Annotated in this window: 107 protein-coding genes, 2 pseudogenes and 2 riboswitches (1 of these 111 running past the window's edge); of the genes and pseudogenes, 74 read left to right on the top strand and 35 right to left on the bottom strand. The window is 41.5% G+C overall.

Translation table 11 applies throughout. The features are described from left to right. From M2369_RS15980 to M2369_RS15955, 6 genes are all read right to left on the bottom strand, one after another. A protein-coding gene (locus M2369_RS15980) for a hypothetical protein (protein WP_259254933.1) crosses the window boundary here: on the bottom strand, window positions 1-627 show its 5' portion. Its footprint begins 312 nt before the window's first position; 627 of the gene's 939 nt are visible here — the first part of the coding sequence; the start codon lies at window positions 625-627; its stop codon lies off the left edge, out of view. 19 nt (window positions 628-646) lie between these two features. Further along, window positions 647-1,375, bottom strand: coding sequence for a CPBP family intramembrane glutamic endopeptidase (locus M2369_RS15975; protein WP_259254932.1), 729 nt, complete (start codon window positions 1,373-1,375; stop codon window positions 647-649). A gap of 95 nt (window positions 1,376-1,470) precedes the next feature. Continuing rightward, window positions 1,471-1,881, bottom strand: a complete 411-nt coding sequence (locus tag M2369_RS15970) for a hypothetical protein (RefSeq protein WP_259254931.1) — start codon at window positions 1,879-1,881, stop codon at window positions 1,471-1,473. A 5-nt stretch (window positions 1,882-1,886) separates the two neighbouring features. Next, the gene (locus M2369_RS15965; protein ID WP_157292997.1) at window positions 1,887-2,339 is read right to left on the bottom strand and encodes a LytTR family DNA-binding domain-containing protein; all 453 of its coding nucleotides are present in this window, start codon (window positions 2,337-2,339) and stop codon (window positions 1,887-1,889) included. A 15-nt stretch (window positions 2,340-2,354) separates the two neighbouring features. Continuing rightward, window positions 2,355-2,924: a GNAT family N-acetyltransferase gene (locus tag M2369_RS15960; protein WP_259254930.1), complete on the bottom strand. Its 570-nt coding sequence runs from the start codon at window positions 2,922-2,924 to the stop codon at window positions 2,355-2,357. Window positions 2,925-2,928: 4 nt separating this feature from the next. Continuing rightward, complete coding sequence (locus M2369_RS15955; RefSeq protein WP_047946428.1) at window positions 2,929-3,114, bottom strand: hypothetical protein; 186 nt, start codon at window positions 3,112-3,114, stop codon at window positions 2,929-2,931. 179 nt (window positions 3,115-3,293) lie between these two features. On the opposite strand from M2369_RS15955, the gene M2369_RS15950 reads away from it, so the two are divergent. Further along, window positions 3,294-3,839 (top strand): sigma-70 family RNA polymerase sigma factor, encoded by a 546-nt coding sequence (locus M2369_RS15950; RefSeq protein ID WP_259254927.1) that lies wholly within the window; start codon window positions 3,294-3,296, stop codon window positions 3,837-3,839. Further along, window positions 3,808-5,253, top strand: a complete 1,446-nt coding sequence (locus tag M2369_RS15945) for a DUF4179 domain-containing protein (RefSeq protein ID WP_259254925.1) — start codon at window positions 3,808-3,810, stop codon at window positions 5,251-5,253. The genes M2369_RS15950 and M2369_RS15945 overlap by 32 nt, the downstream gene beginning before the upstream one ends. An 18-nt stretch (window positions 5,254-5,271) precedes the next feature. Here M2369_RS15945 and M2369_RS15940 read toward each other — a convergent pair whose 3' ends face one another. Further along, complete coding sequence (locus tag M2369_RS15940; RefSeq protein WP_259254923.1) at window positions 5,272-6,459, bottom strand: MFS transporter; 1,188 nt, start codon at window positions 6,457-6,459, stop codon at window positions 5,272-5,274. A 100-nt stretch (window positions 6,460-6,559) separates the two neighbouring features. On the opposite strand from M2369_RS15940, the gene M2369_RS15935 reads away from it, so the two are divergent. From M2369_RS15935 to ablB, 21 genes are all read left to right on the top strand, one after another. After that, on the top strand, window positions 6,560-7,438 hold the full coding sequence (locus M2369_RS15935) for a LysR family transcriptional regulator (RefSeq protein ID WP_259254922.1): 879 nt from the start codon (window positions 6,560-6,562) through the stop codon (window positions 7,436-7,438). 126 nt (window positions 7,439-7,564) lie between these two features. Next, window positions 7,565-7,666, top strand: a riboswitch (purine riboswitch). 145 nt (window positions 7,667-7,811) lie between these two features. Next, window positions 7,812-9,137, top strand: coding sequence for an NCS2 family permease (locus tag M2369_RS15930; RefSeq protein ID WP_259254921.1), 1,326 nt, complete (start codon window positions 7,812-7,814; stop codon window positions 9,135-9,137). Between the two features lie 206 nt (window positions 9,138-9,343). Beyond that, complete coding sequence (locus M2369_RS15925; RefSeq protein WP_008344307.1) at window positions 9,344-9,505, top strand: hypothetical protein; 162 nt, start codon at window positions 9,344-9,346, stop codon at window positions 9,503-9,505. An 18-nt stretch (window positions 9,506-9,523) separates the two neighbouring features. Continuing rightward, the gene (locus M2369_RS15920) at window positions 9,524-9,706 is read left to right on the top strand and encodes a YezD family protein (protein WP_008344304.1); all 183 of its coding nucleotides are present in this window, start codon (window positions 9,524-9,526) and stop codon (window positions 9,704-9,706) included. A 217-nt stretch (window positions 9,707-9,923) separates the two neighbouring features. Beyond that, window positions 9,924-10,721 carry a hypothetical protein gene (locus M2369_RS15915; RefSeq protein WP_024719394.1) on the top strand — a complete coding sequence of 266 codons (798 nt, stop codon included), beginning with the start codon at window positions 9,924-9,926 and terminating at the stop codon, window positions 10,719-10,721. A gap of 374 nt (window positions 10,722-11,095) precedes the next feature. Next, the gene (locus M2369_RS15910; protein ID WP_008344300.1) at window positions 11,096-11,650 is read left to right on the top strand and encodes a DUF2179 domain-containing protein; all 555 of its coding nucleotides are present in this window, start codon (window positions 11,096-11,098) and stop codon (window positions 11,648-11,650) included. Further along, a complete protein-coding gene (locus M2369_RS15905) occupies window positions 11,647-11,847 on the top strand; it encodes an NETI motif-containing protein (RefSeq protein WP_017359825.1) in 201 nt (66 codons plus the stop codon). Before M2369_RS15910 ends, M2369_RS15905 begins: the two co-directional genes overlap by 4 nt. Window positions 11,848-11,926: 79 nt before the next feature. Further along, window positions 11,927-12,028: riboswitch (purine riboswitch) on the top strand. 169 nt (window positions 12,029-12,197) lie between these two features. Beyond that, window positions 12,198-12,686: a 5-(carboxyamino)imidazole ribonucleotide mutase gene (gene purE / locus M2369_RS15900; RefSeq protein ID WP_008344298.1), complete on the top strand. Its 489-nt coding sequence runs from the start codon at window positions 12,198-12,200 to the stop codon at window positions 12,684-12,686. Then, entirely contained in the window at window positions 12,679-13,821 is a 1,143-nt protein-coding gene (gene purK / locus M2369_RS15895; protein ID WP_019743759.1) for a 5-(carboxyamino)imidazole ribonucleotide synthase, read from the top strand. The genes purE and purK overlap by 8 nt, the downstream gene beginning before the upstream one ends. Continuing rightward, window positions 13,818-15,113, top strand: a complete 1,296-nt coding sequence (purB, locus tag M2369_RS15890; protein ID WP_008344295.1) for an adenylosuccinate lyase — start codon at window positions 13,818-13,820, stop codon at window positions 15,111-15,113. The genes purK and purB overlap by 4 nt, the downstream gene beginning before the upstream one ends. A 72-nt stretch (window positions 15,114-15,185) precedes the next feature. Next, window positions 15,186-15,908: a phosphoribosylaminoimidazolesuccinocarboxamide synthase gene (purC, locus tag M2369_RS15885; protein WP_259254920.1), complete on the top strand. Its 723-nt coding sequence runs from the start codon at window positions 15,186-15,188 to the stop codon at window positions 15,906-15,908. Continuing rightward, window positions 15,901-16,155 (top strand): phosphoribosylformylglycinamidine synthase subunit PurS, encoded by a 255-nt coding sequence (gene purS / locus M2369_RS15880; RefSeq protein ID WP_008344293.1) that lies wholly within the window; start codon window positions 15,901-15,903, stop codon window positions 16,153-16,155. The genes purC and purS overlap by 8 nt, the downstream gene beginning before the upstream one ends. Continuing rightward, on the top strand, window positions 16,152-16,835 hold the full coding sequence (gene purQ, locus M2369_RS15875; RefSeq protein WP_008344292.1) for a phosphoribosylformylglycinamidine synthase subunit PurQ: 684 nt from the start codon (window positions 16,152-16,154) through the stop codon (window positions 16,833-16,835). Before purS ends, purQ begins: the two co-directional genes overlap by 4 nt. Next, window positions 16,819-19,050: a phosphoribosylformylglycinamidine synthase subunit PurL gene (purL, locus tag M2369_RS15870; protein WP_024719398.1), complete on the top strand. Its 2,232-nt coding sequence runs from the start codon at window positions 16,819-16,821 to the stop codon at window positions 19,048-19,050. The genes purQ and purL overlap by 17 nt, the downstream gene beginning before the upstream one ends. Further along, window positions 19,026-20,456, top strand: coding sequence for an amidophosphoribosyltransferase (gene purF, locus M2369_RS15865; RefSeq protein WP_039168587.1), 1,431 nt, complete (start codon window positions 19,026-19,028; stop codon window positions 20,454-20,456). Before purL ends, purF begins: the two co-directional genes overlap by 25 nt. A 96-nt stretch (window positions 20,457-20,552) precedes the next feature. Next, a complete protein-coding gene (gene purM, locus M2369_RS15860) occupies window positions 20,553-21,593 on the top strand; it encodes a phosphoribosylformylglycinamidine cyclo-ligase (RefSeq protein ID WP_017366751.1) in 1,041 nt (346 codons plus the stop codon). Beyond that, window positions 21,590-22,159 carry a phosphoribosylglycinamide formyltransferase gene (gene purN, locus M2369_RS15855; protein ID WP_008344288.1) on the top strand — a complete coding sequence of 190 codons (570 nt, stop codon included), beginning with the start codon at window positions 21,590-21,592 and terminating at the stop codon, window positions 22,157-22,159. Before purM ends, purN begins: the two co-directional genes overlap by 4 nt. Window positions 22,160-22,174: 15 nt before the next feature. After that, window positions 22,175-23,713, top strand: coding sequence for a bifunctional phosphoribosylaminoimidazolecarboxamide formyltransferase/IMP cyclohydrolase (gene purH / locus M2369_RS15850; protein WP_008344287.1), 1,539 nt, complete (start codon window positions 22,175-22,177; stop codon window positions 23,711-23,713). Between the two features lie 12 nt (window positions 23,714-23,725). Next, a complete protein-coding gene (purD, locus tag M2369_RS15845; RefSeq protein ID WP_024719399.1) occupies window positions 23,726-25,000 on the top strand; it encodes a phosphoribosylamine--glycine ligase in 1,275 nt (424 codons plus the stop codon). Window positions 25,001-25,121: 121 nt separating this feature from the next. Next, window positions 25,122-25,316, top strand: a complete 195-nt coding sequence (locus M2369_RS15840) for a hypothetical protein (RefSeq protein WP_008344285.1) — start codon at window positions 25,122-25,124, stop codon at window positions 25,314-25,316. Window positions 25,317-25,331: 15 nt separating this feature from the next. Beyond that, complete coding sequence (gene ablB / locus M2369_RS15835) at window positions 25,332-26,177, top strand: putative beta-lysine N-acetyltransferase (protein ID WP_217816589.1); 846 nt, start codon at window positions 25,332-25,334, stop codon at window positions 26,175-26,177. On the opposite strand, the gene M2369_RS15830 is transcribed toward ablB, so the two are convergent. Beyond that, window positions 26,172-27,830: a PucR family transcriptional regulator gene (locus M2369_RS15830; RefSeq protein WP_046526923.1), complete on the bottom strand. Its 1,659-nt coding sequence runs from the start codon at window positions 27,828-27,830 to the stop codon at window positions 26,172-26,174. The genes ablB and M2369_RS15830 overlap by 6 nt on opposite strands. A 191-nt stretch (window positions 27,831-28,021) precedes the next feature. Here M2369_RS15830 and M2369_RS15825 point away from each other — a divergent pair, with 191 nt between their 5' ends. The 4 genes from M2369_RS15825 to M2369_RS15810 are packed head-to-tail and all read left to right on the top strand — an operon-like array spanning window position 28,022 to window position 32,006. Continuing rightward, the gene (locus M2369_RS15825) at window positions 28,022-29,386 is read left to right on the top strand and encodes an aspartate aminotransferase family protein (protein WP_259254909.1); all 1,365 of its coding nucleotides are present in this window, start codon (window positions 28,022-28,024) and stop codon (window positions 29,384-29,386) included. A 12-nt stretch (window positions 29,387-29,398) separates the two neighbouring features. Continuing rightward, a complete protein-coding gene (locus M2369_RS15820; RefSeq protein WP_259254906.1) occupies window positions 29,399-30,085 on the top strand; it encodes a CoA transferase subunit A in 687 nt (228 codons plus the stop codon). Continuing rightward, window positions 30,061-30,726, top strand: a complete 666-nt coding sequence (locus tag M2369_RS15815) for a 3-oxoacid CoA-transferase subunit B (protein WP_008344276.1) — start codon at window positions 30,061-30,063, stop codon at window positions 30,724-30,726. The genes M2369_RS15820 and M2369_RS15815 overlap by 25 nt, the downstream gene beginning before the upstream one ends. Window positions 30,727-30,740: 14 nt before the next feature. Continuing rightward, window positions 30,741-32,006, top strand: coding sequence for a peptidase (locus tag M2369_RS15810; RefSeq protein ID WP_259254905.1), 1,266 nt, complete (start codon window positions 30,741-30,743; stop codon window positions 32,004-32,006). Window positions 32,007-32,341: 335 nt separating this feature from the next. Here the strand turns inward: M2369_RS15810 and M2369_RS15805 are convergent, their stop codons facing one another. After that, complete coding sequence (locus tag M2369_RS15805; protein ID WP_008344274.1) at window positions 32,342-32,563, bottom strand: YgaP family membrane protein; 222 nt, start codon at window positions 32,561-32,563, stop codon at window positions 32,342-32,344. A 125-nt stretch (window positions 32,564-32,688) separates the two neighbouring features. Here M2369_RS15805 and M2369_RS15800 point away from each other — a divergent pair, with 125 nt between their 5' ends. Next, a complete protein-coding gene (locus M2369_RS15800) occupies window positions 32,689-34,431 on the top strand; it encodes an adenine deaminase C-terminal domain-containing protein (RefSeq protein WP_041093185.1) in 1,743 nt (580 codons plus the stop codon). A gap of 529 nt (window positions 34,432-34,960) precedes the next feature. Further along, entirely contained in the window at window positions 34,961-35,275 is a 315-nt protein-coding gene (locus M2369_RS15795; RefSeq protein ID WP_003214053.1) for a YerC/YecD family TrpR-related protein, read from the top strand. A 251-nt stretch (window positions 35,276-35,526) separates the two neighbouring features. Here M2369_RS15795 and M2369_RS15790 read toward each other — a convergent pair whose 3' ends face one another. Both M2369_RS15790 and M2369_RS15785 read right to left on the bottom strand, forming a co-directional pair. Next, entirely contained in the window at window positions 35,527-36,147 is a 621-nt protein-coding gene (locus tag M2369_RS15790; RefSeq protein WP_171465059.1) for a helix-turn-helix domain-containing protein, read from the bottom strand. Window positions 36,148-36,621: 474 nt separating this feature from the next. Beyond that, window positions 36,622-38,202: an FMN-binding glutamate synthase family protein gene (locus M2369_RS15785; RefSeq protein ID WP_259254900.1), complete on the bottom strand. Its 1,581-nt coding sequence runs from the start codon at window positions 38,200-38,202 to the stop codon at window positions 36,622-36,624. A 139-nt stretch (window positions 38,203-38,341) separates the two neighbouring features. Here M2369_RS15785 and M2369_RS15780 point away from each other — a divergent pair, with 139 nt between their 5' ends. Next, complete coding sequence (locus M2369_RS15780; protein WP_017366762.1) at window positions 38,342-38,572, top strand: hypothetical protein; 231 nt, start codon at window positions 38,342-38,344, stop codon at window positions 38,570-38,572. Between the two features lies 1 nt (window position 38,573). On the opposite strand, the gene M2369_RS15775 is transcribed toward M2369_RS15780, so the two are convergent. Next, window positions 38,574-38,966: a DUF2283 domain-containing protein gene (locus tag M2369_RS15775; protein WP_035703557.1), complete on the bottom strand. Its 393-nt coding sequence runs from the start codon at window positions 38,964-38,966 to the stop codon at window positions 38,574-38,576. A 282-nt stretch (window positions 38,967-39,248) separates the two neighbouring features. Here M2369_RS15775 and pcrB point away from each other — a divergent pair, with 282 nt between their 5' ends. The 5 genes from pcrB (at window position 39,249) to M2369_RS15750 (ending at window position 46,646) form a co-directional block, all read left to right on the top strand. After that, window positions 39,249-39,941, top strand: coding sequence for a heptaprenylglyceryl phosphate synthase (gene pcrB / locus M2369_RS15770; RefSeq protein WP_259254899.1), 693 nt, complete (start codon window positions 39,249-39,251; stop codon window positions 39,939-39,941). Window positions 39,942-39,998: 57 nt separating this feature from the next. After that, a complete protein-coding gene (gene pcrA / locus M2369_RS15765) occupies window positions 39,999-42,221 on the top strand; it encodes a DNA helicase PcrA (RefSeq protein WP_017366764.1) in 2,223 nt (740 codons plus the stop codon). A 44-nt stretch (window positions 42,222-42,265) separates the two neighbouring features. Next, window positions 42,266-44,272, top strand: a complete 2,007-nt coding sequence (ligA, locus tag M2369_RS15760) for an NAD-dependent DNA ligase LigA (protein WP_007496867.1) — start codon at window positions 42,266-42,268, stop codon at window positions 44,270-44,272. 15 nt (window positions 44,273-44,287) lie between these two features. Then, on the top strand, window positions 44,288-45,475 hold the full coding sequence (locus tag M2369_RS15755) for a CamS family sex pheromone protein (protein WP_008344253.1): 1,188 nt from the start codon (window positions 44,288-44,290) through the stop codon (window positions 45,473-45,475). 163 nt (window positions 45,476-45,638) lie between these two features. Then, on the top strand, window positions 45,639-46,646 hold the full coding sequence (locus M2369_RS15750) for a phosphotransferase enzyme family protein (RefSeq protein WP_056408172.1): 1,008 nt from the start codon (window positions 45,639-45,641) through the stop codon (window positions 46,644-46,646). 44 nt (window positions 46,647-46,690) lie between these two features. Here the strand turns inward: M2369_RS15750 and M2369_RS15745 are convergent, their stop codons facing one another. Both M2369_RS15745 and putP read right to left on the bottom strand, forming a co-directional pair. Then, the gene (locus tag M2369_RS15745; RefSeq protein WP_008344247.1) at window positions 46,691-47,383 is read right to left on the bottom strand and encodes an MgtC/SapB family protein; all 693 of its coding nucleotides are present in this window, start codon (window positions 47,381-47,383) and stop codon (window positions 46,691-46,693) included. 168 nt (window positions 47,384-47,551) lie between these two features. Further along, window positions 47,552-49,033 (bottom strand): sodium/proline symporter PutP, encoded by a 1,482-nt coding sequence (gene putP, locus M2369_RS15740; protein WP_061418249.1) that lies wholly within the window; start codon window positions 49,031-49,033, stop codon window positions 47,552-47,554. 411 nt (window positions 49,034-49,444) lie between these two features. Here putP and gatC point away from each other — a divergent pair, with 411 nt between their 5' ends. Genes gatC through gatB form a run of 3 tightly spaced genes read left to right on the top strand, consistent with a single transcriptional unit; the run spans window position 49,445 to window position 52,651 of the window. After that, on the top strand, window positions 49,445-49,735 hold the full coding sequence (gene gatC, locus M2369_RS15735) for an Asp-tRNA(Asn)/Glu-tRNA(Gln) amidotransferase subunit GatC (RefSeq protein WP_003213898.1): 291 nt from the start codon (window positions 49,445-49,447) through the stop codon (window positions 49,733-49,735). A gap of 14 nt (window positions 49,736-49,749) precedes the next feature. Further along, window positions 49,750-51,207 carry an Asp-tRNA(Asn)/Glu-tRNA(Gln) amidotransferase subunit GatA gene (gene gatA, locus M2369_RS15730; protein WP_007496857.1) on the top strand — a complete coding sequence of 486 codons (1,458 nt, stop codon included), beginning with the start codon at window positions 49,750-49,752 and terminating at the stop codon, window positions 51,205-51,207. 13 nt (window positions 51,208-51,220) lie between these two features. Next, window positions 51,221-52,651 (top strand): Asp-tRNA(Asn)/Glu-tRNA(Gln) amidotransferase subunit GatB, encoded by a 1,431-nt coding sequence (gatB, locus tag M2369_RS15725; protein ID WP_007496855.1) that lies wholly within the window; start codon window positions 51,221-51,223, stop codon window positions 52,649-52,651. 182 nt (window positions 52,652-52,833) lie between these two features. Here the strand turns inward: gatB and M2369_RS15720 are convergent, their stop codons facing one another. Further along, a complete protein-coding gene (locus M2369_RS15720; RefSeq protein ID WP_039168537.1) occupies window positions 52,834-53,679 on the bottom strand; it encodes a TetR/AcrR family transcriptional regulator in 846 nt (281 codons plus the stop codon). A gap of 131 nt (window positions 53,680-53,810) precedes the next feature. Here M2369_RS15720 and M2369_RS15715 point away from each other — a divergent pair, with 131 nt between their 5' ends. Then, window positions 53,811-57,035, top strand: coding sequence for an efflux RND transporter permease subunit (locus M2369_RS15715; protein WP_259254897.1), 3,225 nt, complete (start codon window positions 53,811-53,813; stop codon window positions 57,033-57,035). A 228-nt stretch (window positions 57,036-57,263) separates the two neighbouring features. Here M2369_RS15715 and M2369_RS15710 read toward each other — a convergent pair whose 3' ends face one another. Beyond that, the gene (locus M2369_RS15710) at window positions 57,264-58,217 is read right to left on the bottom strand and encodes a nucleoside hydrolase (RefSeq protein ID WP_259254896.1); all 954 of its coding nucleotides are present in this window, start codon (window positions 58,215-58,217) and stop codon (window positions 57,264-57,266) included. Between the two features lie 181 nt (window positions 58,218-58,398). Here M2369_RS15710 and M2369_RS15705 point away from each other — a divergent pair, with 181 nt between their 5' ends. The 5 genes from M2369_RS15705 (at window position 58,399) to M2369_RS15685 (ending at window position 65,863) form a co-directional block, all read left to right on the top strand. Continuing rightward, on the top strand, window positions 58,399-59,307 hold the full coding sequence (locus M2369_RS15705; RefSeq protein ID WP_007496845.1) for a diacylglycerol kinase: 909 nt from the start codon (window positions 58,399-58,401) through the stop codon (window positions 59,305-59,307). Between the two features lie 61 nt (window positions 59,308-59,368). Continuing rightward, window positions 59,369-60,751, top strand: coding sequence for a 23S rRNA (uracil(1939)-C(5))-methyltransferase RlmD (gene rlmD / locus M2369_RS15700; protein ID WP_259254895.1), 1,383 nt, complete (start codon window positions 59,369-59,371; stop codon window positions 60,749-60,751). Window positions 60,752-61,337: 586 nt separating this feature from the next. Next, window positions 61,338-61,982 carry a hypothetical protein gene (locus M2369_RS15695; RefSeq protein WP_259254894.1) on the top strand — a complete coding sequence of 215 codons (645 nt, stop codon included), beginning with the start codon at window positions 61,338-61,340 and terminating at the stop codon, window positions 61,980-61,982. 876 nt (window positions 61,983-62,858) lie between these two features. After that, complete coding sequence (locus M2369_RS15690) at window positions 62,859-65,579, top strand: ATP-dependent DNA helicase (protein ID WP_142154303.1); 2,721 nt, start codon at window positions 62,859-62,861, stop codon at window positions 65,577-65,579. Between the two features lie 134 nt (window positions 65,580-65,713). Then, complete coding sequence (locus M2369_RS15685) at window positions 65,714-65,863, top strand: hypothetical protein (protein WP_160141238.1); 150 nt, start codon at window positions 65,714-65,716, stop codon at window positions 65,861-65,863. A 67-nt stretch (window positions 65,864-65,930) separates the two neighbouring features. Here the strand turns inward: M2369_RS15685 and M2369_RS15680 are convergent, their stop codons facing one another. Continuing rightward, window positions 65,931-66,212, bottom strand: a complete 282-nt coding sequence (locus M2369_RS15680) for a hypothetical protein (RefSeq protein WP_142154306.1) — start codon at window positions 66,210-66,212, stop codon at window positions 65,931-65,933. Window positions 66,213-66,971: 759 nt separating this feature from the next. Here M2369_RS15680 and M2369_RS15675 point away from each other — a divergent pair. The 4 genes and pseudogenes from M2369_RS15675 to M2369_RS15660 all read left to right on the top strand — a co-directional run. Continuing rightward, window positions 66,972-68,105 carry a response regulator aspartate phosphatase gene (locus M2369_RS15675; protein WP_142154308.1) on the top strand — a complete coding sequence of 378 codons (1,134 nt, stop codon included), beginning with the start codon at window positions 66,972-66,974 and terminating at the stop codon, window positions 68,103-68,105. After that, window positions 68,095-68,232, top strand: coding sequence for a hypothetical protein (locus M2369_RS15670; protein ID WP_160141239.1), 138 nt, complete (start codon window positions 68,095-68,097; stop codon window positions 68,230-68,232). The genes M2369_RS15675 and M2369_RS15670 overlap by 11 nt, the downstream gene beginning before the upstream one ends. Before the next feature lie 306 nt (window positions 68,233-68,538). Continuing rightward, window positions 68,539-69,513, top strand: coding sequence for a tRNA dihydrouridine synthase (locus M2369_RS15665; protein ID WP_035391414.1), 975 nt, complete (start codon window positions 68,539-68,541; stop codon window positions 69,511-69,513). 105 nt (window positions 69,514-69,618) lie between these two features. Then, window positions 69,619-70,281: pseudogene (locus tag M2369_RS15660) on the top strand (SMI1/KNR4 family protein); the annotation flags it as partial. 929 nt (window positions 70,282-71,210) lie between these two features. On the opposite strand, the gene M2369_RS15655 reads toward M2369_RS15660, so the two are convergent. Both M2369_RS15655 and M2369_RS15650 read right to left on the bottom strand, forming a co-directional pair. Then, a complete protein-coding gene (locus M2369_RS15655) occupies window positions 71,211-71,381 on the bottom strand; it encodes a hypothetical protein (RefSeq protein ID WP_161796762.1) in 171 nt (56 codons plus the stop codon). Between the two features lie 374 nt (window positions 71,382-71,755). Then, a complete protein-coding gene (locus tag M2369_RS15650) occupies window positions 71,756-72,127 on the bottom strand; it encodes a hypothetical protein (protein ID WP_007496834.1) in 372 nt (123 codons plus the stop codon). A 181-nt stretch (window positions 72,128-72,308) separates the two neighbouring features. Here M2369_RS15650 and M2369_RS15645 point away from each other — a divergent pair, with 181 nt between their 5' ends. Both M2369_RS15645 and M2369_RS15640 read left to right on the top strand, forming a co-directional pair. After that, window positions 72,309-72,746, top strand: coding sequence for an Rrf2 family transcriptional regulator (locus M2369_RS15645; protein ID WP_058336474.1), 438 nt, complete (start codon window positions 72,309-72,311; stop codon window positions 72,744-72,746). 64 nt (window positions 72,747-72,810) lie between these two features. After that, on the top strand, window positions 72,811-73,725 hold the full coding sequence (locus M2369_RS15640; RefSeq protein WP_259254891.1) for an NAD(P)/FAD-dependent oxidoreductase: 915 nt from the start codon (window positions 72,811-72,813) through the stop codon (window positions 73,723-73,725). Between the two features lie 10 nt (window positions 73,726-73,735). On the opposite strand, the gene M2369_RS15635 is transcribed toward M2369_RS15640, so the two are convergent. Then, window positions 73,736-73,936: a hypothetical protein gene (locus tag M2369_RS15635; RefSeq protein ID WP_039168553.1), complete on the bottom strand. Its 201-nt coding sequence runs from the start codon at window positions 73,934-73,936 to the stop codon at window positions 73,736-73,738. A 113-nt stretch (window positions 73,937-74,049) separates the two neighbouring features. Between M2369_RS15635 and M2369_RS15630 the strand changes: the two genes are divergently transcribed. Continuing rightward, entirely contained in the window at window positions 74,050-74,697 is a 648-nt protein-coding gene (locus M2369_RS15630) for a DUF3885 domain-containing protein (RefSeq protein WP_259254888.1), read from the top strand. Between the two features lie 33 nt (window positions 74,698-74,730). On the opposite strand, the gene M2369_RS15625 is transcribed toward M2369_RS15630, so the two are convergent. Continuing rightward, a complete protein-coding gene (locus M2369_RS15625) occupies window positions 74,731-76,059 on the bottom strand; it encodes a 6-phospho-beta-glucosidase (RefSeq protein ID WP_056408143.1) in 1,329 nt (442 codons plus the stop codon). A 204-nt stretch (window positions 76,060-76,263) separates the two neighbouring features. Here M2369_RS15625 and M2369_RS15620 point away from each other — a divergent pair, with 204 nt between their 5' ends. Beyond that, window positions 76,264-76,995, top strand: coding sequence for a MurR/RpiR family transcriptional regulator (locus tag M2369_RS15620; RefSeq protein WP_017366780.1), 732 nt, complete (start codon window positions 76,264-76,266; stop codon window positions 76,993-76,995). 13 nt (window positions 76,996-77,008) lie between these two features. Here M2369_RS15620 and M2369_RS15615 read toward each other — a convergent pair whose 3' ends face one another. After that, window positions 77,009-78,211: an MFS transporter gene (locus M2369_RS15615; RefSeq protein WP_173407833.1), complete on the bottom strand. Its 1,203-nt coding sequence runs from the start codon at window positions 78,209-78,211 to the stop codon at window positions 77,009-77,011. 146 nt (window positions 78,212-78,357) lie between these two features. On the opposite strand from M2369_RS15615, the gene M2369_RS15610 reads away from it, so the two are divergent. Next, window positions 78,358-78,837 (top strand): aminoacyl-tRNA deacylase, encoded by a 480-nt coding sequence (locus M2369_RS15610; RefSeq protein WP_073414509.1) that lies wholly within the window; start codon window positions 78,358-78,360, stop codon window positions 78,835-78,837. Window positions 78,838-78,869: 32 nt separating this feature from the next. Here the strand turns inward: M2369_RS15610 and M2369_RS15605 are convergent, their stop codons facing one another. Next, window positions 78,870-79,778, bottom strand: coding sequence for a LysR family transcriptional regulator (locus M2369_RS15605; protein ID WP_173407834.1), 909 nt, complete (start codon window positions 79,776-79,778; stop codon window positions 78,870-78,872). A 103-nt stretch (window positions 79,779-79,881) separates the two neighbouring features. Here M2369_RS15605 and M2369_RS15600 point away from each other — a divergent pair, with 103 nt between their 5' ends. Next, a complete protein-coding gene (locus M2369_RS15600; RefSeq protein ID WP_173407835.1) occupies window positions 79,882-81,081 on the top strand; it encodes an MFS transporter in 1,200 nt (399 codons plus the stop codon). A gap of 63 nt (window positions 81,082-81,144) precedes the next feature. Here the strand turns inward: M2369_RS15600 and M2369_RS15595 are convergent, their stop codons facing one another. Beyond that, the gene (locus M2369_RS15595) at window positions 81,145-82,224 is read right to left on the bottom strand and encodes a DUF3900 domain-containing protein (RefSeq protein WP_039168562.1); all 1,080 of its coding nucleotides are present in this window, start codon (window positions 82,222-82,224) and stop codon (window positions 81,145-81,147) included. A gap of 200 nt (window positions 82,225-82,424) precedes the next feature. Next, a complete protein-coding gene (locus tag M2369_RS15590; RefSeq protein WP_008344201.1) occupies window positions 82,425-82,574 on the bottom strand; it encodes a DUF1540 domain-containing protein in 150 nt (49 codons plus the stop codon). 354 nt (window positions 82,575-82,928) lie between these two features. Here M2369_RS15590 and rfbF point away from each other — a divergent pair, with 354 nt between their 5' ends. Genes rfbF through M2369_RS15565 form a run of 5 tightly spaced genes read left to right on the top strand, consistent with a single transcriptional unit; the run spans window position 82,929 to window position 87,710 of the window. Next, window positions 82,929-83,693: a glucose-1-phosphate cytidylyltransferase gene (gene rfbF, locus M2369_RS15585; protein ID WP_259254880.1), complete on the top strand. Its 765-nt coding sequence runs from the start codon at window positions 82,929-82,931 to the stop codon at window positions 83,691-83,693. Window positions 83,694-83,697: 4 nt separating this feature from the next. Further along, entirely contained in the window at window positions 83,698-84,669 is a 972-nt protein-coding gene (locus tag M2369_RS15580; protein WP_039168565.1) for a GDP-mannose 4,6-dehydratase, read from the top strand. 12 nt (window positions 84,670-84,681) lie between these two features. After that, the gene (locus M2369_RS15575) at window positions 84,682-85,593 is read left to right on the top strand and encodes a putative nucleotide-diphospho-sugar transferase (RefSeq protein WP_259254878.1); all 912 of its coding nucleotides are present in this window, start codon (window positions 84,682-84,684) and stop codon (window positions 85,591-85,593) included. After that, window positions 85,590-86,780 (top strand): glycosyltransferase family 2 protein, encoded by a 1,191-nt coding sequence (locus M2369_RS15570; RefSeq protein ID WP_173407837.1) that lies wholly within the window; start codon window positions 85,590-85,592, stop codon window positions 86,778-86,780. The genes M2369_RS15575 and M2369_RS15570 overlap by 4 nt, the downstream gene beginning before the upstream one ends. Continuing rightward, window positions 86,781-87,710 carry a putative nucleotide-diphospho-sugar transferase gene (locus tag M2369_RS15565; protein WP_173407838.1) on the top strand — a complete coding sequence of 310 codons (930 nt, stop codon included), beginning with the start codon at window positions 86,781-86,783 and terminating at the stop codon, window positions 87,708-87,710. Between the two features lie 34 nt (window positions 87,711-87,744). On the opposite strand, the gene M2369_RS15560 is transcribed toward M2369_RS15565, so the two are convergent. Then, on the bottom strand, window positions 87,745-88,983 hold the full coding sequence (locus M2369_RS15560) for an MFS transporter (RefSeq protein WP_039168572.1): 1,239 nt from the start codon (window positions 88,981-88,983) through the stop codon (window positions 87,745-87,747). A 144-nt stretch (window positions 88,984-89,127) separates the two neighbouring features. After that, window positions 89,128-91,167, bottom strand: a complete 2,040-nt coding sequence (gene pbp4, locus M2369_RS15555) for a penicillin-binding protein PBP4(5) (protein WP_159145486.1) — start codon at window positions 91,165-91,167, stop codon at window positions 89,128-89,130. A gap of 231 nt (window positions 91,168-91,398) precedes the next feature. Here pbp4 and M2369_RS15550 point away from each other — a divergent pair, with 231 nt between their 5' ends. Next, a complete protein-coding gene (locus M2369_RS15550) occupies window positions 91,399-92,829 on the top strand; it encodes an SLC13 family permease (RefSeq protein ID WP_259254876.1) in 1,431 nt (476 codons plus the stop codon). Here M2369_RS15550 and M2369_RS15545 read toward each other — a convergent pair. After that, window positions 92,761-93,174 (bottom strand): hypothetical protein, encoded by a 414-nt coding sequence (locus M2369_RS15545; protein WP_259254875.1) that lies wholly within the window; start codon window positions 93,172-93,174, stop codon window positions 92,761-92,763. The two genes, M2369_RS15550 and M2369_RS15545, sit on opposite strands and share 69 nt — an antisense overlap. Before the next feature lie 82 nt (window positions 93,175-93,256). Between M2369_RS15545 and M2369_RS15540 the strand changes: the two genes are divergently transcribed. After that, window positions 93,257-93,484 (top strand): hypothetical protein, encoded by a 228-nt coding sequence (locus M2369_RS15540; RefSeq protein ID WP_056705606.1) that lies wholly within the window; start codon window positions 93,257-93,259, stop codon window positions 93,482-93,484. On the opposite strand, the gene M2369_RS15535 is transcribed toward M2369_RS15540, so the two are convergent. Further along, entirely contained in the window at window positions 93,465-93,944 is a 480-nt protein-coding gene (locus M2369_RS15535) for an Hsp20/alpha crystallin family protein (protein ID WP_008344182.1), read from the bottom strand. The genes M2369_RS15540 and M2369_RS15535 overlap by 20 nt on opposite strands. Window positions 93,945-94,009: 65 nt before the next feature. On the opposite strand from M2369_RS15535, the gene M2369_RS15530 reads away from it, so the two are divergent. Both M2369_RS15530 and M2369_RS15525 read left to right on the top strand, forming a co-directional pair. Then, a complete protein-coding gene (locus M2369_RS15530) occupies window positions 94,010-94,267 on the top strand; it encodes a hypothetical protein (protein ID WP_008344180.1) in 258 nt (85 codons plus the stop codon). 6 nt (window positions 94,268-94,273) lie between these two features. Further along, complete coding sequence (locus tag M2369_RS15525) at window positions 94,274-94,507, top strand: hypothetical protein (protein ID WP_008344178.1); 234 nt, start codon at window positions 94,274-94,276, stop codon at window positions 94,505-94,507. Window positions 94,508-94,542: 35 nt separating this feature from the next. Here M2369_RS15525 and bcaP read toward each other — a convergent pair whose 3' ends face one another. Both bcaP and M2369_RS15515 read right to left on the bottom strand, forming a co-directional pair. Continuing rightward, the gene (gene bcaP, locus M2369_RS15520) at window positions 94,543-95,934 is read right to left on the bottom strand and encodes a branched-chain amino acid transporter BcaP (RefSeq protein WP_159145488.1); all 1,392 of its coding nucleotides are present in this window, start codon (window positions 95,932-95,934) and stop codon (window positions 94,543-94,545) included. Window positions 95,935-96,113: 179 nt separating this feature from the next. After that, on the bottom strand, window positions 96,114-97,187 hold the full coding sequence (locus tag M2369_RS15515; protein WP_041090656.1) for a tetratricopeptide repeat-containing glycosyltransferase family 2 protein: 1,074 nt from the start codon (window positions 97,185-97,187) through the stop codon (window positions 96,114-96,116). A gap of 133 nt (window positions 97,188-97,320) precedes the next feature. Between M2369_RS15515 and M2369_RS15510 the strand changes: the two genes are divergently transcribed. Next, window positions 97,321-99,213 (top strand): ABC-F family ATP-binding cassette domain-containing protein, encoded by a 1,893-nt coding sequence (locus M2369_RS15510; RefSeq protein WP_098680470.1) that lies wholly within the window; start codon window positions 97,321-97,323, stop codon window positions 99,211-99,213. 28 nt (window positions 99,214-99,241) lie between these two features. Here M2369_RS15510 and folE2 read toward each other — a convergent pair whose 3' ends face one another. Further along, the gene (gene folE2 / locus M2369_RS15505) at window positions 99,242-100,138 is read right to left on the bottom strand and encodes a GTP cyclohydrolase FolE2 (RefSeq protein ID WP_159145489.1); all 897 of its coding nucleotides are present in this window, start codon (window positions 100,136-100,138) and stop codon (window positions 99,242-99,244) included. A gap of 143 nt (window positions 100,139-100,281) precedes the next feature. Here folE2 and M2369_RS15500 point away from each other — a divergent pair, with 143 nt between their 5' ends. Both M2369_RS15500 and M2369_RS15495 read left to right on the top strand, forming a co-directional pair. Then, window positions 100,282-100,707, top strand: coding sequence for a MerR family transcriptional regulator (locus M2369_RS15500; RefSeq protein WP_047946779.1), 426 nt, complete (start codon window positions 100,282-100,284; stop codon window positions 100,705-100,707). Between the two features lie 57 nt (window positions 100,708-100,764). Beyond that, window positions 100,765-101,955 (top strand): MFS transporter, encoded by a 1,191-nt coding sequence (locus M2369_RS15495; protein ID WP_259254873.1) that lies wholly within the window; start codon window positions 100,765-100,767, stop codon window positions 101,953-101,955. A gap of 46 nt (window positions 101,956-102,001) precedes the next feature. Here the strand turns inward: M2369_RS15495 and M2369_RS15490 are convergent, their stop codons facing one another. Then, entirely contained in the window at window positions 102,002-103,555 is a 1,554-nt protein-coding gene (locus M2369_RS15490) for an ABC-F family ATP-binding cassette domain-containing protein (protein WP_008343192.1), read from the bottom strand. A 152-nt stretch (window positions 103,556-103,707) separates the two neighbouring features. Here M2369_RS15490 and M2369_RS15485 point away from each other — a divergent pair, with 152 nt between their 5' ends. Further along, on the top strand, window positions 103,708-104,850 hold the full coding sequence (locus M2369_RS15485) for a DEAD/DEAH box helicase (RefSeq protein WP_259254871.1): 1,143 nt from the start codon (window positions 103,708-103,710) through the stop codon (window positions 104,848-104,850). 35 nt (window positions 104,851-104,885) lie between these two features. Here M2369_RS15485 and M2369_RS15480 read toward each other — a convergent pair whose 3' ends face one another. Continuing rightward, on the bottom strand, window positions 104,886-105,890 hold the full coding sequence (locus tag M2369_RS15480) for an NADP-dependent oxidoreductase (protein ID WP_096881116.1): 1,005 nt from the start codon (window positions 105,888-105,890) through the stop codon (window positions 104,886-104,888). A 121-nt stretch (window positions 105,891-106,011) separates the two neighbouring features. After that, window positions 106,012-106,389 (bottom strand): YfmB family protein, encoded by a 378-nt coding sequence (locus M2369_RS15475; RefSeq protein WP_017366799.1) that lies wholly within the window; start codon window positions 106,387-106,389, stop codon window positions 106,012-106,014. Window positions 106,390-106,611: 222 nt separating this feature from the next. On the opposite strand from M2369_RS15475, the gene M2369_RS15470 reads away from it, so the two are divergent. From M2369_RS15470 to M2369_RS15440, 7 genes and pseudogenes are all read left to right on the top strand, one after another. After that, window positions 106,612-106,959, top strand: coding sequence for a YflT domain-containing protein (locus M2369_RS15470; protein WP_007496775.1), 348 nt, complete (start codon window positions 106,612-106,614; stop codon window positions 106,957-106,959). A gap of 1,141 nt (window positions 106,960-108,100) precedes the next feature. Continuing rightward, window positions 108,101-108,757, top strand: a complete 657-nt coding sequence (locus M2369_RS15465) for a class I SAM-dependent methyltransferase (RefSeq protein ID WP_008343184.1) — start codon at window positions 108,101-108,103, stop codon at window positions 108,755-108,757. A 517-nt stretch (window positions 108,758-109,274) separates the two neighbouring features. Next, window positions 109,275-110,000, top strand: a complete 726-nt coding sequence (locus M2369_RS15460; RefSeq protein WP_017360404.1) for a GTP cyclohydrolase II — start codon at window positions 109,275-109,277, stop codon at window positions 109,998-110,000. Between the two features lie 32 nt (window positions 110,001-110,032). After that, window positions 110,033-110,836, top strand: a complete 804-nt coding sequence (locus M2369_RS15455) for a formylglycine-generating enzyme family protein (protein WP_017360403.1) — start codon at window positions 110,033-110,035, stop codon at window positions 110,834-110,836. 4 nt (window positions 110,837-110,840) lie between these two features. Then, entirely contained in the window at window positions 110,841-112,598 is a 1,758-nt protein-coding gene (locus M2369_RS15450) for a WD40 repeat domain-containing protein (RefSeq protein WP_047946773.1), read from the top strand. 281 nt (window positions 112,599-112,879) lie between these two features. Beyond that, window positions 112,880-113,962: a bifunctional diaminohydroxyphosphoribosylaminopyrimidine deaminase/5-amino-6-(5-phosphoribosylamino)uracil reductase RibD gene (ribD, locus tag M2369_RS15445; protein ID WP_135009824.1), complete on the top strand. Its 1,083-nt coding sequence runs from the start codon at window positions 112,880-112,882 to the stop codon at window positions 113,960-113,962. 116 nt (window positions 113,963-114,078) lie between these two features. Then, a pseudogene (locus M2369_RS15440) lies at window positions 114,079-115,343 on the top strand (exosporium glycoprotein BclB-related protein); the annotation flags it as partial.

The raw sequence follows: 115,343 nt of genomic DNA, 5'->3' as shown, positions 1-115,343 counted from the left end.
ATCAAAGAATGATTGTAATGTTACATCCCAATAATCTTCTGAGAAAGGGCGCCGACCACTATTCATCCAGTGGGGTAAAACAGTGAAATTCCCAATGCAGTGGGTGGCAGTAGCGAATTTTTCAAATGCTGCAATATTATCTTTGATCTGTTTAAACTCTTTGAATTTCTCATTAGAAATTAATAAATGACATTGATCTTTAAGGGATTTCCTAGGATTAATGTTAATGCCAATTTCGTTGTATAAAGCGTTTTTATTTTTTGAACTGATCACGCTGTTTTTAAAAGTTGTCCAAAACGAATTCATTGTTTCTCCACGGAGCAAGTTGTAACGGTCTAAATAAAGCTGTGATTCAGACTCTGGCTCATAATCAGTACGCCAAAGTAATTGATAAATAGTAAAAGGTTCTTTATCGCAGTCAGCTTTACGACCAGTTTTTTTAGTGACATTACAGATTCCGATTTCTTTCAGTGTACGGCTTTTATAATCTAATATTAACTCAATTGATGATTTATCTTTCGGTATCGGCTCTTTGATATAACTTTGTTTAAAATCCCATTCCCAAGGCTTGATTTCAAGTTCTTCACACTTTTCAAACCAGCTTTCTATCCATGTGTTCCCCTTCATTTCTTTCCTCCTCTTTTCATTATCTATCGAACACTTTTTTCGTTCTTAATCTTCTCCACAACACCACCGCAAGAACAAGCAAAATGACACATTGAATGGATAGTAAAAGCATTTGCATTCCGACAGGCGTATTTCCATTTGTCATTTGATCCGCGATATTATGAACCGCGTGCCATACGATCACCCATTGCAAGCTGTTCGTGAGTGCAACGATTTCGGCTGCGACGAATCCAAATAAAAAGGCAAATAAGATTTGTGCCACTGTTAATGTGAGGCTTTTTCCGCTTAGTAGATTCGCAGCATGACCGAGACCGAATAGTACGGCGGAGCCCCATATGGCAGTGCTCAAGTTAATTTGTTTTAAATATTGAAACAGAATGCCTCGAAAGATTCCTTCTTCAAAAAGACCGACACACATCATGAAGAAACAAAGTGCTAGAAAGGAAGAAACGGTTAAATCCTTGTTGAATCCAGCAATAAACGGAATGGCCTCGATGATAAGGATCGGAAATATCCACATCCCAAGAGACCCTTTTCGAAAACCTATTTCTTTCAAGTGAAAACGATTTTTTTGAATAATGAATAGAAGTAAAAGACATCCAGCTAGCATGGCGCAGCCATTGATGAGATAGATGGTCATCGGGTCGGTTACTTCTTTGATGGATAAATAGACACCTGCACTTGTTGGAATGATTAAAGAAAAGAGCAGTAGAAGTACTGATTTTCGAATGATTGTGATTGGTTTCATGTGTTGATTCCTCCTCTAACGTCAGAGTAGTGGAATCATGCAGAAGTCACAATGAAATCTTCCTAACATGTCAATATTTAGCCCTAAGATGCACATTAAGATGTTGTTCGTTTCTTTCGTTGCTGTAAAAGATCGTTGATTTCCTCAGCGGTTGCTTGATCTTTTTTATACAATAGGTACTTGATCACAAAGAATAAAGCCATGACCACAAGGAAATTTACGATAAACGAAAGAGGGCTGATTTCACCGCTCACAATAATGATGGTTGTTATAATCATACACATCACAAGGACGATATATAGAATTTGTTGAAAAAGAATTCGTTTATGGCTGTATGTTTGTTTTGGGTATAGCAAGAAGGTCAGGGCGCTTGAAAAAAAGGAACTGAACATGATGGCTTGTAAAATATAGATGGGCATCGTTCCAAACGTGAAACAGTAAATCAATACGAGTGCAGTAAAGATCATACAAAATGTGATCAAAAGATTTGTGATATAACGTTTCATCCTGTTCACTTCCTCCGTAATCCAAGCTTCTCTTTTAATGCTTGGATATAAAAACGTGAAATCATTACTTTTTCTTTATTTGTAAGGCTTGCTTCAAAACGGCCACTCGTTTTAGGAGAAATAGCGGCAATAGAATCTATATTCAGAATCATCGATTTTGAAATCCTGACATAATCGTGCGCTTCAAGCCGTTCTTCAAGTTCAAATAACTTTTCCTTTAAGAGAAACACTCCATCTGATGTATACAAGAACGATCTTTTATCAACGCTTTCTATATATAAAATATCGTGATAATAGACCTTTTTCACTCTTTCTTTCGTGGGTTCTTGTGCTAAGAAATAGGGGGCTGACTGCTCCACTTGCTGGACAAGTTTTTCAACCGCCGGATTGAGTTCATAAATGTGAAAAGAAACATACTCTGGTTGCGGCTTTTGGATGAAATGAATATCCGTTTTCATTTGTTTCTCCTCTGTTTAATAGGATTTTTCGTAATCTCTCTTCAAAAATGAATACATATACACATCATCGAATCCCTTCTGACCCAATTCATACTCTCTTAATAAACCCTCTTGTACAAAATGTATCTTCTCCAATAATTGAACAGAAGACGTATTTGCTGGATCAATGATCGCTTCAATCCGATTCAAGTTCATCTCCTGAAATCCATACCGCAACACCGCAGTAATCGCTTCCTTCATGATGCCTTTTCTCCAATGATCTTGGTGTAATTCATAGCCAATTTCCGTACGGCGGTGCTGTTTTTCTAGATTGAGAAAGCCGCAGCTGCCGATGATGGCTGGATTTTCTTTTAGAGAAATGCCCCAGCGGATGCCTGTTTGTTCTTTGAAGATATTGTCATACCATTTGATTTCCCCTTTTGTGTCCTCGATGGTTTCATGTGCATCAATGCCCATGTAGCGGCACACGGTTTCATTGGATAAATAGATGTGCATATCCTCAGCATCTGCGATTGTCGCTTGTTTTAAGATCAGTCTTTCAGTCTGTATCGTTGGAAATGATTGTGGAAAAGTAATTTTGTTCATGCATTTATCCCCCATGTGATGTCTTTTGTTCTGTACATGCCTTACAATAAAAAACCCCTTCATTTCTTAGCCAAGCCTTTACTTCTGTCATTCCTCGTCTCTTTGGATAGACCAGCTTAACGTACACTTCTTCGTTACCTTCTATTTTCTTTTGGCAGCTAGCACAAGCAGGTTCTTCAAATAGAAACAATCAATATCCTCCTTTTTGTAGATATTTCTTCCATTATATCAAAAGTTCAATACGATCTTTGCGGCCTATTCTTCACTTTCTCTATTTTTGTCCGACATATGCTAAGTAAAAGAAATTTCCGTTTGTTGAAACCGTTTGTGAGAAACCTTGCTCTAACAGGTGTAGGAGGTGTGGATGAGATGAAGCAAGTGCGTCTAATTAAAAAAGCACAAAAAGGGAATGTCCCGGCATTTGAGACATTAATGCTGATGTATCAGGAGCGTTTATATAAAACGGCTTTTCTCTACACAAGAAATAAAGAGGATTCGTTAGATGCTGTTCAAGAGACGGTCATTAAAGCGTTTAAGCATCTATCTGGATTAAAAGAACCGGCTTATTTTTCTACATGGCTGACTAGGATCTTGATTCATACAATTTTTGCGATGAAGAAGCAGCAGCAAGATGTTGTTCCGTTTGAACAGCATCATGAGAGTGTTGAGCGGCATGATTTTTTGGAAGACAAGCTCGATTTAAGAAATGCACTTGATGTGTTAGATGAGCAATATCAGCTCGTGATTCAGCTATTTTATTTTCAAGATTATTCGATTTCAATGATTTCTGAACAGATGGGTGTGCCCGAAGGAACGGTCAAAACTCATTTGTATCGAGCAAGAAAGTTATTAAAGCAAACATTGGAGAAGGAGGAGAGTGTCGATGGAACGAAAAGAAATGAAAAAGCTTTATGATGAGATTGATGTACCAAAGGTTGAATTGACCTCTGCGGTTCGCCAAGCAATAGGAGATGTGAAAACGGAAAAGAAAAGAAATTGGTTTAAATGGAATTGGAGAACGCCAATCTATTCAGTTATCGCCCTGGTTGTCCTTTACTTTTCATCAGGCTTCATTTTTCCTTCTCTTAATACAGCGATGGCTCGAGTGCCACTTGTTGGACAGTTATATATGATGTTTCACGATAAAGTAGGAATGTCTCTTTTTCAGAGTGAGTTGGTGAAGCATGTCAATGAGGGGGCTGAATCAAGAGGGGTTACTGTGAAAGTGAACAGTGTGTATTATGATGCTGGGCGGCTTGTTTATACGTTTACTGTGGAGAATTTCCATACAAATGAAGATTTTATACCGATCAACATTGATTCAGATCAGATCAATGAAAATTTCCAACCAGATACAAGGGGTCCAGAGTTGAAAAAACTAAAAGATGGTCGATATGCTGGACGAATAGAATTCTTTACAAATGGACAAATGATTAAGCAAGGTCAAAAAGCACAACTCGTGATTTCGAAAATTGGAGATATTGTAGGGAATTGGCGATTTGAGTTGCCTGTGGTTAAGCAAAAAACCATCTTATTAGCAGGACAAAAAGAAGTATCTATTTTAAATGGACGTTATCAATTGAAAGATATCAAGGTGGAAAATGGAGTGAATTCCTCTGTGATTCAATATGCGATTGATTACAATGGTATCGCAAAAGACGATGAAGTTTTAATAGATAGAATGAGAGATAATTTAGGAAATAAGTACAGACTTGAGACTGGGACAAGATTTGAGGAAAAACAACTTTCAAACAAAAAAACTAGGATAAATCATATGACAATCTTAAATCAGCCAATCGATCCAAAGGCAACAGAACTAACATTTTTTACTACTTTATGGGTAGAACATGAAGAAAGTAAAATCATTCCCCTCCAGACGAAGCTGCCTATTCAGTTCAAGACAAAGCATTATGGGATTGGGATTAAAATTAATAAAATTGAGCAAAAAGGCCGTTCTGTGATAGTAGATTATCAATTTACTGGAGTAGGCCAGAAAGAATTAGATGAAGATGTGATGAAGAATGCAGGGGAATGGATAGGATTAGGCGATGTTAAAAAAATGAAATCATGGTCAGACCCTGAAGCAGATTATGAGAACGGATATTATTTGAAAGGGAACAATGCAAAGGTGACCAATTTAAAGACAGCTTCTATGCAATCCACCTTTGATTTTGATGTGAAGGAGTTAGACAAATTATCATTAAACCATTTTTCATTTAAGGATTATGGGCTGTATCTTGATCTGTCAAATCTGAATCTGTTGGCACCACAAAAAGATATAACGGTAACCATTCCAGTCAAAAAAGAAACATCAAAAGCTAATCGATAAATCAGAAAGCGAACATAATTACACATGTTCGCTTTTTATCTGTTGATTCGCCAGTCGATGACGATTGAACGAGTACCGAATCAACATCAATGCAACAAAACTAGCTATCCCACCAATCCAACTTAAATTCGTTACATTTGTATATTGAATAATTAGACCGCCCATTGACGAGCCGAGCATCATGCCGATATTCATAATCGCTGTATTAAAGCTCAGCACGGTTTCCGATGTTTCGGGTTTTAGGGAGATGAGATAAAATTGCTTCGCTGGTGTTGTTGTCCATGTGACGGTGCCCCAAATGGCGAGCGTGATGAAGACGCCAACTACAGAAAATTGTGTAAAAGATAATGCAAAGAGCATGAGCATCTGAACCGTGATGCTGATTGAAATGGTTCGGTTTGGTCCCCATTGATCGACAGCGTATCCGCCAAAGCGTGATCCGATAAAAGCAGAAATCCCTAAGACGAGCAAGGCAATGCTTGTCATTTCGAGCGTAAATCCGGATGTCTGTCGCAATAATGGCGAAATGTAGGCAAATACCATTGTGTAACCTAAAATCCAAAAGGCTGTCGTGGCTAAGCCGCTTAACACCCTACGGTCTTGAAGAATTTGCATTTGCTGTTTGAATGGCACATGGGAATGTCCCTCCATAGGCGGTAATAATTGATACAGAAGAAACAAGAGACAAGCGGTTCCTATTGCAATGATGAGAAAAATGGCATGCCAATCTACATATCCTGCTAAAAATGTTCCAATCGGTACACCGAGTACTAGTGAAACTGTAAATCCAGTGATCACCGTGGCCATCGCACTCCCCTTTTTTTCTGGCGGGGCGAGCTGTGCTGCATAATTTGTTGCGAGTACAATATATAAGCCGCCACTCATGGCCATGATGACCCGTGAGAGCATGAGCAGCATAAAGTGATGGCTAAAAAAGGCAAGCACATTCCCTGCTATAAACATGGAAATCGCCGATAAAAGAACCTTTTTTCGATTCAATTTCGATGTGGCCATGACTAAAAAGAGGGCACCCACGGCATAAAAAAGAGAATAGATGGTGATGAGCTGTCCCGCAACCGGGATGGAGATGTGCAGATCGTCAGAAATGATGTCCAGTATGCCTGATACGACGAATTCTGAAGTGCCTGTGACGAAGGAACCGACGGCTAAAAGAAATATGAGCAATGGATAAGATGTACTTTTCATTTTGAACCCTTCCTTTATGTTGAAACGTTGTATTCATTTTAAATTCCGTGCTAACATAAGTAAAATTGATGTTTTTCATGAAAGGGATGAGTGAATACTCATGAGCTTTGTTCGATTCGAAACGATGGCTAAGGTGGTCGAGCTAGGCAGTTTTACCGCTGCAGCTGAAGCATCAAATATGACACAGTCTGCCGTGAGTCATGCGGTGGCAAGTTTAGAGACGGAGTGGGGCGTGTCTTTATTCGTGCGTGACCGAAAAAAGGGCATTACGCTGACAGATACCGGTGAAACCCTTCTTCCGCATATAAGAGAAGTGCTAAATCGAGTAGAGAAAATCCAGCAGGAAATTGCACTCACCAAAAATATTGAATCTGGCTTGATTCGGATTGGAACATTTGCCAGTGCATCCGCTTGTTTATTGCCAAAGCTACTTGTGAGCTATCAGAAAAAGCATCCAAAGATTGAATTTAAATTCTATGAGGGGACATATGAAGAAATATTGGAGTGGCTCGATTCTGGCATTATTGATGTTGGGTTTGTTGTAAAAGGTAAAGCGGATGAAGCGTTTGATCTATTGCCACTTATGAAAGATAAAATGGTAGTCGCCTATCACGAAAATCATCGTTTTAAGCAGCAGCCAATTGTAGACATGGAAGAATTAGCGGACGAACCGTTTATTATGCCAACTGGCATGTATCAGTCCCATGTAGAGGATATTTTTTCAGAGGCGCAAATCAAGCCGTCTATTTTATTTGAAGTGCATGATTGTACGACCATTGCCCGCATGGTTGGGGAAGGACTTGGTGTGACGATAGGTCCTGAGTTATTCCTAAAAACGGAGCAACTTGTGCAGATCAGTCATCTGAATGTATCGCATCATCGTGAGGTGGCGCTTGCCTGTCCATCGCTCACGCAAGCTTCTCCTGCTGTGAAGGCATTTTTCGATGTAGCAGAAACGGTTTTTGCCAGAATTCAGTGATGGGTGTATAAAGAACTAGATGTGATTTTCCAAATTCGTGTAATAAGACGAATGAAGCGGACATTTCTTTGAAAAATGTTCGCTTTTCGTATTGTGTTTTAAAAATGAAGTTGGTACAATAGACACAGAAATCAAATAGATAGAAGTCGTATAATGGCGGGGATATGGCCCGCAAGTTTCTACCAAGCTACCGTAAATGGCTTGACTACGTCAATTCACACTCGTTTGATATAAATCATGCATTGTTCTTGTTTGATGTCACGGTCTGAATTCACATTGTAGTCAAGCGTCCCAAAAACTGTTGGGGCGTTTTTTATTTGACTTGTGAATGGGGCAGACTAAAGCAAAAGGACATGAAGGGAGTCAGTTGGCTTTGAAACAGTTTTTTCAGTTTGATGAGTTAGGTACGAATTATCGCAGAGAGATCATCGGCGGTTTAACGACATTTTTGTCGATGGCTTACATCTTGTTTGTCAATCCGATCACACTTGCTTTAGTAGCAGTACCGGATTTTCCAGATAAATTACGAATTGATCAGGGGGCTGTCTTTACAGCTACAGCGTTAGCTTCTGCGGCAGGTTGTTTCCTGATGGGATTGATCGCCAGGTACCCGATTGCGATTGCACCAGGTATGGGACTGAATGCGTTCTTCGCTTTCTCAGTGGTTCTTGGTATGGGGATCTCATGGCAGGCAGCACTTTCCGGTGTGTTTGTTTCAGGATTGATTTTCGTTGCTCTTTCTTTAACAGGTTTTCGTGAAAAAATCATCAATGCCATTCCGAGTGAGCTGAAGCTGGCTGTTGGTGCAGGGATTGGTTTGTTCATTACATTTGTGGGTCTTCAAGGCTCCGGTATTATTGCCAATAACGATAATACGCTCGTTTCGATTGGAAATATTCATAGTGGTCCGGTATTGTTGACGGTATTTGGAATCGTTGTGACTGTCATTTTAATGGTTCTTCGAGTGAATGCAGGTGTCTTCATTGGGATGCTTGTGACAGCCATTGCTGGAATGATCTTTGGTCTTGTGCCAGTTCCATCTCATATTATCGGAAGCATTCCAAGTTTGTCTCCAACCTTTGGTCAAGCTTTGATTCACTTGCCAGATATTTTCTCCATTCAAATGCTTGTGGTCATTTTAACGTTCCTATTCGTTGGTTTCTTTGATACAGCTGGTACACTTGTGGCTGTGGCGACACAAGCTGGTTTAATGAAAAATAATGAGCTGCCTCGTGCAGGAAGAGCGCTTCTGGCGGATTCTTCTTCTATCGTCGTCGGTTCTGTTCTTGGAACATCAACGACGACGTCTTATGTTGAATCTAGTTCAGGTGTTGCTGCGGGTGCCCGCTCTGGTTTTGCAGCCGTCGTGACAGGTATTTTCTTCTTACTTGCGATGTTCTTCTCGCCACTATTATCTGTCGTGACATCGAATGTAACGGCACCTGCTTTAATCATTGTCGGTGCACTGATGGTTGCACCTCTTGCGAAGATCGCATGGGATCGTTTTGAAATTGCGGTACCGGCCTTCTTAACGATGATTATGATGCCACTCACATATAGTATTGCAACAGGGATTGCGATTGGTTTCATTTTCTACCCGATCACCATGATCTTTAAAGGAAAAGCAAAAGAAGTGCATCCAATTATGTACGGCTTGTTTGTCATCTTTATTCTATATTTTGCTTTCTTAAATCATTAATGGTTTGTCTGAAACAGCAGCTCATGGAGGCTGCTGTTTTTTGTAGGGAAATTTTAAAAACATAGTTGACTTATAGGAATTATGTGTTTATGATAAAAAGACATAATTCGCTGATTGGATCACCAAAGGCGCTTTGATTTCCTTTTTTCTATAGAAGGGTTCAGAGTGCCTTTTTTCTTGAATTCATTATAACGGGAGGGGATGACTTGTCACGCTGGCTTAGGCAGGTGATTGAGCGGAAAAAGCAGGTATTGATTGAGCAACTCCTTTTATGGGGGCATGAAGAAAAACATGAAGCGCTCATGCATTATACGATTCATGAGCTGGAAAATGAGGTTCTCTATTTAAAAGAGCGAAAGCAAAATTAGTGGGATGGGGGATGAGCGATGGATGAACAAAAGCTGAATTTTATTTTATCTGCCTTAAAAGGGATTGAATACGGGTCGGTGGTGATCACCATTCATAATGGACAAATTACACAAGTCGATACGACAGAAAAGACTCGTTTCCCAGCACACCAGGAGAATCTTCGGATTCAGAAAGCAAAGCAGGGGCGCTATCGTTCATGAAAAGTAATGAAAGATGATGAAAAGCTGATCCACTCATCAGCTTTTTTGTTTTGTCTTATTTTCTCTCCATTTAAAACCTCTTCATTCTTTTATCCGTCTATTCGTATGAACGTCAAGGAATCTTGACTGAATAGAGAGACTCCGCTACTTTAATAGGAGTCATCCGGACAGGTCACCTGAGCCTGTGCGGATTGTCTGAGATAGGAGTTGATATGGGATGTTAGAGAAAGATCAAGAGCAGGTCACATCTGAAACGAAAAACGAAAACGAAGAGCCATCAATAGATCAAGAAACGAGGCAGTCCCGCCTCAGCCGCAGTGCTGCAAAACGAGGAAGAACGGCTAAGCCAGCTGATGAAGAGCGTTCAGCCATTCAACGCATTGCAAGAAGTGTAGGAGGTGCGTTTAAGCGCTATGGCTCATATGGGCTCGCGATGTTAAAATCACCGAGCCGTGCGATCCATCAAGCGGACACTTTACGCATGAAGTACGCCTGGATTTCAATTGTGTTATTCAGTGTGTTTTTTGCTTTAGGCAACTACGTTCAATTAAAGGCGTCAAAGACCCGTTTATTAGGTTTTGGTATTCATTATTCTTTTGGTGACGCCTTTTTGAAGGTAGCGGTCTTTACACTCATTTTGTTGACACTGATGATGCTGACGGTTTGGGTGCTCGGTAAGTACATGCTGAAAGGGAACATATCGCTGAAAGAAGTGATCATGAAGTTCGGTGCCGTGCTTGTGCCGGTTTTGGTTTTATCTATCCTTTGGCTTGTATTTGCCATGCTGAATATTCCATATGTAACGGTGATTTTATCCGTCATGATGTTTTTTGGTCTTCAGCTGATTGCCATTGTGCTCTTCCGCTCCATTCAATCAGAGCAAGAAGCTGTGCGGGGAGACTTGATGTATGCCGGCTGGGTCTTTTTGTTGATTGAGCTCGTTATCATTGCCCTTTTATGGGGCATTGTCGGAGAGTATTTGATCCCATCACTTGTTCCGGTTAGGTTTGGATAATAACACGTTTCAGCGTGTAGACAAATCTTTGCAATGTGTCAGTCCTGCGTGACGGTGCTCACGAAAGTGAAATGCGCTTCGCACCGGTACTCGTCCTTCTTAGAATTCAAAAGTTTCTATCACGCTGAAAAGAAGACAAAGGGTTAAATAAAGTTCATTTTAGCCCTTTATCAACCATCTAAAGCCTCCTTTTGAAAAAGGAGGTTTTTCATGTTGAGAAGGGGAAAAAACGGGTAAACTCTTGGTAACAAAGACCACCCCTTGTTGTCGAAAGATATATGTGTTTTTCTCGCGCAAATTTGATTGTATCAAGGTTTGTTCTCTAGTAGAATATGGGGTGCTTTATTTGATTTTTAGTGCAGGGGGTTCGAATCGTGCTTCAACAACTTTTATCCAATGCGTTCACCATGGTTTTGATTATTTTAGTGATTAACATTGTTTATGTCTCTTTTTCCACTATGCGTTTAATTTTAACAATGAAAGGCAGAAGGTATGCAGCCGCTTTTGCTGGTACTGTCGAGATGCTGATTTATGTCATTGGTTTGAGTATCGTATTAGATAACTTAGATCAAGTACAAAATGTCATTGCGTATGCGCTAGGTTATGGAATTGGAATCATTGTCGGGATGAAAATTGAAGAGAAGCTGGCACTTGGCTACATTACTGTGAACGTGATTACAAAAGAAATCGATCTAGATCTCCCAAAACAATTGAGAGAAAAAGGATATGGCGTCACCAACTGGGTAGTAGGAGGTCTTGAAGGAGACCGGTCAGCGATGCAAATTTTAACACCGAGAAAATATGAACTGCAATTATATGAAACGATTAAAACGCTTGATTCAAAGGCGTTTATCATTTCGTATGAGCCCAAAACGATTCATGGCGGCTTCTGGGTGAAGGCTGTGAAGAAAAGGAGAATTAAAGAATGACCGCAAAACCAAAGAAAAAGAAATTCTACGTGGAAGACAACATGACGATTGAACAAGTGTTGTCCCAGATGGCAGAGGAAGGCTACTCACCTGTCCGACGAATGGAGGAGCCCATCTTTCAGGAAAAGAAGGAAAATGGGTCGATTCAGATCATTCCGATTGGGAAAAAAATCGTATTTGAGGGAAAAATACTCTAAATCCGAACATTAAAACGACGACTTCATAGATTGTTCGATAAATCCGTTGACATCATGAACATCCGTTGTTAAGATAAACATGAAATCAAAACACGAGCCTCATATAATCTTGGGAATATGGCCCATAAGTTTCTACCCAGTTACCGTAAATGACTGGACTATGCAGGATAGTGAACAAAACTGACATGGCGTTTTAAAAGCGAACAGCGCTTACCATGGCCCGGTTTGTGTTGCTTCCTAACAATGCAATACAAACCGGGTCTTTTTGTTCGGCGTTTGACAAGCTACTTAGGTTTGGGAAGCGTGTCAAACGATACAAAATCGAATAATAGCTTAAAGGTGGGGACAAAATGAAGCCGCTTGTAGGTGTCATCATGGGAAGTACATCTGATTGGGAAACAATGAAACATGCGTGCGATATCTTAGAGGAATTAAACATTCCGTATGAAAAACAGGTTGTATCCGCACATCGGACACCTGATTTGATGTTTGAATATGCGACTGAAGCAAGAGGTAAAGGACTCAGGGTCATTATTGCCGGTGCTGGAGGCGCAGCACATTTACCGGGGATGGTCGCAGCAAAAACGACACTGCCGGTCATTGGTGTGCCCGTACAATCAAAAGCATTAAACGGGCTGGATTCCTTATTATCCATTGTTCAAATGCCAGGCGGTGTACCTGTTGCCACAGTGGCAATCGGCAAAGCCGGTGCAACAAATGCAGGTCTTTTAGCTGCACAAATGATTTCAGCATTCGATGAAGCCGTTGCAGCACGCCTTGAAGAAAGAAGAGAGCAAACAAAACAAACTGTATTAGAAAGCAGTGATCAGCTTGGCTAAGCAGACCATTTTTCCAAACGCAACCATTGGTATCATCGGCGGCGGACAGCTTGGCAGATACATGGCCGTCAGTGCAAAGCAAATGGGCTACCGGGCAGCAGTTCTTGACCCAGTCACACATTCTCCTTGTGGACAGGTTGCTGATACAGAAATTACAGCCGCATACAGTGACCTTGAAGCGATCAGGCAGCTGGCGGACATCAGTGATGTGGTCACATATGAATTTGAAAACATTGATTATGATGCACTCAATCAACTGAAGGAAGAGGCGTATTTACCGCAAGGAAGCGAACTCCTTCTTTTAACCCAAAACCGTGAAACCGAGAAAAAAGGGATTGTAGATGCAGGCTGTGAAGTCGCCCCTTATCGCATCGTTCATGATGAGAAGGAGCTGAAAGGTGCAGTAAATGCGCTTGGTTTACCAGCTGTGCTGAAAACATGCAGAGGCGGTTACGACGGTAAAGGACAGTACGTCATCAAAGAGAAGGATCAGCTTCATGAAGCGGCTGCACTTCTCACGCATGGAACGTGCATTTTAGAAAGCTGGGTTCCTTTCCAAATGGAACTGTCCGTGATTGTGACGCGGTCTGTTCATGGGGAAATTGCGACATTCCCAGTCGCTGAGAACATTCATAAGCACAATATTTTATTCCAAAGCATCGTGCCTGCACGGGTAGATGACAGCATTCAGGAGAAAGCAAAAGAGCTGGCAACAACGCTTGCTGAAAAGCTAGGGCTAGTCGGTACGCTTGCTGTTGAACTGTTCTTGACAAATGAAGGGAAGCTGCTCGTCAATGAACTGGCACCGCGCCCGCATAACTCTGGACATTACACATTGGATTTATGTGAGACGAGTCAGTTTGAACAGCACATTCGCGCCATATGCGGTTTGCCTCTTGGCGGAACAGCTCTTTTATCAGAGGGAATGATGGTGAATTTGCTGGGCGATGAAGTGGACATCCCAAAAGAACATCCTGAGCTTTTAAAGGAAGCGAAGCTTTATCTATATGGCAAACATGAAGTAAAAGCCGGCCGTAAAATGGGGCATATGACATTTATGAAACAGCTTGATGATGAATGGATGGCAAACATCACAAAGATATGGACTGAAAGAGATGGAGGAAACGGGAAATGATCGAACGTTACGCACGACCAGAAATGTCAGCAATCTGGACAGAGGAAAACAAATTTAATGCATGGCTTGAAGTAGAAATTCTCGCTTGTGAAGCTTGGGCAGAACTTGGCATCATTCCGAAAGAAGACGTTGTGACAATGCGCAAGAATGCAAGCTTTGATATTGGACGTATTTTGGAGATTGAACAAGACACGCGCCACGACGTGGTTGCCTTTACGCGTGCTGTATCTGAATCTCTAGGAGAAGAAAGAAAGTGGGTTCATTACGGGTTAACATCTACAGACGTAGTGGATACGGCGCTTTCATATCTATTAAAACAGGCGAACGATATTTTGCTCAAGGACATTGAGAGATTTGTTGACATACTAAAAGAAAAAGCAAAAGAGCACAAATATACAGTCATGATGGGCCGTACGCACGGTGTACATGCTGAACCGACAACATTTGGCTTGAAGCTTGCTCTTTGGTACGAGGAAATGAAGCGTAACTTAGAACGTTTTAAACAAGCAAAAGCCGGCATCGAATACGGCAAAATCTCTGGTGCTGTTGGCACATATGCGAACATCGACCCGTTTGTTGAGCAATATGTATGTGAGAAACTTGGCATCAAAGCTGCACCAATTTCAACCCAAACCTTGCAGCGTGACCGTCATGCAGATTACATGGCAACCCTTGCTTTAGTGGCAACAAGCATTGAGAAATTTGCTGTTGAAATTCGTGGTCTTCAAAAGAGTGAAACACGTGAAGTAGAAGAGTTCTTTGCAAAAGGACAAAAAGGATCATCCGCGATGCCTCATAAACGAAACCCGATCGGTTCTGAAAATATGACGGGGATTGCCCGTGTCATCCGTGGTTATATGCTAACTGCTTATGAAAATGTACCGCTTTGGCATGAGCGTGATATTTCTCATTCATCTGCTGAACGCATCATTTTACCAGATGCAACGATTGCACTGAACTATATGCTGAACCGTTTCTCTAACATTGTGAAGAACTTGACGGTGTTCCCTGAGAATATGAAACGCAACATGGACCGCACACTTGGCTTGATCTACTCTCAGCGTGTTCTTCTTGCACTTATTGATACAGGTATGGCACGTGAAGAAGCATATGACACGGTTCAGCCAAAGGCGATGGAAGCTTGGGAGAAACAAGTACCATTCCGTTCATTAGTAGAAGCAGAAGAGAAAATCACTTCACGCTTAACACCTGAACAAATCGCTGACTGCTTCGATTACAACTATCACTTGAAAAATGTCGATATGATTTTCGAACGTCTAGGTCTTGCGTAAGAAATGGGCCGCCTGCTAGTCAGGCGCCTAATCCTGAAAATTGCCAACATTCAAATTAGGAGGCCAATCTGAATGACTGTGAAACAAGAACTTCTCTACGAAGGCAAAGCGAAAAGAATCTATCAGACCGATGACGAGCATATTTTATATGTCGAATATAAAGACTCAGCTACAGCATTTAACGGTGAAAAGAAAGCGGAAATTGAAGGCAAAGGCAGACTGAATAACGAAATTTCCAGCTTGATTTTTCAAATGCTACATGAGAAAGGGATCAACAATCACTTTGTGAAACGCCTATCTGAAACAGAACAGCTCATTCAAAAGGTAGACATCGTACCGCTTGAAGTCGTTGTGCGAAACGTGGTGGCAGGCAGTATGTCAAAGCGTCTTGGGATTCCAGAGGGCACGAAACTGGACACACCTTTGATCGAGTTTTACTACAAAGATGATGCACTCGGCGATCCGCTCATTACAGAAGATCATATTCGCATTTTACATGCAGCGACACCTGAACAGGTGGAGGAAATGAAACAAATCACAAGACAAGTGAATGAAGAATTAAAGCAAATCTTCTCAGATTGCAATGTGAATTTAATTGATTTCAAGCTTGAATTCGGAATAGATCACGAGAATCGTATTTTGTTAGCTGATGAGATTTCACCTGATACGTGCAGGCTTTGGGACAAAGACACAAACGAAAAGCTTGATAAAGACGTGTTCAGACGAAACCTGGGCGGCTTAACAAATGCATACGAAGAAATTTTCAAAAGACTTGGAGGCCATAAACATGTATAAAGTGAAAATTTTTGTCAGCTTAAAAGAGAGCGTTCTTGATCCACAAGGAAGTGCCGTGCAGCACGCTTTGCACAGCATGTCTTATCAGGAAGTAAAGGATGTCCGTATCGGGAAATATATGGAGCTAGTCATTGAGAAATCAGAACGTGACTTAGATACAGTGGTCAAAGAAATGTGTGAAAAATTGCTTGCCAATACGGTGATTGAAGATTACCGCTATGAGGTGGAGGAGGTTGTCGCACAGTGAAGTTTGCAGTGATCGTCTTGCCTGGCTCTAACTGTGATATCGATATGTACCATGCGATTCAAGATGAGTTAGGTGAACAAGTTGAATATGTATGGCACGACGAAACGAGTCTTGATGGTTTTGACGGTGTACTCGTACCAGGCGGTTTCTCTTATGGGGATTACTTAAGATGCGGTGCGATTGCTCGTTTTTCTAACATCATGCCGGCTGTGAAAAAAGCAGCTGCGGAAGGAAAACCTGTTCTTGGTGTTTGTAACGGGTTCCAAATTCTTCAGGAGCTTGGCATTCTGCCAGGCGCAATGAGACGGAATAAAGATTTAAAATTTATCTGTCGTCCAGTTGAACTCATTGTAGAGAACAACGAAACGCAATTTACAAGCGGTTATCAAAAAGGTGAATCGATTACGATTCCTGTGGCACACGGTGAAGGTAACTTCTACTGTGACGAAGACACGTTAGCGAAGCTGATTGAACGAGGCCAAATCGCTTTCACTTACGGTGACGATATTAACGGCAGTGTCAATCGAATTGCAGGTGTAACGAATGAACAGGGCAATGTACTCGGCATGATGCCGCACCCTGAGCGCGCGGTTGACTCATTACTAGGCAGCGCAGACGGACTTAAATTGTTTCAATCTATCGTGAAAAATTGGAGGGACACTCATGTCACTACTGCTTGAACCAAGTCACAAGCAAATTAAAGAAGAGAAATTGTATCAGCAAATGGGATTGAGTGATGAAGAATTCGCTTTAATCGAATCCATTATTGGCAGGCTGCCAAACTACACAGAAACGGGTATCTTTTCTGTCATGTGGTCAGAGCATTGCAGTTATAAAAACTCAAAGCCTGTTTTAAGCAAATTCCCGACAAAAGGAGAGCATGTTCTTCAAGGTCCTGGGGAAGGCGCTGGAATCGTTGATATTGGAGACAACCAAGCGGTTGTATTTAAAATCGAATCACATAACCATCCATCTGCAATTGAACCGTATCAAGGAGCGGCAACAGGTGTCGGCGGAATCATCCGTGATGTATTCTCCATGGGTGCTCGTCCAATTGCGGTATTAAACTCTCTTCGTTTTGGTGAACTGACTTCACCGCGCGTGAAGTACTTGTTTGAAGAAGTAGTGGCAGGGATTGCAGGCTATGGAAACTGTATCGGTATTCCAACAGTCGGCGGAGAAGTTCATTTTGATCAAAGCTATGAAGGCAACCCGCTCGTTAACGCGATGTGTGTAGGGTTAATCAACCATGAAGACATCAAGAAAGGGCAGGCAAAAGGTGTTGGCAATACGGTCATGTACGTTGGTGCTAAAACGGGACGTGACGGGATTCACGGTGCAACATTTGCGTCTGAAGAATTTTCTGATGAATCAGAAGAAAAACGTTCAGCGGTTCAAGTCGGCGATCCGTTCATGGAAAAGCTTTTGCTTGAAGCATGCCTTGAAGTCATCAAAAATGATGCGCTTGTGGGCATTCAAGATATGGGAGCGGCTGGCTTAACTAGCTCAAGTGCAGAGATGGCAAGTAAAGCTGGTTCAGGTATCGAAATGAACCTAGACCTGATCCCTCAGCGTGAAACAGGCATGTCAGCGTATGAAATGATGCTGTCTGAATCCCAAGAGAGAATGCTGTTGGTCATTGAAAAAGGCCGTGAGCAAGAAATCATTGATATTTTTGAAAAATACGATCTTGAAGCAGTCTCAGTCGGTCATGTGACAGACGATAAAATGCTTCGTTTACTCCATCAAGGAGAAGTAGTGTGTGAGCTTCCAGTTGATGCACTTGCAGAAGAAGCACCGGTTTATCACAAGCCGTCAAGTGAGCCTGCATACTATCGTGAGTTTTTAGAAACAAAAGTGGAAGCTCCAGCGATCACAGATGCAGCAGATACATTGAAGCAGCTGTTAAAACAGCCAACGATTGCGAGTAAAGAATGGGTTTACGATCAATACGACTATATGGTTCGTACAAACACTGTCGTTGCACCTGGCTCTGATGCGGGCGTGCTTAGAATCCGTGGGACGAAAAAAGCTCTTGCGATGACAACAGATTGTAACGCACGTTATCTCTACCTTGATCCAGAGGTTGGCGGGAAGATCGCAGTTGCAGAAGCTGCACGTAACATTGTCTGCTCAGGGGCTCGTCCGCTTGCAGTAACAGATAACTTGAACTTCGGTAACCCGGAGAAACCAGAAATCTTCTGGCAGATTGAAAAGTCTGCTGACGGCATTAGCGAAGCTTGCCGTACATTAAGCACACCGGTCATCGGCGGTAACGTCTCTTTATATAACGAGTCAAATGGTACAGCCATTTACCCAACGCCAGTTATTGGCATGGTTGGTTTGATTGAGGATACAGCTCATATTACGACTCAATCGTTCCAACAGGCAGGCGATGTGATTTTCGTCATTGGTGAAACGAAGGAAGAATTCGCAGGCAGTGAGCTTCAAAAAATGACAGAAGGCCGTATCTATGGAAAAGCACCAGAAATTGATTTGGATGTAGAACTGGCGCGTCAAGAAGCCCTATTAGCAGCAATTCAAAACGGACTTGTTCAGTCAGCACATGATGTGTCTGAAGGCGGTCTTGGTGTAGCACTAGCTGAAAGTACATTTGGAACAGATGGTCTTGGCGCTGATATCCAGCTCGATCTAAACAGCGCTGCATCACTATTCAGTGAATCACAGTCACGTTTTGTCGTCACAGTGAAACCAGAAAATCGCGAAGCGTTTGCTGCGGCTGTCCAAGATGCAAAAGAAGTTGGAACGGTCACAAATGATGGTGTATTCACTGTCAAAAATCAAGAAGGACAACAATGGATTCATGCGGCAGTCAACGAGCTTGAACGCGCATGGAAAGGAGCGATCCCATGCTTGCTGAAATCAGAGGCTTAAACGAAGAATGTGGCGTCTTTGGGGTTTGGGGACACGAAGAAGCCCCGCAAATCACATATTACGGATTGCATAGCCTTCAGCACCGAGGACAAGAAGGTGCGGGAATTATTGCAACAGACGGTGAAAACCTGACGTCACACAAAGGCCTTGGACTGATTACGGAAGTGTTCCAAAATGGTGAGCTTAAGGATTTAAAGGGAAAAGGTGCGATCGGACACGTTCGGTATGCGACAGCAGGCGGAGGCGGCTTTGAGAATGTGCAGCCCCTCTTCTTCCGCTCGCAAAACAATGGCAGTCTCGCCCTTGCTCATAATGGAAACTTGGTCAATGCAACGCAATTAAAACAGCAGCTAGAGAACCAAGGAAGTATTTTTCAAACGTCTTCTGATACCGAAGTGCTCGCTCACTTAATTAAGCGCAGCGGATATATGGATTTGAAGGATCAAATCAAAAATGCTCTGTCTATGTTAAAAGGAGCTTATGCTTTCCTAATCATGACGGAAACAGAAATGATCGTAGCGCTTGATCCGAACGGATTACGTCCACTTTCACTTGGTATGCTTGGGGATGCTTATGTTGTCGCTTCTGAAACATGTGCCTTTGATGTCGTTGGTGCTACCTATTTACGAGATGTAGAGCCTGGCGAAATGCTGATCATTAATGATGACGGCTTAAAATCTGAGCGTTTCTCGATGAACATTAACCGCAGCATGTGCAGCATGGAATACATTTATTTCTCAAGACCGGACAGCAATATCAATGGCATCAACGTGCATAGTGCGAGAAAGAATCTTGGCAAGAAACTTGCAGAAGAAGCACATGTCGAAGCAGATGTCGTGACAGGTGTACCAGACTCCAGTATTTCTGCAGCGATTGGCTATGCCGAAGCAACAGGTATTCCATATGAGCTAGGTTTAATTAAAAACCGTTATGTTGGCCGGACATTTATTCAGCCGTCTCAAGCATTGCGTGAGCAGGGCGTGCGCATGAAGCTGTCTGCCGTGCGCGGGGTGGTCGAAGGCAAACGTGTCGTCATGGTGGATGATTCCATCGTACGTGGAACAACAAGCCGCCGAATTGTGACGATGCTAAGAGAAGCGGGAGCGACGGAAGTGCATGTACGCATTAGTTCACCGCCAATCGCTCATCCGTGTTTTTATGGAATTGATACGTCTACACACGAAGAGCTGATTGCATCATCTCATTCAGTGGAAGAAATTAGACAGGAAATCGGTGCAGACACCATTGCATTTTTATCTGTAGACGGTTTAATGGACGGGATTGGCAGAAAGTATGATGATCCGCAGCGCGGTCAGTGTTTAGCATGCTTTACTGGAAAATACCCGACCGAAATTTATGAAGATACTGTCCTTCCTCATGTGAAGGAAACAGTCCTGACGAAATAATCGAATAATGGAGCAGCAGTCAACGTGATTTGATATGCTGCTCTTTCATTCTGCCGAAAATACATGAAAGACAAGCAGATAAAAGGAGTGAATGGGATGTCAGAAGCATATAAAAACGCCGGTGTCGACATCGAAGCAGGATACGAAGCCGTTAAACGAATGAAAACACACGTAGAACGTACAAAAAGAGCAGGTGTCATGGGGGCTCTAGGCGGATTTGGCGGTATGTTTGATTTATCTGAACTGCCATACAAAAAGCCCGTTCTTGTCTCAGGAACAGATGGTGTTGGTACGAAATTAAAGCTGGCATTTTTAATGGATCAACACGATACGATCGGTGTAGATGCTGTTGCTATGTGTGTGAACGATGTACTTGCACAAGGGGCAGAGCCGCTCTTTTTCTTAGATTACTTAGCAGTTGGAAAAGCAGATCCTTTGAAAATTGAATCCATCGTCAAAGGTGTAGCTGACGGATGCGAGCAGTCTGGTTCAGCGCTTGTCGGCGGAGAGACAGCAGAAATGCCGGGTCTTTACACAGAAGAAGAATATGATATTGCTGGATTTTCTGTAGGTGTCGTTGAAAAGGATGAAATCGTCACAGGAGAGAACATCAAGGAAGGTCATTTGCTGATTGGACTCAGCTCTAGCGGAATTCATAGCAATGGCTATTCTCTTGTACGAAAAGTATTGCTGGAAGACGCAGGACTAGACCTTCACCAAACATATGAACCTTTTACAAGACCGCTTGGAGAAGAGCTGCTCGAACCGACGAAGATTTATGTCAAGCCTGTTCTTAAACAAGTGAAAGCTGGCAAGGTTGACGGTATGGCACATGTGACAGGCGGTGGCTTTATTGAGAATTTACCACGTATGCTACCTGAAGGACTTGGTGTTGAGATTGATAACGGCTCATGGCCGGTCCCGCCTATTTTCTCCTTTATTCAAGAAAAAGGGCAATTGAAAGCAGAAGAGATGTTCAATGTATTTAATATGGGCATTGGCTTTGTCCTAGCCGTCAAAGAGGATGATCTTGTGGATGTGATCAGCGGACTTGAACAAGACGGAGAGAAAGCCTTTCTTATCGGACGAGTTCAAAAAGGAGAAGGCGTCACTTTCGGTGGTGGAAGCCTCTCATGAAAAAGTTTGCGATCTTCGCCTCTGGAAGCGGGACAAATTTTCAAGCCATTATTGATACGTTAAAAGAAGAACAGTGGCCGGCAAAAGCCGCCATTGTGATCTGTGATAAACCGGGTGCGAAGGTGCTGGAGCGGGCAGAGAAAGAGGGCATTCCGTCCTTTTCTTTTACGCCGAAGGCTTTCCCGAGTAAAGCAGCTTTTGAGCAAACCATTATTGAACAGTTGAAACTGCATGAAGTGGAATGGATTTTCCTCGCTGGGTATATGCGACTGATCGGTCCGACATTGCTTGATGCATTTAGAGGGAAAATCGTGAATATCCACCCTTCTTTACTGCCAGCATTTCCTGGACTCGATGCGATTGGACAAGCCTATCAAGCAGGAGTCAAAGTGGCAGGCATCACGGTTCATTATGTCGACGAAGGCATGGATACCGGCCCGATTATTGACCAAGCCGCCATTCATATTGAACAAGGGGAAGACCTTGAATCCATTGAAAAAAGAATGCATGAATTAGAACACACACTATATCCAAAAGTGATCAAATCACTTTTAGAATTATCTTAATGAGGTGACAAAGGCATGACGATCAAACGCGCATTAATCAGTGTTTCCGATAAAACAAATCTTGTACCTTTTGTGAAAGAACTAACAGAACTTGGCGTTGAAGTGATTTCAACTGGTGGTACACACAAACTTCTTCAAGAGAACGGCATTGATGTCATTGGTATTTCTGAAGTGACTGGCTTCCCAGAAATCATGGACGGACGACTCAAAACGCTTCATCCGAACATTCACGGTGGACTGTTAGCAGTGAGAGAAAACGATGAGCATATGGCACAGATCGAAAAGCACGGCATTCAGCCGATTGATCTTGTCGTTGTGAATCTATATCCATTCAAAGAGACCATTTCCAAAGACGATGTCACGTATGAAGAAGCGATTGAAAACATTGATATTGGCGGACCGGGTATGCTTCGTGCTGCTTCTAAAAACCATCAGGACGTCACGGTGATTGTGGACCCGCGTGATTATGATTCTGTCGTTCAACAAATCAAAGAAGGCGGCGTCTCACTAGAGAAAAAACGTGAGCTTGCAGCAAAAGTATTCCGTCATACAGCTGCTTACGATGCCCTGATTGCGGATTATTTAACGAACTTTGTTGGCGAAACAGAGCCAGAACAGTTCACAGTCACATTTGAGAAAAAGCAATCTCTTCGTTATGGAGAAAACCCGCACCAAGCGGCGACGTTCTATGAAAATGCGCTTCCAAGCAAAGGCTCTTTAGCTACTGCAACGCAATTACATGGAAAAGAACTTTCCTACAACAACATCAAAGATGCAGATGCAGCTCTTCAAATTGTACGTGAATTTACGGAGCCAGCGGCTGTGGCTGTAAAGCATATGAACCCATGTGGTGTTGGGACAGGGGAAACGATTGCAGAAGCATTTGATCGTGCATTTAAAGCAGATGAAACATCTATTTTCGGCGGCATTGTGGCGCTTAATCGTGAAGTAGACAAACAAACGGCTGAGGTGCTCCATACGATTTTCTTAGAAATCGTCATCGCACCATCGTTCAGCCAAGAAGCACTTGACGTGTTAACAGCGAAAAAGAACCTTCGTCTACTAACATTAGATGTAGAAGCAGATCTTGGGAAAAAAGAAAAGCAGCTCACAAGTGTTCATGGTGGATTGCTCGTTCAGGATATCGACACATACGGCTTAGAGGAAGCAACGATCTCTATTCCAACGAAAAGAGAACCGACTGAAGACGAATGGAAAGACTTAAAGCTCGCTTGGAAAGTCGTCAAGCATGTGAAATCAAATGCCATCGTTCTAGCGAAGGATCAAATGACAGCAGGTATTGGTGCTGGTCAAATGAACCGTGTTGGCTCGGCTAACATTGCGATTGAGCAAGCAGGTGAAAAAGCGAAAGGAAGCGCACTAGGATCTGATGCGTTCTTCCCAATGGGCGATACAGTGGAAGCTGCTGCAAAGGCAGGCGTTACAGCGATCATCCAGCCAGGTGGTTCCATTCGTGATGAAGAATCAATCCAAAAAGCAGATGAATACGGCATCGCCATGGTCTTCACTGGCGTTAGACATTTCAAACATTAAGGGGATGACAGTGTGAACGTATTAATTATCGGCAGAGGCGGAAGAGAGCATACCATCGCATGGAAAGTGAATCAAAGCGAACTTGTCAGCCAAGTATTTGTCGCACCCGGCAATGATGGAATGACAGACGCTGCGAAGCTTGTACCGATTGACGAGGGCGATCATGAGGCGTTAATTCGTTTTGCAAAAGACAATAACATCGGTTTAACAATTGTCGGTCCAGAGGTTCCTTTAATTGCAGGTGTCGTCGATGCATTTGAAGAAGCAGGTCTAAAGGTATTTGGACCGAATGCAAAAGCCGCAGTCATTGAAGGCTCAAAAGAATTTGCAAAAGACTTAATGAAAAATTATGAGATCCCGACAGCCGCTTACGCCACTTTTACATCGTTTGAAGAAGCGAAGGCATATGTGGAAGAAAAGGGTGCCCCAATTGTCATTAAAGCAGATGGGCTTGCCGCAGGAAAAGGCGTGACAGTGGCAATGACGCTTGAAGAGGCAATCAACTGCCTACATGACTTTTTAGAGGATGAAAAGTTTGGCGATGCGAGTGCATCGGTTGTCATTGAAGAATTTTTAACAGGTGAAGAGTTTTCTCTGATGGCCTTTGTCAATGGAGAAAAGGTGTATCCGATGGTGATCGCACAGGATCATAAACGGGCATTTGAAGATGACAAAGGACCAAACACCGGCGGGATGGGCGCTTATTCACCGGTTCCACAAATTTCTGATGAAGTGGTACAAAAAGCGGTGGAAGACGTCGTCAAACCAGCAGCTCGCGCGATGGTGCAGGAAGAGCGTTCGTTTACAGGCATTTTATATGCAGGCTTAATGCTGACACCAGAAGGCTCAAAAGTCATTGAGTTCAATGCACGCTTTGGCGACCCTGAAACGCAAGTAGTGCTCCCTCGCCTTGAATCAGATCTAGTCCAAGTCTTCCTAGACATTCTAGATGGAAAAGATGTGGACTTGCAGTGGAAAGACACAGCCGCTGTCAGTGTCGTTCTTGCATCAGAAGGATACCCGGAAGACTATGCAAAAGGCACGCCAATCGGTGCTTTGCAAACAACGGTCTCTGATGTCGTCACCTTCCACGCAGGAACAAAAAAGGAAAACGATCAATTCGTCACAAATGGCGGCCGTGTAGCAAATGTGACCGCATTTGACGACACATTTGAAGCGGCAAGATCAAGAGTGTATGAAGCGGTTGAAGAAATCATTCAGCCAGGTTTATTTTATCGCCGTGACATTGGCGCCCGTGCGCTGAAGGCTGCGGGGAAAAACGTTTAATCAAAACACCTTTCTATCTGACGAGATGGAAAGGTGTTTTTTTCTTCTTCTGTTCATAGGAGGGATGCGGGCAGATGATGAAGAAGTAGTATGGGATCACGAATAGATTTAGGGAGGCAATATGGAAATCAAAGCATTTATCATCTTTGCAAACGTCATGCTTGTTTTATATCTCATAACTATAAATAACATCATGGTGACTGCCATTAAGCAGAATAAATTGAAAAAAGGCTTTGCCATTAGTTATATGATCCTATCCATTTTTTCTGGCATTGCTATTTCTTCATTTTTAATTTGGAAGTTTTTCATTAGCTAAGAGAGGAATGAGTGTATGGTGCAATTGAAGAAACTTGCAAACGAGCGTTTTTCTGCTTTGATCTGTATGGATCCATTTAATGAGCGAATTCGTTTGGATGACTATAGCGGCAGGGTGCAGGATGTGATTCAGTCCGTGCTTCAGGAAGCGGCGGACTGCAAGGCGTCTAAGGTCATTGTAAAAGTAAGGCGTGAGCATATGCCGCTTTTTTTAGAAAAAGGCTTTCGGCTTGAAGGCGTGTTTTCTCATTATTTTCTCGGAAGTGATGCGTACGGCATGTCGCTCTTTTTGACCGAAGATCGAATGAACAGCCCATTTTGGTTGAAGGAAGATGAAATCGTTGCGTCTATTCAAGAAAAGCCGATGAAAAAAGACCAAGGCGTGTGGCAAGATGAGTATGTGATGAGGAAAGCCGGTCCAGAGGATGTGCACAAGCTGGCAGCGCTCTATGATACGGTCTTTGAAACGTACCCCACGCCAATGAACGAGCCAGATTACATCCGAAAGGTAATGGAGGAAGGGACGGTTTTTTATGCCGTTGAACATGACGGTCAACTTGTAAGTGCCGCATCCGCTGAAATCAATGTGCCGTATGGTCATGCAGAATTAACAGATTGTGCAACCCTTCCCACATACAGAAAACTAGGATTCATGCATCATTTGATTCTAGCCCTCGAACAAGAGCTTCAATCCATGCACATTTATGTCTTTTATTCTCTTGCCCGTGCACTGTCCTATGGAATGAATCAAGTATTTTATCAGCTCGGGTATACATACACCGGACGCTTTCAAAACAACTGCTATATTTTTGACAAAATTGAAGATATGAATCTATGGGTCAAAACGCCAAATGAATCATGAAATGGTTCTCATCTGATCAAGCAGACCAGATAGGCGGTACGCCATGATACTCAGCTGCAGCTTCATCCGATCATCAGTGGATTTGAGGCTGCAGCCTGTTCTCGTTTCAATTTGTTTCAACCGGTAGCTTAACGTATGCCGGTGAATAAACAATTCCCCCGCTGACTTTTGAATATTTTCATTGTGTGCCAAATACACTTCGAGTGTATGAATGAGGTCAGCTCCTTGTTTTTTTGTATAAAGCAGCGGGCTTAACAGCTCCACGTAAAAGTCATGCAAATTCATTCCGGCTTCGTTCATTTCAAGCAGCATCCCATATAGACCGAGCTTCTGATAATGAATGATGCTGTCATCTGTTTTCAAAAGAGGAAGAAGCCTTGCTGCATACTGGGCTTCTTTTGCACTTTTAGCAAAGAGACTGATCTGGTCGTAGGCTCTTCCAATGCCAATCACAATGGGATGGACGGGGAAAAAATAAGACCAAGTACTGCGGCATTCTTCTGATGCACGATACCAATTTGTTTCTTGATACGTGTTTTTTCCTGCGGGTGTCAGAACGAAAATGGAATCAAGCCTTGCCTTTAATAAAAAAGGAATTTGTCTGCGTTCAAAAATGGATGTGAGCAATTGGGATAGGCGCTGCACCATTTGATGATCGAGCTGTGTGTGCTGATGCTGAAATTGAAAGTAGATGACGACTTGTTCCTCACTCATATCATATTGCAGCTTTCTTGCTTGTTCGATGACATAACTTTCTTCTGTGTATTGCTGTTGCAGCATATCATCCAATAAATGCCCCTGCATTTGGTTTTCTGTATCTTGAATGGCTTTTTGTTTCAACCATTCAATCGCATACACCGCACCGGCATGCTCAATGGCGATGGCATCGAGATGGTGCCACGTCTCTTTTTTCTTTAACGCCACAATGAACCCGAAAATATCGCCCATTGCAATCACAGGGCATGCCGCTAGAACAAACGCACCATATGTGTCATAGACGAGCCGGCCTTTTTCCTCTGCCTGCTTGAGCAGAGAAGAGGTTTCAATCGGTTCGTCATCTGTTAGAAAGCCAAAAGCAGGAGAATAGGTCACTTCGTCTGTTTCAAGATGAGCTGCTGTTTGGTGCAAAAACACATCCAGTACGACGATATTTGCTGCTGTGAGATGTGCCAGTTCATCTGTAATTTGCGTGACATTTTTATTGCTCACATTTAAATGGGTCAGTCTTTGATGAATCGCAGAAGAATATTTGAGCTGATGGAGCTGACTGCTGACGATTTGTTCTAGAACGGCTTTTGTGATGTCTGAAAAATTGACATGGGGCGGAATCTCGATGAGCGGAATACCGCTATTTTCGGCGGCTTCAATGAGTGATGCGGGAATTTCCGTTAAGTACACGCCTTTATAAATGGCAATGGCTGAAAGACGATGAGATTGAATTAATTTTTCAAGCCGGATGCGTCTTTCTTTATTTTCTGTCAGCCCAAACCCAGTTGTAACAAGTAATTCTCCTTCGGAAAGTCTAGACGTGTCCTCAATAATTTCCACAATGGTCACCCACTGGATAAGACGATCCAGTCCATTTTCTCCAGCAAGCAGTTTGGTTTCTTTCATCATATCGAGCGAGAGTGCATCTTTGACGAGAATCGCCATAGACTCATGACCTCCTTTTGAACACTCTTATACACCATGTATAAAAAACACATGTGAAATTCGGGCATATGGCGAATGGAGGATGACTGCCCTCTTGATTAAGCTAATCTTATACCAAGTATACAAAATTTTCTTGCGATTCATGTAAAAAGAAAAGTGCAGCTGCTGACAAGAGAGGGAGGAATGACAAAGTGGAGACCCGGGATTACTTAATCAAACCGATGTTAAATCAGCAATATCCTGTGGCTGTGAGAGGAGAGGGGATTTATTTATATGATCGGGACGGAAAAAAATATATAGATGGCTCATCAGGGGCAGTCACGGCAAGTATTGGACATGGCATACAAGAGATTATTGATGCGATGACAGAGCAAGCGAAAAAGGTGAGCTTTACGTACAGATCACAATTTACGAATGAACCAGCGGAAGAACTAGCGTATGAATTGAGTACACTTTGCCCAGGTGATCTGAACTGGTCTTTTTTTGTAGGGAGCGGTTCAGAGGCAACGGAGACTGCTATGAAAATGGCGATTCAGCATTGGCAGGAGCAGGGGAAGACGGAAAAAAATCATATCATCTCAAGATGGATGAGTTACCACGGCATTACATTAGGGGCGCTGTCGATGTCAGGTCATATTGCAAGGAGAGAGCGCTTTGAACCACTGCTTGAAAAGCATCCAGTGCTGTCTCCGCCCTATAGTTACAGGTCATGGCTGCCAAAGGAAGACAGCAAGCAGGTCGAGTGGTATGTCCAGGAATTTAAGACCGTCATCCAGCGTATAGGAAAAGAGAGGATCGCCGCATTGATTGCTGAACCGATTGTTGGCGCAGCGGGAGCGGCGCTCCTGCCGCCAGACGGTTATTTCGAAGCAATGAAGCGAGTCTGTGAAGAAAACGACATTTTATTGATCGCAGATGAAGTCATGACGGGCTTTGGACGAACTGGAAAAATGTTTGCGATGGAACACTGGGGCACGGTACCAGATATCATGGTTCTTGGAAAGGGCATGAGCGCAGGTTATTCTCCAATCGCAGCAGTTGTCTCAACGGATCGTGTGATGGCACCGATTATCAGCGGCTCCGGCTCTGTCATGGCAGGGCACACATATAGTGCCAATCCGCTTTCAGCAGCTGTTTCATTAGCGGTCATTCGATATATGAAAAAGCATCAGCTTCCCGAACGGGCTGAACTTTCCGGGCGATACATGATGAATGCTTTAAAAGATCTGCAAGTAGCCCATTCCATCATAGGAGATGTGAGAGGGAAGGGATTGCTTATTGGCATTGAATTTGTCGCAGATCGTTTATCCAAAACGCCATTTCCTGCACATGCTCAGATAACCAATCTCGTCGTTGAAACGGCAAAACAAAATGGACTGCTGGTGTATCCAGCAAGCGCTGGAGAGAATGGGGTCGGAGGCGCAGCGGTTATGATCGCACCGCCGCTTTCCATCACACAGCAGGAAATGGATGAACTCATTGATTTATTCGGGCAGACCATCACACAAGTCGAACAAGAAGTGATCAATCGAGGATTTTTCCCATCTGCTATGTAAGGAGGAACGAACATGAACAAAACTGTGGGTTTGGATGAAGTGATGACGCGATTAAAAGATGGCATGACCATCATGTTTGGCGGATTTGGCGGCGTGGGTTCACCACCATCGTTGATTGATGCCATTTTGGAAGCAAATATTCAAGATCTGACATTGATCGGAAATGATGCAGGTTTCCCGCGAATTGGTGTGGGCCGGCTCATCACAGAAGGAAGAGTGAAAAAAATCATTGCCTCTCATATCGGCTCAAATCCCATTGCCGGACAGAAAATGCAAGCTGGTACATTAGACGTTCATTTTTATCCGCAGGGCATTCTTGCAGAAAAAATCAGAGCAGGCGGAATGGGGCTGGCGGGCATTGTGACAGATGTTGGGATGGATAGCCTGAATCTCGATGAGAAACAATTGGTTCAACTGAATGGGAAGAATTATATGTTAGAGCCTGCGCTCACAGCGGATATTGCCATCGTCAATGCCTACAAAGCAGATGAAGTGGGAAACCTGATTTTTGATAAAAGCGCACGGAATACAAACCCGATTGTGGCGATGGCAGGAGACTGGACCATTGCGGAGGCAGAAGAAATTGTGGCAGCGGGGCAGCTCGATCCAGAAGAAATCGTGACGCCAGGCGTATTTGTGAATCAAATCGTGCAATCAAAAGGAGTGAACTGGACATGGGCATGGGAGACATCGATTTAAGACACCGCATTGCTAAAAGAGCAGCACAAGAAATTGAAGATGGCATGATTGTGAATCTTGGGATCGGCATTCCGACCCTAGCAGCAGATTACATTCCATCACATTACGAGGTGTGGCTACATGCAGAAAACGGCATTATGGGGGCAGGAGCCTCGCCTCTGCAAGGGGAAGAAGATCCGAATTTGTGCAATGCCGGTGGTTTTCCCATTACGTTGACAAAGGGCGGCTCGTACATGGACAGTACGACTGCTTTTGGCATCATCCGAAAAGGCATGCTGGATATGACGATTTTGGGTGCACTTGAAGTAAGCAGCCAAGGGGATCTTGCCAATTGGATTGTACCGGGGAAAAGAGTACCGGGTATGGGCGGAGCGATTGAGCTGGCGCAAAAAGCAAAAAAAGTGGTCGTGGTGATGAGCCATCTGGATAAACACGGTCGATCTAAAGTGAAATCGGCTTGTACATTGCCGTTAACCGCTAAAGCGTGTGTCGATTTGATTATTACGGATATGGCGGTCATTGAGGTCAAGTCTCAGCTGCTCATTTTACGTGAAGTCATGCCGCCATTTCAGCCGGAAGATGTCATAAGGGCGACTGAAGCGCCATTAATTTTAGCGCCTGATGTCAAATCTGTTGTGTAGAAAGGATGAACGACTTGCAGCCAATGACACGTATCAGAAACTGGATGAAAGAGCATCAGGATGAAGCCATTACGCTTCTTCAGCAAATGGTGCAAAGTGACAGCACCCAAGGAAATGAAGAAGAGGTTCAGCAGATCGTGGCCAATAAACTGTCCGCCATTGGCTTTGATGTAGACGTTTGGGAAATTGGCGGTGATGAATTACTAGAGCATTCTTATTTTTATTCCCCGCGCCGATCTTTTCAAGGGAGTCCCAACGTTGCTGGACGATTGAAAGGAAAAGGTGGCGGCAAATCGATTTTATTAAACGGGCACGTAGATGTGGTTCCGGCAGGAGATACAAATCAATGGACATATCCACCTTACAGCGGGCATATCATAAACGGGAGACTTTATGGACGCGGGGCAACAGATATGAAAGGTGGAAACGTTTCTTTACTATTTGCGCTTGAGGCACTGCATGCGCTTCAGATTCCCCTGAAAGGAGATGTGGTGTTTCATAGTGTTGTCGAAGAGGAAAGCGGCGGAGCAGGCACACTTGCAGCAATATTGAAAGGGTACACAGCGGATGCTGCCATCATTCCAGAGCCAAGTCATATGAACATTTTTCCGATTCAGCAAGGATCAAAGTGGTTCAGGCTGCATATTAAAGGAAGGGCAGCTCATGGCGGAACAAGGTATCACGGTGTTTCTGCTATTGAAAAGAGCACGGTGGTCCTTTCTCATATAGCGGCACTAGAAAAAGAAAGAAATCAGCGAGTGACGGAGCCTCTGTTTCAGCATATCCCGATTCCAATTCCAATCAACATTGGGAAAATTCAAGGCGGTGATTGGCCGTCCTCTGTCGCAGATCTTGTCACAATGGAAGGCAGGCTTGGTGTGATGCCAGGTGAGACAGTTGAGCAGGCAGAGAAGGAATTAGAAAATTGGATGACTGGACTCGCTGAAAAGGATGATTGGTTTCAAGAACATCCTGTGGAGGTGGAGTGGTTTGGTGCTAGGTGGCTTCCAGGGTCAATCGACTCTGATCACCCGCTTTTAGGTCTATTGAAGGAACAATATGAAGAGGTCATGCAGCACCCGCCAAAGGTGGAAGCCGCCCCTTGGGGGACAGACGGCGGATTACTGTCACAAGCAGCGGATATCCCAATCATTGTGTTTGGACCTGGAACGACAGAGCTTGCCCATTTCCCTAATGAATCCATTGAGATCAAACATGTGATTGAAGCAGCAGAAATCATTGCTGGTACGTTGGTCAAATGGTGCGAAGCAGCGGAATGATTCACACACAAAAAAAGAAGGCTGTCTACTCAGCCTTCTCCAGCGTGCAGATAAACCCTCGCATTCGTTGTCAGGTCTGTGCGCCGGTGCTCACGAATGTAACATTCGCTCCGCTCCGGTGCTCGCCCTTCCTAGACTTCAAAGGTTTTCATGTCACGCTGAAAGGAAGACAAAGGCTGTCTACTCAGCCTTCTCCAGCGTGCAGATAAACCCTCGCATTCGTTGTCAGGTCTGTGCGCCGGTGCTCACGAATGTAACATTCGCTCCGCTCCGGTGCTCGCCCTTCCTAGACTTCAAAGGTTTTCATGTCACGCTGAAAGGAAGACAAAGGCTGTCTACTCAGCCTTCTCTTTATGTGTATTCTGCTGTTCACACATATAGGTCACTGGACAAAAACGAAGAATACCAGAGCCCAATTTTAATCCGCCGAGCATGATGCCAAAAAGCAGCATTTTACTCCAAGGTTTTCGAGCATATAAGGATCCAGCTACAGTACATATCGTCATTCCGCAGGCAATTCTCATGAGCGCTTCCATTAAGCCAAGATTAGGTTTCATTGCAAGTGATTCTCCTTTTTTAAATTATTTTAAGTGTGATTTCAAGAAATTGTAACGTTTCATTAATGCGTAACGTGGTTCGTTATGTTACGATAGGGCTAATACAAATGAAGGAGAGTATGTGAATGTCCGAACGTACTTTTAATTGGAGAAACAATGACATCCGCACACAAATCGATGTAGTCGACTCAAAAATAGTTCCAACACTCCTTTTAACGAATGGACTCGTGCTAAACCCGTTTTTGAAGCAATGGGTGAAGGCAAATATTTGGATACATGATGATCGAATTGTTTATGTCGGAGCAGAGCTTCCTCAAAATAAATCAGCTAAACGTGTGATTGATTGTGAAGGTAAATACATTGTGCCGGGGTATATTGAACCTCACGCGCATCCGTTCCATATTTATAATCCCCAATCACTTGCAGAATATGTGTCTCAATTTGGCACAACAACGATGGTCAGCGATAACTTATTTCTTCTTTTGCAAAGCAATGAAAAGAAAGCGCTTTCCACTCTGTGTGAATTAAAAAAGCAGCCATTTCAGTACTTCTGGTGGTCCAGATACGATCTTCAAACCGAGGTCAGGTATGAAGATGAGATGCTTCCTATTAACTATCGGAAAGAATGGATTGATCATCCCGACGTCCTTCAAGGCGGCGAATTAACGAGCTGGCCAAGATTAATGGACGGTGATGATCTCATTTTATATTGCATGCAAGAAACGAAGAAGCAGAGAAAACGAATTGAAGGGCATTTCCCTGGGGCTTCTGAGAAAACGCTAACAAAAATGAAGCTGTTTGGAGCGGACAGTGATCATGAAGCAATGAATGCAGACGATGTGCTCAAACGCTTGTCTCTAGGTTATCATGTGTCCTTGCGTCATTCTTCCATCCGCCCAGATTTAGTGAACATTTTAAGGGAATTGCATGAGCGTGACTTTAGGCACTACGATCACTTTTTCTATACAACAGATGGATCAGCGCCTCACTTTTATGAAGAAGGCATGATCAATCGTCTCATTTCCATTGCCCTTGAAGAAGGCGTGCCTACTATTGATGCGTACAATATGGCGACTTTTAACATTGCGAAATACTATCAAATTGATGACTTATTAGGCGTGGTCGGTCCTGGCCGATTGGCTTCTTTGAATATTTTAGATGATCCGATGAATCCAAATCCAGAAACGGTGATTTCTAAAGGGGTAATCCTGAAATTAGAGGGGGAGAACCAGCATCAATTCCAAGAGACAAAATGGGAAAATGGTGGGCTTGAACCATTAGATTTAAGCTATGACCTGACGATGAGTGACTTGCAATTCTCAATGCCGCTTGGTGTCAAAATGCGAAATGCTGTCATCATGGAGCCTTATACAGTGGAGATTGATAACTCTGTCAATCAGCTGTCCTGTGACCATGATCAAAGCTTCTTCAGTTTGATTGATCGAAAAGGCGAGTGGCGCGTGAACACAATGTTAAAAGGATTTGCAAACAAGGTGCAAGGGTTTGTCAGCTCATTTTCAACCACTGGTGACATTTTAGTGATTGGGAAAAATAAAGATGATATGATGCTCGCTCATAAGCGAATGAAAGAAATTGGCGGAGGAATCGTGCTCACAGAAAACGGAAAGATTTTGCATGAAATCCCGCTGCAATTATCAGGCTGTGCATCAGCTGAACCGTTTGAAACGGTTCTTCAGCAGGAGCAAACGTTACGCGAGCTACTCATTGAGCGAGGGTATCCATTTGACTGCCCGATTGATACACTTGTCTTTTTCCAAAGCACACACTTGCCGTATATTCGAGTGACACCAAGAGGAATATTTGATGTCATGAAAAAAACTGTACTCTTTCCGTCTATAATGCGTTAAAATATAACAGAGTGGAGCTGTATCATATTTGCTAGATTTCTGACCGCTGTTATAGGCCAGGAGTGAGCAATGGATCTCTTCGCTGCTAGATATGGTGACAAAGCATAGGGCTTTGACATGACGAATGAAGTGCCCAATTGTAAAATGAATCTGTCGGTTACGCTGGCCGACCAACATATTTTGAATAATTAAGCAAGGCGGGGCGCAGGTTTGTCGTCTCGCCAAGCTTTCTACACATACTGTTTTTTAGGGAAAGACTTAACAGAGCAGAAGTGTTCTAGATATCGGAGACAAACAAGTTTGTCAGATTGTCGCACAAGGAATATGACAAAACTTGTCGAATTTGTTTACGATAAAGAAGCTTCGGCTTACGAAAGAACCTGATGGCATTTTCAGCGTAGAACCAAACCTGTCATGATTCGTTCAAAGCTCATTGCTGAGGTTGAAAAAAATGAGTCAGGAAAGATACCGCTTTCTCGGAAAAGTCAGTGCGAAGCGGTGCCAATAGTAAAGGAGAAGATGTATAAAGATGCAAATTGATAAATTAAGGGGCAAAAGCTTAGATCAGTTATTCAACTCCATCTTATCCCTTAAAGACCTGGAAGAATGCTATCGATTCTTTGATGATTTGTGTACCATCAATGAAATTCAATCTTTATCACAGCGTCTTGAAGTAGCACGTATGCTTCGCGAGGGAAACACGTATCATAAAATTGAGACGGAGACAGGTGCAAGTACAGCCACTATCTCACGTGTCAAACGCTGCTTGAACTACGGAAACGATGCCTATACGATGGCACTTGACCGCGTAGCAGAACAGCAGGCAAATGACGAAACAAAATAAAACAGCTTTCACTGTAAACAATCCTTTTCAACAAGAATGGCGTTGTTTACAGTTTTTTTATGAAGAGCGCTGAAAAAACAAACAAGGACTGGCTGAATGAAGCGGTCCTGTTTTTTATTTTTTTTTCTCTTTCGTATTTCTTGACTATTTTGTGCAATAGATTTGTCTTATTCCCTATTAGGAACCCAAAAAATCAGTACATTAACTGCATCTAATAGACAGTGTTATGGAACTCTATTCTAAAATTTTGTTTAATGATTTGATTTCCTCCATGTAGGGATGAAAAAGTAAATGTTTATTATAATCAGAATGGAAATACCAAAAAGTAATGAAACCAATGTATTTATATTTCTTTCAAAAGGCAATATTTCATATAGAAAATAGGATGTCACTAATAAACAATCAAGCCCTATTATTTTTTTTGAACCAGATTTTCTATTAAAGTAATCAATGGCCCCAATAAATGTTAAAATAAATCCAGTCAAAAACAGAACTCCCCACCAAATGTGTAAATACCAAATAGGTAGTTGATATGCAGCTGGGTCAAAATAGGCGCCTGTGTAACCTAAAAAACTGATCAACATTAGAATTCGACCAAATACTGCTGAGAGTTGCATCCTTATATCTTTTTGATTTGGTTTAATGCGATTTTCTTGGTCTTTTTTCCAAGAAGGTTGTTCTGGAGATACTAATTCTTTTATGTCGCTATCAAATAATTCAGCTAATTTTATTAAATGTTTCATCGATGGTTCTGATTGATATGTTTCCCATTTTGATACTGCTTGCCGACTCACTCCTAACTGCTCAGCTACATATTCTTGCGATAACTTTAAAGCTCTTCTTTTATCAGCAATATTGGAACCTAATGACATCTTGCAACTCCCCTTTATATTATGTTGATTGTCATTGTAATGGTTTGATAAGTTGCACACTACCAACCACTATGCAACTATTGGTTGCAAAAGCTTAATTTAACTAGATACTTTAGCTATGGGTTTTGATAGTACGGTTAATATGATGGATATCCAACAAGAATGGTACAATATCCATTCAACATTGAGAAGGTTCGTTTGCACCATGTATTTGATTTCAACTTAATGAAAGTTTTTTAATAACATCCAAGCAGAATGCATGCAATTGAATGCTCTAGGTTGTAGAGCAAATTGGCAGTTAAGAAATTAGAAGAGAGTTTTTTTAAAAATGGTGATGTACCAATGTTAATAAAGTCCAATAAAAAAGCAGGGAGGCTCCCTGCTTTTTTATTCTGTGTATATTCAATTTTTCATTTATTTGTTAATGTACTGTGTTGGTGTCATTCTGTTTCTCTAAGACTCTAAAATTTTACACTAGACAGACGGCTGTGTCCCTGAAAAAATAGGGACTTCACTTGTCTGACCATTTTCTTGTCTGTAGACAATATGTTTCTCATTAAAATGAATGGGAGATTCAATTCCTGCGGCTGCGGATAAGTTAAACAAACCTTCTCTTAGAGAAAGGATATAATTGCAGACGCGGTATTTCTTTTCTTCAATGGATAAACCCTTTTGCAGCTTTGGATCTGTGGTGGCAACCCCGACTGGGCATTTATTCGTATGGCACACTTGTGCGCGAATGCACCCGACTGAAAACATGAGTCCCCGTGCGATATTGACAAAGTCAGCACCCATGGAAAGGGCAATCGCAATTTTATCAGGTGAGAGAAGTTTGCCAGAAGCAAAGAGTTTTACCTGATCTCTTACACCGTATACCTTCAATATTTGATGGACCATTGGGAGTGCCGTGAAAATCGGCAGCCCTGCGGAATCTGCCAATTCATGAAAGGATGCACCAGTGCCACCTTCTCCGCCATCTACTGTAATGAAATCAGGATGCTTTCCGCTTTTTTTCATGTACGCTGCAAGTTCCTCAATGTTTTCTTTATGTCCGACCACAAGCTTGATGCCGACAGGCTTTCCGCCTATACTTCGCAACTGTTCAATGAAATCAAACATATCAGGAATGGAGTGGAACATCTCAAATCGATTTGGACTGTCAATGGATTGGTGGGGCGGCAGTTTACGGATTTGGGCAATTTCTTCTGTGACTTTTTCACCGTCAATGTGTCCCCCGCGTGTTTTTGCTCCTTGTGCTAGCTTCAGCTCAAAGGCTTTGACTTCCTCGTGCTCACTTTTTTCCTTAAACTCTTCAAATGAAAATGCGCCATCCTCTGTTCGAACCCCAAATAAACCAGGCCCAATCTGGCAAATGATATCGGCGCCCCCTTTGAGATGGTAAGGCGAAAGCCCGCCTTCACCTGTGTTCATCCATGTGCCGCCAGCCATTTTTAACCCGGAGGATAGAGCCGTAATCGCCCGGTCGCCTAATGAGCCGTAGCTCATGGCTGATTGACCGATCAATCCTTTGACGTGGAAGGGTTTTTGGCATGTATGTTCACCAATGATTTGTACATCTTCTTGATGGAGATAGTAAGGTTTTGCTTCTACCTCTTTTGTATGTTCACTTCTTCTCAGTAAATTGTCTTGATCGATCTGATACACTTTTGTTTGGATTTTTTCAGATTGATCGATGCGTAACTCATCTCGCTGCTTTGGAAATAGGACGTTGCGAATATAGTAACCAGGCTTGTCAAAATCACGTTTTGATCCAAAGCCCATTGTCCGGCTTTTGTACTTCCCAGACATGACAGCTTGCTCGTATTCTCTTCTTGAGAAAGGAAGCTCCTCTCGATCATTTAGAAACAGATATTGACGAAGCTCAGGTCCTATTTTTTCAAAAATAAACCGTAGCTTTCCAATGACCGGATAATTTCGTAGGACAGAATGCTCTTCCTGTTTTTCATCTCGCATCCAAATCCAGATGAATAAAATGATTGGTATGATGAAAAAAATCACTAATAATGCGCCAATGACAATGAAAGTTGTTGTCACGAAAATCCCCTCTTTTCTCTATCATTACTGTTGTTATTCCACTTTTCATTGAAAGAGAAACCACTTCAACAGATTGTGACGTTTAGAAATGAAAAGGCGGGGTAACTTACAAATAAGATCATAAGGGGAGGGAACATACATGAATAAGCGTCCGAATGCGTATGTACTTGCAGGATTAGGGGTTGGTGGTGCAGTGTTATTAGCAGTGAAAAATAAACAGCATCTCAAAAAATGGGCAAGCATGTTCCGATCAGATGAAAAGGTTCCTGAAAAAGCTGGTCACCCTGATCCGTTAGATATTCAAGACAATAAGATGGTCGATGAAGGGGCCATGACATCTGTTCATTATTTTAATGAAGTGAGACAATAGTTTAGAAAAACCGTTTTGACCATTCAAAACGGTTTTTTCTTGTCTTTTTTTTGATGTGATATCGAAGAGGATCGACAATCGTAAAACCGATCAACCCTTCGTGATCAGGCGTCGAGAAAAGAAATTCAATGCCCGATAAATGATAGGTTGAGAGAACTTCTTGATCCGTAAAACGTAACGAAAGCTCGTCCTCATAAACGGGTGTGTGCTTCAACACCTTGGCTTCTTCTGCAAATAACTCCAGCCCAGCCACTCGGCCCTCTTTGTCGATGTCTACGTTCACACATTCATTTACGTCTAATTCAATGGTTTCTTTGATTGTCCCAATTCGAGGCGGGATGAGATAGATGTATCCGATGTCGATCGTTTGATCATATGTGATGGTTCTTTTCAAATCATTCACCTGATTGGTCGATAGTAAAATGTTCCTTTCATGTATAATATCATGTGATGAGATGAAGTAGCTCTCATTTCAGTTCAGCATCCATCTATTGATCTCCCTCGGCTCCTCTTGAAGTGGAGCTTTTCATATAGTCTCCATTCACCTCGCCTAAAGTGAAAATCGACTATTTTCAAAAGAATGAAACTTTTAGCTGAAGGAGGTTACCCATTTTTTGCGGTGTCTGATTTTGTTATAATATTTAAATGGAATGAAACGAATGGAGGAACGTTTTTCATGTATGATGTTACCGAGTGGAAGCATGTCTTTAAACTCGATCCAAATAAAGAGATTTCCGATGAACAACTTGAAGCGATTTGTGAATCCGGTACGGATGCCATTTTGATTGGCGGCAGTGACAACGTGACAGAAGACAACGTGCTGCAACTGATGTCAAAGGTGCGCCGCTTTCTTGTGCCATGTGTCCTTGAAATCTCGACACATGAGATGATTGTGCCTGGCTTTGACTTGTATTTTATCCCCACTGTGTTAAACAGCGCTCATCCTGATTGGATTGTTGGTCTGCATAAGGATGCGATGAAGGAATACGGTGATTTGATGTCAATGGAAGAGATTGTGCCGGAAGGATATGTCATCTTAAACGAAGAGTGTAAAGCGGCTAAGCTGACAGCGGCAAATACGGCACTGGATATAGATGACGTAAGGGCATATGCGAGAGTGGCAGAGCACTTGATGAAACTGCCCATCTTTTACTTAGAATACAGCGGGACGCTTGGAGACATAGAGCTTGTGAAAGAAACCAAAGCAGTGCTACATGAAACGGTTCTATTTTATGGCGGCGGTATTGAAAGCGAAGAGCAGGCGAAAGACTTTGCACAGCACGCAGACGTTGTCGTAGTGGGAAACGTCATTTATGACAATTTTAAAGAAGCGTTAAAGACAGTCGACGCAGTGAAAAAGTCATCATAGTCAAACAAGACGAAACGGGTTAAAATAGAACATAAGTTCGAATTGGCGGTGAATGAAATGAATGAAATATCGAATCATCTATTAGAAGGGCTGAATGACGCGCAGAAAGAAGCGGTCAAAGCAACAGACGGGCCGCTGCTACTGATGGCAGGAGCAGGTAGTGGAAAAACACGAGTGCTCACGCATCGAATTGCGTATTTAATGGCAGAAAAGCATGTGGCACCGTGGAATATTTTAGCGATTACCTTTACAAATAAAGCAGCAAGAGAAATGCGTGAGCGTGTACAAGCCATTTTAGGGCCTGGTGCGGATGACATTTGGATCTCTACGTTCCACAGCATGTGTGTGCGCATTTTACGACGCGATATTGACCGTATTGGTGTGAATCGCAACTTTTCTATATTAGACACATCTGATCAGCTTTCAGTCATTAAAAACATTTTAAAAGAACGAAATATCGATCCTAAAAAGTTTGATCCACGTAGCATTTTAGGTTCAATCAGTAGTGCAAAAAACGAACTCATTGACGCAGAGGAATACGCTAAAACTGCTGGTGATTTCTATGATCAAGTGGTCAGCGACGTCTACACAGATTATCAAAAACGATTACTCAAAAACCAATCACTCGATTTTGATGATCTTATTATGATGACGATTCGTCTGTTTGAGCGGATTCCTGAAGTATTAGAACACTATCAGCGAAAATTTCAATACATTCATGTCGATGAGTATCAGGATACAAACAGAGCGCAGTACATGCTTGTGAAATTGCTCGCTCAGCGTTTTCAAAATATATGTGTGGTCGGTGACTCGGATCAGTCTATCTATCGCTGGCGTGGAGCGGATATTACAAACATTCTTTCCTTTGAAAAAGATTATCCGTCCAGTGAAGTGATTTTGCTTGAGCAAAATTACAGATCGACTAAACGTATTCTGAATGCCGCAAACACGGTCATTCAAAACAATTCAAACCGTAAGCCAAAAAACCTTTGGACAGAAAATGACGAAGGAGCGAAGATTGCCTATTACCGTGCAGATAATGAATTCGGTGAAGGTCAATTTGTCGCTGGCAAGATTCGTCAGCTTCATCAGAGCGGCAAGCGTAAGTTATCTGATTTTGCGATCCTCTATCGAACGAACGCTCAGTCACGTGTCATAGAGGAAACGTTAATGAAGGCGAACATTCAATACAACATTGTCGGCGGCACGAAGTTCTATGACAGAAAAGAGATCAAGGACATTTTGGCATACTTACGCCTTGTGGCAAATCCAGATGACGATATTAGTTTTGCACGCATTGTCAACGTACCAAAGCGTGGAATTGGGGCGACTTCTGTTGATAAAATTGCCGCATACGCAGAAATGAATGATCTCTCTATGTTTGAAGCACTTGGTCAGGTGGATTTCATCGGACTCAGTGCAAGAGCAGCCAATGCACTTGATGAGTTCAAACAGCTCATTGATCAAATGACAAATATGCAGGATTATTTATCTGTCACAGAATTAACGGAAGAGATCCTAGAGAAAACAGGTTACCGTGAAGCACTGAAGATCGAAAAAACGATTGAAGCACAAAGCCGTTTAGAAAATATTGACGAGTTTCTATCGGTCACTAAAAACTTTGAAGAACAAAATGAAGATAAATCACTTGTCACCTTTCTGACAGACCTCGCCCTCGTCGCAGACATTGATAAGCTGGATGAGGCTGAGGAAGAAGATCAGGATGCGGTCATTTTAATGACGCTTCACGCCGCAAAAGGACTTGAATTCCCTGTTGTGTTCTTAATGGGCATGGAGGAAGGCGTCTTCCCGCACAGCCGTTCATTAATGGAAGATGCCGAGATGGAAGAAGAGCGCCGTCTTGCTTACGTGGGGATCACTCGGGCCGAAGAAGAGCTTTATTTATCAAGTGCGAAGATGAGAACGTTATTCGGCCGGACGAACATGAATCTGGAATCACGATTTATCAGAGAAATACCAGCTGATTTATTGGACAACCTAAATGAGAAAAAAGAAACGAAAACACCGTTTGGCCAAACGAGAGAAAGACCGCAAAGACGAGGGCCTGTCTCACGTCCCCAAACGCAAACCATTCAAAACACAGGCGGCGGCAGCATTGGTTGGGCTGTCGGTGATAAAGCCGCTCATAAAAAATGGGGCGTTGGCACGGTTGTGAGTGTAAAAGGTAGTGGGGATAGTACAGAGCTTGATATTGCCTTCCCAAGCCCTACAGGCATTAAGCGTCTCCTTGCCGCATTTGCGCCAATCGAAAAGCAATAAACTGATAGGACTGACAAAACGGATGAAGTGAAAGGAAGAAGCAGATGGATAAAGAAGCAGCGAAACGCCGGATCGAGGAACTACACCAGATTTTGAATCAATACAACTACGAATATCACACACTGGATCGTCCAAGTGTTCCTGACGCTGAATATGATGCGCGGATGCGTGAGCTGATTTCTCTGGAGGAAGAATACCCTGATTTAAAAGCAGCGGATTCACCCTCGCAAAGAGTAGGAGGTGCTGTTTTAGACGCCTTCCAAAAAGTACGTCACGGTACACCGATGCTCAGTCTCGGCAATGCGTTTCATGAACAGGACCTTCTTGATTTTGACCGCCGGGTTCGTCAGGCAGTCGGTGACGACGTCGCTTACAATGTCGAGCTGAAAATTGACGGACTCGCTGTTTCTCTCCGTTATGAAAATGGCGTGTTTGTCCGGGGTGCCACGCGGGGTGATGGGACAACAGGTGAAGATATTACCGAGAACCTCAAAACCATTCGTTCCATCCCGCTCAAAATCAATCGGCCTCTGTCGATTGAAGTGAGGGGCGAGGCATTTATGCCAAAACCTTCTTTTGAAGCCCTTAACGAAAAAAGATTACAAAACGAAGAAGAGCCGTTTGCGAACCCGCGTAATGCGGCTGCTGGCTCACTTCGTCAGCTCGATACGAAAATTGCAGCGAAACGAAACCTTGATATCTTCGTCTACAGTATAGCGGAGCTTGATGAAATTGGTGTTGAAACGCAAAGCGCAGGACTTGATCTTCTCGATGAGCTTGGCTTTAAAACGAACAAAGAAAGACGGATGTGCCAAACCATTGAAGAAGTGATCGACCTCATTGAAACACTGAAAACAAAGCGTGCTGATTTCTCATACGAAATCGATGGCATTGTCATTAAAGTCAATTCATTGGCTCAGCAAGAAGAACTAGGCTTCACAGCAAAAAGTCCACGCTGGGCTGTTGCGTACAAATTTCCGGCTGAAGAAGTCGTGACGAAGCTGATTGATATTGAACTAAGTGTGGGGCGTACTGGCGTCATCACCCCAACAGCGATTCTTGAGCCTGTAAAAGTGGCAGGAACGACAGTGCAGCGTGCTTCTCTTCATAATGAAGATTTGATCAAAGAGAAGGATATCCGCCTTTTTGATCAAGTGATTGTCAAAAAAGCGGGCGATATTATCCCAGAGGTTGCAGGGGTCCTTGTTGATCAGCGAACAGGAGAAGAAAAGCCGTTTCACATGCCGACCGAGTGTCCAGAGTGTCATAGTGAGCTGGTCAGAATTGAAGGAGAAGTGGCGCTTCGGTGCATCAATCCACAATGCCCCGCTCAAATACGTGAAGGACTCATTCACTTTGTGTCTCGTAATGCGATGAATATTGATGGGCTAGGCGAGCGAGTTATTACACAACTTTTCAAAGAACAGCTTGTCTCTCGTGTATCAGACCTTTACCGTTTAACAAAAGAAGAGTTGATTCAGCTAGAACGAATGGGCGAAAAATCAGTCGATAACTTACTGCGTTCGATCGAGCAATCGAAAGAAAACTCTCTTGAACGGTTATTATTTGGACTTGGTATTCGATTTATTGGTTCTAAAGCAGCGAAGACGTTGGCCATGCACTTTGAGGATATCGATCAGTTAAAACAAGCAACGAAAGAACAATTACTTGAAGTAGATGAAATTGGTGAAAAAATGGCCGATGCAGTTGTCACGTACTTTGAGAAAGAAGAAATACTAGATCTGCTAAATGAACTAAAAGAACTTGGGGTCAATATGACCTACACAGGGCCAAAACCGGTGAAAGTAGAAGAAAGTGATTCCTACTTTGCAGGAAAAACGATTGTGCTGACGGGGAAATTAGAAGAAATGTCTCGTAATGATGCAAAGGCAGCGATCGAAGCATTAGGCGGCAAGTTAGCAGGTAGCGTAAGTAAAAAAACAGACTTAGTCATTGCCGGCGAAGCAGCTGGAAGTAAGCTGACAAAGGCAGAAGAACTCAATATTGAAATTTGGGACGAAGCCAAAATGCTCGAGGAGCTAAAGAAATAAGAGGAGTGTTTTCTATTGAAAAAGTTGCTATTGCTGCTGACAATGCTCACACTGGTATTGTCAGCGTGTGCACCTTTTGGGGGAAAGGATGAGGAAGAGGTCACACAAAAAACGGATGAAACGAAAGAAACAGCGATCATCCCAATGTACAACATCTCTGATTCCTATTACAAAATGGTGCTGCCGTTTAAACAAGGAGCGGCAAGAGGACTAACAGCAGAGCGTCTCAATACACGCTTAGACATTGATGAATTTGAAACAGGACTCATGCGCCTGGCAACAGAATCATTCAATACAAACGACTATCTGTTCCAAGAAGGACAGCATTTAGATGAAGATACTGTTCTCAGCTGGCTTGCCCGCAAAAAAACAGGCAGTGATCTGAAAAAAGCTGAAAAAGAAGACAAAGACTTTAAGAACTTAGGCTTAAACCCTGCTCTTCCAAACTCAGGTTCAACAAAGTCAAAAAATGAAAATAGTCCAATCTACTTAGCTTCCATGCTAGAACATAATTACTTAATCAGAAAAGATAAAAATAGCTTACAGCTTGGCGGGGTTGTCATCGGTCTTGCGCTTAACTCTGTCTATTATTATCGCGAAAATATCGGGGATCCTCAGCAAGAGGTGACCATCGATTCATCGAAGAATTCAAAGAAACTTTTAGCAGAGGGCGAAAAAATTGCGGAACAAGTCATTAAACGCCTTCGTCAAATGGACGGACTGCAAAAAGTCCCAGTCATGATTGCTCTTTATAAACAAGCACCAAAATCATCTATTGTTCCAGGAAACTTCATCGCTAAAACCGATGTAAAAGCAGGATCAGCTGATATTGGTAGTTGGGATACGATTAAAGAAGAGAATGTCTTCTTCCCTTCAGATAATGCCAAGAGCAGCTACAAAGATGATTCAGAGCGATTTGACCGCTTCAAGACAAAGGTAGAAGACTACTTCCCGAATTACACAGGTGTGGTAGGCAAAGGTTTCTATAAAAACGGGAACTTGCAAAAAATGAAAGTAGAAATTCCAATGCAATTCTACGGAAAAACAGAAGTCGTGGCATTTACGCAATACTTAACAGGTGAAGTCATGGATTACTATAAGAGCACCAATATAGAAATCAACATCACCTCTTCTGATCAGCAAGAAGCCCTCATCACAAAAAATGCAGAAGATAAAGAACCAACGGTCCATATATATGACTAAATAAAAACCGCCTTTTGGCGGTTTTTTATTTCTAATTAGAGGAATTTTTCAACTTTTGTCAAAGTATGTGAAGAAACCAAAAGGAAAGGCAGGTATGTTGATGCTCGTATAAATGCTGATTACCGTCATGTATAAGTAAAAAGACGATAAAAGGAGAATCAGCATGCATAAAGAAGTAAAAGCACGATACGATGAACAAATGGTCTTAAAGAAAGCGGCTCTACTCTATCATTTTCAGCCAGAACAGGTCACATTTCTAGCCGATGCAGAAAATTATGTGTATGAATATACGGATGAAAAAGGGTCAAGTTATATATTGAAAATTACCCATACCATTCGCCGCTCAAGCACATATATTCTAGGAGAAATGGACTGGATTCGGTATTTATCTCAACATGGAATCTCAGTAGCTAAACCGGTTTTATCCGCAAGAGGAAAAGATGTTGAAGCGATTCCCGATCAAGCAGGAGGCGCTTTTTTGCTGAGAGTGTACGAAAAGGCGCCCGGCAGAAAAGTGACCGAAGCAGATTGGAATGGACAGTTGTTTCAAGCGTTAGGAGCCTATACTGGGCGTATGCATCAAACGACTAAACAATATCAAGTGAAAGATCCTCGCTATAAGCGTCAAGAGTGGTATGAGGAGGAGCAATTAAAGCTTGAAACGTATATTCCTTCTGATCAAACGGTTGTGTTGCAGAGAAAAGATGAACTGATGCAAAAGCTTCACCAGCTCCGAATATCCAAGGATGTCTATGGACTGGTGCATGCGGATTTACATCACGGGAACTTCCATTATCATCAGGGAGAAATCATTGCATTTGATTTTGATGATTGTGGGTATCACTGGTTTATCAATGATATAAGCATTTTGCTATACAACGTTCTTTGGTATCCGGTGATTCCGTATGAGGATAAAGCTGAATTTACGGGTGAATTTATGAGCCATTTTCTCAAAGGCTATCGACAGGAGAATGAGCTTGATGACGCATGGCTGGCGACAATACCAGATTTCCTTATGCTGCGTCATATGCTTATTTATGGGCTTTTACATCAAGCATTTGATCTCCGAACACTAAGCGCTGACGAAAGTGCCATGCTGGCGCGTTTTCGAAAGGAGATTGAGGACAAAACCCCAATTACGCCTTTTGACTTTCATCAGCTAACAACATAAATAGAAAGCCCCTTGCTGTTTCACATAGCAAGGGGCTTTTTATCCTAAACCGTATCACACTTCACACCAACAACGCCTTCTAAATCTTTAATATCAAAGTACACATCGGTTGTATAGCGGTCTTTATGTACGCGAACACGTACTTCCATGATCGGATAGTCTTTTTCCTTTAAATCATCAATACGTACAGAATGAATGCGAATATTGAGTGCTTTCATTTCTTTTAAAATCTCTGTCATGCGGTTTCGATCAGAAAGTGACATTCTGATGCGGATTTCTTTTTCCTGTAAGCGAATGGGTCCAATCCGCTGGAAGAGCCAAGGTAAAAATTCCACACTGACGAGAATAAAGAAAAGACTGAGGAAGGCTTCTTTATAAAAACCTGCACCTGTTGCAACCCCAAGTCCTGCTGCTCCCCAAATCATCGCAGATGTCGTAAGACCTGAGATGACATCATTGCTTTTGCGAAGAATCACACCTGCTCCAATAAAACCAACACCAGATATAATTTGCGCCGGTAACCTGAGTGGGTCCATTTGAAGCTTAGAGACTCGAGGGAAATTGTAGGCTGCATCAATGCTGATGATGGTTAATACGCAGGAGCTGACAGCAATGACAATACACGTTTTCAGCCCAAGCGGCTTTTTCTTAAGTTCGCGTTCAAGACCGATGATCAAACCGATTAAGGTGGCAACGGCTAATTTTAAGACCGTATCCCATTCAATTGTCCAAAACATGCGTATCGCTCCTTTCACTTCATGTACGTTTCACATCATGTATATGATCTTCTCACAGCCCCTATGGCTGCACAACTTCTATTTTATTCAGAAACGGGAGAAAGAAAAGCATTTTATTTAAAAATAAAGAGAGTCATCCGCATAATGCAGATGACTCCTCATGTCTGGTTATTTTGTTTCTTCTTCGAGATGGTCTTCCATTTTGCTAAACAGCTTTTTAGAAGCTTTAGACGGTTTATTTGTTAAGAGGCTGACAATAATAGCAGTCAAACCACTTAAAATAAATCCAGGAACCATTTCGTACAATCCAGTCGTGTTGTTTAAGCCTGTTGAAATCCAAACGAGAACGACAACAGCCCCAACAATCATTCCGGCTAAAGCGCCATGATGATTCATTCGTTTCCAGTATAGACATAACAAGATGACTGGACCGAATGAAGATCCAAACCCAGCCCAAGCATAACCGACAAGGTCAAGAATGGTATCACTTGGGTTTAGAGAGAGACAAATGGCAACAATCGCTACGACTAGTACAGAGATACGTCCAATCATCACAAGTTCTTTGTCAGAGGCTTTTCTTCTAAAGAATGTACGGTATAAATCCTCTGTCATCGCACTTGCAGTGACAAGTAGCTGAGAAGAAATTGAACTCATAATTGCAGCTAAAATGGCAGAAAGTAAAAATCCAGTAATATATGGATGGAATAACACTTTAGAAAACACAATAAAGATGGTTTCTGGGTCTGCCAAAGTGGTGCTTGTTTCATGAACATACGCCACGCCGACTAAACCGACAGATAGTGAACCAATGACAGACACAATCATCCAGCTCATACCGATACGACGTGCTGGCTTTAAATCTTTTACAGTCGTAATCGCCATAAAGCGAACAATAATGTGCGGCTGTCCAAAGTAACCGAGTCCCCAAGCGAGGAAGGAAATAATGCCAATGACGCTCGTTCCTCTAAAAATATCAAGCAATTTAGGGTCAATCTGTTGAATATCATTGAATGTGGCAACAGGTCCACCTAATTGAGTAAAGGCAACGATCGGCACGAGCACTAATGCTAAAAACATAATAGCTCCTTGAACAAAATCAGTTAAACTAACTGCCAAAAAGCCGCCGAATAGTGTGTACAAAATCACGATACTAGAGGTTAAGATTAAACCAAACATATAATGAGCACCAAACGCTGATTCAAATAAGCGTCCGCCTGATACCATACCTGATGAGGTGTAAAGCGTAAAGAAAATCATAATGATGACAGCTGAGACAGCTTTCAATAAAGTAGATGAGTCTTTAAACCGTTTGTCAAAAAAGTCTGGAATGGTAATCGCATCATCAGCAACTTCTGTATACGATCTCAATCGTGGCGCTAGGAATAGATAGTTTAAGTAAGCCCCACTAATTAAACCAACAGCAAGCCATCCAGATGAAAGACCGGTTGTATACATAGCGCCTGGAAGCCCCATCAGCATCCACCCACTCATATCAGCTGCACCAGCAGATAGAGCCGTTACATAAGGACCTAACCCGCGTCCGCCTAACATATAATCATTCAAGTCATTTGTTTTTCTGAATGCATACCAGCCAATGGCAAGCATTCCAATAAAATAAATAGATAGAGAAATTACAATCTCAATACTCATGTTTCCATATCACCTTTTTCGTATTAATTTGACATCACCTCAATCAAAATATACAAAGAACAGCCTATTGAACTGTCTGCTCACTGCTATGGTTACTTAACCTATCAGAGTATTCCCAAGTGATCAACCTTCTTAAACATCCTCATCAGACAAAAAAATACGTCTATGCGTGATAAGCGTCTATATGTAAGCGCTTACCCAATTAAATAAAAGAAAAAATTTTCTGAAAAATAAAAAGTCACCTTGATGAATATTTTAGACAATGACTGCACCACAATGGCATATTAGTGGACAAAGCCTTTCTGGGCGACCTCGTAAAGTTGCTTTAGAACAGTAAAATTTGATATGATAAAGTGTATATGACTTATGATCATGACCACGAACACGTATCATTTTTGGAGGTGAACCTGCATGTCAAGAATTTCAATAGAAGAAGTAAAGCATGTTGCGCATTTGGCACGGCTTGCGATTACAGAAGAAGAAGCTGAGATGTTTACAGAACAGCTTGATAGCATCATTTCATTTGCAGAGCAGTTAAACGAGGTAGATACGGAAAACGTTGAACCAACAACACACGTATTAAAAATGAAAAACGTCATGAGAGAAGATGTTCCGAATAAAGGTCTTTCCATTGAGGCAGTCATCAAAAACGCGCCTGATCATAAAGACGGCTATATTCGTGTGCCATCAATTTTGGACTAAAGGAGGCCTGAGGCATGTCACTGTTTGACCACAAAATTTCTGAATTAAAAGAGCTTTTACATAAAAAGGAACTGTCTGTTTCTGATTTAGTGGACGAGTCTTATAAACGAATCCATGAAGTAGACGGGAAAGTACAAGCATTCCTAGCGCTGGACGAAGAGAAAGCACGTGCGTACGCAAAAGAATTGGACGAGGCCGTTGGTGAAAAGGACGAGCTTGGTCTATTGTTCGGTATGCCGATCGGTGTCAAAGATAACATCGTGACGAAAGATTTACGTACAACGGCATCAAGTAAAATCTTGCAAAACTTCGATCCTATTTACGATGCAACCGTTGTGAACCGCTTAAGAGAAGCGGAAGCTGTCACAATCGGTAAATTAAACATGGACGAATTTGCGATGGGATCTTCTACGGAGAACTCAGGCTTCAAAGCAACGAAGAACCCGTGGAATTTAAATACAGTTCCAGGTGGGTCAAGTGGTGGCTCAGCAGCATCTGTTGCAGCTGGAGAAGTACCATTCTCTCTTGGATCAGATACAGGCGGCTCCATTCGCCAGCCGGCATCATTCTGTGGTGTTGTTGGTCTTAAACCAACGTATGGCCGTGTATCTAGATACGGTTTAATCGCATTTGCTTCATCATTAGATCAAATTGGGCCGATTACGCGTAATGTTGAGGACAACGCATATGTTCTTCAAGCGATTTCTGGTGTTGATCAAATGGACGCAACGAGTGCAAATGTCGATGTCCCAGATTTTCTTTCTTCATTAACTGGCGACATCAAAGGCTTGAAAATCGCTGTGCCAAAAGAATATCTTGGCGAAGGTGTTGGCGAAGAAGCAAAAGAGTCTGTTCTTCAAGCGTTGAAAGTATTAGAAGGACTTGGTGCGACATGGGAAGAAGTGTCTCTTCCGCATTCTAAATATGCGCTTGCGACGTACTACTTACTGTCGTCTTCAGAAGCATCTGCAAACCTTGCACGTTTTGACGGTATTCGCTATGGCTACCGTACAGACAATGCAGACAACCTGATTGATTTATATAAAAATACCCGTTCTGAAGGCTTTGGAGACGAAGTGAAACGCCGCATCATGCTTGGCACATTCGCTCTAAGCTCAGGATATTACGATGCATACTATAAAAAGGCGCAAAAAGTCCGTACGCTGATCAAAAAAGACTTTGAAGATGTTTTCGAAAAGTATGATGTCATTGTAGGACCAACAACACCAACTCCGGCATTTAACATTGGTGAAAAGACAAGCGATCCACTCACAATGTATGCAAACGATATTTTAACGATCCCTGTTAACCTTGCAGGCGTTCCAGGAATCAGTGTGCCTTGTGGATTTGCAAATGGTCTTCCATTAGGACTACAAATCATTGGTAAACACTTTGATGAAGGAACCGTTTACCGCGTGGCTCACGCTTTCGAACAAGCAACAGATCATCATAAAGCAAAACCTGAACTGTAAGGGGTGAATCAGAATGAACTTTGAAACGGTAATTGGACTTGAAGTCCACGTAGAGCTCAAAACACAATCAAAAATTTTCTCAAGCTCACCGACGCCTTTTGGTGCGGCTGCCAATACGCAAACAAGTGTCATCGATCTTGGTTATCCTGGCGTACTTCCTGTGCTGAACAAAGAAGCGGTGAACTTTGCCATGAAAGCAGCAATGGCACTGAACTGTGAGATTGCAACTGATACAAAATTTGACCGTAAAAACTATTTCTATCCTGATAACCCAAAGGCGTATCAAATTTCTCAATTTGATAAACCGATCGGTGAAAACGGCTGGATTGAAATTGAAGTAGACGGCAAGACAAAACGAATTGGTATTACACGTCTTCATTTGGAAGAGGATGCAGGAAAACTGACGCACACAGGCGACGGTTATTCACTCGTCGATTTCAACCGTCAAGGTACACCACTTGTTGAAATCGTATCTGAGCCTGACATTCGTACGCCAGAAGAAGCGTATGCTTACTTAGAAAAATTAAAATCCATTATTCAATATACAGGCGTCTCTGACTGTAAGATGGAAGAAGGCTCACTGCGCTGTGATGCCAACATTTCTCTTCGTCCAATCGGCCGTGAAGAATTTGGAACGAAAACAGAGCTCAAGAACTTGAACTCATTCGCATTCGTCCAAAAAGGTCTTGAGTTCGAAGAAAAACGCCAAGAGCAAGTATTGCTTTCTGGCGGATTGATCGAACAAGAAACTCGCCGCTATGACGAAGCGTCTAAAAAGACGATCCTCATGCGTGTCAAAGAAGGTTCTGATGATTACCGCTACTTCCCAGAACCAGATTTAGTGGAGCTGTATATTGATGACGAGTGGAAAGAACGCGTAAGAGCATCCATTCCAGAGCTTCCAGACGAGCGCCGCAAACGCTACATTGATGAACTTGGACTTCCTGCATATGACGCAATGGTACTGACGCTGACAAAAGAAATGTCTGATTTCTTTGAAGCGACCATTTCAGAAGGTGCTGAAGCGAAGCAAGCATCAAACTGGCTCATGGGTGAAGTATCTGCCTACTTGAACTCGGCTCAAAAAGAGCTGGAAGATACGAAGCTAACGCCGCAAGGACTGGCTGGTATGATCAAGCTTATCGAAAAAGGAACGATTTCTTCTAAGATTGCCAAAAAGGTATTCAAAGAACTTATCGAAAATGGGGGCGACGCAGAAACAATCGTCAAAGAAAAAGGACTTGTCCAAATTTCTGACGAAGGTGCACTGCTCAAACTTGTCACAGAAGCACTTGATAACAACCCGCAATCCATTGAAGACTTCAAAAATGGAAAAGACCGCGCAATTGGTTTCTTAGTCGGACAAATCATGAAAGCATCGAAGGGCCAAGCAAACCCGCCGATGGTCAACAAGATTCTTCTCGAAGAAATCAAAAAACGATAAATTGCAAAAACCGCCTCATGGAAGAGGCGGTTTTTTTGTTGATGGATATGACAGGGTCTTATCACAGATTCAGACCACCGCCGTATATCAATTCATTGGTTCTTTTTTTATAATGAAGCATAAGCTTTAGCACATATTCGAAGGGGATAAAGGTGAACTAAAGTGAACATCGCCACGTATTGTCATTGGAGGAATAGCTTCAATTGTTCCACAGCTCTTTGGACAGCGGAGTCCTCACACGTTTCTAAATTTGTCAGCATCCCTTGAATGACCGGCTTGCGAGGCTCAGCTTTGGCCAATTCTTCTTCAATAACTTCAATGGATACAAGGGTATCATCCGAAAGCAGATGCTCAGATTTTAACAATCGAAGCTCTTCTTGAAGAGTAGCGGCATTTGGCGCTTCATCATCCCAAATGTTTTGCTTCAGAATCGGCTTCGCATGAGAACGAAGAAGCCCATGAACCAAATCATCAAATCGGTCAAGAATAAAGGATGAGAGCTCATCACATGATAATTGCATCTGATCTTGCAAAAGCAGTACCTGCACATAAGATTGGATGATTCCTTGAATCATGACTGACAGGTCAGTTATATATGGTTCGATCTCCTGTCCATACGTGGTCAAAATAGAAATTTGGATTTCATCATTCATCTGTTTTTTAACCGTTTTGGAATACTTTTTAATTTGCTGGTTTTCCGGAATAATGTTCTCGCTGAGGATCAAAATGATAAAATCCTTGTTCTCAGCAAAGTGCTGGAACTGTTCAGCGATTTGTTTCTGAAAGATATCTCTAGGCGCAAGATGTTGATTTTCTTTTCGAATCTTTTCAATACTTTGCATAGACGTGTCGATATAATATTCAAACGCTCTGTTGAAAAGCTGTTCTTTTGATTTGAAATGCAAATAAAATGCACCTTTAGAAATTCCGCATTCATCTGCAATTTCCTGAATGGTCGTAGAAGAAAAACCTTTTTTCGCAAACAACTGAATGCTTGCTTTAATGATTTTTTCTTTTTTTTCGTTCATGAAATAAGGCCCCTTCAGCTTTAGAATGTTACGTCAAACGCAAGTGAAATGGTTGACGGCATTGTATATCACCGTTTATTATGATATAGAATGACCAGTCAGTCAATACATAAAGGAAAATGGAGGACATAATGAATTCGATCATCAATTTTGTATTAAAGAACAAGTTCGCTGTATGGCTCATGACGATTATCGTAACAGTTGCTGGTCTATATGCCGGATTGAATATGAAACAAGAATCAATCCCGAATATCAACACTCCAGTCATTACGGTTTCTACAACGTATCCTGGCGCAACGCCGGACGAAGTATCAGATAAGGTGACAGATCCAATTGAGAAGTCGATACAAAATCTCAATGGGGTGAATGTGGTCACTTCTAATTCTTTTGAAAATGCCTCATCGATTCAAATCGAGTACGATTACAATAAAGATATGGATGAAGCAAAGAAGGAAATTGAAGATGCCATTAGCAATATCAATTTTCCAGAAAATGCAGAAAAACCAAAAATCGCACGTTTTAGCATCAACGCGATTCCAATCTTAGCTCTTAGTGTTTCTGGTGACAAAGAATCTTTACAAGACCTGACACAAAAAGTGGAAAATGATCTTATTCCTTCTCTTCAAGGCTTAGATGGTGTCTCTTCTGTCGAAGCTTCTGGACAACAAATCAAAGAAGTAGAATTTTCTTTTAAACAAAAGAAATTAAAGGAATATGGTTTAGATGAAGAAACTGTCCAAAACATGATCAAAGGCTCTGATGTCAATGTACCTTTAGGGTTATACACATTTGGCAACAAGCAAAGATCAGTCGTAGTGGATGGCAATATTTTAAGTGTTAAAGATTTGAAAAACATGCGAATTCCTGTTACACCAAGTGCAAGCAGCGGTGCGGGAAGCGCAGGAGCTGGAGCGCCTTCTAGCGGCTCAGGAAATGCAGGAGCTCAAGGTGCTGATCAACAGGCTGGAAGTGCAAGTCAGCAGTCAGCAGCAGCTCAGCAGCAAACTGGTGCAGGTGCAGCAAGCGGTCAATCTGTAGAGCTGCCGACGATCAAACTTTCTGAGATTGCAGATATTAAAGTTGTGAAAGATGCAGAATCGATTTCTAGAACGAACGGAAAAGACAGTATCGGTCTGCAAATTGTCAAAGGCTCTGATGCCAACACAGTGAGTGTAGCAGAAGCAGTCACAAAAGAACTTGAAACATTCAAAAAAGACAATAAAGGAATCAAAGTCAGCACGACATATGATCAAGCAGAGCCGATTAAAGAATCCGTCAGCACAATGCTGAATAAGGCGATCATCGGAGCAATCTTTGCGATCATTATCATCATGTTGTTCCTTCGAGATATCAAATCAACATTAATTTCGGTCATCTCTATTCCGTTATCCCTGTTGATTGCTGTTTTATTATTAAATCAGCTAGATATCACATTAAATATCATGACACTTGGTGCCATGACAGTCGCCATTGGACGTGTTGTCGATGACTCGATTGTCGTCATAGAAAACATCTATCGACGAATGGCGTTAAAAGATGAACCGTTAAAAGGCAAAGCACTCGTTAGAGAAGCAACAAAAGAAATGTTTATTCCGATTATGTCTTCGACGATTGTCACAATTGCGGTATTCTTGCCATTAGCGCTAGTGGGTGGAATGATTGGTGAACTATTCATCCCATTTGCATTAACCATTGTGTTTGCTCTAATGGCTTCACTACTTGTCGCCATTACAATCGTTCCAATGATGGCTCACAGCCTATTTAAAAAGAACCTGTACGGCAAAGCGAAAAAGGTAAAAGAACACAAACCAAGCAAACTTGCTGGTGGTTATAGACGTGTACTCAATTGGACATTGAACCATAAATGGATCACGTCAGGAATTGCGATTCTGATGCTGATCGGAAGCTTATTCCTCGCACCACTTGTCGGTGTCAGCTTCTTACCACAGGAAGCAGAAAAAACGGCAATGGTGACATACACGCCAGAGCCTGGACAAACAAGAGAACAAGCCGTTGCTGAAACGAAAAAGGCAGAAGATTACTTAATGAAACGGGATCATGTCAATACGGTTCAATATTCATTAGGCTCTTCAAATGCGCTGACAGCAAGTGTTGGTGGAAACTCTAACGGTGCATTATTCTTCGTACAATACGACGAGGACACACCGAACTTTGATAAAGAAAAAGATCGTGTGGTTAAAGCCCTTCAAGACAAAACGTCTAAAGGGGAATGGAAATCACAAGACTTCTCATCTGCTGGCGCAAGCAATACAGTGACGTACTATGTGTACGGTGACAAAGCAAGTGATATTGAAGGCACAGTCAAAGATGTCGAGAACATTTTAAAAGATGAGAAGAACTTGAAAAACGTCAGCACAAGTTTATCTGAGAAGTATGACGAATATACGTTTAATGCAGATCAAGAAAAACTGGCGAAACTAGGCTTGACCGCTTCACAAATCGCACAGGCGATCGCTCCTCAAAGTAATGAAACAACGTTGACGAAAGTAACAGAGGACGGCAAAGAACTAGATGTGAAGCTTCAAACGGAAAAAGATGAATACAAGAGTAAAAAAGATCTAGAGAATAAAAAGATCACAACACCAACAGGACAACAAGTCCGAATTGGCGATGTGGTGAAAGTGAAAGATGGCACAACAGCAAACACTGTGACAAAGCGTGATGGGAAGATTTACGCTGAAGTATCTGGTGACATGACAACAGACGACGTATCAAGTGTGACACAAGATGTCCAGAAGAAAGTTGACAAGCTTGATTTGAAATCTGGCGTTACGATTGATACAGGCGGTGTAAGTGCGGATATTGAGGAATCCTTTACACAGCTAGGACTCGCAATGCTTGCAGCGATTGCTATAGTATACCTCGTTCTCGTCATTACATTTGGCGGAGGTCTTGCACCATTTGCGATTCTGTTCTCACTTCCATTTACGATTATTGGTGCACTCGTTGGATTGTTTGTAGCGAAAGAAACCATCAGCTTAAATGCCATGATTGGATTGCTGATGCTGATCGGAATCGTTGTAACAAATGCCATTGTCTTGATTGACCGAGTGATTCATAAAGAAAAAGAAGGACTTTCAACAAGAGAAGCCTTACTTGAAGCAGGTACAACAAGATTACGTCCAATCTTAATGACGGCACTTGCGACAATTGGTGCATTGCTGCCACTCGCATTAGGTTTTGAAGGCGGAAGTCAGATCGTATCAAAAGGACTTGGCGTCACCGTTATTGGCGGTTTAACAAGTTCTACACTTCTCACATTGGTCATCGTGCCAATCGTGTATGAAATCTTAAGCAAGTTTAGACGTAAGAAAAAGTACGCTGAAGAAGAGTAAGAGGAAGCCCCGCTCATGAGCGGGGCTTCAGCGTGTAGACAAACCCTCGCATTCTTTGTCAGTCCTGCGTGCCGGTGCTCACGAATGTCAAATTCGCTCCGCGCCGGTACTCGTCCTTCCTTGACTGCAAAGGTTTTCTATCACGCTGAAAAGAAGACACAGGGCTAAAATCAAGTTCATTTTAGCCCTGTGTCAACAATTTGAGCCCCGCTAATAGGCGGGGCTTTTTTATGATGAAATCTGACAAACCGCTTTTCTCATAAGCTCTTCAAAGGCTTGGAAAAAGGCATCCCGATCAACGTGGTCAATGACATGAATCGTCTTTCCATCTGGATGTTCTTCAGTACGTCCTTGTCTTGGCGATTCGGTATAAACAATTGCATTCATTTCTTTTGAACGGGTAAATGAGGTGGAGGAAAGAGTGATCGTTGTCAGCACATCCCATAAGTAGTAAGTCGAGTTCGTTTCGTGATGAATGAGAGGCGGACAAAAGGCATAACATTGTCCAATAAAGTCAATCCCGATGTGAGAGCGAAGGGAAGCCCATCGTTGACGGACATCGAGTGTGAGCGGGACTTGATTCGTGCTTTCCAGTGCGACCATTTCAATTGGAAAACGCTCTTGAAATACGGTGCTCAAAGCATAAGGGTCCCAAAAAGCATTCCATTCTGCTGTTCCATCATGCTCGGGTTCTTCGACATTGCCTTTTTCAAGGAATGTGCCGCCCATCCATACCAGTTTCTCAATTTTATTTGAGATGGAAGGATCTTCTTCTAAGGCGCGTGCAAGGTCTGTGAGCGGTCCTGTAAAGAGCAGCGTAACAGGTTCGGTTGACTTTTTCACCGTTTCAATCAGGTGAAGATGTGCAGGAAGCTTAGATACTTTTGTATCAATAGCGCCTTTTTCATTTAAAATCGGCAAAGCATCTACATAAAAAGCATGCATACGCCATTCCTTTGGAAATGGATTCACACCTCTAGAATTGGAAGCGGCTACTTCAATCTCATATGGGCTAAAACGATCAATAATTTTCTGAGAGGCGCTCAGCGCAGGCTCTAAATAACAATCAGCAGGAATCACAGACATCCCGATCACTTTCAGGTGTTCCATTTGAAGAAGTAGAAATAAGGACACGAGATCATCAACACCGCCGTCATGGTTGAAATAGACAGGCTTTTTCATGGCATACCATCCTTTTTATCGTTTTCTTTTATCTTATCAGAATGCTGATCTGCTGAGGGAAACGTACCGTGAGATTTCAAATATTAGGGGGTTGTTCTGTTGCCATTTTCAAATCTCATAGTATAATTAAAGGTTGTTAGTGGTGAAAATAGATTGCATAATGATAATAGGATGATGATGAATGAAACGTGCTCGAATTATATACAATCCGACATCTGGACGTGAACTCTTTAAGAAGAATTTACCGCAGGTTTTGCAAAAATTTGAACAGGCTGGCTATGAAACATCTTGTCATGCGACGACATGTGCAGGAGATGCAACACAAGCAGCCGAAAAAGCCGCACAGAGAGATTTTGATTTAATTGTAGCAGCTGGTGGAGACGGCACGATTAATGAAGTCGTCAATGGATTAGCACCGCTTGAAAAAAGACCAAAATTAGGAATCATTCCAGTTGGAACGACCAATGACTTCGCAAGAGCACTTGGCATTCCAAGAGAAGATATTTTAAAAGCGACAGATGCCATCATTGATGGTGTAGCAAAGCCGCTTGATATTGGTAAAGTGAATGGACAGTATTTCATTAATATTGCGGGAGGCGGCCGATTAACAGAGCTGACCTATGAAGTGCCTAGTAAGCTGAAAACCATGCTAGGACAACTTGCGTATTATTTGAAAGGCATGGAGATGCTTCCTTCCATTCGCCCGACAGAAGTCGAAATTGAATATGACGGCAAATTGTTTCATGGAGAAATCATGCTGTTTCTTGTTTCACTAACAAACTCAGTAGGCGGCTTTGAAAAGCTCGCACCAGATTCCATTCTAGATGATGGGATGTTTGACCTGATCATTCTAAAGAAGGTCAATCTAGCAGAAGCCATTCGAGTGGTCAGCCTTGCACTCAGAGGCGAGCATATTCATGATAACAATGTCATCTACGCAAAAGCGAATCGCGTAAAGGTAGATGTAAAAGATAAAATGCAATTGAATTTAGATGGTGAATACGGCGGCATGCTGCCAGGTGAATTTGAAAATCTGTATCGCCATATTGAATTTATTGTGCCAAAAGCAACAGCTGAAAAAATAGGGTGAAGACTAAACTTGGTTCCTTATGGCGACCAAGTTTTTCTTTGCAAATGAGGTGATAAAATTGGTGAAAATGAAACCGCCTGTTGAAAAGAATGAATACTACAATGTAACCTTCGAAGATTTAACGCACGAAGGTGCAGGTGTAGCGAAAATTGAGGGTTTCCCTGTGTTTGTACCGAATGCCCTTCCTGAGGAACAAGGGAAAATCAAAGTCACACGTGTCAAAAAAGGATTTGCTTTTGGACGACTCATGGAGCTGACAAAGGAAAGTCAGCACAGGCAAGATGCGCCATGTCCTATCTATAAGCAGTGCGGAGGCTGTCAAATTCAGCACATGAGCTATGAAGGTCAGCTGCTTTTTAAACAGAAACAAGTAAAGGACGTATTGGAGCGGATCGGCAAGCTTGATATGAGCCGTGTAAAAGTTCATCCTGTACTCGGCATGGAAGACCCTTGGAACTACCGAAACAAAGCACAAGTACCAGTTGGCGAACGGGAAGGCGGACTTGTTGCTGGATTTTATCAGCAGCGTACCCATGAAATCATTGATATGGAAAAATGCTTGATCCAGCAATCAGAAAATGACGAAGTGGTACAGGCAGTAAAAGACATCTGCAATGCGTTTGGCATCAAAGCATATAACGAAGAGCGGCATAAAGGCTGGCTGCGTCATGTCATGGTTCGCTACGGCATGGCAACAGGTGAAATGATGGTTGTGTTTGTCACAAGAACGGCTGATTTTCCGCAAAAGCAGCAAGTGATTGAGCAGATTATAGCACGCTTCCCACACGTTCGGTCAATTGTGCAAAACGTGAATTCAAAGAAGACAAATGTCATTTTTGGAGACGAAACGACCGTTTTATGGGGAGAAGAATACATTTATGACACGATTGGCGACATCAAATTTGCTATTTCAGCCCGCTCATTTTATCAAGTGAACCCAGCCCAAACAAAGGTGCTTTACGACAAAGCGCTTGAATATGCCGAGCTGCAAGGAGAAGAAACCGTGATCGATGCGTATTGCGGAATCGGTACAATTTCCTTATTTCTCGCACAAAAAGCAGGCAGAGTATATGGCGTGGAAATTGTGCCAGAAGCAATTGAAGACGCAAAACGCAACGCTGCCTTAAACGAAATCAACAACGTCGAATTCGCAGTCGGCGAAGCAGAAACCGTTATCCCAAACTGGTACAAAGAAGGCATCAAAGCAGATACGCTAGTCGTCGATCCGCCAAGAAAAGGCTGTGATGAAGCACTGCTTGATACGATTTTAAAGATGAAACCAAACCGTGTTGTGTATGTGTCCTGTAATCCTGGGACGCTAGCTCGTGATTTGCGTATTCTTGAAGATGGTGGGTATGTGACGGAGGAAGTGCAGCCGGTGGATATGTTTCCGCATACGAGTCATGTGGAGTTGGTAGCGTTAATATCTAGGATCGAAGAGTAAGGAAAGTTGAAGTGTTGATAGAATAAGGTTTATCAGTGATTTGGGAGAAATTATTCACATCAAATTACGAAGTAAATCCATTTATAACAATTTCTCCCCAACGCTAAAATGTAGACTTGAATTGACAGAATATAGAATGGTATAAAAAGAGATGAATCTAGACTAACCAACATTGCTTTAAAGGGATTTAATGTTGGTTAGTCTAAAAATTTATACTGATACATTATATAAACAAAAAAGTGATTTATATAAATAAGAAATTGCATTTTATTCCACCAAAACCCGTTAAAATGTGAAAAACGGTTGGGAATTTATAGTCTAGTCAGTTCAAATAGTACACAGCTTAACTGTCCTTGACTCAATTAACAGCAGCTACACCACCGCACTAGTTACTTGTAAATGTAGAGATATTGCTTCAGGCAAGGCAGGAACTCAAGCTGAAAATTTATGATTAAGTATTATTGGTATAAAGAAGAGTTGGGGAAATAGGAATAAAAACACCTGCCCACTGAAAAGAGAAACGTATTCAAAGAAAATTGATTAGTAGTTCAAAAACAAAGAGATAATAAAGCTTGGAGGTATTATAATGTCAGAAACAATGATAACAGCTCTAATTAGTGCAGGAGCAACTTTGACTGTGACTATAGTTACGATGATTGTAAATGTTTATATAGAAGTGATTAGAAGAAAATTTGAAACACATCAAAAAGCACTTCAATCCAAAAAGGAGAACTTAAGTGATGTTTATAAAACATTAATTTCTATTATTAATCGTTATCCAAGTTCATCACCGAATGATATTCTGAAACATGTTGAGTATTCCCCTAATTTTTCAATGGAAGGCTATGATACTATTCTGAAAAGTCTGGATTATCAAATCGAAGATTATAAAAATCAAATAAATACTGTAAATATAGATTATGTACGAAAAAATGATATTGAAATTCAAATATCAAATCTAGAATATGCAAAAAATAAGATATTAGAGAATAAAGAAGAATATTTTGTTGCTAGAGATAAGTATAAGCTTTTTTGTGAAGGTGATAAAGTAGCGTTTGATCTTTATGCAGGACAAGAGGTACGGAATCTTCTTGTAGAATTCGATGTGGTTATCCATAATGTGTTTATATCCGGGCAATATGCAGGAGAAGATAGTGATCCGATAAATAATATTATTCATATTTGCCGTAGAAATCTAATTGATAGTATGAGAAGCGATCTTGGAATATAAAATTAATACTCAATTAATAATAATCTAATTAAAAATATATATGTGATAGAAATGGTAATTTTACTAATTGTAATTTCTACATTTAGATGATTTTTGGTGTAAATTTGGAATTTATGGTATCGATGTTTAGAATTAAATGAGACATCGATATATAGTTCTCAACGATTTAAGATGTCCAAGCTGGGAATTCTCATTTTTGTTTAAGTAGAAATGAAGCGTGATTTTGCAAGAAAACAGAGTTAATAGAACGAATTTAATTATTTTTAACGAGCTCATGTCAAATATGCATGAGTTTTGTTTGTATAAATTGACTGGAAAATACTGTGGTTATAAAATGAAATAAAGGGTGTTAGGGAGGGTAGTATATGTTATCGATTTTTGTATGAAAAACTCTACTATATAAGAAGATCGAAAACAGTAAAATAATAGCCATGTATTAGAAAAAATTAAAAAAAATGTAAGTTGATAATCTAGCCACTACCAACTCAATTATATTTTCATTGCTAGAAATTATAGATGAGGAAGAAAAATATTCTAAAGGAAAATTAGAAGATACAAACAGGAAGAAGAAAGATAGCTTTATAAAAGAAACGACACAATGAATATGGAAAAACTCAGAAGGCAATAAATAATTCAATGAACAATTTTATCGAAATTAATCAAGGAATATGTTATCTATAATGAAGCTGAAGAATATAAATGGGCGATGAAAAAGGCTTATTGGATATTTGATTCTTAAAAATTTCCTAATGATTATTAATAGATTACGAAAAGGAAAAACTATTTAAAAAACACCTATACTTTCGGTCGTAAAAACCATTTATACTTAAATGAGGAAAATGCGAACACATATAATCTGTGTGAGGAGTAATCAAATTGAAAATTGATAGAGCAATAAGAGTTATTGATAAAAAAATTTGTAGAAATATTGACCACTTTAAATCAATTGATAGAGGTTTTTTATCACAAAATATTTTGTCTGATATGCGCGACCTGGTTGAACATACTTCGTTAAAAGCATTTAGCAATGGTGGAGACATTGATATAACGTATGAAAATATCAAAAAAGCAAATGAATATGTAAAAACAATTAGCTACTTGAACTTTCTGCATAAATTCCATAAATTTCTTCAAATATCAACTTCACATTATACGCTAGATGAAGGAAATTCTGAACGTTTGATGCTTAAATATTATATATATATGATAAAAATAAAAGAACTACTAAGGGATAGGTATAGTATAGAAATTCTATCGAATATAGAAGAATTTCCATTAAAACTTGATCCACATTTAAATGAATACTACGAAAAAATAGCTGAAAAAATTAACAATCCTGTAATGAGTAATTATAGTGATGAATACAATGATAGGTATTATATAAGGAAAATTAAGCCGTTTTTTGTAAATCAAAAAATTTATTATGAAGTAACATTTACAACGGCAAATGATTATGGAAGTAAATTTGATAGAATTATAGCCTTTACTGATATTGATATAATGTCTAATTATGCAGTAAAGTTTCGTATTAGAAATGCGGTTATAGATGTCTTAGGGAAGAAAATGCCTATTAGAATTATAGAAAACTATGAGATATCTATCCGCCCATGTGAATTGAATAATTTTGCTCGTATTTTTGGTTTAGATTCTAAAATTTCAACGGGGTATGTTGAATATAAAGAATTAATGTCATTTATATTCAATGAAAGAATGAACCTTAGTGAATTTGTTAGTATGCCCAACAATTATTATAAGCAAGTAAAAGAAAAGGTGAATTCTAAATCAAATAGCTCGCAAATTTTTAATTTTCTGGATAAATGTAGAGAGTTAATAATCAAAGATTTACCTGGGGCAAATATACTGAAATATTTACTCTATAAATTGAACAACAAAATAATAAAAAAACAAATTAATTATAAAACATGTCACCTCTTATCGCATCTCTATTTAGATTATCGTTGTATCCCGTTTGAACAAATGCCATTCAATACTTCTTTAATAAATCATAATCCTAGATTAATTGATTTATTTGCTTGTATCGATATTGATGATAGGCAACATGAGTTATTTGCTAGAATGATAAAAAATAATACTGAGATAGATGGACAATTATTTTTAAGCAAAAATGATATAACTACCTTTGTTGATGTTGATGAATTGATTTTAAAATATAATAGTCAATTATACTATAAGCATGAAAACCGAAGAATAGAAGAATTTAAAGGACATCTCTATATAAAAGAGTATGAGGAAAATTCCGTTAAAATTATTAGGGGTTTAAATGAACTGAATAAAGAAGGTGTTGGTGGTTACAAATTATCTGTTGATTATTGGTTGCAAAATACCTCTCATATAATTGATTGTGAGGAAAAAAGAGAGGCTTTAAGAAATATATTTGATAAATCAAGCGTAGCTTTAATATATGGTGCGGCTGGCACTGGTAAAACTACTTTAATCAATCATATTTCTAACTTCTTTAATGATAAAAAGAAAATATATTTAGCAAACACTAATCCAGCAGTTGATAATTTAAAACAAAAAGTGCATGCTTCAAATTGTACACATTATACAATCTCTAAATTTTTAACATATTCACATAATGATACAGATTGTGATGTGCTGTTTATTGATGAGTGTAGTACAGTTAGCAATGCTAATATGTATGAAGTTATTAGGAAGTCCACATTTAAATTACTTGTATTAGTAGGTGATGTATTCCAAATAGAGTCTATAACTTTTGGAAATTGGTTTAATATTGTACGTTCATTTGTACCTAAAACCTCAATTTTTGAATTAGAAAAGCCATATCGAAGTAAAAATGATAACCTCTTAACAGTATGGAATAAAATAAGGGAACTTGATGATGATATATTGGAACATTTAGCTAGAAATAATTATTCATCAGATTTAGATGAATCGATTTTTGAACGATCAACAGACGATGAAATCGTTCTTTGTTTAAATTATGATGGTCTTTACGGAATAAATAATATTAACAAGTTTTTACAAGGGAGTAATCCAAATCCAGAGGTTGTTTGGGGAGTGCAAACATATAAAATAGGTGACCCGATTCTATTTAATGAGTCCAATAGATTTCATCCTCTAATTTATAATAATTCAAAGGGAATGATATCAGATATTAAAGTACTAGAAAGGCAAATTCAGTTCGATATATTGTTAGACAGACCATTAAATGAATTCCAAGCTTATGGATACGACTTTGAATTAATAAATGAATCTGAAGGTACAAATTCTATCATAAGGTTTACCGTAAATAAATATAAAAATACCGATGAAGATTATGATCTAAGTACCGATGATATTGTTCCATTCCAAGTAGCATATGCGATATCGATTCATAAAGCTCAAGGATTAGAGTACAATTCGGTGAAAGTCGTAATTACTGATGAAGTTGATGAGCAAATTTCACATAACATACTTTACACAGCTATAACACGTGCAAGGGAAAGTTTGAAAATATATTGGACACCTGAAACTGAAAAAACAATACTGTCTAATTTTAGTAAGAAAACAGTGAGTAAAGATGTCTCATTAATCTCAGGAAAGAATCAATTAAAAAAACAAAAGGTTAGGTAACATATTATGTGGAAGTGCGCTTAGCAGGGATTACTTTTTAGCTGGCTTAGAAGTTGCTGTTTTGGTTGGTGCTGCTTTTGTTGGTTTAACAGTCTGCTTTTTACTTATGTAAGCAATAGCAATACCTAGCCCTAGTGGCGGTTTACTACTATCCAGACAAAACGCAAAAAGTAACGGCATGGTTGTCTATTACGGACCAAAACAGCGGCTGCGGTCAAACGATTCCAGCTCAGGCAGGTCGTGCTGCTGAAGGATCTATGGTCCAAAGGCTAAAGCAGCTTTAGAAAAAGCCATGAAATAAGTAAAACCCCTGTCCCTAATGGATAGGGGTTTTTTTGGTATCAAACTATATTAAAAACTTACAAAGAAACCAGGTAATACAGGGAATCTATCTTCAAAGGAATCTTCTGCACTTCCAGTTAAATATACTTTCCCGCCTTTATTTTTATTGACATGAACAACATATGAAAAATCAACCCCTGGAATGCCAAAGCCTCTAAAAGGAACGTCTCTTTTAAAACCACTCTTATATCTTAATTTTAACTTACCAATGAAAAACCCATGGGCCTTTTGTTTCTGGTTTGAACTCCAATAAATATGCCCACGATCACCAGTTATACTAAATGAAAACACCTCACCCGGTCCCCATTGTGTTGTGTATCGGTATAAACTTCCATTTCTTTCTTTTGTAAAGCAAGTTTACTTATTGAATAAGCAATGTCTTTATAATAGAATCATATCTTCCATCATAAACGACTTCTGACTCACTTGCTGAAATGGAACTTGAAAAAACGGTTAAAGCCTAGAACAGAAACCAAAGCAGAACTGATTATTTTTTCAAACACTATTTACATTTCCTTATAAATTATTTTTGAGTTATAATTCACAGAAAACTTAGGAGATAATAAACAAAGATGATTAAACAAGCGAATAAATTCAAGACTTTCATACTTCCGGGGGGAAAATAATTTTCCGAGTTGATTATAAAAATGTTGATATTGCTTTGAAAATAGCAAGTTTACTAGGAGAAAACACATCAAATTATAGTATCCAATTGTTTTGTTTCCCCGACACTACTGATATAGATTTCATTCAATTTACAATTTCAGAAATTCATTAGCTAAGTTACTGAATTTTGGAGGAAATGCTTGAAAAGTGGTCATAGGGCTATCCATGTACCAGTTATTTTTATTTTATTTGTTCACAAATTTACATATAAAATGAATTTAGAATAAACCTAATCACCTTTAAATTCCCTTGCTTTAGTAAATTAATCAACTTTTTGTAACTTTCATACGTAGACATAAATTGCGGTTTCTTTTCGGTGTCGAAAGATTCTTAAAATGATAATATATGTCATTATAGGGGATAGCAAGGAAGGGGTAGGGTCTTATGGAGAAAGTGCTTTCTTCTCATGTCGGTTTGAAAATCAATGAATGGTATTACCATATTCAAAGATTTAACGTACCGGACGCCGAAGCATATAAAGAAGAAATAAAATCTTTGCTCGATGATATGGAAGAAAATCAAGATTTATTATTGTATTTCTCTCTCATGGAGTTCCGACATAAATTAATGTTGGATTATTTGAATCCATTGAAAAATGGAAAAGAGCGTGCCAACTTTAGAGAATTAGCAATGAAGATCAAAAGGGACCAAGAGAAATTAACAGGCTTACTTGATTATTATTTTAATTTTTTCTACGGTATGTATGAATTTGAAAACTATGAATACCTCAACGCCATTACCTTCTATAAACGAGCAGAAAAAAAGCTGTCTCTTGTAAGTGATGATATTGAACGGGCCGAGTTCAATTACAAGATGGCTGAAATCTATTACCACATGAAACAAAACCACATGTCCATGCACCATATAGCCCAAGCAATAGAATGTTATCGAGAAAAAGAAACTTATACTGTCAGACAGATACAGTGTTCCTTTGTCATTGGATTAAATTATATTGATATGGGTTGCCCCGAAAAAGCAAAGCCTCATTTTGAACATGCACTAGAAAAAGCAACGGAAAGCGACACCAAAAGATTAGTAGGATCAGCGCTGTATAATTTGGCTTTAAGTTATTTCCACAATGATGAAATTGTTGCTTCAATAAAATATTTAAATGATTCAATCAATGCTTTTAAAGAGCGAGGATATGAGCATTTTAACAGAATACTCGATCCTTTAAGTGTGCTTGTACGGTCGTATTTTCATGAAAAGGAAAACGATTTAGGGTTATATGCTCTTAACCAGGGCATAGAATTGGCTGAAAAATTAAATGATGACGTGATGCTTAAAGTGTTCACATTTTATAAGGCGCTTTATGTCAAAGATGATTATGATAATGTCTTGAGTGATACCGAATATTTAACCGAAAGAGGAATGTATGCAATTCTTGAAGAATTATCGAAAGATGCAGCAAGGAGATATAAAACAGTAGGAGATAAGGACAAGGCGTCGAACTTCTATGAGAAGGTTCTTTACTTCCAACAATTAATTAAAAGGAGCGATTGCCTTTATGAAATTTAAGTCAGTAGTAGCAGCCCTCATCATTATTGGCACTTTGAGCACGCTGGGTTATTTCGCCTTTTCACAAAACCACGAAGAAGCTATCAGAGGACACACATCAAGTATCGGTTTCGATAAATTCCATTAAAAAAGCCCTTTTAGGGGCTTTTTTTGTTTAAGAGTTATTCTTCTTTATAAGGAAGGTTTATTTTTTGTTAGCCGAATGCTTTATCCGCATCAGAACGTCGTTTGACACGATTCCCGATAGATAGTACCCTATTGAACGGCGTTTACGTCTCCTCAAATTTTTGATATTTTATAAAGTGCTGATAGCATTTTGTTAATGTTCACTTTATGCTCCTTTTGCGTTAAATCCTTATTAAAGTATATAATAATATTTTATAGAAGGACATGCCCTATAAGGCGCTATGTCATGAGAGGAATTGGATGAAAGATGAGTAAAAATTTCTGGCGTGATTTACCACGGCCATTTTTTATATTAGCACCAATGGAAGAAGTGACAGATGTTGTGTTTCGTCATGTTGTGAGTGAGGCGGCGAGACCGGATGTGTTCTTTACAGAGTTTACGAACAGTGAGAGCTACTGCCACCCTGATGGCATTCAAAGTGTGAAAGGTCGCTTAACGTTTACAGAGGATGAGCAGCCGATTGTTGCTCATATTTGGGGAGATAAGCCTGAGAACTTCAGACAAATGAGTATTGGAATGGCGGAGTTAGGATTTCAGGGGCTCGATATTAATATGGGCTGTCCTGTCCCAAATGTCACGCAAAACGGGAAGGGCAGTGGATTGATTCTTCGCCCAGACGTTGCGGCAGAGCTTATTCAAGCAGCAAAAGCAGGGGGATTACCTGTTAGTGTGAAAACAAGACTAGGGTTTACAGAGGTCGATGAATGGCGTGGTTGGCTCAGACACATTTTGGAGCAAGACATTGTGAATTTATCGATTCACCTTCGCACAAGAAAGGAAATGAGCCAGGTGGATGCGCATTGGGAGCTCATTCCTGAGATTAAGAAATTGCGTGATGAAGTAGCACCTGATACGCTTTTGACGATCAATGGTGATATTCCTGACCGTCAAACTGGCTTAAAGCTAGCTGAGCAATATGGAATAGACGGAGTGATGATTGGACGTGGGATTTTCCATAACCCATTTGCTTTTGAAAAAGAGCCGAAAGAGCATACGAGTGACGAACTGTTAGGTCTTTTAAGATTACACCTTGATCTTCATGATCAATATTCTTCATTAGGTTTGCGTCCATTCAAGGCACTGCATCGTTTCTTTAAGATTTATGTAAAAGGATTCAGAGGAGCGAGCTTCCTAAGAAACCAATTAATGAACACATCATCAACAGATGAAGTGCGTGCAATGCTAGATGAATTTGAAGCGAGAAATCAAGAACAATCATAATCAACAAGAGGAGGGAGAACCCTTCTCTTTTTTTATGATAGGACTATTAAACTAGTTCTCTCAAATGGTAAAATGAGATAGAAATAACAATTGGAGGTATTTTATTTGAAACCATTTTGGGACACAGACAGAGAAAGTGAAGAGACTTTTAAGAAAATCAATGAAAAAGGCATTGCAAAAGCGGAAAAGAAACTAGGCGTAATTTTGCCTGATACATATAAGAAGCTTATCCTCGAACAAAATGGCGGTTATACCCTGCATAATGCTTTTCCAACAGACCAGCCGAATGGATGGGCAGAGGATCATGTGTCATTTGATCATTTAAGAGGAATTGCCAAAGGCGAAGGTATCATGGATAGTGATTATTTAATAGAAGAATGGGAATTGCCTGAGGGACTTGTGCTTATTTGTGGGGATGGTCATACGTGGATCGCATTGGATTATAGAGAAACAAAGGAACATCCGCCGGTTCATTACTTTGATCTAGAATATGAAACGGATTTTAAATTAACGGATTCGTTTGATGAATTGATTGCGGGGCATTATACTTCAGAAGATAGGATGTCAGATAAAGACTGGCAGGCTGAATAAGAAAAGCAAAATCAACCACTATCAAAAGAAGAAGTGAAAGAAATATTGAAGACTCGAGGCTCTGAGGCACTTCAGAATATTGTATTTTTTCATGTAGAACAAATTGATGTTATCAAGTGTTTTTTTTCAGAAGTAGGAACTTTTATGAACGCCGAAAATATGTTAGTAACTACTGGAAACGTGACAATGAAAGACATTTTCTTTTAGTGTATTTTTAAATGACCGAATTATCAGGTTTGACCCTGACAATTAGGAAGGTTCAAATCTTTTGATAGTTAGAAATCATTTAAATGAAAAATAATTGTATTTAACAAGAAAAATGGCGTTCCAATAATGGACGCCCTTTATGTGATTCCTATTAAGTTATTATTCGTAGTAGAATTCTGCGTGTGCATCATACTTGTACTGAAGGGTTTCTTGATAATAGTAAGTCAAATTTTTCAAGTTGTCGAAGACTTTAGAAAATACTTTGTGAAAATTCGGCAAATCTATAACTACATTATCAAATTGATTGATATAGAATTGCGGTTCTTTATCTCTCGTTAGTGCATATCTTGCAAAAGTAATGTCGGAAAAAGTTTGACCTTTATTAGTTTCAATTTCAATCTTCTTATACAATTCACCAATATATTTTTTTAAATCCCCGTAATGATGTTCGAAATCAAAACTTTTTTCAACTTCAATTGATTTCTCTTTAACCGAATTCAATAATTTTTGCAAGTCGTGTGTATTTAAATACGATTATTTACTGTCTAAAATAATGTTCAATGACCAATTAATTGTTTTTAAATAGACTTCTATCGCATGATTTGCATTAAATAATATTGGAAATATCAGTTCATCAGCTTCTTTTTGAATATTCCCCGTTTCAACTATTTGTTTTACAAGTGCTAATGAAGCATTTGCAAATCCACTGGCGACAACATGCATATTATGAAGGTGGTCATGCTGGTTTGTTTTCAATTCATATATGCGTTATAATCCATATTTACGTTATAAGAAAATATATCTTTCATATCATTACCCCCTAAAATTACCTTTATTGTGACATAATTCATATACAAGTAATACATATATGTAATCGAAATTATATTATAGCCGCCTTCTTAATAAATGATTGTATCGCCTAAATACATTCGGATATTGAGCCGGGCATAATCCACCTTATAATCACCGTCATACAATTTGTACAAATGATGATATTCGTATTTTGTTAGGTTGATATGCGGTTTGTTTTCGATTTCAATTCGTTGAGTATCAACGGTTGTATCACTCAAAACGAATAACGTTCCTTTGTGAAGCTGGTCGCTGATAATCTTTGCCGATATTTGAAAATCACATAACTTGAAAGTGAAAATCGCATATAGATAAAAACTTGAAATGACGGCGTTTTGACCGTCTTTTAAAATTCATTTTCCCAAAAATGTCTCTTGTTGTTACGCTTGGCTGGGCGCTCAGTAATTAAGTAGAATGCCGATATTTTTCAAAGTGCACGTCGTTTTGCGGAGCGTTTGAATCAATCAAAAATAGAAGAATTGCATGAAATCACTTTTAATATATCATTATGGTTGGAATTTGATTTAGAAGAGCAATAAGAATATCTATTTAATATAAAAACCCCCCATATCAAAAAAGGGGGTCACCAATTCCTTTACTCTGCACTCTCCTCAACATCACGGCTATCTTCTGTTTCACCAATATAAATAGGGCCGTTTGCATGGTCGATTCGGATTGGCCATTCGTATGGGACTTGCAGGCGTCGTGCGATGGCTCTCCAAAATTTTGCAGAATCAAATTCTAGTTCTTGAAAGTCTTTAAGCAATTCTTTATAAGAAGATCCATCAAATTGAATGTACGAGTCTTGCAGACGCATAAAGGCGTAATGTCTCACTTCTAATGCTGCCGCAGCTTCCATTTCTTCTTCTGTTGCTTCGCCAATGATTGTTCCTGCGGGTGGAAGCATGTCGTATACGTTAAATTCCTCTTCTTCTTCGTGTGCTGCATTGTGCTGTTGATCTGACATTTTTTTCACTCCTTCTAGTCTTCATCAAGCTTTTATTCGTGCTTACTTCTATTATCGGAAGGAAATGCGAAATGTGGAATGAAAAAAGAAGCAGATCCACAATACTTGCTTTTTCTTCTTGAATCTTTTATGATCAATTACAGATATAAAAGGTCTACAATAGATAGAAAGGAATGTTTCTATGAAATATTCTAAAGCGACCAACTATGCGCTGCATACGATGGTCTTTTTAACCCTTGCACCAAAGGGGAAAGCAATAGGCGTTGAGCCTCTCGCCAAGATGCAAGATCTTTCACCTACCTATTTATCTAAAATTTTAACAAAGCTTGTGAAGGCAGGATTGATTGAATCAACACCTGGCGCAAAAGGTGGTTACACCATTCTGAAAAAGAAAGAGGACATTTCGTTTCTAGACGTCATTCAGGCGGTAGAAGGACAAACCCATTTATTTCGTTGTTCCTTAGCACATGATTCTTTCATGCCTCACGATGGCTGTTTGATTGAACAAGTCATGCAGGATGTTGAAATGAAAATGCAGGAGACGTTAAGTCAAAAGCGGTTAGTTGATATTGCAAGCCAAATAGAGCAGACAGAAAAAAATCCATTTTTCAACATGTGATTTTTTTGAGCCAATTATAGATATTAAGAGTCTTTAAAGTCTTGGATGAAAAGGAGCGGTTTATATGATATTAGATTGTGCCATTATCGGAGGCGGACCAGCCGGATTAAATGCAGCACTTGTTGTGGGGCGGGGCAGAAAACAGGTCATGATATTCGATGACGAGATGCCAAGAAATCGTGTGACTCAGGAATCTCATGGATTTATTACAAACGATGGGATGACACCGTTTGAGATCAGACAAGCGGGAGAAGCGGATCTTCAAAACTACCCCAATATCCAAATCAAACGAAGCAGAGTTGTGGAGATACAAAATCATGAGGATAACTTCGCGTTACTGACACAAGAAGGAGAAAGATTCGAAGCGAAAAAAATCATCTTGGCCACAGGACTTCAGGACATATTACCAAAGATCAACGGGATTCATGAAGTGTATGGAAAGACGTTGTTTAGCTGTCCTTTCTGCGATGGCTGGGAGCTGAAGGACAAGCCACTTGCCCTGATTGCAGAGAACCAGCGCGCTTTGCATATGGCGAAACTTCTTTCCAATTGGACAAAGGATTTGATTGTGTTTACAAATGGACAGCAAGTGTTAGCTGAAGAGGAGAAAGCACTGCTATCAGCACATTCTATTCAAGTTATTGATGTGCCAATTGTAGCGATCCATCATGACAATGGTCAGCTACGCTCTCTTCAGCTTGTAAATGGAGAGATAGTGATAAGAGAAGGCGGATTTGTCGCAAGTGATTTCAAGCAGTCAACCCCTTTTGCTGAAAAACTAGGCTGTCAAATGACGAAAAATGGGGGCATTGAAACAGATATTCTTGGGCGTACAACCGTCAGCGGTATTTTTGCATGTGGTGATAATTTAGGCGGACCTGCTCAGCTTGTTCTTGCAGCAGCAGCTGGAAGTCAGGCAGGAATGGGCGTCATTCATGAACTTGTGCAGGAAGAGTTTCAACAAAAAACATCTCTGTAAAAAGAGATGTTCAGCGATGAGCGATTTTCCGTTTTGCTAAGACGTGAGCAGTCCATTCAAAAAGTGCGTAGATGACAAAGAAGATTAGGATCCAGCTGCTGACATCGACCCATACATTGTTGATTTGAATGATGTTCGCCTGATCAAGTCCAGCCTGTATCCACATCGTGATCAATGCGGTGAGGAACACCTGTAAAAACCATTTTTTCAATTGGTCACACCTCCCTCTCTTTCTATCATATAAAAAATGACAGTTTATTTCCAATTGAATTTCCATCAGTTTCAACGGTAAAATAAGAAATAAAACCAATGGAAGGACATGAGATGAGCGATCAAACCAATCGTTTTTTAAAAAGTCATTTTCCTGAACTTGTCCTCGCGCCGCCTCTTTTTTATAAGTGGCCTTTTGGTCTTCGCTTTGAAGTGGCAGATTGGTCATTAGGAGAAGAATCGGTTGTATTAGAAAAAGCAGGCGATCGGGCTTTAAAAATTATCAGATATGCTTTTGATCCAGAAGACGATATTCTACTTGTCACGGATGTCTATACGCAGCATGAACATGAATTAACGAAGCAAAAGCTCCTAGTTTATCAGAAATATGCATACCGACAAGTGCGTCACCGATTGCGTCACGAGCGTTTGACCTATATACAACCAAAACAAGAAGAAACAATGAAAAGAGAGAGATTTACACTCAAGTGTCAGTTGCAAGATATTCGATTGCGCCCGCTATTACAAGCCATATGCCAAGAGGATTTCTACAAACCGAATCAAATCATGAAAGGAAAGCTTGGTTATGACATTTATCTCATCAATCTCTCAAAACAGATGATTTTCCACTTATATGATGATCGAGGTTGTGATCTTATTGCGGCAGATCCAGAACATCTGCGTCCAGTTTATGAAGGTTTACAGCACTGGCTCTTAGACTATGACCGTGCTCAGATGGATCAGTTGTTTGCCGGGAAATAAGAAAAACCGCACTTTGACAAGTGCGGCTTCTTTTTATGCTTCGACTTTATTGAAAAACTGTGGTAGATATTCTTTGTGTGCTTCTAGCATTTCATCTAGGATGCTTTTTGCAATGGCATCTGATGGGACGAGCGGGTTGATGGTCATGGCAACAAGAGCTGTGTTGTAGTCGCCTGTCACGGCTGCTTCAGCGGCTACACGTTCAAAGGATTTAATTTGAGAAATAAGTCCTTTGACAGCGACCGGCATTTCACCAACAGCAATTGGTTTTGGTCCGTCTTTTGTGATGACACAGTTCAGTTCAACGGCAGAATCATTTGGAATGTCACTGATGGCGCCATTGTTGATTGTGTTTACAGGCTGAATGTCATGCTTGTCGTTATAAATGGATGCGATCAAGTTACATGCTGCATCACTGTAGTAAGCACCGCCTCGTTTTTCAAGTTGTGGCGGCTTAATATCAAGATCAGGATCTTTGTAAAGCTCGAACAGGTCATTTTCTAGTGCACGGACGACTTCTGCACGAGTTCCTTCATTCTCTGCTGCTTTCTTTTCTTCAGCCAACATATCACTTGTTTTGTAATAGTAGCGGTGGTACGGACAAGGGATTACGCCAAGCCCTTTTAAGAAATCTGCATCCCACGGAATGGCGTGAATGTTGTTCATCGACATCGTAGAGTTTGGATCTGCCATGTCTTCGATCACTTGATCCATGATGCTTTTGCCATCTAAGAACACGTTCAGTCCAAATACCATATGGTTTAATCCAGCAAAGCTGACTTCGACTCTGCTTGCGTCGACATCAAGTCCTTTGGCGATGCCCATGCGAATGCCGATTGGTACGTTACATAAGCCAACGACTTTGCGGTGGTTTGAATAGCGAAGTACGGCTTCTGTGACCATACCAGCTGGATTTGTGAAATTCACAAGCCAAGCATCCGGGCATAATTCTTCAATATCTTTCACAATCTCAAGAATGACAGGGATGGTGCGCAGACCCTTGAATAGACCGCCTGGACCGTTTGTTTCTTGACCAATGACATCATATTTTAAAGGAATACGTTCATCCTTCATACGTGCTTCCAGTAATCCGACGCGGAATTGTGTTGTGACGAAATCAGCGTCTACCAGTGCTTTCCGGCGATCTAAAGTTAAATGAACCTCGATTGGAAGTCCCGCTTTTTTCACCATGCGTTTTGCAAGATTTCCGACGATCTCAAGCTTTTCTTTACCTGCTTCGATATCGACGAGCCAAAGTTCGCTAATTGGAAATTCCTCGTACCGTTTAATGAATCCTTCGACAAGTTCTGGTGTATAGCTTGATCCTCCGCCGATTGTGACAACCTTTAATCCTTTTGCCATGTTCTGCACCTCCGAATAATGTAACGCACAATGTTATAATAGAGTGAATCAATCTTTTATCATTTGTTTGTACATCTATAGCTTATCGTGAGAGTACCTTGTGCGTAAACGGTTTCAGCGTCTTTAGGCAAGGGTGCCCTATTTAGAGATTTGTTACATAAAAGAAACGTGTTGTGTCATGTTGTTGGAGAAAGGGGAAGTCAGATGTTTTCAAGTGAGGTCATTTCCAGCTTTAATGAACTAGAAAGCGCTTTATACCGATACATTATGGAAAACAGTGAAAAAGTCGTCTATATGAGAATTCGTGATTTGGCAGATGCCGCACATATATCGACCTCATCTGTCCTTCGCTTTTGTCGAAAAGTGAATTGTGAAGGCTTTTCAGAATTTAAGGTGAAGCTCAAAATGTATTTAGAAGCAGAACAAACACCTTCTTTGAAAAGCACGCAGCATTTTTTGTATGAATTTATCGAACGGACACTTAAAGGAGATTTTGAGGAGAAGATCAAAGAGGCAGCGAAGCTCATTGCGGATGCAAAGAATGTGCTGTTTATTGGGACGGGCAGTTCTGGTATTTTGGCGCAGTATGGGGCAAGGTACTTTTCAAGTCTGGAGAAATTTTCGTTTTACATCAACGATCCGTTTTTCCCGATGAATATGCAGTATTTAGACAATAGTGTCACCATTGTGCTGTCGGTATCAGGAGAGAACAGTATTACGATTGATCATATTTCGAAACTTAAAAGAGAAGGCAGCACGATCATTAGTATTACAAACAATCAGCACTGTACAATTTCTCGTATTTCTGACTTAAATATTGCTTATTACGTCACAGACGAACGAGTCCATAGAGCCAACATCACTACACAGACACCCGTTGTGTATATCCTAGAAGCAATGGCGCGTGACATGTTTGCGATGTTAAAAGAAAAGTAAAAGAGCCGCTGCCTTAAACAGCCGCTCTTTTTTTCTGCATCATGAAAGTGGTGATGGCAATCCCGGAACAGATGAGAACAAACAGTCCGCCTAACAAATACACAAACCGCGCGCCAAAGGCATCTGCAATCATCCCAACAAAGAAAATAGATAAACCGACAGAGACAGATGAAAGCACGTAGTGAGCGGCGTACACCTTTGATAAATCATGGATAGGCGTTTCCGTTTGAAGAATGGTTTGCTGTGAGACATCTCGAATTTGATAGGCAGGCCCCATCAGAATACAAAGCAGAAGAGCAAGCCATGGAAGAGTGTTCATGGCAAAAAGAATCGTCAGTCCTGCATAGATGAATGAACCTGCTGCCATAGAAAGAAGCAGCTGCTTTTGGATCAGCCGGCTCATCCACGCAGCGAGCAGTCCGCCTATAATAGCACCGGCATAATAAGCAGCGTTGATAAATCCCCACCAGTCCTCACTTTCATTCAAATCGTGCGTGACAAAGGCGAGTGTAATGGCTCCAATCCAAATCGCCCCCGCTATATTTTCACTTACATCCATGAAAGTCAGGGTACGAACCGTTTTATTTTTCCAAATGATCGTCCAGCCATCTTTGAAACTGTTTAATTGATTCGTTCTTTGGGTCGTGTTTTCTCGCTTAAGCAAAGGCAAAACGGGCACGAAAAATAGATAAGAACATGCGATCATGAGACAAGTGAAACCTAATAAATAAGTTGGCCCAATCCATAAGACGAGCATTCCGGTAAACGAATAGCCGGCGATTTGAACTATTTGTTGAAAAATGGAGGCTGTGCTGTTCGCTTGAACAAGCTGATTTGCCTGCACAAGGATTGGCATGATCGCCTGTAATAAAGGACTGATGAATCCGCCTGTCATCGAAATGAGTATGAGTGCACCAAACAGCCAGACGATATGCTGCTGAAAGAAAGGGAATTGCGCTGTAAATACAATCAACATCACAAGACGTGCAAGAGGGAGCCATTTCAATTGATGATAGGATTGAAAGCGATCCGTTAAAACAGGAGAGAGGAGCCCAGCCAATAGTTGACATAGCGTTCTTATTAGTGGAAATAATGCGGCATAGGTAGCAGATTGTGTATCTTGATAAATGACAAAAGTAATCGTCATCACAAAAACGATATCACTCAGCATCAGGAGGCTTTTACTGCCTGTGTAAAACCAAAACTTTTTTCCCATATCGAATCGGCTCCTTTTCAAAAACAAGTTCAGTATAGCATGAGAGTGAAGGAGCTAGAGGCTTTCCATTGAAAAATACATCTTAAGGATGAGAGGATTGTGATAAGCTAAATGAATGAACATCGTAAGGAAAGGGGTTTAATCCATTGAAAAAATTACCAGCACATGACTTTTTGGACAAGCATGGCATCCCGTATGACATCAAAACATTTTCTGCCGACACAGAGAAGGGCGCAGCGAATGTAGCTGCAGCACTTGGTTTTAGAGAAAGACAAATGATCAAGACATTGATCTTTGAAACAGGGGAAGGGGAGCAGCTGCTTGTAATGGTTGGTGCTGACCAGCACATCAAATCAGGGAAACTAAAGAAAGCCGCAGGCTCTCGCAATATCAAAATGGCTTCACCAGACACAGTGCTTGAAGTGACGGGCTATCGGATTGGCTCTATTCCGCCATTTTGTTGGCAGCCTGAAGGGTTCCGCACGATTATCGAAGCATCGCTATTAGAAGAAGAGATATTAGGCGTTGGAGCGGGAGAATGGGGAAATGAAATACTCATCACCCCAGAACAACTAGTAAAAGCCTCAAAAGCGGTCCCATTTGATCTAGTTCAACCATCCGAATAGAAAAAGTGCCTGTTGCTGAAGCAGGCACTTTTTTAATTGGAGTCAGGTGCTATAAAGGGTCCGATGTCTTTCATTTGCAGAAAAGCATTCACCGTCCTATTTTCCTCAAGGTCATTCGCCCGTTTGCAGACCACAACAGGTCTGATAATGTCAATTCCTTCGATATACACGCGCCCAATCTCTCCACGTTCTAAGCTTCGCTGAACAGCGTCACGAGGAACAAGGGTGATGCCATAGCCAGCTTTGATCATTTGAATGGCTTCGTGGACACCACTGAATTGTAAATCAACGGTCGGTTTTTTAATTCCTTTAGCGGTAAAAAGGGAAAAAAGCTTGTCTCTCGTTGAACTGCCTTCTTCTCGCATTAAAAAAGGTTCATGGCTCAGTCGTTCTAGTGGGACGGTTGTTCCATTTAACGGGTGATCCACAGGCACGATAAAGTCATAACTTAAATCAGTCAAGTGAGAGGTGTGAAGATCTTCGTGGTGCAGATCCTCTATTACGGCGATCGCTACATCTGATTGATATTGAAGCAGGCTTTCGATCACTTGAGCGGAGTTTCCGCTTTTTAATTCAATGTCTGTCTGTGGCGATGCTGTTTTAAAAGAGGCAAGCCAATCAGGCAGTAAAAAGTTAAGTGGTACGTAGGTAGAAGCAATTCTGAGTCTTCCTTTTTTTCCGTTTTGCAGAAGGGTGATCTGATACTCTACTTCTTTTTCCGCCTCGAATACTTGCCGGGCATATGGATACAGGATCTTCCCCATCTCCGTCAGGGTAATCCCCCGGCCGTTTCGTTTGAAAAGACGAAAGCCGATCTCTCGTTCAATGCTTCGTAATTGTGCTGTCACAGCCGGCTGCGTCAAAGACAGCACGTCTGCCGTTTGTGTGACACTTTTTGTTTCGGCTACCTTTGCAAAAATACGGAGGGCATGTAAATTCATCTTTGTACCACCTATCAATTATTTTGATGATTTAATCAAAAACATTCATTAGATTTATTATAAGGTATCCCTTATCGTAAAGGTAGCGAAGGGGGAAGAAAAAATGGATCGTCGTCAAAAGCAAGTGGTGTCAATTGCGCTCATCACAGCATTTGCCCTTATTGGGGATTCAATGCTCTATATTGTTCTCCCGGTCTATTGGAAAGAGATTGGTTTATCATCCATTTGGGAGGTGGGATTACTACTGTCTATCAACCGATTCATTCGTATCCCGCTAGCACCTGTCGTATGGTGGCTTTATCGATATATTCCAATGAAGACCGGTGTACTGGTCGCAATTTTGATCGCGTCAGTGACCACGATATTATATGGTATGAGTGGATTTTGGCTGCTATTGATTTGCCGCTGTGCATGGGGTCTCGCTTGGACGTTACTCCGTATGAGTGGGATGAGGGTCTTGGCTGAAATAGACGAAGGCTCACAAGGACATTTGACGGGTCTTTATAATGGGCTTTACCGGCTTGGCAGTTTATTTGGCATGTTATTTGGTGGAATCCTTGCCAGCTTGATCGGTTTTCAGTCCATGACGCTTGTCTTTGGCTTACTCACATTAATGGGCTGCATTTTTTATGTATCGTTGGATGAAATTGAAAAGAGAGAAGGCACGCAGGTGTATCATGACATCAAACAGAAGTGGTTTACACGAGATGTGGTAAAAGTACTGATAACAGGCATGCTGATCGCACTGATCATCCAAGGTTTATTCGCATCCACGCTGAGTCATGTCATTGAAGCAAAGATTGACCAAGATGAATTGACTCTGTTTGGCTTTGTCATCGGAGCTTCAGCTTTAAGCGGTGTTATTCAAGCACTCAGGTGGGGATGGGAACCATTTCTCGCACCGAGAACGGGCAAATGGTTTGATCGTCTTGTGATGAAGGAACGAATGTTATGCTGGATGTTTCTTTCATTTGGAGGGCTCAGTTTTCTTGTGATCATGCTGAAGGTAAGCGGCTGGTTCCTATTGATGCTGCTTTTGATGCAACTAATGGCAACAATTGTCACAACGTTCACCGATACACTTGCCTTTCAAAAAGCTTCTGCTCAAACAGATAAGAACCGCTTTCTCGCCAGCTATTCTTTTGTTCAAGATATGGGGGCTGCTTTAGGACCTTTGTGTGGGTATACGTTGATCCAGTTTTTCGGAACAAACAGCGTCTTTTGGCTGATGCTTATCATAAGTTTCATGCTCGTCAGCATGTGGATAAGAAGCGGGCAGCATGTTTCTTCTAGTGCAGTGTAAAAAATAAAGCGTTATATAAAAAACTGCCTCATGCAGCTGATCGCAGGAGGCAGTCATATTCTCTTATTCTAAGTCTGAATCATAGGCTTTTTGCGTCAGCTGGCTGACGACCTCTTTCAAGCCATTGGGTTTATGGAATTCAACAGGTGTGCTTCCTTTTTCAAATACAATTTGATCTGCTTCAACGAGCACGACATATCGATTGTTGACCTTTGCGATATGAATCGAGTGGCCGAAGTCGGCTAAAAGTCCTTTAATTTCTGTTTCGCCTAGACGCATCTTCATCGTGATATCAGGGGTTTGTTCAACAATGTGTGAAGCGGCTAGCGTGACCTGTTCTGTATCGAGTGTTTCCCGAATCTCCCGCTTTTCACTTGCTTCCCATATTTCAAGGTCCTCTTCAAATTGTTTTAATTCTTCACTTTCATCCTGAAATGTTTCAAATACATGTTCCTGCACCATATTCATGACCTGTGATTTCATGATTTCAGGCATCGATTCCCCGTATTCGACGAATTTTAGAAAGTCTTCAAAATAACGAGCGTGTGAGGATTGGTGAATTTTCACTTCGGCTTCCTCTGTCATGCCCTCTTCTGGCATAAATGGGTATTGAATCGATTTCATGTTTTTTGTTGTAATCGCCATTTCTACTTTTTTGATCAAGGTAGATGTATCAGCAATAGAAGCGACTTTCTGTTCAAAATCGCATTTCATGATAAAGACAAAAGAGTCATCGAAATATTTTTTAGGAACCGCAGATGCAACCAAAAACACGCCGCCTCTGACAGCACTTGTATCTAAATAGGTGCGAACAAATTGTTCACTGCATTCGTTAAATACTTCTTTTGTATCTGCAAATCTCGTCTGATGAAATAAATTGTAGTTTGGATTTGAATCGAGTTCATGCCCGGGTTCGACAATAAATCGGCCAATTTTAGTCGGTACTTGCTCAGACTTAGGGTGTCTGTCCACTTTTCGTTTGACGATTTTTTTAAGCTCACCATCTAGAAAGTCTTTCAGCTCACTTTGTTCAAATTCTTCTTGGTTTAATGTTTGGTAATGTTTAAACCGTTTATTTGCTTGTTCCTCTTTGCCTTCTATTTCAACCACATAGAATGATAGAAAACGTATCGTAAAATCCACTGATTGGTCACCACTTTTTCTTCTTTGGATATGTTGAGTATAGAAAAAGGAGTGAAAATCGTCAACGAATGGAGAAATATCGTGTCATTATTTCCCGAGAAATGTTTTGTGAAAAACGCTTGATAATAATTATCATTCTTGATAGAATGATAAAAGAAAAGAAGGAACCTGCCAGTTCCTTCATCTCAGAAAATCATATATTATTTTGTTTCAAATGTTTCGCAATCCGTTTCAGCATTGCGAGTCACGTCAGTCATTGTGCTTTTACCAATTTTAATGGTAGAGGCTGTACAGCTGTTGTCAGCCCAAAAACGGCAAGAGTTCACTTCACAAAGTACATTTTGTGCCATGGGGATTCACCTCCGTGATTCATATTAAGAATGAAGCAAGCTGCCACTTGAGTTCATTCAATCTAGTAGTCTCTTTATCGAAAGAGGCTGTTTGTGCTGTATATGCACATGTTTATCATACCATCTACCCTGAAAATATACAATTTAAACTTTGAAAGAGCGAGAATGCAAATCTCGCTCTTTTTTGTTTGTAAAAATAGTTAAATGCTAGGTGGCACCCTCTCTTATTCCGACATATGAATAGAGTAGATTCAAAACCTGATGTCGGACAAAGTATAAGGGTACATGTACTGATTTTCCGCATGAAGATAGGGTTTTCAATCAAAAATTTTCATAGAGAGATGAGGGGAGAAGATGAAAGCAGTCATTCTCTGCGGAGGAAAGGGAACGAGAATGAGTGAGGTCACACAAGCGCTTCCTAAACCACTTGCTATGATCGGAGATCGGCCTATTCTATGGCATATTATGAAAATCTATCAGTATTACGGTGTAGACGAGTTTATCTTATTGCTTGGATATAAAGGAGAGAAAATCAAAGAGTATTTTCTCAACTACGACTGGCGGCATCACAGCATGCAGCTGGATATGTCGACAGGGGAAATGAAGCTTTTAGGGAAGTCGGAGAATTGGAAAATCACCTTTTTAGATACGGGTGAGAATACGATGACAGGCGGGCGGCTAAAGCAGGTACAGGATTATATTGGTGATGAGACATTTATGATGACGTACGGGGACGGACTTGCCAATATCAATATGTTTCATTTGCTCAAGCGCCATCAAGAGCTTGGAGCAGCTGCCACTGTCACAGGTATTGAAAAGAAATCACAGTACGGCACGCTGAAGGTGTATAACGGGATGGCACAATCCTTCTCTGAGAAGACAGACAGTATCGGGATGATCAATGGAGGATTTTTTGTGTTGTCTCCAAAGGTTTTTGATTATTTAACAGATGATGATCAATGCGTCTTTGAAGCAGAGCCTCTTCAAAATCTGGCGAATGATGGTGAACTTGCAGTCTATGAGCACCACGGATTTTGGACAGCAATTGATACGTATAAAAACTTGAAAGAAATCAACGGCATGTGGGCAGATGGAAAACAACCATGGAAGGTTTGGTGACAGCATGAGCGGATTTTGGAATGGGAAAAACGTATTTGTGACCGGGTGTACGGGATTGTTAGGGAGTTACCTCGTCAAGGAATTGATAGATCAAGGAGCAAACGTAACAGGGCTTGTACGTGATCAGGTGCCAAGATCGAACTTATATCAAGGCAGTCAATTTGAAAAGATGAATGTCGTCCAAGGCGCACTTGAGGACATGCAAACGATAGAACGTGCGTTAGGAGAATATGAGATTGATACAGTCTTTCATTTGGCTGCCCAAGCGATTGTTGGGGTCGCAAATCGTCACCCAGTTTCTACATTTGAAGCCAATATTTTAGGAACATGGAATGTGCTGGAGGCATGCAGAAGGCAGCCGCTTATCAAACGAGTGATTGTGGCATCGAGTGATAAAGCATACGGGGATCAAGAACAGCTTCCTTATGATGAAGACATGCCGCTTAACGGCAAGCACCCATATGATGTGTCAAAAAGCTGTGCAGATTTAATTTCTCACACGTACTACAACACATATGGTCTTCCGGTTTGTATTACGCGCTGCGGTAATTTATATGGAGGCGGGGATTTGAATTTTAACCGAATCATTCCGCAAACCATCCGGCTGGTGTTAGAGGGAAAGGCGCCAGAAATTAGAAGTGACGGAACCTTTATCCGTGATTATTTCTATATTGAAGATGCGGTCAAGGCTTATTTACTGCTAGCTGAAAAAATGGAGGAAAAAGGGCTTGCAGGAGAAGCATTTAACTTTAGTAATGAAATTCAGCTGACTGTGCTTGAGCTCGTTGATAAAATCTTAAAGGCGATGGGCAGTGAACTAAAACCTCGTATTTTGAATCAAGGAACGCATGAGATTAAGCATCAATATTTATCAGCAGAAAAGGCGAGAAAGCTGCTTGATTGGAAGCCTGATTACTCCATTGATGAAGGGTTAGAAAAGACAATTGAATGGTATCGCGAATTCTTTCAAAAATAGAGGTGTATACAGATGAACAGCATATATTGTACGGTTCTATCAAGTGGAAGACTTTATCAAGCCATTGCGTTTTTCTTATCGTTGAAGCAAGTAGAAGATGATGCTGTCATCAAAACGTTATGTATGGATGATGCTGCATTTGATTTGCTTCATCAAATGAATTTCCCGCATGTCGATCTTGTTCATGTGCGTGAGCTTGAAACGCCGGAGCTTCTAGAGATCAAAAAGGAACGAAATGATTCGGAATATTGCTGGACATTAAAACCGATTTGGATTGAGTGGCTATTTAAGCAGGACCAGGCGGAGGAAGTGACGTATCTTGATGCGGATTTGTTCTTTTATGAGAGTCCACAAGTGATTTTTCAAAACCAGCCTGATGCCTCTGTGCTTCTATCAAGAGGGGATATTGTCATTCCAAGCTTTGATCCAGAGGAAGTGAAGATGCTTCAGAAACTTTTAGGGCGCTATAATTCAGGGTTCCTGTATTTTAAAGGAGATGAAGCCGGCCGAAAGTGTCTGAGCTGGTGGAAAGAAGAATGTCTAAAAGAATGCAAAAATGCGCCTGGAGAGGGGAAATTTGGCGATCAAGGGTATTTGGATCATATGCCGGTGCTGTTTGAAAAAGTAGAAGATATTCAAACAAAGGGTGTGAATATTGGTCACTGGAATTATGGCCAGCATTCTTATCAGGAAGAGAATGGACGTATTTTTCTTGAGGATGGAAGCCCACTCATTTGCTATCATTTCAGTGGTTTTCGGATCTTAAGCAAAGATGACATGCAGCAAATCCATGAAAAAGGAAGAGATAACTTGCCATTTTTTCAAGAAGCCTATCGGGAAGTGCTGCGTCATGTGATTGAATCGGTAGAACAAGTCAATCCGATGTTTAACGGCTATGCCAAACTGGAGGAGGATGGCGCATGAATGAAAAGCCGAAGGTCAGCGTCATTATTCCGAGTTATAATGCGAAAGAGCGTTTAGAAGGGAGCCTCTTTTCCTTAACGCTTCAGGAAACCGATATTCCATTTGAGGTCATTGTCGCTGATAATGGGTCAACGGACGGCACGATGGAAATGCTCGAAAACATTGAGGTGAACTTTCCATTCAAAAAGGTGCGTATTCCTGTCAATCAAGGAATTGCCAAGGGGCGCAATCATGCCATTCGTGAGGCAGAGGGAGACCTCTTAATATTCCATGACAGCGATATGTTGGCAGAGCCCCAATTTATTCAAAAGCACGCAGAGGCACATGCTGATCATGAGGACCGTGTCATTTGCGGTGTATGCTGGAAGCGAATCTACCGTTATTTTTACACCGGTTTTGATCAAGATCATGTGAATCGATTAAAAAAACAAGGGCTGTATCAGCGGAAAATGAAAGACAAAACGTCTCTTGTGTCGATGGAGGAAGTGAAAAGCGGCGCATTTCTAGAGAGAAGCTTCGACTTGCAGTCCGAATTTATTGATATCCTGAAAGACATTTTAAGCACGTATGACTATGATTTAAGTTCTTATCAATTGCCGTGGCGATTTTTTATCACAAATAACTCTTCCGTCAAGCGAAAGCATGTCATGGAACTAGGGATGTTTGATGAAAAAATCGTTCGATACGGGTTTGAGGATTATGATTTAGGCATTCGTCTGCATCAGCTTGGCCTCTCATTTGAACTGCGTGAGGATATTTTGAGTGTGCATCAGGAACATCCAAGTAATTTAACGTCATTCGATGACATCAAATATAACATTTTGTATATGTGCGAGAAGTACAACAATATTGATTCGATTGATGTTCATCTGGCTTTCTCTGGACCATTTTCTCATACCGTGACAAATGATATCGTGAAAGACATTCGCCAGCTGCGTAAGAATGAAGCATATGATGATCTGCTCGCTTATTTTTTGGAGCTGCTTCATATGATCACAGAGCGGAATGTGGGCATTAAACGTGATCAAAAGGACGTGCTGACGGCAAAGCATTTCCCTTTGAAAAAGCTGTCAGAGGCGGCTCAGCTTGCCAAGCAGGAACATGGATGCACGGTGCTGGCCGAGGCCATTCAAGGGCTCACAAAAGAGCTGCTGCATGTTGACTTGTTCCAAGTGGATGTGTTGTAGATGGCATCCTATCATTTCACAACCATTGTGTCCAATACCCATGTATTTAAGCTACTGGCGCTGATTCATTCACTTGAGCAGACGGCTCAATCATACAAACTTTCTGTCTTATGTGCTGATCCTTTGGCTTACACAGTGTTAAGTCAGTTTCCTCATCCACATGTCCAATATGAACAGCTTGAAGATGTGGAAGATGATTCGCTGCGAAAAGCAAAGGCGGATCGTACGTTCCACGAGTATTGCTGGACGCTTAAGCCTGCGTTTCTACTCAAAATTCTTGAGTCCTCTGATGCAGATTATCTCGCTCATTTGGATACGGATTTGTATTTTTATCATGATCCAGAGGCGATATTTGCAGAAAATCCACTCGCTCATGTATTTTTGACAGATCATATGAATTCCAAGCGATTCTATCACTTTTATGAATTATCCGGCCGTTTTAATACTGGGTTTGTAGGCTGTCGAAACACAGATGTGGCCAAACGGGCTGTGACGCAGTGGAAAGAGAACTGCATTGCGCACTGTACAGTAGAAATGGATACGGAAAAAAAGACATATGGTGATCAGCGGTATGTTGAAAGATGGGTCGATGATTTTGAGGGTGTCCATGTGGTGGCATCTAAAGGTGCCAATGCAGCGATTTGGAATATTGAAAACTATAAGCTCTCCGTTGTGAAAGGAGATATGTATCTCGACGAATGTCCACTGCTGTTCTATCATTTCTCTGCCTTTACGATCATTGATGAAAAGAACTTTAATCTGAATTGGTATTACTATATGACAGAACACACTCTTGTGGATCATTTGTATATTCCGTATGCGGATTTGATTCATCTGAAAATTAAACAGGTGCAAAAGGTCTTTCCAGACTTTCAGCAGGGGTTTATTGCAAAGAAGCATGTTCCTGACACGCATTTTTATGAGATATGAAAAAACCGCTCATTTATTGAGCGGTTTTTACCTTTTATGATTCATTCCATTTGGCTATGGTCTGATCGCTTGGCAGTAAGAAGGCTAGGATTCCTAATATCGGTAAAAAGGCGACACCGATCATGGTAGGCGTTAAACCGACTGCATCAATTAATGAGCCGAGGGCAACGGATCCAATCGCTCCCATACCAAACGCAAGCCCAACAGTTAAACCAGACATTGTGCCAATTTTCCCGGGAAATAGTTCTTGGGCATAGACCACGGTGACAGAGAAGCTTGAGGTCAGAATAATCCCAATGAGTCCAAGTAAAACATAAGCAAAAACTGGTCCGGCAAATGGGAGAAGCAGGGCAAGCGGAAATGACGCCAATAAGGAAATTAAAATGACGGTTTTCTTGCCGAAGCGGTCTGCAAGCGGCCCGCCTAAAAATGTCCCAATCGCACCCAATATAAGAAATAAGAAAATATAAGTTTGTGATTCTTTAATCGTCAAACCATATTGCTCAATCGCATAAAACGCATAGAAATTCGAGATCGCATTTCCATACCAAGAACGTGCGAAAATAAGAAAGACGATAATGCCGAGTGCTGTGAGCGCTGACTTGCGGTGAAGTTCAGATCTTGCTGCTTTTGCAGGCGCTTTTTTCGCTTGTGCTCGAATGGTTTGAAGCTTTCTTGCGTACCATCTCGAAATATAGAGAAGGAAACCGACAGCAATCATTCCAACAATCGTAAACCAAGCCACACCTGGCTGACCGAGAGGGACGAGCATTAATGCAGCGATTAGCGGAGCAAAGGCTTGACCTGTATTTCCGCCGACTTGATAGATGGATTGAGCAAGACCCCGTCTAGGACCAGCTGCCATGTTGGCAACCCGTGAGCCTTCTGGATGGAAAATCGCAGAGCCGAGTCCAATAAAGACGACGCACAGTAGGATGGTCGCAAATGATGGCGCAAACGCAAGGCCGAGAATGCCGACAGCACTTGAAAATAATGCGATAGGCAGTGCATAGGGCATCGGCCGTTTATCTGTGTACCACCCGATCGCAGGCTGCATGACAGAGGAGACCATATTTAATGTAAAGGCGATTAGCCCTAATTGAGTAAAGGTCAGCCCCATTGAGCGTTCTAAAATAGGGAACATGGCAGGAATCACGGCTTGCAATGTGTCGTTGAGCATATGGCAAATACCAATAATCAATAAAATAGGATAAACCGTTGAACCGGTGACCGCTTTTTGAGGTTTATTCTTTGTTTGAGCAGCAATAGCCAATGAGACTTCCTCCTTTCATTCAACTTGTTTCTTTTTTTATTCTCCTCATTTTATTCATAAGGTGAACTATAAAACAATAGCAAATTGTCATGATTTAGAAAAAAAGAGACACATGCGCTTGATGGAGCGTGTGTCTCTAAAGGGTTATTTATAGAAAGAAGCGATGACAGGCTTCATTTTTTGAATGACAAGTCCACTGCCTCCACGGTTTTTCACACCTTCAATCATGCCGACGAGGACATAATCTTCTTTTTTAGGATTAAACGCAAGTAAAAATCCATTTTCAGTACCGTCTGTCGCACCTTGTTTGCTCTTTAGTTCTGCTGTTCCCGTTTTAGCGGCTATATCAGCCCCTTTTATTTGCAACGAGTGAGCGGTTCCGTTTGAATTGGTGACGACTTGAGTTAGTGCGTCCTTCACCGTATTTGCTGTATCTTCTTTGATGATCTGTTTTGGTGATGCTGTTTTTTCATCCTGAATGACTCGAGGGTACACAAGCTTTCCTCCTGTTGCAAATGGAGAATAGGCATGTACTTGCTCGATCGGGGACATGAGTAATTCTCCTTGGCCATATGCTGAGTCGGCAAGTAAGATGTCTGATTGGATCCCGTCGTTAGACACTTGTGCCGGTTTCATTGTAAACGGCATGTTTAAATCATCGCCAAACCCAAATGTTTTCACTTTTTTCTCGTAAGTATCTTTGCCGATTTCAAGGGCTTCCTGTCCAAAATAAATATTATCTGAGTACACGAGGGCATCGACCATATTGACTTGTTCTTTGTCATGAACCCGTGTAATGCGATAATTTCCCCATGATTGATCCTTTTGCCATTTCAGTCCATGAATGGTGCGCACTTTATTAGGTTTTGTGACACCTGTTTCCAGTCCAATCGCTGCTGTAATGGTTTTGAAAGTAGATCCTGGTGCATATCTGCTCGCATATCGAGCTTGGAATGGGAGATCAGGATTTTCACTGTATGCTTGATATTGTTTAGGCGTGATCCCGTTGGTCATTAAATTGACATCGTAAGAAGGGGTGCTGACAAGCGCTAATAAATCACCTGATGATGGATTCATAATGGTGACAGCCCCTTTTTCACCTTTCAGCTGTTGATAGGCTTTTTTCTGTAAAGATGCATCAATGGTCAGTTTGACTGTTTTTCCGTCTTTTCGGTCTGTTTTTTGTAATGTTTCTTCAATACCTGTTTCATCATGGATAATGAGGATGCTTCCGCCATCTTGTCCTCTTAAGTTCTTGTCAAATGTGAATTCAAGGCCGGTTTTGCCGATGATTTGATCCGCCTTTAAAGCTGGATTTCTTTTGATATCATCCGCATTTGCTTTTCCCACATAGCCTGTCAGATGAGCAGCGGCTTCGTTATATGGATAGTAGCGCATTTCCTTCGTTTGATAGGTGACGCCATTTATGTCTTTTGGAATCGGCTTTTGCTCTAACATAGACTTTAGCGGGACAAATGTGTCATCTGTGACCCATGCTTGTTTCAGCTGATTTTGAATCAGCTCTTCATCTATATCAAAAGCGCTGCTGATTTTTTTGATGTTGCTTTCTTTTTCCGTGCCTGTCCCGAGCTTTCCAGGGATGATGCCAAGTGCGTGTCCACCAGTTGTTTCTGCTAACGTGCGCCCTTTTCGATCTACAATATTTCCGCGTACCGCAGGATCCGTTGTCACTTTGATGGTGTCACCCTTTTCCATTTGCGGGAAGATGAGATTTGGTTTCCAGTCTACTTTCCACTCGTTATCCTCTTCGGAGAGAACGCCCTTGTAAGAGAGTTTGTTCAGTTTTCCAAGTGACGTTTTCATCGTGACTTCATAGGTGAATTGATACCCATTTCCTTTATCCTGTTTTTCTACGTTGACGTTTGAGACGTTTAGATCATTCGCACCGATGCCGCTAAAGATATGATCGTATTTTTCGGCAAGTTGTTTTTTAGAAAAGTCATTGGCTTTCAGAGAGCCGCTTGTGACCTCATCTGCCAATTTTGTGAATTCTTTTTTCTCCAGATGTTTCGTAAAGGATTCAGCGGCTTTCAGCGCCTCTTTTTCTTTGGAGAAAAGCGTATCTTTTAAGAAAAAGAGAGCAGCAGCAATCGCGATGATGCTAAGAAGGGGAATGATGACTTTTTTCTGTTTCCAAAATGATTTTCGTTGATCTGTATACAATGAAAACACCTCAATTTTTGATTAGATCCTCTATAGTTTACAGTTACTGTGTAGGATTTGTATAGTTTCTCCTATGAAAATAGACCAAGTCATCAAGTGGAAATATGAAGCAAGACACAGTTGCTACTTAAGGATCTCTTCATTTTTTCTTATGATTTAAAGGATTTTTTATGTGATCATCGAATGTGAAAAATTAGAAAAAAATAAAAGCGTTTTCATGAAGGAGGAATTGTGATCGTTTATAAAAAAGTGAATCTAACTGGACTTGTTCTTGGACCGATCTTCTTTTTGCTTATTTTTTTGCTCATTCCAGAAAGTGAATTGACCTATGCACCAAGAGTGGTACTGGGCGTTACGGCTTGGACTGCGACATGGTGGGTCACAGAAGCTTTGCCTATACCGGCTACCTCTTTATTGCCCATCATCCTTTTGCCAACACTTGGCGGGCTATCGATGGAGCAAACATCAAGAGCTTATGGAGACCCGATTGTTTTTATGTACATGGGCGGATTTATGATTGCCATTGCTATTGAAAAATGGAATTTACATAGAAGAATGGCCTTACATATTTTAAACATCATTGGCACAAGAAGTGACCGCATTGTATTAGGGGTTATGATGGCAACGGCCTTTTTATCTATGTGGATTTCAAATGTAGCCACAGCACTGATGATGCTGCCTGTGGCACTGGCTGTGATTAAAGAGGTGAAGGCGAACGATATTTTGTCTGGTGCATCTCTTGACCGATTCAGTAAAAGCATCCTATTATCAGTCGCTTATTCAGCCTCTATTGGCGGACTGGCGACACTCGTTGGGTCTGTGCCAAATGCTGTTTTTGCAGCGATGTCAAAAAAGCTGTTAGATCGAGAAATTATGTTTTTTGAATGGTTTTTGTTTGGTTTTCCGGTGGCGGCTGTTCTGCTTATTCTCTTATTTCTGTATTTGACCAAGATACAGTTCAAGGTAGAGCACACAGGTGAAATGGGAGCGGCGTTTATACGGAAGGGTTTAGAGGATTTAGGCAAAATGAAACAAGAAGAAAAATGGGTTTTTGCTATTTTTCTTATGACGGCTTTTTTATGGATTTTTAAAATCTTTTTGTTTGGCGGGCTTCCTGTCTCGGATACGTCGATCGCAATCTTTGGGGCGATGCTGTTATTTCTCATTCCAGCGACAAATGGAGAGAGAATACTAGAATGGCAGGATATGAAGCAGTTGCCATGGGGGCTTTTGCTTTTGTTTGGAGGCGGGCTTTCGCTCGCTACAGGATTTGCGGAAACGAATCTAACAGGATGGATCGGGGAAAATTTACAGCATTTAAATGGGCTGTCGTACCTCATGCTGCTAATTATTTTAACGGCTTCTATTTTATTTATGACCGAAATTATGTCTAATACAGCAGTTGCGAACATGATCATTCCAATTACAGTCGGGCTTGGACTTGCAATTGGCATGGAGCCGTACGGGTTAATGGCTGCGGCTGCGTTAGCTTCCTCATGTGCGTTTATGTTGCCAATTTCCACACCGCCAAATGCGGCTGTCTTTAGTGCGGACGTGCTGAAAATATCTGATATGGTCAAGGCTGGCTTTTGGTTAAATGTGATCAGTATTGTAGCGATTGTGCTTGCGGTTTATTTCTGGCTTCCGGTCGTGCTGAGATGAAGACTTTGATCGAATGGAGACTTTTGGTGTTTTTGTTTCTTTTGGCTTCTGTACTGAAGCTGCCTTTTTGAGGTGCGGGTCCTTTGGCGTGTAATAGGTGGCTCCAATGTTGAGTCTACCTTTAAGCTGATCAATGGAAAGCTCACCAAACTCTAAATGGTAGTCAATTTTGTCCACATGCAGTGATTCAATGTGAATGTGCGTATCCTCCGAGACAGGCGGAGCAGGTGCAGACATTTTCTGCTCAAGAGCGGTGAGTCTTTTTTCCAGCTCGACGACAGATGGGGATGGACTGGCTTCGGTTTTTTTAAAGAGTGATTGAATGAAATGTTTCAAGTGGACCACAACCTTTTCTTTCGCCTTGCTCTAGTCTATGGAAAAGCTGCCCGGTATATACTTATAGAGATACATGAAAGGGGAGAAGTGCATGCTGCCTACACGCATTCAGATTACCCATATGAAGACGAATACGATTGGTACAGGGTCCACGATGACATTCGGTTCGACGATCGTACGAAATCACTGCTCGACGATCAAAAGAAACAATGGTTTTGGTGAACAAAATGCCGATGGCGTGATCACGATCTTGCCGATTGAAACGATTGATGATCGTGATCTAATAGACGCAGTCAGTATCAATATTCGTCATCTATGATTATCGCAGTTGCTTTTCCTTCATCCTTTTGCAGGCGAATGTATAGCACGCCGTCTTTAAAGGCCGCATTCATTTGACCAAGAATCATATCTGGGAGCCGAATTTTTCTTTCAAACGGACCATACTTCCCTTGTTTTTGGCGAAAATCCTGTTCGTTAAAAAAGGAAAAACGCTGTCCTTTTACAACTAAATATTCACCATATGACAGCACCTGAACATCTTCCTTCCGGTAGCCAGGCAGATAAATTAAGTACTGAAATTCAGTAGGGGTTTCCACAATGTCGACTGGTGGAAACGATGCATCTGTTCCTCGCTGATCTTGCTGCGAGAATGTAAAGGGAGACGGACCATTTGCCATAAAGGGAGATCTTTGCTCATCATCGAATATCATTTTCCAAAAATCATCTCCATGCATTTGCTGGGCAATGTCCATCCACTGCTTCATTTTTTCGAAGTCCATGTGAAGACCTCCTGTTAACATACTTGATGGGTGCTCGCATATACCTATAAAAAGGAGGTTTATCTGTGGTTCAACCAACTCCGTATATCAATATTAATATTTTCATGTTAAAAATTAATTCCTTTGAAAATGCGTCGGCGGTGAATGTCGGACAAAATTTGTTAGCAGAGTGGCAAAACTCAGATAAAAAAAATCAGGGGTACGGACAGAATTTTGGAGATGCCAGCGGTTTTGTCGGAACAAAGAGCCATGTAGATGATCGAGATCAAGTGGACTCACCTGCCTCTTTTTCGCCAGCAGCTAAACCTATTCCAAGGAAGTGATGTGTGATGTTATTCTCACCCTCAGTCGTCAATGTCGGTGCTTTTAAAATCAATGCAATGGATCGGGGGGCATCACTGACGCTAGGACCTTATCAGCAGATCGATTATTTTCTCTCGATGAAATTGAACCAGGGTTTTGGTGAGGACAATGGAGATTGTTCACCGCTTGTCATTCCGATTTCAAGCGTACTCGATCCAGATATGGTGGATTCGAATTCAGTGAAAAACAGTGTGATTTAAACAAAAAAGAGACCGGGATTCCCCGTGTCTCTTTTCTATTGTGTTTGATTCAGATGGCTTTTGCGTCTTGCGTAGGTAAAATACACAACGACACCAATGGCTACCCAGATGAGGAAGGCTCGCCATGTCTCCCATTTCAGTGTGGCAGCCAAGATCATACAAATGACCGCACTAATGATGGGAAGGACAGGAACAAAGGGTACTTTAAACGCTGTTTTCATATTCGGATGTTTTTTCCGGAGTATGATCACAGCGATCGAGATCACCGTAAAGGCCGCAAGTGTACCGATGCTGACTAAATTAGCAAGTGTTGATAAGTTGACGAAACCAACGATACATGCCGCAACAGCGCCTGTCAGCCAAGTGTTGGCAACCGGTGTCTTCGATTTTGGATGAACGTTTGAAAAGATTTTCGGCATGAGTCCATCTCGGCTCATAGCAAAGGTTAAACGAACCTGAGCGTAGACAAGTGCAATTAACACTGTCGTAATCCCTATAATAGCACCTGCCGATATAATACCAGCGACACTATTTAGGCCAACCACTTGTAAAGCAAAAGCGACAGGGTCACTGACATTCAGCTTCGTGTAGTGAACCATGCCTGTTAAGACAAATGAAACCCCGATGTATAAAATCGTACAAACACCGAGCGCGCCAATAATTCCGATTGGCATTGCTTTTTGCGGGTTTTTGACTTCTTCTGATGCATTAGCGATTGCATCAAAACCAAGGTAAGCAAAAAAGACAGTTGCCGCTCCTGCGATCACGCCGTCGAAGCCCATCGGCATAAAAGGTGTCCAGTTTTCAGGTTTGACGTAAGCAAAGCCTGAAATGATAAATAGAAGAACGATCGCGATTTTGATCAGCACAATGATGTTATTCAGCTTAGTGCTTTCTTTGACACCCCTTGAGACGATAAAGGTGATGAGCAAAATAATAAGTGCGCCTGGCAGGTTAAAGACGGCCCCATCAACGGCTCCAGGTGCAGCCGATAAAGCCTTCGGTATATGCAGACCGAATCCACTGAGCAGTGATTGAAAATAGGACGACCATCCACTGGCAACAGCAGAGAGGGCAATCACATATTCAAGCATGAGATCCCAGCCCATTAAGAAGGCGAGAAACTCCCCAAGTGTTGCGTAAGAATACGTATAGACACTTCCTGACACTGGAATGGACGAGGAAAATTCAGCGTAGCAAAAAGCAGCAAGGGCGCATGCGATCGCAGCCAAAATAAAAGATATAATAATCGCAGGTCCCGCATCTTTCGCAGCCGCAACCCCCGTTATCACAAAAATTCCAGTCCCGACCACACAGCCAATGCCAAGCAAGATTAAATCAAATGTATTCAAAGAACGGCTCAGCCGCTTCGTTTGACTTTCAAGCATGAGCTGGTCGAGAGACTTTTTTCTAAATAAAGAACTCATGTTGACCTCCTAATGGATAAATCTTTTCGTAAGACGAATGTTAGTATATGCGTAAATGACAATTTAGTCAATTGGTTGAAAAACGCTTTAAATCACTAAAGTATTAAATGTCACAAAAGGCTAATGTGTATCAAAAGACATCCGCCGGCATGTGACAGGCGGATGTGATAACAGGAGATTTACGTTTGTTCAGCAAATATTTTTTCGTTGTACAGCACACTCGGATGGGTTGGGTAATGGGCTGAGGATGCAAGATGATGGGTTTTGGCTTGAGCCAAATCACCGAGCTGATAATAACAATAGCAAAGCTGAAGGTGAGGATACCATGTTTTATATTGTGTCAGTGTAAAGGCTGTTTCGATTTCAGGTGCCTTCAGTGCCTGCTCATACCAATAGATGGCCGCTTTGTATTTATTTTGTGCTTTGAAATGATCCCCAATCCGGCAGCAAAATTCTGGACGGGGCTGATCATATAAGAAGGATCGCAATAAGGAGGATAAGGCGGCTTCCTCAAAACCGACTGCATAATAGCAGTCAGCTAAATTTTGGCATGTGCGAATTTCATCCTCAATCCAGCATTGTTTTGTGGCTAAAAATTTGTGATAAAAGCGAATCGCCTTCACATGCTGCTTGTTATCTCGTAATTCATTAGCGAAGTAAAAGAGATCGCGAGGCGTCATCTCTTCGCCTTTTGCAAGCATGTTTTCATAAATGCGCAGATTGCGTCCAGGCTCTCCAGCGGTTGTTTTCTTGCGCTTTTGATGGGTGACGGCGATATCAGCCGGTAAGATGTTGCCATACACCTGAAGAAACTCATGAACGGCACCGTACCACTGAAAGTTCAAGGCACGTTTGACGAGCCGGTTTCTTCTATATTTAAAATTCACCTGACCGTCCTCACTAAATCCAACGTGGTAAAACATCGAGACGGCATCTACTGCGGGATCAAGCGTCTGTTTGAGCTGAAGCAGTTTTTGCTGGTCCTCTTCAAGTAGGACATCGTCGGCATCCAGCCATAAGATATACTCTTTTGTCGCATGGGAAAAAGCGAAATTGCGTGCTTTTGCAAAATGCTGGACCCATTCAAAGTCGAGTACCTTTGCTGAAAAGGAGTGAGCAATGTCCTTTGTTTGATCTGTTGATCCTGTATCAACAATGATCATCTCATCTACAATGTCTTGAACAGAAGACAGGCAGTCAGCCAAAACCTCCTCTTCATTTTTCACAATCATACATAAACTAATGGTTATCATCTTTAGATCACCTCTTCATAGTGTATCGAGCATCAAAAGGAAACATTCTTTTCAGCAGCGGGTTTTTTTAAAACTAGTTTTCTGCTACTGGCTGATTTAAAATAAAGGAAGAATCTATGTAAGGGCTGATAAAATGAGTTTATTGAATGTAGAAGGATTATATAAAACCTATGGCGAAAAAACGCTGTTTGACCATATCTCTTTTCATATAGAACCAAAGGAACGCATCGGGTTAATTGGACCGAATGGAACAGGGAAGTCAACGCTTTTAAAAGTCATTGCAGGACTTGAATCATTTGAGGAAGGCGACATCACAAAGGCAGGGACACTTGATATCGAATTTCTCGAACAAGATCCTGAAATGAGCGGGGATGAAACGATTCTCGACTATATTTTTTCAGGAACAGCACCGATGATTCAAACGATGAAAGCCTATGAAAAGGCGCTGGCTGATTTAGAGCATGATCCACAAAACGAGGCAAAACAAGAAGCGCTTATGCGTATGCAAAATAAAATGGATCAGGATGATGCATGGGATGCGAATCTTTCGGCGAAAACGATTTTGACAAAGCTTGGCGTTAAAGATGTGAGCCGATCTGTTCATGCGTTATCAGGCGGACAGAAAAAGCGTGTGGCGATCGCCAAAAATTTAATTCAGCCTGCGGGTTTGCTGATTTTAGATGAGCCGACAAACCATCTAGACAACGCAACCATTGAATGGCTTGAAGGATATTTGAGTCAATACAGCGGGGCTGTCATTCTTGTCACCCATGATCGTTATTTCTTAAACCGCGTCGCCAATCGGATTTATGAATTAAATCAGGGGCAGCTTTACACATATAAAGGAAATTATGAAGTCTTTTTAGAAAAAAGAGCGGAACGAGAAGCAGAAGCTCAAGTAAAAGAAACGAAACGTCAAAACCTGCTTAGACGTGAGCTTGCATGGCTCAGAAGAGGGGCAAAGGCTCGAACGACAAAGCAAAAAGCACGTATCGGCAGAGTGGAAGAGCTAAAGGATCAAAAGGGACCTGATGCAAAGGGAGAGCTGGATTTTGCGATCGGTTCTCACCGGCTTGGAAAACAAGTGATTGAGGCAGAAGAGATCAGCATCACATTTGCTGGTCAAACCCTTGTGGACCAGTTCAGCGATTTAGTCGTGCCAGGTGATCGTATCGGATTTATCGGACCGAATGGAGTGGGCAAAACGACTTTACTCAATTGCCTGGCGGGTAAAATCGAACCGACGAATGGACAATTGACCATTGGACAAACAGTCCGCATTGGCTATTACACGCAGGACCATAACGAAATGAATGAAGAGCTGAATATCATTGATTACATCAAAGAAACAGCTGAAATTGTCAAAACGGCAGATGGCGTCATTGTGACAGCAGAGCAGATGTTGGAGCGATTTTTATTCCCTAGATCCATGCAGCGCACGTTTATCCGCAAGCTGTCAGGGGGAGAGCGCCGCAGATTGTATTTATTGAAGGTATTGATGGAAGAGCCGAATGTTCTCTTTTTAGATGAGCCGACGAATGATCTTGATACAGAGACGCTCAGCATTTTAGAGGATTATTTGGAGCAGTTCCCAGGCGTAGTCATCACCGTGTCGCATGATCGTTATTTCTTAGACCGAGTCGTCCATCGTCTGCTTGTGTTTGAAGGGAATGGACGTATTTCACACTTCCAAGGTGCTTACAGCGATTACATGGAGCAAGAAAAAGAACAGAAGCGGACAGAGACAAAACCAGCTGAAAAACAAGTAGAAGCTGCACCGAAAAAGAGAAAAAAACTATCCTATAAGGACCAGCTTGAATGGGATGGGATTGAAGATCGGATACAAGCACTAGAGGACAAACACCAGCAGCTCGAAGCCAGCATTGCTGAGGCTGGCAGTGATTTTGGGAAAATTCAAGAGCTGATGGACAAGCAAAAAGCCGTCGCTGAAGAACTAGAACAAGCAATGGACCGCTGGACAGAACTGTCGCTGATAATTGAGGAATTAGAAAGTAATGAAAAATAAAGGCTGGTAAAAAAACTGTAGAGACATTCTACAGTTTTTTTTGATAAGAACATTTGGCATAAGCATCGTGTTGATGAATGGATTCTTCATTTCGACACTCAATTTGAAAGCCTTTAATCCAGTTTTGTTCATATAGCTCTGCTGCAATTAACCTCGCAACATCCTCTACAAAACGTGGATTTTCATAGGCCTCTTCTGTCACGTGTTTTTCATCTGGTCTTTTGAGTACAGGGTAAAGGGGCGCACTCGCATTAGACTCGATGATCTGCAGTAGATCTGCTTTCATGTCATCAGGGAGTTGACCTTGTTCAAACAGCTCTACCTGAATAGATACAGTGCCGCGCTGATTATGTGCGCCGTATTCACTGATTTCTTTTGAACAAGGACATAACGTTGTCACTTGAGCAGTGCAGCCAATATGACAAATCCATCCGTTTTCTTCATGAAAGTGGATGTCGTATTGCACGTCTGCATGCATCAAACCGGACTTTCCGCTGATGGGACTCTTTTTTTCCATGTACCACGGAAAGGAAACTTGAATCGAGGCAGATGGCTGATTCATATGCGTGGCAAGCTGTGCGGTCAATTCTTTTAAGGAATCCACATCAACCGGCTTTCCGCTCTCATAAAATGAGTGAAGCTGCTCGGTGAGACGGCTCATATGAATGCCTTTTTGATGAGCTGGCAAATATGTACTCAGCGTAAAATCAGCGGAAGCGGTTTGGTGCTCTGGAGCCGTTTTAGACAAAATATGTACAGGGTACGACACACGGCAAATTCCGACCTGTTCCAGATCAAAATAAAAGTCCTGTTCGGTTTGTTGGATGTCTATCATATCCTCTTTTTGACAAGGTTTTGTTCTAGCGCTTGGCGGGACAGAACCGAATTGTGCGTGTCGTTCTTTTTTGGATGGAAATGAACGCATAGGGTACCTCCTTTAAAACGTAATGATTCCTATTTATTCTGCATCAAACCACAATAGAAATCAAGTGATCAAACATTAACGTTTACGTTAAGGTCACAAAGGTGTATAATAAAACATGAATTGATGAGCAGGAGGCACTGGTGATGGAATGGATGAAAATTGATCAAGTGGCGAAAAGAAGCGGTCTGACGAAACGGACCATTCGTTTCTATGAAGAGATTGGTTTATTATCAGCACCAAAGCGGACAGAGGGCGGTGTCAGACTTTACTCAGAGGATGACATGGAAGAACTGGAGAAAGTGATGCAGGCCAAAGAAGTACTTGGCTTTTCTTTACAAGAGCTTCAGTCGTTTATGGAAATCGGAAAACAGCTTGAGCTGAATAAAGAAGGCTACTTGCTGTCGCTTGATCCGAAGGAACGATTAGAAAAACTGTTAGAGATTGATGCGCAGCTGACTGTGCAGCATCAATTGATTACAAAAAAGCTAGAAACGATTCAATCCTTTAAAAAGGATCTTGAAATGATGAAAGAAAGAGCGGCTCATGCGATTGAGCAATTACAAAAATAAACACCTCAGCGTGTTTATTTTATTTTGTTAAACAACTGTAGGAAAGGTTCTGATGGAATGAAGGAAGAAGAAGTGTTGAAACAGCGTACGAGTCTGCTTAGACAGCCAAAGGCCGTCTGGGCGGTGGCCTTTGCTTGTGTGATTTCATTTATGGGGATAGGACTTGTGGACCCGATTTTGCCTGCCATTGCATCACAATTAGATGCATCTCCAAGTCAGGTCTCTCTTTTGTTTACGAGCTACTTACTTGTGACTGGCTTTGTGATGTTTTTTACCGGTTTTATTTCTAGTCGGATTGGTGCGAAATGGACGTTATTAATCGGACTTATTTTTATTATTGTCTTTTCTGCTTTAGGGGGTACCTCTTCAACGATTAATGAATTAATCGGCTTTAGAGGGGGATGGGGTATTGGGAATGCCTTATTCATTTCAACGGCTCTCTCTGTCATTGTCGGCGTGTCTGTTGGAGGAAGTGCGAAGGCCATTATTTTATACGAGGCTGCACTAGGTCTTGGGATTTCGGTTGGGCCGCTCCTTGGCGGTGAGCTTGGAACGATCTCTTGGCGCGGGCCATTCTTTGGTGTGGCAGTGTTAATGCTCGTTGCTCTTTTAGCCATTACCTTTATGCTGCCACCTATGCAAAAGCCGCAGAAAAAGGTGAAGTTATTTGAAGCTGTTGGAGCCTTGAAATATAAGGGGCTTTTAACGATGGCATCTGCTGCTTTCTTATATAACTTTGGATTCTTTGTTCTTCTAGCTTATTCGCCATTTGTGCTTCATCTGGATGAGCATGGTCTTGGCTATGTCTTTTTTGGATGGGGATTATTTTTGGCTGTGACATCTGTCTTCTCAGCGCCGGTCATTCATCGCAAATTGGGTACATTAACAGCTCTTGTTGTTCTCTTTGCTTCGTTTGCTGTGATTTTATTCGGTATTGGAATCTGGACTTCACATGTTGTAGTCGTCATCTGCGGAATTGTCATTGCTGGGGGTATTCTTGGTATGATCAATACTGTGCTCACGACCGCAGTGATGGGATCAGCACCGGTTGAGCGTTCCATTGCTTCATCCTCTTACAGTGCCGTGCGGTTTATTGGGGGCGCGATTGCTCCTTGGATTGCCGGCGTACTTGCTGAATCTTTTACTGCAAGCACCCCTTACTATGTTGGGGCGGCTGTCGTTCTGTTAGGCATGATCATCCTACTAATTGGCCGGAAACATCTCATCAATATTCAAGCAGGTCATTAAATAGAAAAAGCCTTATATCTGCATGAGATATAAGGCTTTTTTGTGATTATAATACTTTGGTTGTCCAGGATTCACAATTCCAAGTTTCAGTGGCCACATCTTGATAAAATTCAGGTTCGTGGGAAATCAATAGGACGCTGCCTTTATATTCTTTTAACGCGCGCTTTAATTCTTCTTTGGCATCGACATCCAAGTGGTTTGTCGGCTCATCGAGAACAAGTAGGTTGGTTTCTTCATTGATCAGCTTACAAAGGCGGACCTTCGCTTTTTCACCACCACTTAAAACAGACACACGGCTTTCAATATGTTTTGTCGTTAAACCGCATTTGGCAAGGGCAGCTCTGACTTCATATTGTGTGTACGATGGGAAGGTGCTCCACACCTCTTCGATACAAGTGTTGCTGTTTTGCTCTTTTACTTCTTGTTCAAAGTAGCCTATATGCAGGAATTCTCCGCGTTCCACCTCACCAGAAATGGGGGAGATTTCTCCAAGAAGACTTCGGAGCAGTGTCGTTTTTCCGATACCGTTGGCACCGTATAACGCAATTTTCTGCCCGCGTTCCATTTTTAAATTCAATGGACGAGAGAGCGGTTCGTCATACCCAATGACTAAATCCTTCGTTTCAAAAATCAATTTCCCTGATGTACGTGCAGGTTTAAAGTGGAATTCTGGTTTTGGTTTTTCTGCTGCTAATTCAATCATGTCCATTTTATCGAGTTTCTTTTGACGAGACATCGCCATATTTCGAGTGCTGACACGTGCTTTGTTTCTCGCGACGAAATCCTTTAATTCAGCCACTTCTTGTTGCTGCCTTTTATACGCTGCTTCTAGCTGCTGCTTTTTCACTTCGTATACTTGTTTAAATTGGTCATAATCACCAACGTATCGCGTGAGTTCTTGATTTTCGACATGATAAATCAAGTTAATGACACTGTTTAGGAACGGGATATCATGTGAAATGAGGATAAATGCATTTTCATATTCCTGCAAATAGCGCTTCAGCCACTCAATATGCTGTTCATCTAAATAGTTGGTCGGCTCGTCAAGAAGAAGAATTTCAGGCTTCTCTAACAGCAATTTCGCAAGCAGTACTTTTGTCCGCTGTCCGCCGCTCAGCTCTGTCACATCACGATCGAGCCCGAGATCTGTTAACCCAAGACCTCTTGCAATTTCCTCTACCTTGGAATCAATGATATAAAAATCATTGTTCGTCAGGGCATCCTGAATGACGCCTACTTCTTCTAAAAGCTTTTCTAGCTCATCAGGATCTGCTTCACCCATTTTTTCGTAAATGTCATTCATTGCGGCTTCCATTGAGAATAAATAATGGAATGCATCTTGAAGGACTTCACGAATGGTTCTTCCTTTTTCAAGCACGGTATGCTGATCGAGGTAGCCGACACGGACATTTTTTGCCCATTCGACCTTTCCTGCATCTGGCTCAAGCTTGCCAGTAATAATATTCATAAACGTTGACTTTCCTTCACCGTTGGCGCCGATCAAGCCGACATGCTCGCCTTTTAATAACCGGAAGGAGACTTCGTGGAAAATGGCTCTGTCGCCAAAGCCATGACTTAAATCTTTAACAGATAATATCATTTTTTACACCTCAAATAGATTCAAAACGGCTAGTGCCTCTCATGATTATATCGAACTGTCCGGCTCGATAAAAGCATCAAAAGAAAAATTGCGTTTCAAAGCTGATTTTGAGATACTTAAGGATAGATTGAATGAGGATAAAGGAGATCAACATGACGGAAAATTGGGCATTTTTGAAAGAAGCAAAGCCATTTATTCAAAAGAACTTTGAAGCGGCTGGCTTTGAGAAGCCAACAGCGATACAAGAACAAACAGCAGAGTGGATTACGGAAAAACGCGATGTGATCGCAGAATCACCGACTGGAACAGGGAAGACCCTAGCGTATGTTCTGCCGCTTTTAAATAAAATTGATGTGAGTATCAAACACCCGCAAGTCTTAATCTTGGCACCTTCAAGAGAGCTTGTGATGCAAATTTTTGATGTTGTGCAAGAGTTCAAACAAGGTTCAGACATCAAAGCTATTTCCTTAATAGGCGGGGCAAACATCAAGAAGCAGCAGGAAAAGCTAAAAAAACACCCGAATATCGTGGTGGCGACACCGGGTCGCGTACAAGAGTTAATCAAAATCAAGAAACTGAAAATGCATGAAGTGAAAACGATCGTGTTAGACGAGGCAGACCAGCTTCTTGTCCCAGAGCATATGAAAACGATCCAAGCGATCATTAAATCCACATTAAAAGAAAGACAAATCCTTTGTTTTTCTGCGACGTTGAAAGAGGAAACCGTTCAACAGATTAAAGACATTGCATCTGAACCAGAAGTATTGAAAATTAGCAGAAGCCAAGAAGAAGCGCAGAAGGTAGGGCATTATTACCTGTTATGTGATCAGCGTGACAAGGTGAAATTACTACAAAAGCTATCACGGCTTGAGGACATGCAGGCACTTGTCTTTGTGCGAGATATTACGAATTTGAGCATTTATGCAGAAAAATTAGCGTATCACCATGTCGACCTTGGTGTGCTTCACAGTGAAGCGAAAAAAGCAGAGCGTGCAGTCATCTTAAAGGCTTTTGAACAGCGTGAATTCCCGCTTCTTCTTGCAACAGATATCGCAGCAAGAGGGATCGATATTGACGATCTGCCTTACGTGATCCATGCCGACCTGCCAAACGAAGAAGGCTATATCCACCGTTCAGGCAGAACCGGCCGCGCAGGAAAAGAAGGGGCGGTTATCAGCCTAGTCACATCTCAAGAGCATTCAATGCTTAAAAAAATGGCGAAAAAGCTAAATCTTTCGCTTCAGGAAATTGTTTATAAGCAAGGTCAGCTGCACCTTGCGCCCAAGCAAGCATAAAAAAAGGACCCTCCCACATGGAGGGTCCTTTCTTTTTATGAAACTTTGACAAGCTGTTTTCCGACATTTTCCCCTTTGAATAGTCCGAGGAATGCATCTGGAATATGGTCAAAACCTTCGATAATGGTTTCTTTGTAAGTCAGTTTGTCTTCTTTTACCCATTGTGCGAGATCTTTTGCCGCCTCTTCAAAACGATCAGAGTAGTTGGCAACAATGAAGCCCTGCATCAATGCACTTGTTTTAATGAGTTTTGTTTGCACACGAGGGCCAATGTCTTCGCTTGCACTAATGTTATAAGAAGAAATGGCGCCGCAGACTGGAATACGTGCAAAACGGTTCAAATGATTCATTACAGCATCAGAGATTTCGCCGCCCACATTGTCAAAATACACATCGACACCGTTTGGACAGGCTTTTGCAATGGCGTCATCTAAATCATTTGTTGTTTTATAATTAATGGTTTCATCAAAGCCCAGTTCTTTTAAATAAGCCAGCTTATCATCAGATCCGGCAATTCCAACGACATGGGCACCTTTGATTTTAGCGATCTGTCCGACAACAGAACCAACGGCACCTGCGGCTCCAGAAATGACAACAGTTTCGCCTTCTTTTGGCTGACCAATCGCAAGAAGTCCAAAATAGGCGGTTTGTCCTGGCATGCCCAAAATCCCTAAGTAATAAGATAACGGCGCAATGGATGGATCAATTTTTGTCAGAGACTCTGCTTTGGCAGTAGAATATTCCTGCCAGCCAAGGAATCCAAGTACAAAATCACCTTTCTCAAATTGAGGAGATTTGGACTCGACGACTTCTCCGACCACACCACCTTGAATGACTTCATTCAGCTTGAACGGAGGTGTATAGGATTTTGTATCTTGCATTCGTCCTCTCATGTAAGGATCTACAGACACATATTTCGTTTGAATCAAGACTTCGCCATCTTGCGGCGTTGGTATATCAACTGTTTCAAAATGAAAAACATCTTTAGTAGGTAACCCTTTTGGACGTTTTGCTAATTGAATTTGTTTTTGTTGACTCATGTAAAATCCTCCCTTTCACTTGCAACCTAGATTTACATTAACATGATGCTTCTTTTCGTTCAAAACATACGGTCTTTTCCAAGCACATACAAAAAAGCAGCCACCATCTAAAAGAAGGGGACTACTTTTTTTGAAGAGAGACAGAAAGGAGCGGCGGGAGACAACCAAACAGTTGATACTCATCCGCATCACGTTCTTTTAATAAATATTCATTTGCATTTTGCATGGAGGCTTTCATCATATCGTGCGTCACAAAAGGAAAAAGGATATTTAAATATGAGGACAACAGGTCTTGTGGATCTTGTTCGATTGACTCGATATCTCCAATGTTAATAATAATAGAAAAGAGATAATCGATGCAGATGTGAAAGTGCTGTTCAGCAAACAAAGTAAGCGGCTTTGCTTTTGATTCTTCAGGATTCCATTTTTGAAAAAGCTGTTTCACCAAATCACTGACAACCCATGCATTAAACTGCTGCTCAGCTGAAAAATAATACATCAGCTCCACCCCATTTCTAGCCTCCAGTATAAGAATTGTACAACAAATGACAAGGAATGAATACGATTTTTCAGAAAATTTAGTCATATTCACAGTCTTTTTGTCAAAAATAAGTCCATAGACGCATTAAGTTCACAGAGTAAAAATGGATGTGCTGGAGGAAGGTTTAATGACAAAAGTGACGGGTAAAAGATTCGTAAGACGTTAAAGGAGGAATAATAAATGAAACCTGTTGTAAGAGAGTATTCAAATGATGAAACACTTCAAAGAGATGTGGAGCAATTAAAACAACTCGGTGTTGCAAGAGAGGACATTTATGTTCTGTCCCATGACGATGATCGAACTGAGCGTATTGCAAGCAACGCAGATGCCAATACGATAGGTCCAAAAGAAGTTGGACTCAAGCATGCGGTTGGAAACATCTTTAGCAAAAAGGGAGATGAACTCCGCAATAAGATTCACGAAATTGGTTTCTCAAAAGAAGAAGCTGAGACATTTGAAGAACATTTAGACGAAGGAAAAGTTCTTCTCTTTGTGACTGACCATGAAAAAGTGAAAAATTGGGCATAAACGCCATCGTAAAAAGCCTCTTACTTTTGTAAGGGGCTTTTTTTCAGATTGTTGACAAAGGGCTAAAATGAACTTGATTTTAGCCCTTTGTCTTCTTTTCAGCGTGATAGAAAACCTTTGCAGTCTAGGAAGGACGAGCACTGGCGCGGAGCGAATTTGTCATTCGTGAGTACCAGCGCGCAGGACTGACAAAGAATGCGAGGGTTTGTCTATACGCTGAAAGCCTCTTACTTTTGTAAGGGGCTTTTTTTCATGCTGCGATAATTAAAATCTACCATCTGTCTTTTTCACTATAATAAGAAAGGTTAAAAAATTGGGATAAACAGTAAAATGACTAATTGAAAATATAGAAATATCAAAGGATACCATCAAAAAAATGAAAAAAGTAGTGAAAATATCACAAAAAACCATTCGGGAAATAATTATGATATCTTTATTTTTATTTCAAAATGAAATAAAAATCTTGTGTAATTTAGTAGATAAATTTCTTAGTTCTATTGGTTTAAGTTGTATTTTTGTGTAGAAATAAGTGTTTTAAGGTCAAAAAACCACGAAATATACCTGTATTTTCAATTAGAAAATCATTCTAATGTTTAGGAAATAATTTGTTGACAAAATAATCTAAAAACAATATATTTGGCTTAATCAAGTTATTATGGAATTAGTTGTTAAAATTTCGATAGGTGGATTTCAGGATCAATTCGGTAAATGATGATGCATTAAGACCTAAGGGAGAGCGCTTCTGAGGCAGAGCGATACGGAAGAAATATCTATTAGACAAAAAAGAATAGATGAAAGATAGCTTAGAATGGTAGATTCGTCTTTCTACTATGCCTATTTCTCAATGATATTGTTCAAGGTATTCAGAGGATCATCATAAAGAAAGCGCTTTCTAAACGATGTTAAGGAGGTGAACCCATATGAAGAAAATGTATAACAAACTGAGGCGCTGTAACAGTTGAATGGCTGTGGTTGTATGTGAAGATGAGTGCTGAAAAAGAAGAGTGACATGTGGGATGCTTCTCTCCTTTTTCAGAAAACAGATTTCCTAAAAAATCCATCTTTCATTTTATCATAAGGCTTTTTGCTTGAAAACCACCTTTATTAGGAAAGGTGATTGTGAATTGAAGGAGGTCACGTGATGAAAAAGGCTTTGTATCATGAAGACAGCGGGTTGTATTTAGAGAAAATGCGCATGGCTTTTCAAGAACACTATGAGCAAAGAACAGATATGTGGTCCACTGATCCATCATTAACAGACGCTGCTGTGATGTCTCTCAAGGCATGGCGTTCCAGGGAAAAGGATGCACTTGCTTCGGTGCTGGATATCGGCTGCGGGAACGGCCGGGCTCTTGAACATTTACAAGGACTGTCGGCATACACCGGTATTGATCTTTATGAGCATGAGGAATGGCAAGGATTAAAGAAGAGAAAAGAGGTTCCTGTCCATTTTTATCATCAAGATTTTATGTCCTGGTCGATGAATCAAGGGCGCGAGCTGACGTTTGATCTGATTTTAGATCATGGCTGCTTTCACCATCAGCACCCTGATGACCACGAACGATACTTAAAGCAGATTTCCTCGCTGCTTCATGAAGGTGGTGTCTTTTCCCTTGTTGTATGGGGAGAAGAGTGGAAAACAGGCTTAATCGGAGAAGATGGACGCTTCCATTTTTCATTCTCAGATACTCAGCTTGGAGAAAAGATTTGTACATCAGGACTTGAGCTCGTTTCGATTACACCATTACAAGCGAAGGCTGGGATCAGCCAGCATCATGTCATTGCTGTCAAAATCTAGTGCAAAGGAGGATAAACGCGATGTTTGATGTGATGGTTCTTGGTGCATACCTAGGCGGGTGTCATGCTTCAATCAATGTAGCTGAATTGAAGTACGGACTATTCATCCAATCAAAGGGCACAACCGGATGACGTGCATTTGAAGGACCAGAGCTTCTAGTAAAGGAGAAAGCAGCTCGAAGCTAGCAGAGATATTCTTTTAGAGAAAGAGCATGTCAGTTTCCATTCAAGAATCATCCAATGGTGTTGCTCTCTTACAGAGAATACAGCGTATGAAGCTCGATTTCTGCTCCTTTGTACTGGACAAGTGACAGTCTAAAAAGAGTCTTTATGAAAGGTACTGATGGATGATTGGCATCGCACATCTATTCAGCCAGTATGACAGGAAATTTCTCCTGAGCCATGATTCTAGCTGGAACCGGTGCTCAGGATGCAAAGGGAGTGCATACACATATTCATCACGCCATCACTGCGCTGAGAGAGTTCAATGGGGTGCAGTGATGAATAGGGGGAGACAAATGAACAAGTTTGTAGCTGAACTACAATCAATGATTCATCATTTTACATTTCAAGAAAAACACTATTTGCTCGTGGGGCCAGTGAACCTGCCGATCTCTATTGAACATGAAGAAGTGCAGTTTACATGGTATGCCTTTGCGTCTGTAGAAGCTGATACAACGCCAACGGTTGAGTCTATTGTACAAATGAGTACCGAGCAGCAAACATTTTCCTCTTGTCTCCTTTTTGGCGACTTTGAAAATGAAGTGCCACCGCTTGTGCGAATTCATAGTGTCTGCCAAACAGGGGATGTGTTTGGGTCACTGAAATGTGATTGCGGTCCACAGCTTGCATCATCGCTAAAAAAAATCACCGATTACGGAAAAGGCATGCTTGTGTATATGGCCAATCAAGAAGGGCGCTCTATTGGGCTAATGGCCAAAGCCTTCACGTATAAATTACAGGAAATGAAACTGGATACATTTGAGGCGAACAGGTTGATCGGCTGCGGAGATGATGATCGGCATTACGAGGAAGCAGCGGCTGTCTTGCACTATTTAAACAAAGGGAAACCATTGCATCTCTTAACCAATAATCCAGATAAAGTCGATTCCATTGCTGCTTACGGTCTTCCGGTTTTACGGTTTGATCATACGGTAGAAGCCTCTCTCTATAATGAAGCATATTTAAAGGCAAAAGCAGCATCAGGGCATATGGTCGATGAGAAGAAATTAATTAATCAGTAGATGAGTTTATTTAAAGAAGGCGGGAGAAAAGCGTGAAACCTGATATCAATTGGATTCAAATCCCAAGCGGCTATGCGACGATTGGAAGTAATGAAGAAGATATGAAAAAGGCATCAGAATTTTGGAAGGACAAACTTCTGAATCCAGCCTATGGCCGTGAGAAAAAATTTCAAAAATGGCTGTACAAAGAATTTCCATCTTATCAGCCGTATATGAGCGAATTTTTCATTTCAGATACGGTCGTCACCAATGAATGGTATCAAAGCTATTGCGACGAGACAGGAAAGCCTTATCCAGAGAGCTTGACGAACCTAGAACTTGGCGGGGGAAAAGACCATCCAGCTTGGGGCATGGACATCGAGGAAGCTTTCTCATTTTGTCAGTGGCTGAGCGGGAAGCTTGGATATGAGGTATCGATCCCTACTGAGGAAGAATGGGAATATGCTGCCAGGGGCAATACGAGACATCAATATCCTTGGGGAGATGAGTTTAACCCCTCTTACTGTAATACACACGAATCAAATATTGAAAAAACGACACCTGTCCGTCATTACGAAAAAGGAAGATCTCTATTTGGACTATATGATATGGGTGGCAATGTTGAAGAATGGGTCAACACCAAGTATCACATATATGAAGGCGGAATTGAGGTTGTAGATGATTTAACCGAGACACTCGGCAGTGATTACTACATTTTAAAAGGTGGCTCCTTCGCAAGAGGCGGAGATTTATGCAGAGTCGCAAGAAGACACGGGAAACACCCAGACCCTGTTTTTCGATTTACTGGTTTTCGTGTAGTTACTCGTCAAAAACAACATATAAAGGTGGGAGTGTAAAACCATGCATAGAGGACCGATTACATCCGTTTTATCAACTCAGCATGACCAAATTGTCTACACAGGTGGCTATGACCGCTGTATTTATAAATGGGACCGGGCCACGGGAGAAGGAACATTCATTGGCAGTCACGAGCATATCATCAACTCTTTATCCCTTTCGGAAAATGGAACGTATTTAGCGAGTGCATCGTCAGACTATACCATTCAATTATATGATACTAGCACACATACAAGAATTCGTACGCTATATGGTCATGCGGATGACGTGGAAGCTGTCGCATTTGCAAAGCAGGATACGCTTCTTGTATCGGTGTCCAGAGACAGAAGATGCTTAGTTTGGGATATTGAAACGGGAGCCATTTTAAGAGAATTTCATGGACATAGCAAGGATGTATTAGCTGTATGGATTCATGAGGATAAAGCTTATACAACTGGTGACGATGGTTATGTCCTTGTATGGCTCTATGAAACAGGAGAAATTGTAGGTGAAATTGGCCCGTTTGATTATGAGCTGGATACCATCAGCGGCAGCAATCAAAAAGAAGTATTCGCCCTTGGTAGAGACGATGGCACGGTCATCATTTATGATGCCGCTACATTACAGGAGAAAAAAATCATTAAAGCTCATTTACAAGGTGTGAAACGTGTGAATTTTTCGCCGAGCGGTAACTACTTGCTTACTGCGGGTTATGACCATCTAATTAAGCTGTGGAATTATGAAACCGGTGAATTAATTGATACGTTGCTGCCTCATAAATATCAATGGGAGCGCTCGCTTGTTTGGACAGAAGACGAGCAAGCCATTTTAGGAGCCAGCTTTGGGAAAACGTATTGTGAATGGTCAATTCAAGAAGGAAAAGTGATCTCTGATGAGCAGGAATTGGCGACACCTTCTATTAATGATATTGCGTTGACTGAAGCGGGTGATATTATCACTGCATCAGATGACGGAAAATTCAGAAAGAATGGAATCGAAATCGCAAAATCAACAGGTGTTCTCACAAATGGAGTGGCTGTTGCACGGGATGGAAGCTATTATGCATGGGGCGATCATGCGAGTCAGGTGCATATTGTACACGAGTCATTGCAGCAAATGGTCTCTTTTGATCTCAACACAGGTCCTGTCAATAGTGTGTATTTCCATGAGGAGGATCGTCAATTTTATATCGGTACTTATGGCGGTTATGTGCATGTCATTTCGACAGAACACTTAAAGGAAATTGGCCGTTCTAAAGCACATGATTGCGCGGTCAAAGCATTAAAGGTAGAAGGAGATCATATCATCACAGCGGCAGTTGAAGGAACCATCTGTCTTCTCGATAAAAAGAGTTTGTCCTTAACAGCAGAATATATCGGGGCGACAGAGCTGTTAAATGATGTATTTATTGATAGCAAAAGAGATCGTATTGCCATTGTCAGCCGTGATAAAAACGTCCGATTGTTTGATTTGCATACAGGCAGAATTTTAAATCAGCACAACGAGCATCAATATTCCATTAAATCCATCACTGTGACAGACTCTGGCTATATTGTGAGCGGAGACTATTGGGGATATATTGTGGTATGGAATCCAGAGCTAGATGTCAATACAGGTCCGATTCGAATTGCTAAGAATGGTATTAGTGCCATTAGACAACTAGGAAATGATGTGTATGCAAGCTCATATGACGGTGGTATTTATCATATTCGAGAAGATGGCACACATACGGAAGTACTGCGCTTATTTGAACAATTTCCGAAAGAAGTAATCTCTCATTAAGAAAAAGAATGTAAGCGGGGGATTCTCATGATAAGTGTTTGCAAGGAACATATGAAAAAAGGTCTGACTGTACTCAATTGTCCGCATGTGCTCCTCATTAATAAATATGAATGTCGCAAATGCTGTTTTTGTAAACAACGAGCATCATATAAACTGTTTTATTCCTTGCCTTACTATGATCGATCTGAAAAGAAACGGCTTGAGAAAGTATAGCACATGAGAATAGAACTCCTTCATTTTCTGAAGGAGTTCTTTCCCTTGAGAGAAGAAAGGAGCCCGAGATGAAAGACGATGTTTTTTATATGAAGCTGGCGATTGCCAACGCGAAGGCGATGAAAGGACAAACCTCACCCAATCCGCTTGTTGGTGCAGTGATTGTTCAGAGCGGTGAAATCGTTGGGATTGGTGCGCACATGAAGGCGGGCGAGCCTCATGCTGAAATTCATGCGCTGCAAATGGCAGGAGAAAAGGCGAAGGGAGCTGACATGTATGTGACACTCGAACCTTGTACACATCACGGAAAAACAGGCCCTTGCACCGAAGCGATCATTAAAAGTGGTGTGAAGAAAGTGTTGATTGCCACCCAAGATCCGAATCCGGTTGTTGCAGGTAAAGGAATTGCCTTTTTGAAAAAGGCTGGAATTGAAGTGGAGCAAGGTATATGTAAACAGGAAGCAGATCGTTTAAATGCGCCTTTTTTTCATTTGATGCAAACAAACCTTCCTTATGTCATTTTAAAATCAGCTATTTCGATAGATGGGAAAATTGCCACGGCTGATCAAGAAAGCAAATGGATCACTGGAATAGAAGCGAGAACAGAAGTGCAGCGCTTACGTCAAGAAGTAGATGCGGTGCTGACAGGAGTGGAAACGATTATTCAAGATGATGCCGGCTTAATTGTAAAGGATTCATTCAACCATCAGCCCATTCGTGTCATTTTAGATTCAACATTAAGGATACCGCTTCATGCCAAATGCTTAACAGATCATAGGGCAGAAACCATAATTTGTACATCACAAGATTATGATCATCAAAAGTATCAACAGTTGATACAAAAAGGTCATCAAGTATTTGTCACAAGCGGAGAACACCGGACAGATCTTCAGGATGTGTTACACCTGTTGAAGAAGCGCTCTGTGATGTCAGTGCTTGTAGAGGCAGGTGGCAGTGTGAGTGCGTCATTTTTAGAAGCATCCCTTGTGAACGAAGCTGTTATCTATATGGCACCTTTATTAATCGGAGGGAAAGATGCACCTACTTTTTTTGAAGGAGAAGGTGTGAAGAAACTAAAAAAGGCGATCCGTCCAGCGGATATTGAATATAGTATGGTAGGAAAAGATTTAAAAATGACGATGACATTTTAACGATGGAAAGAGGTCCTTGCACGTAGAGTGCAAGACCTTTCAAATTTTTTGATAAAAATAAAATTGTACATACACCTTTATCGATCATGATGAATACGATGGATGGGGGTGATTCTATGAGAAAATGTAGACAATGCGGAAAGATATACCCAACTCATTCGACAGACCACTACCAAAAAGGAAGCTGGTATGATGCGTATAAGGATGATGGCTGGGAATGTGATAGTTGTAAGAAAGGTAAATCAGACAAACCAAGGAAACCAGTAAAAAATCCATGCTGCGGAAAAGATCCTTGTGTGTGTGTCATTCAAGGACCGCCAGGGGGAAGAGGAAGGAGAGGCCCAGCAGGTCCGGCGGGTCCAGTGGGTCCAGTAGGCCCAGCGGGTCCAGCAGGAGCAACGGGCGCAACGGGAGCAACCGGCGCAACCGGTGTAGGCTTAACTGGTATCGTAGCATTTGATCCAGCGGATGCCCCATCCTATCCAGTAGGTCAAGTGGTGACATTTGATGGAAGTACGTATGTGGTGAATACAGCTTCACCAACAGGTACGCCAGGTACGTCTCCAGATTATACATTGTTAGCAGCTGCGGGAGATACGGGCGCCACGGGTGCCACGGGAGCAACAGGAACAGGAGCGACCGGCGCTACTGGAGATACAGGTGCAACCGGAGCGACCGGCGCCACAGGAGATACGGGTGCCACAGGAGCAACAGGAACCGGAGCCACCGGTGCTACTGGAGATACAGGTGCAACCGGAGCGACCGGAGCCACAGGAGATACGGGCGCAACGGGAGCAACAGGAACAGGAGCGACAGGAGCCACCGGAGATACAGGTGCAACTGGAGCGACAGGAGCCACCGGAGCGACGGGTGCCACAGGAGCAACAGGAACAGGAGCGACCGGCGCTACCGGAGATACAGGTGCAACTGGAGCGACCGGAGCCACCGGAGATACGGGCGCAACGGGAGCAACAGGAACAGGAGCGACCGGAGCCACCGGAGATACAGGTGCAACTGGAGCGACAGGAGCCACCGGAGCGACGGGTGCCACAGGAGCAACAGGAATAGGAGCGACCGGAGCCACCGGAGATACAGGTGCTACCGGAGCGACAGGAGCCACAGGAGATACGGGTGCCACGGGAGCAACAGGAACAGGAGCGACCGGCGCCACAGGAGATACAGGTGCTACCGGAGCGACCGGAGCCACAGGTGTAACGGGAGATACGGGAGCGACCGGAGTAACCGGAGCCACCGGAGATACAGGCGCAACCGGAGCGACAGGAGCTACAGGAGATACGGGTGCCACGGGAGCAACAGGAACAGGAGCGACCGGCGCCACAGGAGATACAGGTGCTACCGGAGCGACCGGAGCCACAGGTGT

The organism is Bacillus sp. JUb11 (assembly GCF_024807925.1).
GTDB classification, from domain to species: domain Bacteria; phylum Bacillota; class Bacilli; order Bacillales; family Bacillaceae; genus Bacillus; species Bacillus altitudinis.
This window is presented reverse-complemented; position numbering and strand designations above follow the sequence as displayed.

What these genes read in the sequence shown, in the direction of transcription:
- ablB (WP_217816589.1), top strand. Translation starts at nt 25,332, where the DNA reads ATGGTGCAATTGAAGAAACTTGCAAACGAGCGTTTTTCTGCTTTGATC.
- M2369_RS15625 (WP_056408143.1), bottom strand. Translation starts at nt 76,059, where the DNA reads ATGGCAAAAGGATTAAAGGTTGTCACAATCGGCGGAGGATCAAGCTAT.
- M2369_RS15665 (WP_035391414.1), top strand. Translation starts at nt 68,539, where the DNA reads ATGAGTAAAAATTTCTGGCGTGATTTACCACGGCCATTTTTTATATTA.
- M2369_RS15605 (WP_173407834.1), bottom strand. Translation starts at nt 79,778, where the DNA reads ATGAATTTACATGCCCTCCGTATTTTTGCAAAGGTAGCCGAAACAAAA.
- M2369_RS15620 (WP_017366780.1), top strand. Translation starts at nt 76,264, where the DNA reads ATGTTTTCAAGTGAGGTCATTTCCAGCTTTAATGAACTAGAAAGCGCT.
- M2369_RS15495 (WP_259254873.1), top strand. Translation starts at nt 100,765, where the DNA reads ATGAAGGAAGAAGAAGTGTTGAAACAGCGTACGAGTCTGCTTAGACAG.
- M2369_RS15905 (WP_017359825.1), top strand. Translation starts at nt 11,647, where the DNA reads ATGACCGCAAAACCAAAGAAAAAGAAATTCTACGTGGAAGACAACATG.
- M2369_RS15510 (WP_098680470.1), top strand. Translation starts at nt 97,321, where the DNA reads ATGAGTTTATTGAATGTAGAAGGATTATATAAAACCTATGGCGAAAAA.
- M2369_RS15695 (WP_259254894.1), top strand. Translation starts at nt 61,338, where the DNA reads ATGTCAGAAACAATGATAACAGCTCTAATTAGTGCAGGAGCAACTTTG.
- M2369_RS15650 (WP_007496834.1), bottom strand. Translation starts at nt 72,127, where the DNA reads ATGTCAGATCAACAGCACAATGCAGCACACGAAGAAGAAGAGGAATTT.
- M2369_RS15950 (WP_259254927.1), top strand. Translation starts at nt 3,294, where the DNA reads ATGAAGCAAGTGCGTCTAATTAAAAAAGCACAAAAAGGGAATGTCCCG.
- pcrA (WP_017366764.1), top strand. Translation starts at nt 39,999, where the DNA reads ATGAATGAAATATCGAATCATCTATTAGAAGGGCTGAATGACGCGCAG.
- M2369_RS15640 (WP_259254891.1), top strand. Translation starts at nt 72,811, where the DNA reads ATGATATTAGATTGTGCCATTATCGGAGGCGGACCAGCCGGATTAAAT.
- purB (WP_008344295.1), top strand. Translation starts at nt 13,818, where the DNA reads ATGATCGAACGTTACGCACGACCAGAAATGTCAGCAATCTGGACAGAG.
- M2369_RS15840 (WP_008344285.1), top strand. Translation starts at nt 25,122, where the DNA reads ATGGAAATCAAAGCATTTATCATCTTTGCAAACGTCATGCTTGTTTTA.
- M2369_RS15630 (WP_259254888.1), top strand. Translation starts at nt 74,050, where the DNA reads ATGAGCGATCAAACCAATCGTTTTTTAAAAAGTCATTTTCCTGAACTT.
- M2369_RS15790 (WP_171465059.1), bottom strand. Translation starts at nt 36,147, where the DNA reads ATGTCATTAGGTTCCAATATTGCTGATAAAAGAAGAGCTTTAAAGTTA.
- purM (WP_017366751.1), top strand. Translation starts at nt 20,553, where the DNA reads ATGTCAGAAGCATATAAAAACGCCGGTGTCGACATCGAAGCAGGATAC.
- gatB (WP_007496855.1), top strand. Translation starts at nt 51,221, where the DNA reads ATGAACTTTGAAACGGTAATTGGACTTGAAGTCCACGTAGAGCTCAAA.
- gatC (WP_003213898.1), top strand. Translation starts at nt 49,445, where the DNA reads ATGTCAAGAATTTCAATAGAAGAAGTAAAGCATGTTGCGCATTTGGCA.
- M2369_RS15780 (WP_017366762.1), top strand. Translation starts at nt 38,342, where the DNA reads ATGAATAAGCGTCCGAATGCGTATGTACTTGCAGGATTAGGGGTTGGT.
- bcaP (WP_159145488.1), bottom strand. Translation starts at nt 95,934, where the DNA reads ATGAGTTCTTTATTTAGAAAAAAGTCTCTCGACCAGCTCATGCTTGAA.
- M2369_RS15805 (WP_008344274.1), bottom strand. Translation starts at nt 32,563, where the DNA reads ATGAAACCTAATCTTGGCTTAATGGAAGCGCTCATGAGAATTGCCTGC.
- M2369_RS15815 (WP_008344276.1), top strand. Translation starts at nt 30,061, where the DNA reads ATGGGCATGGGAGACATCGATTTAAGACACCGCATTGCTAAAAGAGCA.
- M2369_RS15800 (WP_041093185.1), top strand. Translation starts at nt 32,689, where the DNA reads ATGTCCGAACGTACTTTTAATTGGAGAAACAATGACATCCGCACACAA.
- putP (WP_061418249.1), bottom strand. Translation starts at nt 49,033, where the DNA reads ATGAGTATTGAGATTGTAATTTCTCTATCTATTTATTTTATTGGAATG.
- M2369_RS15675 (WP_142154308.1), top strand. Translation starts at nt 66,972, where the DNA reads ATGGAGAAAGTGCTTTCTTCTCATGTCGGTTTGAAAATCAATGAATGG.
- M2369_RS15720 (WP_039168537.1), bottom strand. Translation starts at nt 53,679, where the DNA reads ATGAACGAAAAAAAAGAAAAAATCATTAAAGCAAGCATTCAGTTGTTT.
- M2369_RS15645 (WP_058336474.1), top strand. Translation starts at nt 72,309, where the DNA reads ATGAAATATTCTAAAGCGACCAACTATGCGCTGCATACGATGGTCTTT.
- M2369_RS15945 (WP_259254925.1), top strand. Translation starts at nt 3,808, where the DNA reads ATGGAACGAAAAGAAATGAAAAAGCTTTATGATGAGATTGATGTACCA.
- ligA (WP_007496867.1), top strand. Translation starts at nt 42,266, where the DNA reads ATGGATAAAGAAGCAGCGAAACGCCGGATCGAGGAACTACACCAGATT.
- purE (WP_008344298.1), top strand. Translation starts at nt 12,198, where the DNA reads ATGAAGCCGCTTGTAGGTGTCATCATGGGAAGTACATCTGATTGGGAA.
- M2369_RS15705 (WP_007496845.1), top strand. Translation starts at nt 58,399, where the DNA reads ATGAAACGTGCTCGAATTATATACAATCCGACATCTGGACGTGAACTC.
- M2369_RS15480 (WP_096881116.1), bottom strand. Translation starts at nt 105,890, where the DNA reads ATGAGTCAACAAAAACAAATTCAATTAGCAAAACGTCCAAAAGGGTTA.
- M2369_RS15600 (WP_173407835.1), top strand. Translation starts at nt 79,882, where the DNA reads ATGGATCGTCGTCAAAAGCAAGTGGTGTCAATTGCGCTCATCACAGCA.
- folE2 (WP_159145489.1), bottom strand. Translation starts at nt 100,138, where the DNA reads ATGCGTTCATTTCCATCCAAAAAAGAACGACACGCACAATTCGGTTCT.
- M2369_RS15745 (WP_008344247.1), bottom strand. Translation starts at nt 47,383, where the DNA reads ATGTTTTGGACAATTGAATGGGATACGGTCTTAAAATTAGCCGTTGCC.
- M2369_RS15750 (WP_056408172.1), top strand. Translation starts at nt 45,639, where the DNA reads ATGCATAAAGAAGTAAAAGCACGATACGATGAACAAATGGTCTTAAAG.
- ribD (WP_135009824.1), top strand. Translation starts at nt 112,880, where the DNA reads ATGAAAGACGATGTTTTTTATATGAAGCTGGCGATTGCCAACGCGAAG.
- M2369_RS15475 (WP_017366799.1), bottom strand. Translation starts at nt 106,389, where the DNA reads ATGTATTATTTTTCAGCTGAGCAGCAGTTTAATGCATGGGTTGTCAGT.
- M2369_RS15500 (WP_047946779.1), top strand. Translation starts at nt 100,282, where the DNA reads ATGGAATGGATGAAAATTGATCAAGTGGCGAAAAGAAGCGGTCTGACG.
- M2369_RS15465 (WP_008343184.1), top strand. Translation starts at nt 108,101, where the DNA reads ATGAAAAAGGCTTTGTATCATGAAGACAGCGGGTTGTATTTAGAGAAA.
- purL (WP_024719398.1), top strand. Translation starts at nt 16,819, where the DNA reads ATGTCACTACTGCTTGAACCAAGTCACAAGCAAATTAAAGAAGAGAAA.
- M2369_RS15490 (WP_008343192.1), bottom strand. Translation starts at nt 103,555, where the DNA reads ATGATATTATCTGTTAAAGATTTAAGTCATGGCTTTGGCGACAGAGCC.
- M2369_RS15590 (WP_008344201.1), bottom strand. Translation starts at nt 82,574, where the DNA reads ATGGCACAAAATGTACTTTGTGAAGTGAACTCTTGCCGTTTTTGGGCT.
- pcrB (WP_259254899.1), top strand. Translation starts at nt 39,249, where the DNA reads ATGTATGATGTTACCGAGTGGAAGCATGTCTTTAAACTCGATCCAAAT.
- M2369_RS15975 (WP_259254932.1), bottom strand. Translation starts at nt 1,375, where the DNA reads ATGAAACCAATCACAATCATTCGAAAATCAGTACTTCTACTGCTCTTT.
- M2369_RS15460 (WP_017360404.1), top strand. Translation starts at nt 109,275, where the DNA reads ATGAACAAGTTTGTAGCTGAACTACAATCAATGATTCATCATTTTACA.
- M2369_RS15565 (WP_173407838.1), top strand. Translation starts at nt 86,781, where the DNA reads ATGGCATCCTATCATTTCACAACCATTGTGTCCAATACCCATGTATTT.
- purN (WP_008344288.1), top strand. Translation starts at nt 21,590, where the DNA reads ATGAAAAAGTTTGCGATCTTCGCCTCTGGAAGCGGGACAAATTTTCAA.
- M2369_RS15830 (WP_046526923.1), bottom strand. Translation starts at nt 27,830, where the DNA reads ATGGCGATTCTCGTCAAAGATGCACTCTCGCTCGATATGATGAAAGAA.
- M2369_RS15515 (WP_041090656.1), bottom strand. Translation starts at nt 97,187, where the DNA reads ATGATAACCATTAGTTTATGTATGATTGTGAAAAATGAAGAGGAGGTT.
- M2369_RS15485 (WP_259254871.1), top strand. Translation starts at nt 103,708, where the DNA reads ATGACGGAAAATTGGGCATTTTTGAAAGAAGCAAAGCCATTTATTCAA.
- M2369_RS15525 (WP_008344178.1), top strand. Translation starts at nt 94,274, where the DNA reads ATGTTATTCTCACCCTCAGTCGTCAATGTCGGTGCTTTTAAAATCAAT.
- M2369_RS15970 (WP_259254931.1), bottom strand. Translation starts at nt 1,881, where the DNA reads ATGAAACGTTATATCACAAATCTTTTGATCACATTTTGTATGATCTTT.
- M2369_RS15670 (WP_160141239.1), top strand. Translation starts at nt 68,095, where the DNA reads ATGAAATTTAAGTCAGTAGTAGCAGCCCTCATCATTATTGGCACTTTG.
- M2369_RS15570 (WP_173407837.1), top strand. Translation starts at nt 85,590, where the DNA reads ATGAATGAAAAGCCGAAGGTCAGCGTCATTATTCCGAGTTATAATGCG.
- M2369_RS15940 (WP_259254923.1), bottom strand. Translation starts at nt 6,459, where the DNA reads ATGAAAAGTACATCTTATCCATTGCTCATATTTCTTTTAGCCGTCGGT.
- purC (WP_259254920.1), top strand. Translation starts at nt 15,186, where the DNA reads ATGACTGTGAAACAAGAACTTCTCTACGAAGGCAAAGCGAAAAGAATC.
- M2369_RS15710 (WP_259254896.1), bottom strand. Translation starts at nt 58,217, where the DNA reads ATGAAAAAGCCTGTCTATTTCAACCATGACGGCGGTGTTGATGATCTC.
- M2369_RS15470 (WP_007496775.1), top strand. Translation starts at nt 106,612, where the DNA reads ATGAAACCTGTTGTAAGAGAGTATTCAAATGATGAAACACTTCAAAGA.
- M2369_RS15915 (WP_024719394.1), top strand. Translation starts at nt 9,924, where the DNA reads ATGTTAGAGAAAGATCAAGAGCAGGTCACATCTGAAACGAAAAACGAA.
- purS (WP_008344293.1), top strand. Translation starts at nt 15,901, where the DNA reads ATGTATAAAGTGAAAATTTTTGTCAGCTTAAAAGAGAGCGTTCTTGAT.
- M2369_RS15535 (WP_008344182.1), bottom strand. Translation starts at nt 93,944, where the DNA reads ATGGACTTCGAAAAAATGAAGCAGTGGATGGACATTGCCCAGCAAATG.
- M2369_RS15960 (WP_259254930.1), bottom strand. Translation starts at nt 2,924, where the DNA reads ATGAACAAAATTACTTTTCCACAATCATTTCCAACGATACAGACTGAA.
- purF (WP_039168587.1), top strand. Translation starts at nt 19,026, where the DNA reads ATGCTTGCTGAAATCAGAGGCTTAAACGAAGAATGTGGCGTCTTTGGG.
- M2369_RS15580 (WP_039168565.1), top strand. Translation starts at nt 83,698, where the DNA reads ATGAGCGGATTTTGGAATGGGAAAAACGTATTTGTGACCGGGTGTACG.
- M2369_RS15715 (WP_259254897.1), top strand. Translation starts at nt 53,811, where the DNA reads ATGAATTCGATCATCAATTTTGTATTAAAGAACAAGTTCGCTGTATGG.
- M2369_RS15795 (WP_003214053.1), top strand. Translation starts at nt 34,961, where the DNA reads ATGCAAATTGATAAATTAAGGGGCAAAAGCTTAGATCAGTTATTCAAC.
- M2369_RS15965 (WP_157292997.1), bottom strand. Translation starts at nt 2,339, where the DNA reads ATGAAAACGGATATTCATTTCATCCAAAAGCCGCAACCAGAGTATGTT.
- M2369_RS15450 (WP_047946773.1), top strand. Translation starts at nt 110,841, where the DNA reads ATGCATAGAGGACCGATTACATCCGTTTTATCAACTCAGCATGACCAA.
- M2369_RS15935 (WP_259254922.1), top strand. Translation starts at nt 6,560, where the DNA reads ATGAGCTTTGTTCGATTCGAAACGATGGCTAAGGTGGTCGAGCTAGGC.
- M2369_RS15575 (WP_259254878.1), top strand. Translation starts at nt 84,682, where the DNA reads ATGAACAGCATATATTGTACGGTTCTATCAAGTGGAAGACTTTATCAA.
- rfbF (WP_259254880.1), top strand. Translation starts at nt 82,929, where the DNA reads ATGAAAGCAGTCATTCTCTGCGGAGGAAAGGGAACGAGAATGAGTGAG.
- gatA (WP_007496857.1), top strand. Translation starts at nt 49,750, where the DNA reads ATGTCACTGTTTGACCACAAAATTTCTGAATTAAAAGAGCTTTTACAT.
- M2369_RS15615 (WP_173407833.1), bottom strand. Translation starts at nt 78,211, where the DNA reads ATGGGAAAAAAGTTTTGGTTTTACACAGGCAGTAAAAGCCTCCTGATG.
- M2369_RS15540 (WP_056705606.1), top strand. Translation starts at nt 93,257, where the DNA reads ATGCTGCCTACACGCATTCAGATTACCCATATGAAGACGAATACGATT.
- purH (WP_008344287.1), top strand. Translation starts at nt 22,175, where the DNA reads ATGACGATCAAACGCGCATTAATCAGTGTTTCCGATAAAACAAATCTT.
- M2369_RS15820 (WP_259254906.1), top strand. Translation starts at nt 29,399, where the DNA reads ATGAACAAAACTGTGGGTTTGGATGAAGTGATGACGCGATTAAAAGAT.
- M2369_RS15920 (WP_008344304.1), top strand. Translation starts at nt 9,524, where the DNA reads ATGGATGAACAAAAGCTGAATTTTATTTTATCTGCCTTAAAAGGGATT.